The 115,343-nt window shown below is 39.0% G+C and carries 104 protein-coding genes and 2 riboswitches (1 of these 106 running past the window's edge); of the genes, 78 read left to right on the forward strand and 26 right to left on the reverse strand.

The genetic code is table 11. The features are described 5' to 3' along the window. Window positions 1–3: 3 nt before the first annotated feature. On the reverse strand, window positions 4–540 hold the full coding sequence (locus QSJ81_RS00005; RefSeq protein WP_285715362.1) for a TRAP transporter small permease: 537 nt from the start codon (window positions 538–540) through the stop codon (window positions 4–6). A 370-nt stretch (window positions 541–910) separates the two neighbouring features. Further along, window positions 911–1,252 carry a cupin domain-containing protein gene (locus QSJ81_RS00010; RefSeq protein WP_285715363.1) on the reverse strand — a complete coding sequence of 114 codons (342 nt, stop codon included), beginning with the start codon at window positions 1,250–1,252 and terminating at the stop codon, window positions 911–913. A gap of 758 nt (window positions 1,253–2,010) precedes the next feature. Between QSJ81_RS00010 and QSJ81_RS00015 the strand changes: the two genes are divergently transcribed. Beyond that, window positions 2,011–2,838, forward strand: coding sequence for a cache domain-containing protein (locus QSJ81_RS00015; protein WP_285715364.1), 828 nt, complete (start codon window positions 2,011–2,013; stop codon window positions 2,836–2,838). Further along, window positions 2,832–3,953, forward strand: coding sequence for a methyl-accepting chemotaxis protein (locus QSJ81_RS00020; RefSeq protein ID WP_285715365.1), 1,122 nt, complete (start codon window positions 2,832–2,834; stop codon window positions 3,951–3,953). Before QSJ81_RS00015 ends, QSJ81_RS00020 begins: the two co-directional genes overlap by 7 nt. Before the next feature lie 253 nt (window positions 3,954–4,206). On the opposite strand, the gene QSJ81_RS00025 is transcribed toward QSJ81_RS00020, so the two are convergent. After that, window positions 4,207–4,836 (reverse strand): SanA/YdcF family protein, encoded by a 630-nt coding sequence (locus QSJ81_RS00025; protein ID WP_285716049.1) that lies wholly within the window; start codon window positions 4,834–4,836, stop codon window positions 4,207–4,209. A gap of 272 nt (window positions 4,837–5,108) precedes the next feature. On the opposite strand from QSJ81_RS00025, the gene QSJ81_RS00030 reads away from it, so the two are divergent. The 3 genes from QSJ81_RS00030 (at window position 5,109) to QSJ81_RS00040 (ending at window position 7,274) form a co-directional block, all read left to right on the forward strand. Next, window positions 5,109–5,690, forward strand: coding sequence for a TetR/AcrR family transcriptional regulator (locus QSJ81_RS00030; RefSeq protein WP_285715366.1), 582 nt, complete (start codon window positions 5,109–5,111; stop codon window positions 5,688–5,690). Between the two features lie 84 nt (window positions 5,691–5,774). Beyond that, window positions 5,775–6,608, forward strand: coding sequence for an epoxyqueuosine reductase (locus tag QSJ81_RS00035; RefSeq protein ID WP_285715367.1), 834 nt, complete (start codon window positions 5,775–5,777; stop codon window positions 6,606–6,608). A gap of 114 nt (window positions 6,609–6,722) precedes the next feature. Further along, window positions 6,723–7,274 carry a flavodoxin family protein gene (locus QSJ81_RS00040; RefSeq protein WP_285715368.1) on the forward strand — a complete coding sequence of 184 codons (552 nt, stop codon included), beginning with the start codon at window positions 6,723–6,725 and terminating at the stop codon, window positions 7,272–7,274. A 149-nt stretch (window positions 7,275–7,423) separates the two neighbouring features. On the opposite strand, the gene QSJ81_RS00045 is transcribed toward QSJ81_RS00040, so the two are convergent. Then, window positions 7,424–7,828 carry an RrF2 family transcriptional regulator gene (locus tag QSJ81_RS00045; protein WP_285715369.1) on the reverse strand — a complete coding sequence of 135 codons (405 nt, stop codon included), beginning with the start codon at window positions 7,826–7,828 and terminating at the stop codon, window positions 7,424–7,426. Between QSJ81_RS00045 and QSJ81_RS00050 the strand changes: the two genes are divergently transcribed. The 3 genes from QSJ81_RS00050 (at window position 7,794) to QSJ81_RS00060 (ending at window position 10,817) form a co-directional block, all read left to right on the forward strand. Continuing rightward, a complete protein-coding gene (locus tag QSJ81_RS00050) occupies window positions 7,794–8,180 on the forward strand; it encodes a GNAT family N-acetyltransferase (RefSeq protein WP_285715370.1) in 387 nt (128 codons plus the stop codon). The genes QSJ81_RS00045 and QSJ81_RS00050 overlap by 35 nt on opposite strands. Before the next feature lie 461 nt (window positions 8,181–8,641). Then, window positions 8,642–10,405 (forward strand): hypothetical protein, encoded by a 1,764-nt coding sequence (locus tag QSJ81_RS00055; protein ID WP_285715371.1) that lies wholly within the window; start codon window positions 8,642–8,644, stop codon window positions 10,403–10,405. Between the two features lie 142 nt (window positions 10,406–10,547). Then, a complete protein-coding gene (locus QSJ81_RS00060) occupies window positions 10,548–10,817 on the forward strand; it encodes a flavodoxin family protein (RefSeq protein WP_285715372.1) in 270 nt (89 codons plus the stop codon). A 412-nt stretch (window positions 10,818–11,229) separates the two neighbouring features. On the opposite strand, the gene QSJ81_RS00065 is transcribed toward QSJ81_RS00060, so the two are convergent. Beyond that, window positions 11,230–11,457 carry a helix-turn-helix domain-containing protein gene (locus QSJ81_RS00065; protein ID WP_285715373.1) on the reverse strand — a complete coding sequence of 76 codons (228 nt, stop codon included), beginning with the start codon at window positions 11,455–11,457 and terminating at the stop codon, window positions 11,230–11,232. A 321-nt stretch (window positions 11,458–11,778) separates the two neighbouring features. Between QSJ81_RS00065 and QSJ81_RS00070 the strand changes: the two genes are divergently transcribed. The 5 genes from QSJ81_RS00070 (at window position 11,779) to QSJ81_RS00090 (ending at window position 16,255) form a co-directional block, all read left to right on the forward strand. Further along, entirely contained in the window at window positions 11,779–12,072 is a 294-nt protein-coding gene (locus QSJ81_RS00070; protein WP_038667945.1) for a hypothetical protein, read from the forward strand. Between the two features lie 382 nt (window positions 12,073–12,454). Then, a complete protein-coding gene (locus QSJ81_RS00075; protein WP_285715374.1) occupies window positions 12,455–13,315 on the forward strand; it encodes a Cof-type HAD-IIB family hydrolase in 861 nt (286 codons plus the stop codon). Window positions 13,316–13,552: 237 nt separating this feature from the next. Then, window positions 13,553–14,026: a MarR family transcriptional regulator gene (locus QSJ81_RS00080; RefSeq protein WP_285715375.1), complete on the forward strand. Its 474-nt coding sequence runs from the start codon at window positions 13,553–13,555 to the stop codon at window positions 14,024–14,026. A gap of 386 nt (window positions 14,027–14,412) precedes the next feature. Continuing rightward, entirely contained in the window at window positions 14,413–15,651 is a 1,239-nt protein-coding gene (locus QSJ81_RS00085) for an MFS transporter (protein WP_285715376.1), read from the forward strand. A gap of 16 nt (window positions 15,652–15,667) precedes the next feature. Next, a complete protein-coding gene (locus tag QSJ81_RS00090; RefSeq protein ID WP_285715377.1) occupies window positions 15,668–16,255 on the forward strand; it encodes a flavodoxin family protein in 588 nt (195 codons plus the stop codon). 252 nt (window positions 16,256–16,507) lie between these two features. Here the strand turns inward: QSJ81_RS00090 and QSJ81_RS00095 are convergent, their stop codons facing one another. The 5 genes from QSJ81_RS00095 to QSJ81_RS00115 form a co-directional block, all read right to left on the reverse strand. Then, window positions 16,508–17,077: a hypothetical protein gene (locus QSJ81_RS00095; RefSeq protein WP_285715378.1), complete on the reverse strand. Its 570-nt coding sequence runs from the start codon at window positions 17,075–17,077 to the stop codon at window positions 16,508–16,510. Between the two features lie 279 nt (window positions 17,078–17,356). Further along, complete coding sequence (locus QSJ81_RS00100) at window positions 17,357–18,682, reverse strand: prolyl oligopeptidase family serine peptidase (RefSeq protein WP_285715379.1); 1,326 nt, start codon at window positions 18,680–18,682, stop codon at window positions 17,357–17,359. Window positions 18,683–19,007: 325 nt separating this feature from the next. After that, on the reverse strand, window positions 19,008–19,637 hold the full coding sequence (locus QSJ81_RS00105; protein ID WP_285715380.1) for a class I SAM-dependent methyltransferase: 630 nt from the start codon (window positions 19,635–19,637) through the stop codon (window positions 19,008–19,010). 303 nt (window positions 19,638–19,940) lie between these two features. Then, window positions 19,941–20,354: an RrF2 family transcriptional regulator gene (locus QSJ81_RS00110; RefSeq protein ID WP_285715381.1), complete on the reverse strand. Its 414-nt coding sequence runs from the start codon at window positions 20,352–20,354 to the stop codon at window positions 19,941–19,943. Window positions 20,355–20,790: 436 nt separating this feature from the next. After that, window positions 20,791–21,279, reverse strand: coding sequence for a VOC family protein (locus tag QSJ81_RS00115; protein WP_285715382.1), 489 nt, complete (start codon window positions 21,277–21,279; stop codon window positions 20,791–20,793). 161 nt (window positions 21,280–21,440) lie between these two features. Between QSJ81_RS00115 and QSJ81_RS00120 the strand changes: the two genes are divergently transcribed. The 5 genes from QSJ81_RS00120 to QSJ81_RS00140 all read left to right on the forward strand — a co-directional run bounded on the left by QSJ81_RS00120 (window position 21,441) and on the right by QSJ81_RS00140 (window position 26,317). Beyond that, window positions 21,441–21,776 (forward strand): winged helix-turn-helix transcriptional regulator, encoded by a 336-nt coding sequence (locus QSJ81_RS00120; protein ID WP_285715383.1) that lies wholly within the window; start codon window positions 21,441–21,443, stop codon window positions 21,774–21,776. Window positions 21,777–22,045: 269 nt separating this feature from the next. Next, on the forward strand, window positions 22,046–22,513 hold the full coding sequence (locus QSJ81_RS00125) for an Lrp/AsnC family transcriptional regulator (protein ID WP_285715384.1): 468 nt from the start codon (window positions 22,046–22,048) through the stop codon (window positions 22,511–22,513). 21 nt (window positions 22,514–22,534) lie between these two features. Next, window positions 22,535–23,899, forward strand: a complete 1,365-nt coding sequence (locus QSJ81_RS00130) for an amino acid permease (protein ID WP_285715385.1) — start codon at window positions 22,535–22,537, stop codon at window positions 23,897–23,899. A 584-nt stretch (window positions 23,900–24,483) separates the two neighbouring features. Then, window positions 24,484–25,878 (forward strand): dipeptidase PepV, encoded by a 1,395-nt coding sequence (gene pepV / locus QSJ81_RS00135; RefSeq protein ID WP_285715386.1) that lies wholly within the window; start codon window positions 24,484–24,486, stop codon window positions 25,876–25,878. Window positions 25,879–26,143: 265 nt separating this feature from the next. After that, on the forward strand, window positions 26,144–26,317 hold the full coding sequence (locus tag QSJ81_RS00140; RefSeq protein ID WP_285715387.1) for a hypothetical protein: 174 nt from the start codon (window positions 26,144–26,146) through the stop codon (window positions 26,315–26,317). A 139-nt stretch (window positions 26,318–26,456) separates the two neighbouring features. Here the strand turns inward: QSJ81_RS00140 and ytaF are convergent, their stop codons facing one another. Further along, a complete protein-coding gene (gene ytaF, locus QSJ81_RS00145; RefSeq protein WP_285715388.1) occupies window positions 26,457–27,092 on the reverse strand; it encodes a sporulation membrane protein YtaF in 636 nt (211 codons plus the stop codon). Between the two features lie 151 nt (window positions 27,093–27,243). On the opposite strand from ytaF, the gene QSJ81_RS00150 reads away from it, so the two are divergent. The 3 genes from QSJ81_RS00150 (at window position 27,244) to QSJ81_RS00160 (ending at window position 31,800) form a co-directional block, all read left to right on the forward strand. Further along, window positions 27,244–28,287 (forward strand): LCP family protein, encoded by a 1,044-nt coding sequence (locus QSJ81_RS00150; RefSeq protein WP_285715389.1) that lies wholly within the window; start codon window positions 27,244–27,246, stop codon window positions 28,285–28,287. A 127-nt stretch (window positions 28,288–28,414) separates the two neighbouring features. Further along, window positions 28,415–28,598: riboswitch (M-box (ykoK) riboswitch) on the forward strand. Between the two features lie 167 nt (window positions 28,599–28,765). Then, on the forward strand, window positions 28,766–30,508 hold the full coding sequence (locus tag QSJ81_RS00155) for an ABC transporter permease (RefSeq protein WP_285715390.1): 1,743 nt from the start codon (window positions 28,766–28,768) through the stop codon (window positions 30,506–30,508). Window positions 30,509–30,519: 11 nt separating this feature from the next. Continuing rightward, window positions 30,520–31,800, forward strand: a complete 1,281-nt coding sequence (locus QSJ81_RS00160; RefSeq protein ID WP_285715391.1) for an ABC transporter ATP-binding protein — start codon at window positions 30,520–30,522, stop codon at window positions 31,798–31,800. 561 nt (window positions 31,801–32,361) lie between these two features. Here QSJ81_RS00160 and QSJ81_RS00165 read toward each other — a convergent pair. Further along, window positions 32,362–33,261, reverse strand: a complete 900-nt coding sequence (locus QSJ81_RS00165) for a hypothetical protein (RefSeq protein WP_285715392.1) — start codon at window positions 33,259–33,261, stop codon at window positions 32,362–32,364. 43 nt (window positions 33,262–33,304) lie between these two features. Beyond that, the gene (locus QSJ81_RS00170) at window positions 33,305–34,171 is read right to left on the reverse strand and encodes a LysR family transcriptional regulator (protein ID WP_285715393.1); all 867 of its coding nucleotides are present in this window, start codon (window positions 34,169–34,171) and stop codon (window positions 33,305–33,307) included. A 473-nt stretch (window positions 34,172–34,644) separates the two neighbouring features. Between QSJ81_RS00170 and purB the strand changes: the two genes are divergently transcribed. Then, the gene (purB, locus tag QSJ81_RS00175) at window positions 34,645–35,991 is read left to right on the forward strand and encodes an adenylosuccinate lyase (protein ID WP_285715394.1); all 1,347 of its coding nucleotides are present in this window, start codon (window positions 34,645–34,647) and stop codon (window positions 35,989–35,991) included. A 163-nt stretch (window positions 35,992–36,154) separates the two neighbouring features. Then, window positions 36,155–37,552 carry an anion permease gene (locus tag QSJ81_RS00180; RefSeq protein ID WP_285716050.1) on the forward strand — a complete coding sequence of 466 codons (1,398 nt, stop codon included), beginning with the start codon at window positions 36,155–36,157 and terminating at the stop codon, window positions 37,550–37,552. Between the two features lie 840 nt (window positions 37,553–38,392). Here the strand turns inward: QSJ81_RS00180 and QSJ81_RS00185 are convergent. Genes QSJ81_RS00185 through QSJ81_RS00195 form a run of 3 tightly spaced genes read right to left on the reverse strand, consistent with a single transcriptional unit; the run spans window position 38,393 to window position 41,744 of the window. After that, complete coding sequence (locus QSJ81_RS00185; protein WP_285715395.1) at window positions 38,393–39,799, reverse strand: vWA domain-containing protein; 1,407 nt, start codon at window positions 39,797–39,799, stop codon at window positions 38,393–38,395. 5 nt (window positions 39,800–39,804) lie between these two features. Next, window positions 39,805–40,932, reverse strand: coding sequence for an ATP-binding protein (locus QSJ81_RS00190; protein WP_285715396.1), 1,128 nt, complete (start codon window positions 40,930–40,932; stop codon window positions 39,805–39,807). Between the two features lie 11 nt (window positions 40,933–40,943). Further along, window positions 40,944–41,744, reverse strand: coding sequence for a hypothetical protein (locus tag QSJ81_RS00195; RefSeq protein ID WP_285715397.1), 801 nt, complete (start codon window positions 41,742–41,744; stop codon window positions 40,944–40,946). 652 nt (window positions 41,745–42,396) lie between these two features. Here QSJ81_RS00195 and QSJ81_RS00200 point away from each other — a divergent pair. The 12 genes from QSJ81_RS00200 to QSJ81_RS00255 all read left to right on the forward strand — a co-directional run bounded on the left by QSJ81_RS00200 (window position 42,397) and on the right by QSJ81_RS00255 (window position 53,231). Further along, window positions 42,397–42,759: an NADH-quinone oxidoreductase subunit A gene (locus tag QSJ81_RS00200; protein WP_229533528.1), complete on the forward strand. Its 363-nt coding sequence runs from the start codon at window positions 42,397–42,399 to the stop codon at window positions 42,757–42,759. After that, the gene (locus tag QSJ81_RS00205) at window positions 42,750–43,265 is read left to right on the forward strand and encodes an NADH-quinone oxidoreductase subunit B (protein ID WP_285715398.1); all 516 of its coding nucleotides are present in this window, start codon (window positions 42,750–42,752) and stop codon (window positions 43,263–43,265) included. The genes QSJ81_RS00200 and QSJ81_RS00205 overlap by 10 nt, the downstream gene beginning before the upstream one ends. Next, window positions 43,262–43,741 (forward strand): NADH-quinone oxidoreductase subunit C, encoded by a 480-nt coding sequence (locus QSJ81_RS00210; RefSeq protein WP_285715399.1) that lies wholly within the window; start codon window positions 43,262–43,264, stop codon window positions 43,739–43,741. Before QSJ81_RS00205 ends, QSJ81_RS00210 begins: the two co-directional genes overlap by 4 nt. Further along, window positions 43,735–44,832, forward strand: a complete 1,098-nt coding sequence (locus QSJ81_RS00215) for an NADH-quinone oxidoreductase subunit D (RefSeq protein WP_285715400.1) — start codon at window positions 43,735–43,737, stop codon at window positions 44,830–44,832. The genes QSJ81_RS00210 and QSJ81_RS00215 overlap by 7 nt, the downstream gene beginning before the upstream one ends. A gap of 25 nt (window positions 44,833–44,857) precedes the next feature. Further along, window positions 44,858–45,895, forward strand: coding sequence for an NADH-quinone oxidoreductase subunit NuoH (gene nuoH / locus QSJ81_RS00220; RefSeq protein ID WP_285715401.1), 1,038 nt, complete (start codon window positions 44,858–44,860; stop codon window positions 45,893–45,895). Window positions 45,896–45,906: 11 nt separating this feature from the next. Continuing rightward, the gene (locus tag QSJ81_RS00225) at window positions 45,907–46,368 is read left to right on the forward strand and encodes a NuoI/complex I 23 kDa subunit family protein (RefSeq protein WP_285715402.1); all 462 of its coding nucleotides are present in this window, start codon (window positions 45,907–45,909) and stop codon (window positions 46,366–46,368) included. Continuing rightward, a complete protein-coding gene (locus tag QSJ81_RS00230) occupies window positions 46,365–46,874 on the forward strand; it encodes an NADH-quinone oxidoreductase subunit J family protein (protein ID WP_285715403.1) in 510 nt (169 codons plus the stop codon). Before QSJ81_RS00225 ends, QSJ81_RS00230 begins: the two co-directional genes overlap by 4 nt. Continuing rightward, the gene (nuoK, locus tag QSJ81_RS00235; RefSeq protein ID WP_038668065.1) at window positions 46,871–47,179 is read left to right on the forward strand and encodes an NADH-quinone oxidoreductase subunit NuoK; all 309 of its coding nucleotides are present in this window, start codon (window positions 46,871–46,873) and stop codon (window positions 47,177–47,179) included. Before QSJ81_RS00230 ends, nuoK begins: the two co-directional genes overlap by 4 nt. Before the next feature lie 28 nt (window positions 47,180–47,207). Continuing rightward, the gene (gene nuoL, locus QSJ81_RS00240) at window positions 47,208–49,112 is read left to right on the forward strand and encodes an NADH-quinone oxidoreductase subunit L (protein ID WP_285715404.1); all 1,905 of its coding nucleotides are present in this window, start codon (window positions 47,208–47,210) and stop codon (window positions 49,110–49,112) included. A 1-nt stretch (window position 49,113) separates the two neighbouring features. Continuing rightward, a complete protein-coding gene (locus QSJ81_RS00245; RefSeq protein ID WP_285715405.1) occupies window positions 49,114–50,649 on the forward strand; it encodes a complex I subunit 4 family protein in 1,536 nt (511 codons plus the stop codon). Then, the gene (locus QSJ81_RS00250) at window positions 50,646–52,061 is read left to right on the forward strand and encodes an NADH-quinone oxidoreductase subunit N (protein WP_285715406.1); all 1,416 of its coding nucleotides are present in this window, start codon (window positions 50,646–50,648) and stop codon (window positions 52,059–52,061) included. Before QSJ81_RS00245 ends, QSJ81_RS00250 begins: the two co-directional genes overlap by 4 nt. Window positions 52,062–52,376: 315 nt before the next feature. Continuing rightward, window positions 52,377–53,231: a GNAT family N-acetyltransferase gene (locus QSJ81_RS00255; protein WP_285715407.1), complete on the forward strand. Its 855-nt coding sequence runs from the start codon at window positions 52,377–52,379 to the stop codon at window positions 53,229–53,231. Window positions 53,232–53,370: 139 nt separating this feature from the next. On the opposite strand, the gene QSJ81_RS00260 is transcribed toward QSJ81_RS00255, so the two are convergent. Continuing rightward, window positions 53,371–53,781, reverse strand: a complete 411-nt coding sequence (locus QSJ81_RS00260) for an N-acetylmuramoyl-L-alanine amidase family protein (RefSeq protein WP_285716051.1) — start codon at window positions 53,779–53,781, stop codon at window positions 53,371–53,373. Between the two features lie 221 nt (window positions 53,782–54,002). Here QSJ81_RS00260 and QSJ81_RS00265 point away from each other — a divergent pair, with 221 nt between their 5' ends. The 8 genes from QSJ81_RS00265 (at window position 54,003) to hcp (ending at window position 64,559) form a co-directional block, all read left to right on the forward strand. Then, a complete protein-coding gene (locus QSJ81_RS00265) occupies window positions 54,003–54,401 on the forward strand; it encodes a PepSY domain-containing protein (protein ID WP_285715408.1) in 399 nt (132 codons plus the stop codon). Between the two features lie 124 nt (window positions 54,402–54,525). Continuing rightward, a complete protein-coding gene (locus QSJ81_RS00270; protein ID WP_285715409.1) occupies window positions 54,526–55,200 on the forward strand; it encodes a response regulator transcription factor in 675 nt (224 codons plus the stop codon). Further along, on the forward strand, window positions 55,197–56,606 hold the full coding sequence (locus tag QSJ81_RS00275) for a sensor histidine kinase (RefSeq protein WP_285715410.1): 1,410 nt from the start codon (window positions 55,197–55,199) through the stop codon (window positions 56,604–56,606). Before QSJ81_RS00270 ends, QSJ81_RS00275 begins: the two co-directional genes overlap by 4 nt. A 120-nt stretch (window positions 56,607–56,726) precedes the next feature. Beyond that, window positions 56,727–57,440, forward strand: a complete 714-nt coding sequence (locus QSJ81_RS00280; RefSeq protein WP_285715411.1) for an undecaprenyl-diphosphatase — start codon at window positions 56,727–56,729, stop codon at window positions 57,438–57,440. Beyond that, entirely contained in the window at window positions 57,400–57,531 is a 132-nt protein-coding gene (locus tag QSJ81_RS00285) for a hypothetical protein (RefSeq protein ID WP_285715412.1), read from the forward strand. Before QSJ81_RS00280 ends, QSJ81_RS00285 begins: the two co-directional genes overlap by 41 nt. A 32-nt stretch (window positions 57,532–57,563) precedes the next feature. Further along, on the forward strand, window positions 57,564–58,163 hold the full coding sequence (locus QSJ81_RS00290) for a DedA family protein (protein ID WP_285715413.1): 600 nt from the start codon (window positions 57,564–57,566) through the stop codon (window positions 58,161–58,163). 491 nt (window positions 58,164–58,654) lie between these two features. Further along, on the forward strand, window positions 58,655–62,536 hold the full coding sequence (locus QSJ81_RS00295) for an acyl-CoA dehydratase activase (RefSeq protein ID WP_285715414.1): 3,882 nt from the start codon (window positions 58,655–58,657) through the stop codon (window positions 62,534–62,536). Between the two features lie 370 nt (window positions 62,537–62,906). Beyond that, complete coding sequence (gene hcp / locus QSJ81_RS00300) at window positions 62,907–64,559, forward strand: hydroxylamine reductase (protein WP_285715415.1); 1,653 nt, start codon at window positions 62,907–62,909, stop codon at window positions 64,557–64,559. Window positions 64,560–64,677: 118 nt separating this feature from the next. Here the strand turns inward: hcp and QSJ81_RS00305 are convergent, their stop codons facing one another. Further along, window positions 64,678–65,667 (reverse strand): 4Fe-4S binding protein, encoded by a 990-nt coding sequence (locus QSJ81_RS00305; RefSeq protein ID WP_285715416.1) that lies wholly within the window; start codon window positions 65,665–65,667, stop codon window positions 64,678–64,680. A gap of 226 nt (window positions 65,668–65,893) precedes the next feature. Between QSJ81_RS00305 and QSJ81_RS00310 the strand changes: the two genes are divergently transcribed. The 27 genes from QSJ81_RS00310 (at window position 65,894) to QSJ81_RS00435 (ending at window position 100,234) form a co-directional block, all read left to right on the forward strand. Continuing rightward, on the forward strand, window positions 65,894–67,564 hold the full coding sequence (locus QSJ81_RS00310; protein WP_285715417.1) for an ATP-binding protein: 1,671 nt from the start codon (window positions 65,894–65,896) through the stop codon (window positions 67,562–67,564). A gap of 3 nt (window positions 67,565–67,567) precedes the next feature. Beyond that, window positions 67,568–68,269 carry a response regulator transcription factor gene (locus QSJ81_RS00315; RefSeq protein WP_285715418.1) on the forward strand — a complete coding sequence of 234 codons (702 nt, stop codon included), beginning with the start codon at window positions 67,568–67,570 and terminating at the stop codon, window positions 68,267–68,269. A gap of 411 nt (window positions 68,270–68,680) precedes the next feature. After that, window positions 68,681–69,310, forward strand: coding sequence for an ABC transporter ATP-binding protein (locus QSJ81_RS00320; protein WP_285715419.1), 630 nt, complete (start codon window positions 68,681–68,683; stop codon window positions 69,308–69,310). Next, the gene (locus QSJ81_RS00325; RefSeq protein ID WP_285715420.1) at window positions 69,282–69,959 is read left to right on the forward strand and encodes a heme exporter protein CcmB; all 678 of its coding nucleotides are present in this window, start codon (window positions 69,282–69,284) and stop codon (window positions 69,957–69,959) included. The genes QSJ81_RS00320 and QSJ81_RS00325 overlap by 29 nt, the downstream gene beginning before the upstream one ends. Window positions 69,960–69,978: 19 nt before the next feature. Further along, window positions 69,979–70,632, forward strand: coding sequence for a cytochrome c biogenesis protein (locus tag QSJ81_RS00330; protein WP_285715421.1), 654 nt, complete (start codon window positions 69,979–69,981; stop codon window positions 70,630–70,632). Between the two features lie 5 nt (window positions 70,633–70,637). Beyond that, entirely contained in the window at window positions 70,638–71,012 is a 375-nt protein-coding gene (locus QSJ81_RS00335) for a cytochrome c maturation protein CcmE domain-containing protein (RefSeq protein ID WP_285715422.1), read from the forward strand. Beyond that, window positions 71,009–73,174: a cytochrome c biogenesis protein CcsA gene (ccsA, locus tag QSJ81_RS00340; protein ID WP_285715423.1), complete on the forward strand. Its 2,166-nt coding sequence runs from the start codon at window positions 71,009–71,011 to the stop codon at window positions 73,172–73,174. Before QSJ81_RS00335 ends, ccsA begins: the two co-directional genes overlap by 4 nt. A gap of 124 nt (window positions 73,175–73,298) precedes the next feature. After that, entirely contained in the window at window positions 73,299–73,772 is a 474-nt protein-coding gene (locus QSJ81_RS00345; protein ID WP_285715424.1) for a cytochrome c3 family protein, read from the forward strand. Continuing rightward, window positions 73,765–75,048 carry an ammonia-forming cytochrome c nitrite reductase subunit c552 gene (locus tag QSJ81_RS00350; protein WP_285715425.1) on the forward strand — a complete coding sequence of 428 codons (1,284 nt, stop codon included), beginning with the start codon at window positions 73,765–73,767 and terminating at the stop codon, window positions 75,046–75,048. Before QSJ81_RS00345 ends, QSJ81_RS00350 begins: the two co-directional genes overlap by 8 nt. 128 nt (window positions 75,049–75,176) lie before the next feature. Next, window positions 75,177–76,964, forward strand: a complete 1,788-nt coding sequence (locus QSJ81_RS00355; protein WP_285716052.1) for an urease accessory protein UreH domain-containing protein — start codon at window positions 75,177–75,179, stop codon at window positions 76,962–76,964. A gap of 384 nt (window positions 76,965–77,348) precedes the next feature. Continuing rightward, window positions 77,349–78,332 (forward strand): aldo/keto reductase, encoded by a 984-nt coding sequence (locus QSJ81_RS00360; protein WP_285715426.1) that lies wholly within the window; start codon window positions 77,349–77,351, stop codon window positions 78,330–78,332. Window positions 78,333–78,373: 41 nt separating this feature from the next. Beyond that, window positions 78,374–79,729, forward strand: coding sequence for an MATE family efflux transporter (locus QSJ81_RS00365; RefSeq protein WP_285715427.1), 1,356 nt, complete (start codon window positions 78,374–78,376; stop codon window positions 79,727–79,729). Window positions 79,730–79,870: 141 nt separating this feature from the next. Continuing rightward, window positions 79,871–81,025: an aldo/keto reductase gene (locus QSJ81_RS00370; RefSeq protein ID WP_285715428.1), complete on the forward strand. Its 1,155-nt coding sequence runs from the start codon at window positions 79,871–79,873 to the stop codon at window positions 81,023–81,025. 218 nt (window positions 81,026–81,243) lie between these two features. Continuing rightward, complete coding sequence (gene larC / locus QSJ81_RS00375; RefSeq protein WP_285715429.1) at window positions 81,244–82,107, forward strand: nickel pincer cofactor biosynthesis protein LarC; 864 nt, start codon at window positions 81,244–81,246, stop codon at window positions 82,105–82,107. Window positions 82,108–82,113: 6 nt separating this feature from the next. Next, entirely contained in the window at window positions 82,114–82,920 is an 807-nt protein-coding gene (gene larE / locus QSJ81_RS00380) for an ATP-dependent sacrificial sulfur transferase LarE (RefSeq protein WP_285715430.1), read from the forward strand. A gap of 36 nt (window positions 82,921–82,956) precedes the next feature. Continuing rightward, the gene (larB, locus tag QSJ81_RS00385; protein WP_285715431.1) at window positions 82,957–83,703 is read left to right on the forward strand and encodes a nickel pincer cofactor biosynthesis protein LarB; all 747 of its coding nucleotides are present in this window, start codon (window positions 82,957–82,959) and stop codon (window positions 83,701–83,703) included. 78 nt (window positions 83,704–83,781) lie between these two features. Beyond that, window positions 83,782–84,903: an aldo/keto reductase gene (locus QSJ81_RS00390; protein WP_285715432.1), complete on the forward strand. Its 1,122-nt coding sequence runs from the start codon at window positions 83,782–83,784 to the stop codon at window positions 84,901–84,903. 166 nt (window positions 84,904–85,069) lie between these two features. Further along, on the forward strand, window positions 85,070–85,438 hold the full coding sequence (locus QSJ81_RS00395; protein WP_285715433.1) for a MerR family transcriptional regulator: 369 nt from the start codon (window positions 85,070–85,072) through the stop codon (window positions 85,436–85,438). A 463-nt stretch (window positions 85,439–85,901) separates the two neighbouring features. Beyond that, window positions 85,902–88,091, forward strand: coding sequence for an ATP-binding protein (locus QSJ81_RS00400; protein WP_285715434.1), 2,190 nt, complete (start codon window positions 85,902–85,904; stop codon window positions 88,089–88,091). Between the two features lie 210 nt (window positions 88,092–88,301). Beyond that, window positions 88,302–89,447, forward strand: coding sequence for a phosphatase PAP2 family protein (locus QSJ81_RS00405; protein WP_285715435.1), 1,146 nt, complete (start codon window positions 88,302–88,304; stop codon window positions 89,445–89,447). A gap of 624 nt (window positions 89,448–90,071) precedes the next feature. Continuing rightward, window positions 90,072–90,158 (forward strand): K(+)-transporting ATPase subunit F, encoded by an 87-nt coding sequence (gene kdpF / locus QSJ81_RS25685; protein WP_071841984.1) that lies wholly within the window; start codon window positions 90,072–90,074, stop codon window positions 90,156–90,158. Between the two features lies 1 nt (window position 90,159). Next, entirely contained in the window at window positions 90,160–91,866 is a 1,707-nt protein-coding gene (kdpA, locus tag QSJ81_RS00410) for a potassium-transporting ATPase subunit KdpA (protein WP_285715436.1), read from the forward strand. 16 nt (window positions 91,867–91,882) lie between these two features. Continuing rightward, a complete protein-coding gene (kdpB, locus tag QSJ81_RS00415; RefSeq protein WP_285715437.1) occupies window positions 91,883–93,913 on the forward strand; it encodes a potassium-transporting ATPase subunit KdpB in 2,031 nt (676 codons plus the stop codon). A gap of 55 nt (window positions 93,914–93,968) precedes the next feature. Next, window positions 93,969–94,547, forward strand: coding sequence for a potassium-transporting ATPase subunit KdpC (gene kdpC / locus QSJ81_RS00420; RefSeq protein ID WP_285715438.1), 579 nt, complete (start codon window positions 93,969–93,971; stop codon window positions 94,545–94,547). A gap of 147 nt (window positions 94,548–94,694) precedes the next feature. Next, window positions 94,695–97,382 (forward strand): ATP-binding protein, encoded by a 2,688-nt coding sequence (locus QSJ81_RS00425; RefSeq protein ID WP_285715439.1) that lies wholly within the window; start codon window positions 94,695–94,697, stop codon window positions 97,380–97,382. Between the two features lie 55 nt (window positions 97,383–97,437). Next, complete coding sequence (locus tag QSJ81_RS00430; protein WP_285715440.1) at window positions 97,438–98,127, forward strand: response regulator; 690 nt, start codon at window positions 97,438–97,440, stop codon at window positions 98,125–98,127. Window positions 98,128–98,389: 262 nt separating this feature from the next. After that, on the forward strand, window positions 98,390–100,234 hold the full coding sequence (locus QSJ81_RS00435) for an APC family permease (protein WP_285715441.1): 1,845 nt from the start codon (window positions 98,390–98,392) through the stop codon (window positions 100,232–100,234). A 107-nt stretch (window positions 100,235–100,341) separates the two neighbouring features. On the opposite strand, the gene QSJ81_RS00440 is transcribed toward QSJ81_RS00435, so the two are convergent. Continuing rightward, window positions 100,342–100,611: a hypothetical protein gene (locus tag QSJ81_RS00440; RefSeq protein WP_285715442.1), complete on the reverse strand. Its 270-nt coding sequence runs from the start codon at window positions 100,609–100,611 to the stop codon at window positions 100,342–100,344. A gap of 291 nt (window positions 100,612–100,902) precedes the next feature. Further along, window positions 100,903–100,989, forward strand: a riboswitch (cyclic di-GMP riboswitch). 127 nt (window positions 100,990–101,116) lie between these two features. Here QSJ81_RS00440 and QSJ81_RS00445 point away from each other — a divergent pair. Both QSJ81_RS00445 and QSJ81_RS00450 read left to right on the forward strand, forming a co-directional pair. Next, complete coding sequence (locus QSJ81_RS00445; protein ID WP_285715443.1) at window positions 101,117–102,817, forward strand: methyl-accepting chemotaxis protein; 1,701 nt, start codon at window positions 101,117–101,119, stop codon at window positions 102,815–102,817. A gap of 38 nt (window positions 102,818–102,855) precedes the next feature. After that, complete coding sequence (locus QSJ81_RS00450; protein WP_285715444.1) at window positions 102,856–103,776, forward strand: chemotaxis protein; 921 nt, start codon at window positions 102,856–102,858, stop codon at window positions 103,774–103,776. 108 nt (window positions 103,777–103,884) lie between these two features. Here QSJ81_RS00450 and QSJ81_RS00455 read toward each other — a convergent pair whose 3' ends face one another. The 6 genes from QSJ81_RS00455 to QSJ81_RS00480 all read right to left on the reverse strand — a co-directional run bounded on the left by QSJ81_RS00455 (window position 103,885) and on the right by QSJ81_RS00480 (window position 109,778). Beyond that, window positions 103,885–104,220 carry a rubredoxin-like domain-containing protein gene (locus QSJ81_RS00455; RefSeq protein WP_285715445.1) on the reverse strand — a complete coding sequence of 112 codons (336 nt, stop codon included), beginning with the start codon at window positions 104,218–104,220 and terminating at the stop codon, window positions 103,885–103,887. Window positions 104,221–104,336: 116 nt separating this feature from the next. Beyond that, window positions 104,337–105,332 carry a YeiH family protein gene (locus QSJ81_RS00460; RefSeq protein WP_285715446.1) on the reverse strand — a complete coding sequence of 332 codons (996 nt, stop codon included), beginning with the start codon at window positions 105,330–105,332 and terminating at the stop codon, window positions 104,337–104,339. 218 nt (window positions 105,333–105,550) lie between these two features. Continuing rightward, complete coding sequence (locus QSJ81_RS00465) at window positions 105,551–107,116, reverse strand: DHA2 family efflux MFS transporter permease subunit (protein ID WP_038668183.1); 1,566 nt, start codon at window positions 107,114–107,116, stop codon at window positions 105,551–105,553. Beyond that, window positions 107,109–108,167, reverse strand: coding sequence for an HlyD family secretion protein (locus tag QSJ81_RS00470; RefSeq protein WP_285715447.1), 1,059 nt, complete (start codon window positions 108,165–108,167; stop codon window positions 107,109–107,111). Before QSJ81_RS00470 ends, QSJ81_RS00465 begins: the two co-directional genes overlap by 8 nt. A 165-nt stretch (window positions 108,168–108,332) precedes the next feature. Beyond that, entirely contained in the window at window positions 108,333–108,788 is a 456-nt protein-coding gene (locus tag QSJ81_RS00475; RefSeq protein WP_285715448.1) for a MarR family transcriptional regulator, read from the reverse strand. Between the two features lie 147 nt (window positions 108,789–108,935). Beyond that, window positions 108,936–109,778, reverse strand: a complete 843-nt coding sequence (locus QSJ81_RS00480) for a polysaccharide deacetylase family protein (protein ID WP_285715449.1) — start codon at window positions 109,776–109,778, stop codon at window positions 108,936–108,938. Window positions 109,779–110,059: 281 nt separating this feature from the next. Between QSJ81_RS00480 and QSJ81_RS00485 the strand changes: the two genes are divergently transcribed. Next, window positions 110,060–110,269 (forward strand): hypothetical protein, encoded by a 210-nt coding sequence (locus QSJ81_RS00485; RefSeq protein ID WP_285715450.1) that lies wholly within the window; start codon window positions 110,060–110,062, stop codon window positions 110,267–110,269. A 10-nt stretch (window positions 110,270–110,279) separates the two neighbouring features. Further along, window positions 110,280–110,555, forward strand: coding sequence for a spore coat protein (locus QSJ81_RS00490; protein ID WP_285715451.1), 276 nt, complete (start codon window positions 110,280–110,282; stop codon window positions 110,553–110,555). Between the two features lie 95 nt (window positions 110,556–110,650). Here QSJ81_RS00490 and QSJ81_RS00495 read toward each other — a convergent pair whose 3' ends face one another. Beyond that, window positions 110,651–110,893 carry a small, acid-soluble spore protein, alpha/beta type gene (locus tag QSJ81_RS00495; protein ID WP_285715452.1) on the reverse strand — a complete coding sequence of 81 codons (243 nt, stop codon included), beginning with the start codon at window positions 110,891–110,893 and terminating at the stop codon, window positions 110,651–110,653. A gap of 388 nt (window positions 110,894–111,281) precedes the next feature. On the opposite strand from QSJ81_RS00495, the gene QSJ81_RS00500 reads away from it, so the two are divergent. From QSJ81_RS00500 to QSJ81_RS00515, 4 genes are all read left to right on the forward strand, one after another. Next, the gene (locus QSJ81_RS00500; protein WP_285715453.1) at window positions 111,282–111,749 is read left to right on the forward strand and encodes a solute carrier family 23 protein; all 468 of its coding nucleotides are present in this window, start codon (window positions 111,282–111,284) and stop codon (window positions 111,747–111,749) included. A 165-nt stretch (window positions 111,750–111,914) separates the two neighbouring features. Further along, complete coding sequence (locus QSJ81_RS00505) at window positions 111,915–112,466, forward strand: gamma-glutamylcyclotransferase family protein (RefSeq protein WP_285715454.1); 552 nt, start codon at window positions 111,915–111,917, stop codon at window positions 112,464–112,466. Window positions 112,467–112,951: 485 nt separating this feature from the next. Beyond that, window positions 112,952–114,520 carry a pectate lyase gene (pelA, locus tag QSJ81_RS00510; RefSeq protein WP_285715455.1) on the forward strand — a complete coding sequence of 523 codons (1,569 nt, stop codon included), beginning with the start codon at window positions 112,952–112,954 and terminating at the stop codon, window positions 114,518–114,520. A 284-nt stretch (window positions 114,521–114,804) separates the two neighbouring features. Beyond that, window positions 114,805–115,343: the start of a sensor histidine kinase gene (locus QSJ81_RS00515; RefSeq protein ID WP_285715456.1), read on the forward strand. The gene runs 1,276 nt beyond the window's last position; 539 of the gene's 1,815 nt are visible here — the first part of the coding sequence; its start codon is at window positions 114,805–114,807; the stop codon falls past the right edge of the window.

The following is a 115,343-nucleotide window of genomic DNA, read 5'->3' on the forward strand; positions in this document are numbered from 1 at the left end:
CCATCAATGCCCACCACCTAATCCTTTATGTCTTTTCAAATCAACACCAAAAAATTGAAATATGCCATAGAACAGAATAAGAACACCTGATACCGGTATTGCGAGAGTTCTGTAGGCTATAGGCAAATCACCCATGGTAGGAATCGTTTGACCAAAGTCGTTTAACATAAGCTTTGATCCATAAACAATCAATATTAGTGCAAAAATAATTTCAGTAATCGAAATGATCTTTTCAATATAAACATCTGTTTTTTTGCTAAATGTGATGGAAGTAAAAGCAAGGTGTATTCTTTCCCGGAAGCCCATCGCAATGCCCAAAAATGAAAACCATATAAGTAAAAATATTGTGACATCTAGAGACCAAGTTGGTGTATAGCTGAACAATTTTCTCGCAAATACTTGAAAACATACAATTACGATCATTGTTAGCAACAATATCTTTGATAATTCTTCAAAAGCCTTATCGATAGATACAAGTAAATTTGATATCCACTTTACTCCGTTATTTTGAATTTGCGCGGGTTCTTTTAAATCTGCCAAAATATCATCTCCTCATATATAATTTAATACCAATTGTTACTACTTCACATGGTTTTACCGGCAGAAAGAGCAACAGCTGCAAGAATCTTTGAATCAGGTGATTTAAAAAGTTGCTGTAAGACCAAGAGTTTCGCTAATTCCATCACTTCCTTTCAAACTGCAGCCAGTTGCGGAACTTAATTAACTTAATTTAGTTAGTTTATATAATTATGATAATTTGCTATTTGTTTGAAAATTCCTGCTAAATTCTTTATTCCGAATTTTTTATTTTAAAAAGAATGACAGCGGGGACGATCCCTTTTGTCACATTAGTTTCTCTTATAAAAAATTGTCAAACAAGGGACAAGGGAATCTCACTGTCAGGTTTCATTCATTTATCACTGGTTGTGAGGAAATCCTCTCGCAACGGTGTGAAAGCATCTACCAGAATTGAATCGTCTTCCAAGGCCACAACGCCATGCCAGACATTCTTGGCAGCATAGTAACAATCACCCTGTTTGGCAACTTTTGTTTCGTTACCTACAGTAATTTCAAAACTTCCTTTAGTAACATAACCAATTTGCTCATGGTCGTCATGCTTATGCAAAACACCAATTCCACCTTTATCGAAATAAAATTCTACCATCATAATTTTATCCCCGGCGACGAGGACCTTTTGTGATGTTTTGTCACCTGTTTTTTTAATTTGCACGTCTTTGTTGATTATAATCAAGAAAAAGCCTCCTTTTATTGTAGGAATCTAAGCTCTATTTCAGCATCCCCCAGTTCCTACTATCAATTATACTTTCAGTTTAATATAAATTTCACCCTTTGTCTTGATTGAATATTGTGACAAAATGTTGTTATATTGCGATTTGGGATTGATCAATTTATCTGCCATCATACCACCCCAGTTCAGAACCGCTGGGATAAATTTCACCCCACCCGGGCGTGGAATTCATCTACGTTTCAAAGGAGAAGGTTCGGCTATCATTGATCAAGCCATCTATCCCTTCAAGCCAGGTTCATTAATGGATTTTCAGACCTTCCAGCTTCACAAGGTGAAAGCGAAAATACCTGAAACAGGCTCTTATATCATTTGTAATAGCGAAAGAACTCCTGCCCAATTTCTGTTGAAATTAGGCAGGAGTTCTTTGTGTTTACAGGAGATATTACACCTTCCCCTTGCTTCCTAATTATTATTTGGGGTTTTAATAAACGTAGATATAATAAAATAGGAAAAATGCAGGAAAAGGATATATTATGTAGAAATATATGGAATATAATGTTCTTATATATGAAGGAGATTCATATATAAGAACATTATATTCCTACATGTGCCGATATGCACTGGAGGGTGAGAGGAAGAATGACTTCTAGTTCTCGTGGACAGGCTTGGTGGGGACAGGGAGGCGATGGGAAAAGAGGGAACCTAGTACTTACATTTATTGTACAGCAAAGTACAAAATAATATTCAGTTGGAGGTAAAACATGAAAAAACGGATTATTATGATACTTTTAATTGTTAGCTGTCTACCTTTAGTATTATCTTCATTTTATTACTACAACCTAATCTACGATCAAACGATACAAGAATATAATGAAAAAAATATGGAAATATTATCTGCGGTGCGCAATGATGTTAGCCATTATCTTGATATGCACTTTGTGGTGCTAAAAGTACTTGCTCAGAATCCTAGCATTATTAGTTTGGATCCGAATGGAAAATCATATTTAGTAGATGCTAGAAAGCTCTATCCAAAGTTGGAGTTAGTTGTAGATGATAAAGTGGGGAACCAACGTTTTCGTGATGATAACCAAAAGCTTGGGAATGCAGCACATCGGCAGTTTTTCCAAGATTCAATAAATGGTAAAGAAGTGGTATCTGATGTCATCATTAGTATGTCAGATGGAAAACCAATCGTGGTATTAGCCGTGCCACTTAAAAACCAAGAAACGATTACGGGTGTCATCCAAGGAGCCCTGCCGCTATCTGTCTTAGATGACTTTTTGCGGGAAAGGGCGGGACGGCAGTCTGTAGCTTTTATAGTGGATCGTTCAGGGAAAATCTTGGCCCATACTGATTCTAATATTGCAGCCGAGCATAAAGATGTAAGCCAGGAAAGTTATATACAAGACGGGTTCACAGGTAAGAATGGTACTACAACGATTACGGATGATCAAGGAAATACTAAATTTGTCTATTACACCTATGATGCTAAGACTGGTTGGATTATTTGTTCTGAAATCTCAAAAGATGTAGTAATGGCTCCTATAAAAATTGTGCAGAAGCGATTTGTTATAGTTCTTACTTGTTAATCCTTATCATAGGCACGTTAGGATACTTCATATCAAATAAATTTGTCCGGCCTATAAAAATAGTATGTGATCATGCTAGAGAAATTGCAAACGGCAACTTAGCAGTCAATAAAATTAATATAACAACGCGAGATGAAATGGGTGATCTTGCTAGCAGTTTTAATGAGATGGTAAAAGACCTAAAAAAACTGATATCTAATATCTCTCAATCGGCAGAGCAACTTGCAGCCTCCTCCGAGGAACTGACAGCCGGTGCCGAGCAATCCTCCCAGGTTACAAGTCAGATTGCTATCGCTATTACTGAAGTTGCACAGGGAACAGAAAATCAGGTGAATGCTGTTAGGGAGGCAACTGTGGTCATAGAGAAAATGTCAGCAGGTATTCAGCAAGTGGCTTCAAACGCTAGCGCCGCATCTGTAATATCTGAGAAAACATCGGTGGCAGCTGAGGACGGCTCGAAGTCAATTGCTACAGCTATCTCCCAGATGGTGAATATTGAAAGGGCGGTTACTAATTCAGCAAATGTAGTGGTGCAGCTAGGCAATCGGTCTAAGGAGATTGGACAAATTGTAGATGTTATCTCCGGTATTGCAGGGCAGACGAATCTCCTCGCCTTAAATGCTGCTATTGAGGCAGCTCGTGCAGGTGAGCAAGGACGGGGTTTTGCTGTAGTGGCTGAGGAAGTACGTAGGCTTGCCGAACAATCCCAGGAGGCAACGAAGCAAATTGCCAGTCTTATTGGCGAAATTCAAAATGACACAGATAAAGCTGTTGCTACAATGAATGAGGGTACGCAAGAGGTTAAGATTGGAACTGAAGTTGTAAGCAGTACAGGAGAAGGCTTTAATAACATAATGAAGCTTGTTAACGAGGTATCGAGCCAAGTGAAAGAAATTTCGGCTGCAATTCAACAATTGGCGAGTGGAAGTGAGCAGGTTGTTGCTTCTGTAGAAATTATTCATAAGATTAGTAAAGAAACAGCGGGACAAACCCATACTGTATCGGCATCTACTGAAGAACAGTCGGCTTCTATGGAAGAAATAGGATCTTCTAGTCAGAGCCTTGCAAAAATGGCTCAAGATTTGCAAAGTGCTATTCAAAGGTTTAGGATATAAGCATATATGAAAAGTGAGTAAGACATAGGTTGCTTTAAGTAGTCTATGTCTTACTCATTTTTGAATGACTTTGATGAAGTTTGATATCTTTAATGAAAAAAACTTTAAAAGCATACAAACAAGGAATTATTTTTTTAGCTAAATTTATGTGTCAAAATGCATACAATGCAATTTCTGTATAGTCGGCTTGTAAAAAGAACCGCTTAAATGCTATTAATTTTTGGTCTGATGTCCTCAGTGTCCTCTATCGTACCTAATTGTGGTCATCAGTAATACTACCGTCTCCACTAACCGATATTGCATCGCCTAAAAAAGTTGGTTTCGGTTGAATGAATTTTGCCAAAATGAAATCTTTATTTCGAGCAGCAATTTCTCGTAGCTTATAATTTCTCATTTGCGTAGCGTTATATTCGCGTGGATCAGATGCAACCCCATACGCTTCAAGTCCTAGTTCTCTAGCAATAAAAACGGCTCGGGAAAGATGGTATCCTTGTGTTACTATAATAATCTTTTTTACTTTAAATATATCTCGTGCTCTATAGATGCTTTCATATGTACTGAATCCAGCATGATCCATAAAGATATTTGCAGGTAGTATATTCTTGTCTTTAAGAAAGATCTTCATGGCATTAACTTCATCGTAGTCTTCTTGACCGTGATCACCACTGACAATGATTTTATCAGAAAGTTTCTTTTCATAAAGCTCTTGCGCAAGACTTAGTCGATCATTGAGCATATCTGATACCCTACCATCTGGATAAACATATGCCCCAAGAACAAGGATCGCATCCGTCTTTACAGTAAGCATATCAGGAGTAATAATATATTTTTGTGCAAATTGTTCAACGTATTGATTAATAGAAAAAAAGCCTGCAACAATCATCACTATCAGAACTATGCATATTTTAAGCGTTCGGATAATAGAAAATTTCAATAAAAATCCACTCTTTTCATGTTTTATTTTTTATGTAAGGTTTACGCGTTGACCCTCTTGTATAATAAAACATTTTGGAAATTAATACCTCTATCAAAAGATATATTCTTGTTAAAAATAACTTTGGATAAAAGAGCGGAATTCTAAAAAGAGGAAATTTAAGAAAGATATGGACTGATTGATCCAGAATTGTTATACTAATATTCGGAGGATGAAAAAAAATGGCGAGACCCAAAGAATTTGAAAGAAAAGAAGCCTTGGCTCAAGCCATGAAGGTCTTTTGGCTAAAGGGTTATGATGGTACGAGTATTCCCGACTTAATAGAAGCAATGGCAATAAGTCGGTCTAGTTTGTATGATACTTTTGGTGACAAAAGGCAACTGTTTTGTGAGACCATAGAGTATTACGCTGCAATGGTCAGGCAACGGCGTAGGGAGATACTGGCATCGGCACCTTCTCTACGACAAGGTATTGCTTGTTTTTTGCAAGAGATAATAGATCTAGCTGTACATGAAGGTTATCCAGGGGGTTGCTTTTTTACCAATACGGCTACGGCATTGGTTACAGCTAACCAAGAGACTCGTGAGATAATACAGGGCAGCGCCGAAAAGATGGAAGACGAGCTGATTGCTTTCATTGCACAGTGGCAAGAACGTGGTGAACTGGCTGCTGGGCGGGATGTTCGGTCTTTGGCTAGGTTCTTCGTGGCTTTAGCTACTGGCATGAATGTAGACGCCAGACGGCGTTGTAACCGCGGTGTTTTGGAAGATATGGCAAAGGTGGCACTAACCGTTTTAAACTGAGGGTATTATAGGCATCGTTTTTTTGAATTGATGCCTATATATATAATAATTCTGGACTAAACAGTACAGAAAGGAGACGGTGGCATGGAAGAAAAAATTTTGGAGGAAATTCGTCGGTTCGTAGCGACAAGTCTGGGAAATCGGCATGAGGAAACAGGGTTGAACTATTTTTCAGAACCTCTAGTGGGTTATGCATCTTGGGATGATCCCTTGTTCAAGGAGTACAAGAATAGTATTGGTGAGTTTCATCTTACGCCACGCGAAATCTTCGCAGCTACTTTGGATGATAACAGGGTAGCAGCCGGAACAGTAATCTGTTGGGTCTTGCCTATCAGTGAACTAGCAAGACAAAGTAATCGTTCGCAGGAGCAGTGGCCTGGACGAGAATGGGCTCTAACTCGATATTTTGGTGAAGAATTTAATTGCGAACTTCGTCGTCATATGGTTGAGTATCTTACTGGACTTGGCTATCAGGCGGTGGCGCCAACACTATCAGGCGTATTTCAGTGTTTTTCAGACACACCAGTAGGCATTGCCTCCAATTGGTCGGAACGACATGCAGCCTATGCGGCAGGCTTGGGGACTTTTAGTATGAATGATGCGTTCATCTCAGAAGCTGGTATGGCTATGCGATTAGGATCAGTCATCACCGACCTAAACTTGCTGCCAACTTTACGAAAAGAACAGGATTACCGAGCCAATTGTTTACATTGTAATGCCTGTATTTCTCGTTGTCCCGTAGGGGCGATTACGATGAGTGGTCATGATAAGAGCAAGTGCCGGAATTATTTATTTTGCGAAGAGTCAGTGCAGTTGGCTGAAAAATATGGTGGTCAAAGGACATCTGGTTGTGGTCTTTGCCAAACTCGTGTACCCTGTGAATGCAAAAATCCAAGGGAAAAAAACGAAGCAATATAAGTCAAAGGGGACATTTCTTTGGTACTATAAAAGAAATATCCCGTGTGTCCAATTCTTTGAGTTTTCCTTGTGATAGAATGATCCTAATACTATTTTAATGGAGGGAATTAAAACATGAAAAAAGTGGTCGCTTTTTTGGGGAGCCCAAGAAAAAATGGTAATACGGCTACCCTCGTTAAAGAGGTTATTCGCGGAGCTCAAGATGCTGGTGCCGAAATAACTACTTTTAATCTGTATGATATGAACATCAAACCTTGCCAAGGCTGTCTGGTTTGTCGTAAGACCGGACAATGCGTCATACAAGAAGACGATTTCGATAACATGTTTAAGCATATTATCGATGCTGATGTTGTGGTTTTCGGCTCACCTGTATATGTTTGGCAGGTAACAGCTCAAATGAAGCTGTTATGGGATAGACTCTGCGGCTTGTTTGATGAAAATTTCAAGCCCAGGTATGCCGCCAAAAAACTAATTATGGTATATTCTCAAGGGAATCCAAACGCTCAGGCTTTTCAGATATCTTTTCAAACCAATGAAGCTGTGCTTAAGATGTTTGGCTTACATGTAGTTGACACTATTTTAGTGACGGGCGGGGGAGATCCTAACACCGCAGCAAATAATAAAGAAATTTTATTAAAAGCTTATGAAGCAGGAAAAAGTGCTTAGCCAATAGGCAAATGAGTACCGCCCCTATCCTCAGAATGTTGAGGGTAGGGGCGGTTTTGTTAGAAAAAATAAAAGACATATTCTTTTCTGTAAGGAGGGGAAGGGGGGCAAAATAACATTAACCCTTTCAGCTGTAAATAAGAAAGGCACTATGCGAAGGAGCTGTCCCCTTGACATTTCTGGGCTACTTCATAAAGCTTTTTATCCTGCAGATACGTCTCCATGATATTTTCTGCTTCTGCCATTGCTTTATGTATCAAACACTTGCTTTCTGTTTGGAAACTACAATCAAATAATGATCCGGTTCCTTCGGTTGCCTTAATAACATCCATAAAGGAAATGTCCTCAATCTCTTTGCGCAAGGCGTAGCCGCCTTTCACACTTGAAGTTGATTCAATTAAATCTGCCTTAACCAACTGCGTTAAAATTTTTGAAAGATAGGTAACTGAAACATTGAAGTGATCCGCCAATGTCTGTACACTCAGTTTTTCATTTTGAGCATGTTCAATCATGGAGGATGTGAAAGCAATCGATTCGGTTTTTGAATCAACCATTCTGGAAGCTTTTAATGCAGAAGGATTAGGTTCCTGGGATGAAGTAATTCAAAAAGAAATTGCCTATAAGAAACAGTTGCTTACGGATTCTTTAGCGGTAATGGAATCAGAGGTTTTCTTTTTCATTGCAAAATGGGAGGGACAGGTCGTTGGTACGATTTCCTTTGGATCGTGCGGTGAGGATATACGAAAATGTACGGCAAACGAGCTAGAGAAAATTGGCGAAGTAGGTAGTTTATTTGTGCTGCCAAGCTATCAAGGACAGGGAATAGGTTCGGCATTAATTCAAGCGATAGTAGAGCATAATGCAGCACTGGGGCAGGAAATAGTTTTGCTTAGACAGCGGATATAAACAGGCGCAGAAGCGGTGGTTAAGGAAGTTTGGAGCACCCTACAAAATAGTGAAGGACCACTGGGGACAAGGTTTAAACCATATGATTTGGCTTTGCAATGTGAGCGATTTTACAAGAGGGTGTGAGTAACTCACAAGAACCGTCCCTTTGAGTTTTTTTAGACTAAGGTATAGAAGACAATTTCACAGGGAAAGAGAGTCTTTTACATAGGGACAGAAGTTCTCTGTATACAGTATATATTTGTAAAATTTTGATTAGAAGTATTTACCATATCAATAAATTGAGGTAAGATAATTATATTCGCTGTTAACCAATTTTTGTGAAATTAAAAGCTTATATAACACATTTAAAAGCTAGGAATCTTAAAATGAGAATTAATTATTATGAGGTTTACCAGTAGTTTATGGAAAATCGATAAGCCATGTTAAATGGAACATGAAAAATGTGGGGGAGTGGAGCGGTGAGTATGATTTCAAGTAAAATCAATGACAAACAAATTATCATTAAACTGAAAAATAGGGTCTGCGATACATCGGAAGAGCTATTGTGTAGTGATTTATTTGCTACCATACTTACCATGGCAGTCAAGGAACTATCGAAGCGAAAATCTACTTTATTAGATATTTTTGAGAATAAGGATGATATTAAAGAGGAAGATATTAAGATCTTAATCGATACGTTTCATTACATATGTAAAATGCCTGTCAACCTTGTTAGTCAGGTTGTAAAAGGTTCTGAGCAGTTTTCTAGAGAGCCAGAATTACTTAATGATTTTGTTCAATACTTATATAATTATTGGCGGAATTTTAATCGCTTTATCGTTTGCCAATCTGAAGGGGATGGGTTGGAAGCTAGACCTTATCGAACATTCCATTCTACGATAGAAAAATTAAATCACCTAGTAAGAAAGACATATCGAGATTTGCAGATCAATATAACACATCATCCAAAGGTGTTTAGACAGGTAACGGCTGGTGCGGAATTGGCGGCGATCAGTACAAGTGTTGCTGTACCTTTTTCTGGTAAGATCTATGAAAAACTAAATCAGGTTCAGATGATTCGTCAGGTATGCATCTATCCGCCTTTGGTTTTAGACCCTCCCATGAATAAACGGACAGGTAAGTTTGAGAGGATTGATCAAAATCCACTGGATTTAGTAGATATTCATGCAGATGAATGGCTGTGCTATCCTGCAAAGGTGGGACCGCTGGTTATTAATATTTATTTTCAGGATCGCTTTTTTGAACTAGGTTTCTCCTTGTGTAATCTATTTGAAATAGCGGATGATGATGAACTTGAGAAACAGCCAGATGCCGTATTCCTTTTTGGCGTACCGGGCAAGGTCTTGGATGGTCTGACTAAGCTGCCTACTGTATTTTATGAGGATAATGAGAATGAAATGTTAGTGGCGGCAATTCCCAATCGAGACGAGTTTGGGTATTTCGGTTATTTGAAGAAAATGGCTCTTACCTTGCATAATATACGAATGATGAAGACGGGGAAAATGCCCTTCCATGGTGCGATGGCTAGAATTATTCTAAAGGGAAATAAGGAAGCGAATGTATTGGTTATGGGGGATACGGGAGCAGGAAAATCCGAAACGTTAGAAGCTTTTCGTGTTCTCGGAGAAGAGTATATTCAAGATATCATTGTTATTGCAGATGATATGGGATCTTTGTCTATTAATGAGAAGGGTGAGGTTATTGGTTATGGTACTGAAATAGGGGCTTATGTTCGCTTAGACGATTTGAATCCAGGTTACGCTTTTGGTCAGATTGATAGAGCCATCATTATGAACCCAAGTCAGAAGAATGCTCGGACGATTTTGCCGGTCACTACGTATGATAAAATAGTCAAAGGACATAAAGTAGATTTCCTATTATATTGTAATAATTTTGATCAGATTGATGAGGAGCATCCGATTATTGAGGAATTTTCCAATGCTACAGAGGCAATTAATGTCTTTAGATCGGGCGCAGTTATGAGTAAAGGTACTACGACGTCTACAGGCTTGGTTCAAACCTATTTTGCGAATGTATTTGGTCCATCTCAATACAGACAAATCCATGAAATCATCGCTAAGAAATATTTCGAGGCATTTTTTCAGCAAGGGATATTCGTTGGTCAAATGCGTACTAGGCTGAGTATTGCAGGCTGGGAGCGAAAGGGTCCAGAAGAAGCCGCAAGAGGACTGCTTGAAATGATTCTGAGTAAAAGTAATTAGTGTAATTTAACATTGTTATGATTGCCTGGAGTCTAAGGAAATAAGATAGTGAACGATTAAGAAGGATAAAAATCCAACGAAATTCTCAAAGGAATTCGTTGGATTTTTGTACATCGTGAAAGAGAAGCAGGTAACAGCTCAAATGAAGCTGTTATGGGATAGACTCTGCGGCTTGTTTGATGAAAATTTCAAGCCCAGGTATGCCGCCCAAAAACTAATTATGGTATATTCTCAAGGGAATCCAAACGCCCAGGCTTTTCAGACATCTTTTCAAACCAATGAAGCTGTGCTTAAGATGTTTGGCTTACATGTAGTTGACACTATTTTAGTGACGGGCGCTCCAGGTCCCAACACCGCAGCAAAGAATAAAGAGATTTTATTGAAAGCTTATGAAGCAGGAAAAAGTGCTTAGCCAATAGGCAAATGAGTACCGCCCCTATCCTCAGAATGTTGAGGGTAGGGGCGGTTTTGTTAGAAAAAATAAAAGAGTTATTCTTTTCTATAAGGAGAGGAAGGGGTAATGTTATTAACGCTTCAACCTGATACTTAACCTCCGCTTATAAATAACATTGACCCTTTCCTGTAGATAAGAAAGTCACTATGTCGAAGGACCTGTCCCCTTGACATGCATTGACACATTTGTATAAACCGCGTGAAACAAAACATATCAATAGAAGATTTCTTTTACCACACAACATAAAAGCCAATTCCCTTTATAGTAAGGGAATTGGCTTTTGGATTTTAACTATACATCCTGTCTTGTGCGAGGTCAGGTCACCTTTAACCTATATTTTGGTAGATTTGATTGTTCGGATAATGAGTCACTATTTTCGCTTGGGGTCATCGGATCGTCCAACGAGATAGTCAATAGATACTTCAAAATGATCAGCGATAGCCGCTAGTTTTTCAATGGAAGGTAGATTGCTGCCGCTCGCAAATTGGCTGATAGCTGGACGACTTACACCAATCGCATTTCCTAAAGCCTGTTTGGAGGTTTGAGTCTCTTTCATAAGTAAATTTAAACGTTCAATAAAAAGATCTTTTTTAAACATATAAAAACCTCTTGACCGTAAGTATAACTTACGATATAATTTCAATATGGTAAGCAATACTTACTATATTGAATAATTCATTAATTGTGTATTTGCGGTACAGATATATAACTACATATGTATTTCATTATAACTCATATCTAACTATAGTTCCTAGTTGATTTTCCCAAATTACTCTAAAAAACATATGAAAATTGATAAACCATATTAGCATGGCTACGTAGAATAGTCTAATTCTAGAAAAAATAGGGGCGTACATGGATAAGAACAATCTTAGAAACATGGCAGGAGTTCACTTTAAATACTAAGGAGAGGATTATCGTGAAAAAAGAAAGCCTTTTTGAATGTGCAATGGATTCTATGGAGGATATTAGCCTTAACATACCACTACAGCAAATATCAAACGACTATTACTATTCCAATATAGCGGCTAAAGAATATGAAGAGGAACTACGAGCAGCACTCCCTCAGAATTTACACCTCATTTTAAGTAGGCTAGCGGATAAAAATAATGAAAGAGAAGCAGCAAGTATGGCCGTTAGTTATCGACAAGGATTTTCTGATTCCATACGCTTTATCATGCAGGCATTATCCTGGGAGCCATCAAGGCGGTGATTTATTGGAAATAGAACGAAAGGTACTCTGTAAAGGGTGCCTTTTGAAAATGATAGCGTCCCTATCCTCAGAGTGCCGAGGGTAGGGACGTTATCATTTTTATATAATCGCTCTTTCAGAAAGAATGTCCTTTTATTGTATGAGGGAAAGGGTCAATGTTCAGGAAGATGTAGTGCCCTGCCAAATTTTTGTAGAAATTGTGGCAGGAGTTCTTTGTGTTTATAGGAAATATTACAAAGATAGAGTGAAAATAGATTTTAATTATTGGGTTGACTCGTCGGAGTCCTTGCGATTTTACTAAAAGATATGGCATGGACTACTGAAAAAGATAGAAAAACTTTCGAATCGAAACAAGAAAAAAATAGACATTGGAGAATTTTAAATGATAAAGTTAATTGCATCTGACATGGACGGAACGCTCATATTTGATCAGAAAATTTCAAAGGAAAATCTAGAGGCGATTCACGCAGCGCAAAAAAAAGGAATAAAGTTTGCTATTGCAACTGGTAGAGCCTATGAGGATGTTAAGCCATTCTTAGATCAATATGGGTTAACATGTGAATGTGTAGTTTTGAATGGGGGAGAGTATCGGGATATCGCAGGTTCGATAGTGGAAGGAATTTATATTGATAAGAGTCTGGTAACTGAAATTATGAGCATACTATCTGAGAGCAATTTAGCAGTTGAGATATATACAAATAATGGGTATTATACAACGAATACAGAGGAAGAAATATTTGATAGTATGGTTAAACGATCAAAGATTTTTAGGCCGCATATTACAGATTCAAATGAAATTTACCAGAATGCGTTAAATCATCCGCATTTTGTTAAAATGAAATACATAACGAATATAGATGAATTTCTGAAAAGCAATGTAGAAATAGGCAAATTTATTTCTTTTGCAGATACAGCGAATGAATTATATGGACCACGAGAAAAATTAAATAAATTAAGAGGGATCGTGGTATCCTCTAGTTTTACAACAAATATTGAAATTAATGATAGGTATGCAACCAAAGGACGGATATTAGCCAAAGCTGCAGCTAGAATGGGGATAAATAAAGACGAAGTAGCTATTTTAGGCGATGGGTTTAATGATTATTCTATGTTTGTAGAGTTTCCCAATTCATTTGCTATGGAAAATGCAATACCAGAAATTAAAGAGGTGGCGAAATATATCACGGCAAGTAATGTGGAGCATGGTGTAGCAAAAGCCATTTATCGCATATTAGAACGCTAGTGACAGTCATGGACGGGGGTTTGAGGGACAAGGAGATCTGTCCAATGTATTTATATATTGTTAAATCATTTCGCTGTTATACCTGATACGGAGAGCTGTATTATCTTCCCATATTTGATATACGTACTTTTCCAATATGATGACGAAAGGGAACGTCCCCAGTATCCTATTTCGTTGAAATAGAAACAAAAATTTAATATAATATTGTTAATGCACCAACGGGCGGGAGGACAGGCCATGAACAAAGAAGAACAGGTCATGATGCGTTTCAGGGACTTACACAACAAGATGGTTTGGCTTAATAAGCTTAAGATGGAAGACAGTCTTAAGGGTTATAAGCCTTCTGAAGTGCATTGCATCGAATACATTGGAAGAAATGTAGATTCCAACGTGACAAAACTTGCGGAGCCCTTTTATATGACTAGGGGGGCCATAAGTAAAATGACCAAGAAGCTCATAAAAAAGGGTGTCATTGAAAGCTATCAGAAGCCGGATAATAAGAAAGAAATTTATTTCAGGCTTACTGAACAAGGGCAAGAAATTTACAAAGTCCATGAGGAGTTGCACAAAGAGTTTCAAGAGCGGGATAGAGCTGTATTTGAGCAGGTAACCAAGGAACAATTTGACAGTATGCTTAGCTTCGTGGAAAAGTATAATAGGCATTTGGATGCAGAAATCAAGAAACAGGGTTTAGATATTAAGTCGGAATAAACTAGACTTGATTCAGATGGTGTGTTAAACTCCATCTGAATCTTAGTCGACGTTATCCAGGGACTTAGCCGCTCTTTATTCACCGCCTATAGATAAGTGAGCCTTGGGTTTGCAAGAACCCTTAGCGCGAACTTATTTCGAATTTACAGACTGTTCCCTTTTTGTAAGAAAAGGGATTATAGGCTGTTAATGAGATGCGGAAGTATTAGAGCGGGTTAGTCATCGGATAAATTTGAATAATGAAAATGAAACCACAGGCAGCCCAACTCTATTGAGAACGGGCTGCATTTTTATTGCAGTCGTTTTGTTGACAAAGAAACAAAACGATGATAAGATGATTTTTGTTGACAAAGAAACAAAAATCATCTTTTGAGAGGAAAATTTAAATGTTCAAATTTAGATCACAAAATGTACAGAACACAGAACAAACCGTAGATAAAAAGGCTTTACTATTCGGTCTTATGTTTGTGTTTCTTTGCGGAATAGGCTTCGGTATCATAACACCTGTCGTCCCATTCTTAGTACAGCCTTATACAAGCAATCCGGGAGATCAAGCGATAGTTGTTACGCTGCTGACCTCTGCTTATGCAGTCTGCGTGTTTTTTTCGGCCCCCGGACTTGGAGCTTTGAGCGACAGATATGGCCGTCGTCCAGTACTCTTAGTATGTCTTTTGGGGTCCGCAATCGGGTACTTAGTTTTTGGCATAGGAGGAGCTCTATGGGTACTATTTGCTGGGCGCATAATAGAAGGTATAGCAGGCGGGAGCATAAGCACAATCTTGGCATATTTTGCAGACATCACTCCTCCAGAACAGAGAACGAAATACTTTGGATGGGTGAGTGCGGCTTCAGGTGTAGGCTTCGTCATTGGCCCAACTCTAGGCGGATTACTTGCCAAGTTTGGTTATTCTGTACCCATGTATTTTGGAGCAATCATAACTTTATTGAATGTTGTTTATGGATTCTTTTTTATGCCTGAGAGCCTTAACAAGAATAATAGACTGAAAGAAATTGCCTTTGTAAGACTGAATCCATTTACACAACTTGTAAACGTACTTTCCATGAAAAACTTAAAAAGGCTGCTTGTCGCAGCGTTCTTACTTTGGATGCCCAACGGATCTTTACAGGCGGTTCTTTCACAATTTACAATAGATACTTTCAGTTGGGAACCTGCACAAATCGGACTTGTGTTTTCAATTATTGGCTTCCAAGACATCATTTCACAAGGTTTTATAATGCCAAAGCTTTTGATAAAACTTAGCGATAAACAGATAGCAATTCTTGGAATGGTTTCCGAGATTATAGGCTACAGTCTTATTGCAGCATCGGCTTTGTTCTCATTTTATCCTCTTTTTATCGCTGGAATGTTTATATTTGGTTTTGGTGATTCGCTCATTGGGCCTTCATTCAATGGGATGCTCTCCAAGTCTGTCGATTCTAGTGAACAAGGAAGGATTCAAGGAGGTAGCCAATCCATTCAGGCTTTAGCAAGAATCATTGGGCCTATCATTGGAGGTCAAATCTATGTATCACTTGGTCATGCCGCACCTGCCTTTATGGGTATGATCCTTATAGCAGTGGCAATACCAATTTTGTATAAGGGTACGCATGTAAATAAGTGCTAAGGAGGAAAGAGGAAAGATGAAAATCATCGGATTTACCGCAAGTCCACGGAAGGAAGGCAATACTGCCTGGACAGTTAATAAAATTCTCGAAGGTGCGAAAGAACAGGGCGCCGAAACTCAATCCTGGTATTTCAGCGATCTTGATATCAAACCGTGCAAGAGTTGTTATGGCTGCAAAAGGGGCGATCGGGGTTGTATAATCAACGACGACATGCAAAAACTTTATGACGCGATTGAGCATGCCGATGCCCTTGTTCTCGGCTCGCCGGTTTACATGGGGCAGATGAGTGCCCAAGCGAAGATATTCACCGACAGGTTGTTTGCGCGATTTTCTCCGCGATTCTCTCCGTATTTCAAAGAAGAAAATGCCGCGAAGAAAAAGTTGATTCTTGTGTTCACTCAGGGTAATCCTGATTCGGGCATGTTCCAGTTGTATTTTGATTATACGAAAAAAATGTTTGAGTTGCTGGAATTTGATGTTAAAGAGGTACAAGTCGTTGCCGGTATGCGAAATGAACCGGCGTATGAAAGAAAAGATCTGCACACTGCCATGAAGGATATCGGTTCATCGTTGGTTTCGGGGAGCAATCGGGGGCAGGCTTGACTTATGTCAAAATTGAGTTGTTTTGCTCACGATGTTGCATTAAATCAAATTATTAATAGCTCAAGCCTGACCCCAGTTTTTGCGAGCAACTCAAAAGAACCGTCCCTGTGAGTTGCTGAATTTATTATTTTTTCCTGATGAATTAGCTATTAGGTTTTGCATAATACCACTTGAATAGGACATTAATCTTTTCATGGTCTGCTTGGAAGTCAGATCATAAATCATGGTGGAAAGGGATGAATACTGTTAGCCTCAGATCTCATTTCCGCTAGTTTCTTGTCCAAGTTCAACAGTATAGGCGGGGCCGATATTTAATAAAGTGTTTTGGGCATTTATAGATGTAATATTATTGTCGTTGTTACTACTAGGCTGATTTGCCTGCACCTGTTGGAGGGCAGTTTGGATTGTTTGCAATTGTTGTTGAAGTTGCTGAACTTGCTTTGTATTTGCACTTGCATCATCTGCGCTTTGCAGTTTTGCAATTTCAGATGAAATGATTTGCTTCTGATGCATTAAAACTGTGGGATCATTCGAAGTCGTCACTATATTATTCAGATCACTTTTTTCTTTTGAGGTTCTATTAATTATTTTTTGTTGGTTATTTACAGATTCTGATAATTTTTGGGATGCTGTATCTTCTTGAGATTTTGCATCAGCTAAATTTTCCTTTTCTGCAGCGATATTGCCACGACCTATATCTGCTTTTATTTCTTCTTTTATAGTACTAGCTTTGTTATGAAAGTGTCTTTTCATATTGTAATTCATATTAACTTGCGATTGCAAAAAATTTGATTGAAGTAAGTCAGACGTAAAGCCGCTCATTTTATTAATTCCCCCTCGATATAAGCTTTACTTATAATATCGAAATAAATCCATTTTTACTTAAATTTCCCAATTCTTTTTAAATTAATTGTGTATAGGATATAAAATAGTTATTTCCTGACGTCATCCTTATGATAAATCATGTCAATTGCTCCCCAAAAGTACAGTATCAGAGGGAGCAATTGGGATCAGGTTTGTGAGTAACTCAAAAGAACCGTCCCTTTGAGTTTTTTAGACTGAAAGGTCAGCGGATAAAATTCGCTGATCTTTCAGTCTGTATTATCGCCCTCCCGCCAGGGCTTGAGTAGATAACCATTTCATAATTGATGTTTCCTTACCATTAATTATGGCTGAGCATTGATTGGTGTATACGTAAATCCATGACCAATGCCCGTCATATTCATAGGGGGCTCCGTTGGCTTTTTTGTATAACCCTGTAGTATCCAGTACATTTTCAAATAATGATAAATGCACATTTGGGGCGCCTGCCTTGATTAAGCGATCATAAGTCGGTAATACGTAAGCGGCAGGAGGTACTGTTTTATCTGTTTTGGCAGCCGTAAACCAAATGGGGACATTTTTCATTTTTTGTATATCTGCTTCTGTAAGTAGTGCATCTTTGAGTGCTTCGCAGGTTGGAAATGCCGCCGCAAAATACTCTGGATAATCGCGGATCAGCAGCATTGTCATATATCCGCCATTTGAATCCCCGCCGATATAGATTCTGTTTGTATCAATGCCTTGGTGATTCGCAACATATTCTTTAATTAATGCCATGAGGGCTTTCTCGTATTTTGATGTTCCATCGCCAAACCCTGTAAAACCGTCCATCCAAAAAGTAGGCGTTTGCGGTACTAATACGTACGCTCCAGCAAAATAAGCCTGCATTTCTTTTGTGGCAAAAGCTGATGCCTTATTGCCAGCAATCGGAATCGTAGGATCTGTTCCGCCTTCGCCCATACCATGCAACCAGATAAGTAAGGGTTGCTTCTTCTTATCGATTGTTGGTGTATAACTTGCGTAGGTCAAAGTAACATTGTCATAGGATGCCTTGCCAGTAGTAAAATCATCTACAAGCTTCCGATTGTCCCCAGTATATGTAGTTACAACCAATCCTGAAATGGATCCTAAACTAGTCCTGATATCTTGCTGCTGACTAATCGTGTAGTTACAGGTAATCCAATCATTTTGCATCGTCACGACACTAAAGTTAAGAGGTGATGCCAAGGAGACCGTTGGTCCCACTTCCATTTCAAGAACTACGTACTGCCCCTGGAGTGCGGAATTCCCATCCTTATCAGCAACATAGGCCTTGGTAATCGTACGATCTCCTTCCTCTTCTCCCAGTAATTTGGTGTTTTCCCGAGTCTCCTTTCTTGCTACATGCACTTTAAAAGTGTCCCTTGTCACGGAGTTCTGTTCAACATTCTGACCCAAATCAATTATGATTTTCGATACAGCAGCTCCCCAATCATAGATTTCTGTAACCGTTTGATACGACGGCACCTGTGGGTTTGAATTCTTAGCAAACACATTCGTACTCGAATAAACGATCATAGCCGTTGCTAACAAACCAGCTAATAAAAATTTACCTCGTTTTTTCATGACTTTTTACCTCCTTATAGTTCTGAGCTTTTAATCCGCTATTTTATACTACAATTCCTTTAGGAATATGAAAATCCTGCCAAATGAAGAGGATGTCATTTTCTCTAGGGGAGAATTGGGGGCAGGCTTGTTTAGCAATTGAATTATTTGGCTCATGTAAGATCATGAGAAAATGATGCAATTTTTACTATACGTCAAGTCTGACCCGATTGTTTATGGTGGGTTGGGTTGACTTATGTCAAAATGTCCTCAATCCTTGTGTATGCAGGGATTGAGGACATTTCTAATTTTACTTTTTGCCAATAAAGATGTATTTACGATATCTTTATAGTTCTTTTTTACATTTTACAATTATAAATTTCACTGGAGGTTTATTTTCAAAGTTCTTATTTGACTCATCAATTTCTTCAAATTCTATCAATCCATATTTTCCAAATTCTCGTTTTACTGAATCAGAATCATAAAAGAACATTTTTACGCCTTCCATTATCTCAAATCGGTCTTTACTCAGTTGTTTGCCCTTTCCAAACATTGGAGCTTTTTTTGAAACAGTGGTAAAAATCATATATCCGTTTGGTTTTAACTGATTATAACAATCTTTAATAAATTTATTCCTCTCACGATTATTCAATAAGTGAATAAGTGCATAGGAAAAAATACCGTCATAAAGTTTGTTATCAAAAGGCATGTCAGTTACTGAACCATGATAGATACTAATCCCAATCCCATTTTGTCTTGCCAAATCAATCGCTGTTCCTGAAATCTCAATACCTGTTACATTAATTCCGTTCTCAATAAAAGCCTTTGCATTTCTGCCGTATCCAATACCTGGTATCAATATATCCTTAACTTTCTTTTCAAGGAAAAAGTCCTTTGTCAAGATTGTAGAGTCTGAAGGTTCAAATCCCCACATCGTTTGTTTTTCTATAAAACTTGATTCCCAGAATTCTGTCATATCTCTATCTCCTTTATGTTTTATTTTAATTAGAATATTGACTTGCTTGCGGCTAGCATAAATTTACGTAATGTTTACACGTCTAAACTCCAATAAATAAAGGATTTCCGAAACCAGTTCGTATATAAATACAGTCAACAGCACCGCGGGAACTGAGTATTGGACTAGTAATTTTCCAATCGGTTTCTTTTTAAGTTCTTCAATTTTGTTCATTTGTATCCCTTCATAAAATACATTATAGACATTTAATATCTATGATTAGAATGCAAAATCCTATTGAATAATCAATCAAATACTGATTGATTATTCCGTACCGATTCTACAAGTTGATTTGCTCTGGGCTACTTCATAAAGCTTTTTATCCTGCAGATACGTCTCCATGATATTTTCTGCTTCTGCCATTGCTTTATGTATCAAACACTTGCTTTCTGTTTGGAAACTACAATCAAATAATGATCCAGTTCCTTCGGTTGCCTTAATAACATCCATAAAGGAAATGTCCTTAATCTTTTTGCGCAAGGCGTAGCCGCCTTTCACACCTGAAGTTGATTCAATTAAATCCGCCTTAACCAACTGCGTTAAAATTTTTGAAAGATAGGTAACGGAAACATTGAAGTGATCCGCCAGTGTCTGTACACTCAGTTTCTCATTTTGAGCATGTTCAATCATGTATACAATGGTATGCAGAGCATAGTTTGTTGCTTTTGTATATTTCAAATGAAAACCTCCATAAAAGATATTGTAGACTTTCTTTATCGATGATTATATGAATAACAGATGATTTTGTCAATCCAATAATTTGATTTATATTTTGAAATACTTTAACGATCTCCATGGTAAACTTAGCGGATTTTGTTATGCACAATCCAGTAATACAAGGAATTTACGATGAAAAGACGATTTTATTGACACAAAATGGGTAGATTTACAAGTTCTCGGATCGCGTATCGTGCTCCTGTTCAGATGGAAAAAACTCTCTGTTTGATCCGATACGGAGAACCGTATCATTTGTAATAGCGAAAGAACTCCTACCAAATCTTTCTAGAAATTTGGCAGGAGTTCTTTGTGTTTATAAGAAATATTACAAAGATAGAGTGAGGATAGTAGATTTTAATTATTGGATTGACTCATTGCACTTGTCCCCTTGCTTTTTCTAAGGTACAATTTTTTCAGGAATGGGGAACTTATAATTGTTTGGGATATCCCAAATTTCAACGCACGTGCCAATTTTTTTCTTGGTGTCCATATAGGCAAACCGAATCTCTCCCCACTGACCTTGCATGACAGGGACTACACCCAGTTGATAAAATTGAGATATCGCTTCATCAAAGCTGCCAGTATATTCACAGGCTATGTGATGAAGACCTTCACCATGGAGTTCTAAGAAATCATGGTAAATGCTCGGACCTGTCAACGGTTCAATTAACTCATATTGCATGCCATCCTTTGACATCGCGACTGCCTGGCGTAGGGAAAACTGACCATGATTTCCATGGTAACGCAAGTGTTTTAAAGAAGGTGGGGCGAGTGTATATACTTCCCAATTTGTTAATCCGAACATTTGCCGATAGCGCTCTATTCCTGCTTCAAGATTGTTAACAACGAAGGCAAGTTGTATCACTTTGGTTATAGGGCTTATCATCTATCTCAATACCTCCTAATGAATTGAAAATGTACATTTTCTTAAGGGTTGTAACCATACTAGTATGATACAATGATACTATAACTTGGAGTGGCAAACTAGTACGCACTTATGTGTATCCTAGTACCTCTATTCATAGTGGGCGGAGGGAAGACGAAAAGATGCTAAGATTGTATAACCATAAATTTAAATGCGAGATGGAATTAACAGTGTATCTGATAAGCGGTAAATGGAAGATTCCAATTCTCTGGAACTTGAAAGAAGGAACCATGCGTTTTGCTGAAATTAAACGGCAGTTAGGTTCTGTAACACCCAAAATGCTTACGCAGCAGCTGCGTGAATTAGAAGAGGCTAATCTTGTAAAAAGGCTAGTGTACGCAGAAATTCCACCGAGAGTTGAATACTCACTGACAGAGGATGCTATAAGTATCCTTCCAATACTAAAACAATTATCCCAATGGGGAACTAACTATTATCATAAACATAAGGTAGAATAAGAAAATGTTGAACCGCACCTAGCCTCAGAATGTTGAGTGTAGAGGCGGTTTTTGCACTCGATATAATGGAAGAGATCTTCCAAGAAAATCATTGATGGGAAACAGCTATTTGTCTAATGATAGGCAAATAGCTGTTTTTTGTGTGCCGTGGGGAGATGTGGTGTATAATTGTATTTAAAAACATTGACAAGACGACATAAAATGTTGCAATATATACAAATGACCTCATAATATTTTTGTTTTTAAAAATAAAGGAGAATTATATTATAATGACATTCGATAACTACGACAAAGCAATTCTTAGAGAGTTGCAAAAAGATTCTTCAATATCCAATTTAGATTTATCAAAAATGATTGGTTTGTCTACCTCAGCGTGTCTAACAAGGACAAAAAATCTAAAAGAACTAGGTGTTATCAAGCAGTTCACAACGATTGTTGATGAAAAAAAACTTGGAATGGAAACTATTGCTTTTATTATGGTGGTTTTGTCTCCGCTGACGAGAGAAACAGTTGATTTTTTCTTGGAGCAGATCAATAAAATTCCACAGGTTCTTGAATGTTATGCGATTACTGGTAATCGAGACTATCTTTTAAAAATTGTTGCAAAGGATATGCCTACTTACAAAGATTTTGTAATCGATTTACTTATGGCGATACCTGGAGTAAGTCGGGTGGAAGCTAACATTGTAATAAGTACGGAAAAAAGAACATTGTCAATACCAATTGACGAAGATTAATTTTGTAAGAGGGGGAGAACTATGGGTAGCAATAATACGAATCAACATGTGCAACGTGGACTTAAGAATCGTCATATCCAAATGATCGCGTTGGGGGGAGCCATCGGTACAGGATTGTTCTACGGTTCTGCTACAGTAGTAAAAATGGCCGGACCAGCGATTACTTTATCTTATTTAATCGGTGGCGCAATTATATTTTTTATTATGCGAGCATTGGGAGAAATGGCTGTCGATCATCCAGTGTCAGGCTCATTCAGTGAATATGCTTATCAATATTGGGGCGAACTTCCGGGATTCATTGCTGGCTGGAACTATTGGTTTAATTATGTAGTTGTTGGTATGGCTGAATTATCAGTGGTAGGCGTTTATATTAATTATTGGTTTCCGGATATTCCAACATGGGTTTCAGCACTGATATGCTTGGTGGGCGTTACATTAATTAATATGATAAATGTAAAAGTTTATGGCGAGTTTGAATTTTGGTTTGCCATTATCAAGGTAATAGCAATCATTGGCATGATTGTTTTTGGTATAGGGATGATTGTTTTTGGTGTTGGTAATGGTGGACAACCTATTGGGATCAGTAACTTATGGACACATGGAGGATTTTTACCAAATGGCATACAGGGAGTGGTGATGTCACTGGTTTTAGTCATGTTTTCATTTGGTGGTGTAGAGCTTGTAGGAATTACTGCTGGTGAAGCTGAGAATCCTGAAAAAACCATCCCACAAGCAATTAATCAAGTTGTATGGAGAATTTTACTATTTTATATAGGAGCTATGGGAGTGATTTTGGCAATATTCCCGTGGATTGAAATGGAGTCAACGGGGAGTCCTTTCGTACAGATATTTTCTCATGTAGGTATTTCGTCGGCAGCTAATTTGTTGAATTTTGTAGTTCTTACGGCAGCTTTATCAGCATATAATAGTGCTTTATATAGTAACGGAAGAATGTTATACGGTTTGGCCGAACAAGGAAATGCTCCGAAAATCTTTGGTAAATTAAATTCAGCAGGTACACCAGTAAATGCAGTATTGGTTTCTACAGTGTTTACATTAATTGTAGTGTTATTAAGTTATTTAAACCCAGAGAAAGTATTCTTATATTTAATGTCATTGGCGACTATTTCGATTATTATTAATTGGGCGATTATTTTAATTGTACAGTTAAAATCTCGCAAACATAAAGAACAGGCCAATAAACACATATTGTTTAAAATGCCGTTATACCCTATTGCATCTTATATCGGCTTAGCTTTTTTAGCAGCTGTTGTTGTTATTATGGCCTTCATGCCTGACATGCGTTTCTCTTTGTATATTGCACCTGTTTGGTTGCTATGTTTGTATATCGGTTACAAAATTAAAACAACAGCCCAAAGTAAATAGCTGTGGTTATAAAAGGATGGTAAGTAGAAACTTATCATTTATAATGACGAAAGAAGCCACTGCCGAAATTGAAATGCACCCTAGTTCAGGAAGATAAAATAAAACCACCATATGTAGGATTACTTGAATTAAGCAGACTGGCGCCGTTTTTCAAACGGTGTCAGTTTTGTTTTGAGGTTATATCGTTCAGAGCAATGTATGCATTGCTCAACAACTTCCCTTGCTTCATCAATGGTTATGAATTGAATCCAAAGTTGCCAAAAACGCACAATATCAGGGTAAGTAGGATACGTCTACCCTTTTTAGGGAATAATAGCAACTTCATTCAATATATTAGAACCAATAATAATTAAAAGAACAGAAGGCTGTTTTTAAAGCAGTACGCCTTTATGGATCACTCGAAAGGTAATTATGAAATTCCTCTCAGCTATCAAATGATAAAAATAATGATGTAATTCTCTGCAATGACGAAGAAGTATACTCTATAAGGACAATGTGATGAAATGTAGTAAATAAAAAGAGGATTTACAAATTTTGTATTGAAAGTAAATAGTAAGAATATTAAAAATGTACAGGAGGATTATATGGAGAAGGTTTTTTCTAATTTGGATGCTAGTAAGGCCGACCTAGTTAAAGCAATTCAGACAGCAATTGGATTTCACAGTGTGAAAGGAGATCCACAGCCAGGTGCGCCATTCGGAAAAGAGACTAAAGATGCGCTGGACTTTGCATTGGCTGAAGCTAAAAAACTTGGGTTTACTGTAAAGGATCTTGACGGATATTGTGGTTATGCTGAGTATGGCGTGGGGGAAGAATATGTTGCGGTACTTGGACATTTAGATATTGTACCTCTTGGTAAGGGCTGGACTTCTCCACCTCTTGAGGGGAAAATTGTGAACAATTGTATCGTAGGACGTGGGGCGATCGATGATAAAGGACCGATTTTTGCTGCTTTATATGCCTTGGCAGCCATTAAGGATGCGGGTATAACGCTAAAACATCGCATTCGAGTAATCTTTGGCTGTGATGAAGAAGTAGGTATGACGGATATGGAGCATTATTTGAAACATGAACCAGCACCATGCTTTGGTTTTACTCCTGATTCTACTTTCCCGGTAACCTATGGAGAAAAGGGACATGTCAATATTTTTCTCTCCGCAGTGCTTGGGGAACAACCAGCAACTAATGTGATTGTAAGCATCGGCGGTGGCGATACGATGAACGTCGTACCAGATTATGCAGAAGCTACCGTAAGAGTAACCGATCCTAGTGCTTTCATAGCATTAGCCCAGAGATATACTCAACGGGAAAAATGTCAGCTGACTGCCGAAGGCGGCAATGAAAATGAAGTGGTGATAAAAGTAAAAGGCAGACCTGCTCATGCTATGGAACCAGCAATGGGTGATAATGCTGTTAGCCGTCTGTGCGCTTTTTTAGTTGAATGTCAATTGTGCGGAACCCTTGCAGAGTTTGTTGGCAAAATCAATACACTCCTAGGGCGGGAATGTGATGGGCAGTCTTTAGGTATTGCGTGTAGCGATGAAGTATCCGGTGGTCTGACCTTGAATTTTTCACGAATTATATGTAAGAATGGCAATGTGGAAGTTGGCTGTGATATCCGTGTACCAGTGACTGTCAACCCAGAAACGATAGCGGAAAAAATAAAAGGGGCTACCGCTGCTTTAGGATTAAAACTGGTGATACCCGAAATTACCCAGCCTCTATATTATCCAAAAGACAGCTTTTTGGTCACGACATTGACTGAGATTTTTTGTCGGCAGTTTGGCAAAGACGTAGCACCTATGACTACAGGTGGCGGTACTTATGCAAAAACAATGCCTAATACTGTGGCGTTTGGTATGGCCTTTCCTGGAGGCATTTCAAAAGGGGAACATGAGGCTGACGAAAAACTTGATTTAGATGAATTGACGCTAGCGACAAAAATACTTGCAGAAGCCATGATAAAACTAGCGCAATAATAAGTGAAAAAACTACCCCCTCTTGCAGAATTTCAGCTATGAAATGGACAAGAGGGGGTAGTTTTATATGAAAATAAACTTTAGGAGAAACCATAAGAAATCTTCAAGATACTGACTGCTAAAGAAACTAAAACAGGGCAATACTATAACAGGCAGAGCTACTTGTTATCGATTGAACCTACCTCAGTACTGCTACAAGATTGAGGAAGAAATCGTACAAGCACTGCAACAGGCAGCTGTAGCAAATGAATAGGAGGCCGTTAGTATGCTTATTGAAGTTGGTTCAAAGGTATCTCTCTATATTAATACCTGTCATAACGGAACGATAACTAATATAGATGGGTCTAAGGTTTTTGTAAGGTTCGATGATAAACCAGATCAGGAAGAATCGTATTCTATGAATGAATTTCTGAAGATGTTGAAGGTAACTGAAGAATAAAACTAAGGTACTCTGTAAAAGGTGCCTTTATACTTTGATATGTTTTCATTGTCAATTTAGCTTTTTGACCCTTTGAATATTCTATGGAATCTCCTAAAAAATCTTTGGTGATTTTTAGGATAAAATATGACCTCCATAGTTAGCCTAATAGCTGATGGACCCCTATTACCATCAATAATGTTCCCGAAATTACAGTAGCGTATTTACCAATTTGTTCTGCAGCATATTTTTTACCAAAGTAATATCCTGTAATAATTGTAATAAAGCTGAATATACCGACTAACGTTGCCTCTATTAGAGACGATATATCAACCGTGCCTGCAGCGAAGCCACCTGCTAATGCGTTTATAGAAAGAGCAACACCCAAAATCACTGCTTCCCAATATCCAACACTGCGAGAGTTATCAATATCAGCCCGTTCTGGATAACTTAATATTTCGGTGGGACCGATATAAAATCTTTCTCCACATAGTTGTAAATCCAGTATAGGTTGATTACTTTTTATTGCTGTAAGAATAGGCTGAATAAAAACCCACACTCCTACACTAAAAAGAAGAAGTGCTCCTATAACATTTGCAGTCTGTGGACTGAGATAGAAACTGATCACCTTTCCTATTTCAGCTGATAGCCATGTAGCGGCAAATGATATGAAAGCAATGATAAGATTAGCCATATGAGAAATCTTGATTTTTTGAATTCCATAAGCGATGCCGACTCCTAGGTTATCGAGATTTGCTGCTATGGCTATTGCTAGACTTAAAAGAAGACTGTTCATAGCATTCCTCCTTTTACTTTATACATATATACTGTATGTTTCGCCTGTCAAATAGGTAACTAATTTGTTGATATTTCGTTGATATTCTGTTATTATGTAATGAGGCTTCCGAAGACGGGAGCCTTTTTTTATAGAGAGGATGGTGTACATTATGGCACCAGAATTAGAAAAGCGTGTAGCAAGAAAAAGAGCTTATCGGAAAAGATGGATAGTAGCAATTGCAGTTCTTATATTCATGATAATATCGATTGTTGCGGCAGTATCTTTTAAGAATACTAGTTCTTCAACTTCAGCTGACTCTCCAATCGCTGTTGTTGAAAAAGCAAAGCAAGCCATAGGCTTACCTGCTCATAAGAAAATAAATATCTTGCTTTTAGGAATTGATGAACGTAAAAATGATATTGGACGTTCCAATGTAACCTGTGTAGTGACGGTAGATACAGATACTAAGAATCTCTCCATGCTTTGGGTACCGAGAGATAGTAGAGTAGCGATTCCGGATCATGGTTGGAATAAGATTGGTCATGCTTATGCATATGGTGGACCAAAATTATCAGAGCAGACAGTAGCAAATTTGTTGGGTGTACCGATTGATTACTATGTGGCAATAAATATGGATGGCTTTAAGAAAGTGATTGATGCCTTAGGTGGAGTTGACATTAATGTGGACAAGCGTATGTATTATTATGACCCTTACGATGAGGGAGAGGTAGATAACGACGGTCTTATTGACCTTAAACCTGGTATGCAGCATATGGATGGCAATGTTGCACTGCAATATGTACGGTTTCGACATGATGAGATGGGTGATATCGGAAGAATTGAACGCCAACAAAAATTTGCAAAGGCTTTATTAGCGGATGTGATCACCCCGTCAGTAATTCCTAAGGTACCAAATGTTATTAAGGAAGCCAATACTGTATTTAAGACAGATATGCCGGTAAGCGAAATGTTGAATTTAGCTACTATCATGAACGATGTTTATAAACAGGGGTTAAAAACAGAAATGGCACCTGGTAAACCTGTGTATATCGATGATCTCAGTTACTGGCTGCCTGATATTACGGCGACTCGCAAACAAGTTGCTCAAATTCAAGGACTGGCCGTAGATGACAAATATTTGGCAAGTGCTCGAAATTTGACTACTGAATATGAAAAATCTCTTTTAAAAAGTAAAGTTATCGATGCGCCTTAACTAGTAATAACAGTATTAATTTGTCTTTTAAATTTAAATATCGATAGAAATTATTAAAGTGAAAAATGGCCACTCTTGTTGAGTGGCCATTTTGTTATTATTAGAGGTGAAAATAGTAAGTAAGAAGAGGTATATGTGTTAAGTGAATAATTATGATGTATAAAATACATTGTATATTACTGCCCGGAAACGTCGAGAGACGCCAATGGATATAACAGGTATTACCGGATTAAGGTTTTACATAATGTGGCTGGGTTTAAAGTATTTCTCTACGTTATGCAGTGCTAAAACTTGAACGGCTAGAAGGTTTGACTAAGTTCTTTTTGTTTAGACCTTCTATGAGGAAGGTCTTTTATTATTGGGAGGGGGTGGTAAAGATGGATTCGGATAGTAGTATACCGCATATAATACTGAAGATACCGGTACTTGACACGATCTATGATTTAGCGAAGATTTTTACCACAAGGAGGAACTATCTATGGCATTTTTCTCAACCAATATACCAAAACACCGTTTGAAATGGGTTGATGCAGTTGTCCTAATATTTATTTTTGCGATACTCTACTCAGTATTAAATTTAGGTGCCAGCATGAATGCGCCTTTTACGTTAGAAGACCAGAGTGAAATTGCGCTTGATCCATCCATGCTCCCCTATTACGCAGGACGTTCCTTGTTGCGCATGTTTATCGCGTTTGGAGCATCCTTGCTATTTTCCCTATTTTATGGCTATATTGCTGCTAAAAGTCGGACTGCAGAGAAAATACTAATTCCATTACTGGATATGTTACAGTCCATTCCTGTATTGGGTTTCTTATCAGCAACAATTACTGCTTTTATTGCATTATTTCCAGGAAGTTTATTTGGTGTTGAGTTGGCTTCTATTTTAGCTATTTTTACAGGTCAGGCTTGGAATATGACCTTTAGCTTTTATAACTCACTCAAAACTATTCCTAAAGACTTACAAGAAGCATCTGATGTTCTCCATTTGAACTGGTGGCAGCGTTTCCTAAAACTGGAAGTACCTTTCTCCATGATTGGTCTAGTTTGGAATAGCATGATGTCATTTGGGGGTGGATGGTTCTTTCTGGCTGCCAGTGAAGCAATCAGTGTACTGGGGCAGAATATACGACTACCGGGGGTTGGCTCCTATCTTGCAGCAGCTATAGAAGCCGGTGATATGCAAGCTATCGGATATTCTATCGTAACAATGATTTCAATGATTATGCTTGTTGATCAAGTATTTTGGAGACCTCTCGTAGTATGGAGCCAAAAATTCAAAATGGAATTAACGGAGTCAGCTGACGCTTCGACTTCATTCGTCTATGACATACTGTATCGCTCGAGTCTAATTGGTGCGCTGAATCGCGTTTTACTAGCCCCTCTTTGGAGAGTAATAAACTTGCTATTGGATAGAATTGCATCCTTATCCGAAAATGTCTCACGGGATTTCCAGAGTGTACCTCAATCACTCTATATTAGCAAGTTAATTAAGTTCTTTCTTGTTGTGATCGTTCTAGGATTTATGCGTGATCCGGTTTCTCAAGCATTTGCACTGGTGTCTTCCATGGATAGCAGTAGCTTATTAGAAATAACGAAACTAGGGTTATATACACTTGGTCGTGTTATGATAGCTGTTCTATTAGGTGCAATTTGGACCGTTCCAGTTGGCGTTTGGATTGGCTTGAATCCTCGATTGGCGAAGGTGTTACAACCTATTATTCAAATTGCGGCTTCATTTCCGGCAAATATGCTGTTCCCGTTCATTACGATTTTGTTCTTGAAGTATCAAGTAAACTTTGAGTGGGGGGCAATTTCCCTCATGATGCTTGGAACCCAGTGGTATATTCTGTTTAACGTTATTGCAGGTACCATGTCTATTCCGAATGATTTACATGAGGCAGGAGCTGTTTTTAAACTACAAGGATGGCGGAAATGGAAGTCGCTTATTCTTCCAAGCATCTTCCCATATCTCATAACTGGTATCATTACCGCATCCGGAGGTGCGTGGAACGCAAGTATTGTTTCAGAGATTGTAAGTTGGCATGATGAGCAATTAATAGCAACAGGTCTCGGTGCGTTTATTAGCAAAGTCACTGAACAGGGTGATTGGGGCGGGATTATTTGGGGAATCACTGTCATGTGCTTATTCGTAGTTCTAATAAACCGGTTCTTATGGAGACGTTTATATCAGTTAGCTGAAGTGAAATATCATTTGGATTAGGAGGGGTAAACATGAAGGAATTAATTGAAGTTAATAAAATATATAAGAACTTTGGTATTAAAGGTCATGAAAATGCACCTATACTTGAAGACATCAACCTAGAAGTCAAAGAGGGGGAATTTCTTGCAATTCTTGGACCTTCCGGCTCAGGCAAATCTACCTTGTTGCGTATCATTGCAGGACTTGTTCCTGCTTCGAAGGGCACAGTCACCTACTTGGGAAACTCTATCCAGGGGGTAAATCCTGGGGTTGCAATGGTGTTCCAGTCTTTTGCTCTATTCCCTTGGCTAACCGTCTTGGAAAATGTAATGCTTGGGTTAGAATCCAAGAAACTCTCCGAAATAGAAAAGTATGATAAGGCGTTAAAGGTTATTGATATCGTCGGTCTTGATGGTTTCGAAAACGCATACCCAAAAGAACTCTCAGGTGGTATGCGGCAACGTGTAGGTATTGGTCGTGCTCTGGTTAGCGATCCTGACGTGCTTCTAATGGATGAACCATTTTCCGCTTTGGATGTTCTTACTGCTGAAAATCTACGCCGCGACTTGCTGGAGTTGTGGCTAGACAAAAAAATTCCAACCAAGTCTATCATTTTGGTGACACATGGTATTGAGGAAGCAGTGTATATGGCTGACCGTGCGATAATTCTTTCAACCAGTCCAGCTAGAGTCATAGAAGATATTGCTATCGATATTCCTCGCTGGCGTGATAAAAAAGCTACTAATTTCACTGCCCTCGTAGATAGGATTTATTCTTTGATGACCAAGAAAGAGGTAAAACGCAACGAACCCGCTATTTATCAGCCGAAGAAGATAACGGTGCTTCCCCATGTCTCGGCTGGGGCACTCACTGGCTTTCTTGAATTATTAGAAGATCTTAATGAAAGAACCGATCTCTATAGGCTAGCGGATCGGTTGGTCATGGATATTGAAGACTTTTTCCCCATCGTCGAGTTAGCCTCATTGCTAGGTTTCGCCAAAGTAATAGAGGGGGATATTGAGCTTACGCCTGAAGGTATTCAGTTTGCGAGAGCGACTGTATTGGAGCGTAAAGAATTATTCAAAGATCAATTATTAAAAACTGTTCCTTTTATTACACAAATGATCAATGTTTTGCAATCAAAATCCAATAAAAAGATGAATATAGAATTTTTCGAAGACCTTATCGCCCGTACTTATGGTGATGAAGTAGCCAAAACTCAGATTCAATTGATAGTCAGCTGGGGACGATATGCAGAACTTTTTGGATATGATAAGGTGACAGAGTTGGTTTATTTAGAAAGCGGAATTTAAGACTACGACCTAGACGAACGGATTCAAATTCGCATAAAACTCACAGTAAAATCGTTAATATCGTTGTGTTATCAAAAGAAAGTTTGAACAGATATTGAGAATGAGGGCGTAACTAACTAAATCCTGCACTGTTATACCCCATACGGGGAACCATATCATCTTTAATAGCGAAAAGCTCCTGCAAGAATTCCAGTGAGAATTGTTGCGGGAGCTTTGTATATATATTGATTTTTTTGATTCTATTCCAAAGGTTTCATTGACGAGAGTTAAAAAGGCGGAGAGGGGTGATGAAAGCCATTTTTCTTTATGATGACAAATTTGGATAGGCATGGAGAATTCGGGTCCCATCCAGTGTAAAGCGGTTAGTTGATTGTTTTTTAATTTCATATCAATTCAGTGGGCTGGGTACAGGAGTGCTGTCCTGAGTTGAGAGAAAAGGGAGCTGGATTACTATATTATTTTAAAAGGAACCTTTATAGAAAAGGTTCCTTTGCCGCATAAAGATAAAATTATTCACTATAATCAATCCATTGGAAAAGCAACTCACATAGGTGATTGATTTTAAAGATTTGTAAGCTTTTCAGCTATCAAATGCAGAGTGCGATTTGAACCTGCAATCATTTCTAAAATGTCACAAATTGGCTGGTTTGCAAGCCGATCAATATCTAAGCGATTACTGTGGGTATCAAAAATAATAACATCGGATGAAATGTTATTAAGAACAGATTTTGTAACGGCATTTTGAATAATATCCAGCGCTTTATTACTGGAAACAACTAGATCGTTGACTTCAAGCCTGATTTTTTTCAAATCAGCCTCAGCAGGAGAGATGTTACTTTGCAAATCGAACTTTATTTTTTCAATGTTATCAGCGATATGTCGGTAAAATTTTGTAGCAATGTATTGAATTAGTACACAGGCAGAATGGACAGATGCGGCGCGGGTTGCTGGAATGATTGTGACGTCTTTACGCAAGTAGGGGCGATAGGTTGGTGACAAAAGACCACCTTCACCAACAAAGCGGTCAACGCCGATTATATATTTGGCTTTTTGCAATCGCTCTGATATTTCTTCTTGCGGCATTTCACGATAGGCGATCGGCACAAACTCAACGCAGGTAATACCAAGGTTTTTGCAATAATTGCCTAATATAGTTGCGTATTCTAAATGATTGTTAAAAATATAAACTGTTTCGTTTTTAGGAATACGAGCTACTGCAATAAAAAATTTTGAGTTGGGCATTAAGTCAAGTAGAACAATTTTTTCTCTTGGGACTACTTGTGACAGTAACTTTAGCTGTGTTTGGGCGCAAATATAGATATCAGCAATGGAATTATCCTCAATTTCACAAGTCAAGTATGTCTGAATATCGATATTTTCACTTAACATTGATTGTATAATACCCGCGATTTCACCAGCAATCAATGGGCCGCTAGCAACAACAGCGATGTTCAATTTCATAGTAGTATCTCCTTTTAAAATAATAAAGGCAATTTGAAAGGTGTTAAACAAAAGTCTCTTTCGCTAAATCAAGGAAAGCTTGTGCAGCATGTGAAAGAGCTTTATTTTTTTTTATAGCAATGGCGATATCAATCATCACGGGAGTATTTAGCGGAATAGTGATCAGAGAAGTGTCACATAAATCCTGCGGTAAGATTGTGAGACCTGCATTACAGGCAACGAGGCTTTTAATGGTCTGGATGTGATTGGATTCAAAGGCTATCTGGGGTAGTGTATTGAGCCTTTCAAATTCCTTTATAATTAGCTTTCGGAGCAGACAGTTTTGGGTAAGCAAGATTAATGGCTCATTTACTAGTTCGGACAGCTCAATAGAATTTTTTCTTTGAAAGCAGTGTTCTTTTGAACAGCAGACAACTAGCTCTTGTGAGCCGAGGCGAGTGTAATCGAGAAGGATATTATTGTCACCTAAAATGACGATGCCAAGATCTGCTTTATCCTCAATTAATAATGTTTGTATCTCGGGGACATTACCTTCAATAAAAGAAAGCTTGATATTGGGGTATTGTTTTTTAAACATTTTTAAAAACATAGGAATTGGCCGCGTTCCGGCAATTGGCGTAATTGCTAAAGTTAAAACACCGTTATTCAGGTTTTTTAATTCATTTATTTCAAAAATTGTTGTTGATACGCCACGCATAATATTCTCGACATGCTTACAGAATACTTGTCCCTCTGTTGTCAGGATTGCTTGCTTTTGATTACGGTCAAATAGCTGGATGCCGAGTTCTTCCTCTAAACTGCGAATAGCGTTTGTTACGGCAGGCTGTGATACGTAGAGCCGTTCTGCTGCCCGCGTGAAACTGTTTGTCTTACTTACCATAAGAAAGTATTCCAGTTGTCGTAATTCCATAATCGTTGCTCCCACGCATTTATAATATAATTAATTCTATCATGGAAAATCTAATTAGAGTGACTTTTATGCGGGAAAAGCGATAAGATTTTCTTATGATAAAATAAGTTGAATTTATTCAACTATTAAAAAAGTAGAACAATAAATGGTTATAAGCTAAACTTTTTCGAAAAGAAGCTGTTTTATCCGATAGCTAACCCGCTCTAATACGCCCACCTCTATAGGCGGTGCATAAAGAGCGGCTAAGCTCCTGGATAACGTCGACTAAGATTCAGTTGGAGTTTTAACTCCAACTGAATCAAGTCTAGTTTATCAGGTGAAGTAAATTTTGTATAAGATTTTGTTATGAAATGATAAGTTGTCGATATTTCACTGTTAATTCTGAAAATGATAACATTTAGTCAAGGTTATTCATTGCCTGCGCTATGTGCGCAGGGGGAGTGCTGAACGAAATTTCGAAAGGGGTTTTATAAATGCCATCAACAACAATTGACAGTCAAATTTTTGGATGTCTATTTAGTACTGACAAAATGAGGGAAATATTCAGTGATAAGAATATGGCTCAGAAATGGCTGGATACAGAAGCTGCACTGGCAAAAGCACAGGGCGAACTCGGTATTATCCCAAAAGAGAAAGCCGATGAAATTAATGCGAAAGCCAATGCGGAATTATTAAATATTCCACAGATTGGTGAAAACTACAAAAGTTCAATAACTATAGTACCTTTATTAAAAGAATTTAAAAAAGTATTGGACGGAAATGCCGGTGAATATGTTCACTGGGGCGCAACTAGTCACGATATTGTAGATACTGGGTTGGTTCTACAGATGAAAGAAGCGTATGCCGTCATCTTAGAACAAATGAAAGTATGTCAAAAATCGACACTGAAGTTAGCCAGAGAGCACCGCGATACCATTATGTGTGGTCGTACCCATGTAATTCATGCATTACCTATTACTCTTGGTTATAAAGTAGCGATCTGGGCAGATGAATTGGGCAGAAATATTCAGCGTTTAGAAGAAATTAAAGACCGAGTTTTTGTCGGCGAACTAGGTGGTGCTGTAGGCACACTTGCATCACATCCGGAAAAAGGACTTGAAGTCCAAGAAAGAATGATGGAAATTTTAGGTCTGAATGTTCCGGCAATTGCTTGGCATGTAGCACGGGACAGTCAAGCAGAATTTGTTAGCGTACTTGCTATTTGTGCAGGTACAATCGGTAGAATTGCCAGCGAAATTCTTTCCTTGCAGAGAACTGAAATTATTGAATTAGAAGAGCCATTTTTCATGGGGAAAGTGGGTTCTAGTACTATGCCTCATAAACGCAATCCGCAAGTCGTTGAGAATATTATCGCTGTTTGTCGTAGCGTTAGAAGTATAGCTCCGGCAATTGTAGAAAGCATGGTAAGTGAAAATGAACGAGACTGGGGCTGCTTCCTTACCGAATGGGAAGCAATTCCACGTGCTTGCCATCTTATGGGCGCAGCACTAGAAAAATCCATGGATGTATTAGAAAATTTAATCGTTTATCCAAAACATATGGAAGCAAACTTAAACAAATTAAGAGGCATAATGATGTCAGAATGTGTAATGATGCATTTAGCGCCTAAATTAGGACGGATGACAGCCCACGATATTGTTTACAGGACTTGTATGAAAGCATATGAAGAAGAAGAGCAGATGGACACAGCATTAAAGGCTGAACCCAAGGTCCGCGAAGCCTTTACCGACGAAGAAATTGCCGATATGATAAACCCCCGGAAATATATTGGTTATGCGCCGCAATTTGCTGATCGTGTTCTTGCCAAATATAAAGCATAACACATTTCAATAAAGGTCCGAATTAGCGGGCGTATGCCGTAATAATTATGTGAATTCTCATTTATACGGCATACGCCTGGTTTATCTAAGTTATAGTCAACATTTGTAGCAGATAAATTGGAATTTCTAAAAAAGGATGTGAGATAATGCCATGAGCAAAGATATGCGTAATGGATTAATTGTATTGGCTGTTGGCGCCGTTATATGGTTCATGCCGGTTCCGGCAGGTTTAAAGGTGCAGGCGTGGCACTTATTCGCCATATTCGTGACTACGATTTTAGGCTATATTCTCCAGCCCTTGCCTATAGGCGCAATTGCCTTTATTGCTGTTACCTTTAGCGCTCTGTCCGGAACACTGAAGGTGGCAGAGGCTCTAATGGGCTATGGCAACGGGACAATGTGGCTGATTGTTTCAGCGTTTTTATTTGCCCGAGGTTTTATAAAAAGCGGCCTGGGCCGAAGAATCGCTTTTGTTATTATTAAATTTATAGGCCGGTCTTCCTTGACCCTCGGTTATGCAATTACGCTCAGTGATTTTGTGATATCACCGGCAACGCCTTCCAGTGCAGCGCGGGCTGGTGGTATTATCTTCCCGATTATCAAGGGATTATCTTCGGCCCTTGACTCTGAGCCAGGGCCGACAGCTCGTAAATTTGGCGCCTATATCATGTTGGTTGAATATCATGCCAATGCCATTACCTGTGCCATGTTTATGACGGCTATGGCGGCCAATCCTCTTTCCGTTGAGATTGCTTCTAAAGCAATCGGCGTGCAGCTTACCTGGACTTCATGGGCTGTGGCCGCCTTTGTTCCCGGTGCTGTTTCTTTGCTGCTGATTCCGTACATTCTCTATAAACTGTATCCGCCGGAAATTAAGATGATGCCGGAGGCCAAAGGCTTAGCGATTAAGGAACTGGAAGCAATGGGATCTATGACAAAAATGGAAAAAATTGTGTCAATGGTATTTATAGGAGCAATGATCATGTGGGCGACCTCAGAAATTACCCATATTGAAGCAACTGTTGTCGCCATGAGCGCCGTTTGTGTCATGGTTATTTGTAAGGTACTTACCTGGCAGGATGTAATTGGTGAGAAAGGCGCATGGGATACGCTGTTTTGGATGGGTTCCCTTGTTGCTTTGGCAACAGAACTGGCAAAATCCGGCTTCATTGCATGGATTGCAAAATCGGCAGGGGTAGTAATTACAGCATCCGGTTTATCTTGGGTCATGGCTTTTGGCTTGCTGATTATAATTTACGTATATTCTCACTATGGCTTTGCTAGTGTTACTGCACATATTAGCGCGATGTACGCAGCGTTTATTGCCATTTCTGTAGGGGCAGGGGCACCGCCGCTTCTTGCGGCATTAGCTTTTGCTTTTCTATCTAATGTTATGATACCCTTGACCCATTATAGTGGTTCGGCAGGTCCAATTCTCTTTGGCGCTGGCTATGTAACACAAGGGGAATGGTGGCGAATGGGTTTTATACTTACCACCATTAATGTAATTATCTGGCTCGGTATAGGCGGTGCATGGTGGAAGGTTCTTGGTCTTTGGTAGTAAAATTGCAAACTGGATAAATATTAAAGCAAGAATGCACAATAGATAGTGAAAAAACTACCCTCTCTTGTAGAATTTCAGTTATGAAATGGACAAGAGGGGTAGTTTTATATGAAAATAAAATTAAGGAAAGCATAGAATTTCATATCCTATTCGGTGAGAGGGATAGATATGGAAGGTCTTGATGAACATTAAATAAATTTCCATCATATTATGTTATATAGAGCGTAAAAAAGGTGGGCTATTATTTATGAGACAATACGGACCTCCGACCTCTCCGCCACCAACAGTTATTCCCCCAAAACCATCATATTCTTATATTATTGATTGCTTGTACTACACCACTTATGTATGGTTGAAGAATGGAAGACAATTTTGGTTTTATCCAACAAGCGTAGAGTATGGTGCAGTTACGGGTTATAGATGGACTGGAAGGTATTGGACTTTCTATGGTTTCGACTCAAGATTGATTGATGAGGTCGCATGTTTGGTTCCTACACCATATCGTAATTTATCCGATGACAAGTCGCTCTAAGACTCCCATCTTCTCCAAGTGGGAGTCAAGAGCGACTAAGTCCCTGGATAAGTGCGACTAAGATCCAGATGGAGTTAAAACTCCACCTGAATCAAGTCTTCTTTATAAGCTAACTTTAGCATCTAGACACTGCTACTTTGTTGGCAGTGTCTAGATATTTATATGCCCCTAAGACATTCCTTTGCCAGTTCTTTGGCGAGCTGCATCTATACATTTTGCATAAATAGTCATCTCTTTCGTGGATATTATCACCATTTACAAGAAACTTGAGACGTTCTCAAAAATTAAATCTGTGTAGGTTGTGTTCAAATGTGACTTACTTCTTGGCTATTCATTGAATAACCATCTCTCATAAGATCACTCGTATATAGTGTATTATCTTTTATTTCAATACTATTAAGTTTCTTAACTGCTCCATAAGGTTCTTTTAAGGAAAGTTTATCTCCTCTCCCAGAAATAACCCATAACGTTTTATAGCCCTTAGGTATTGAGAGAAGTTTATCTTCACCTTTGCCATCTGTAAAATAAACTAACAAATTAACCTTATTTTTATTAGCATATTCAAAAACTGGAGTAAATTTAGTGCCTCCTCTTATCTTCATTCGATCTTTTATATCCTTGACAGATTTGACTTTATATACACGTCTGATTTCGCTATCACATTCTATAATCGTAATTTCATGATTAACGTTTTTTACTATATTGAGTACTTCTTTAATAGCTTGATTAAATTCTTCATCACTAATGCTGCCGCTTATGTCAAGGGCAACAACAACGTCTGCTTTATGACTCCTAAGCTGGCCTCTTAAATCGAATCGATCAGGCTGTCTTCGGTTTCTTCTTGTTATAATCTTCTTTTTATTACTTTCAACAGTTCCCATCATCCTCTTAAGATATAAATTCCAAGGCAATTCAGCTTTGCTATTTTTTAATGATGATATCATGCCTTCTAAATAGTTTGGAATATTGCCTTTTTGCGAAGCATCAATAAACTTCTCCGTAAATTCTTTAAGGGTTTTTTCATCTATATCACTAGAATCTTCCCAAATGTCATGGGTTTTTTCAGGATTATAATCCGTTTCTATTTTTTCATCTTTATTACTATCATCCTCTGCTGCATCTTCATCTTCTTCTAGTAAATCTATGGCAGTTTGAATTTTTTCTGCATAATATTCGAAGGATTCAAAAGGTAAGAGTTTTAAAGAATAATTTAAATTTACCCATTCTAAAGTGGTAGCATAGGGGGGAAGATGATCTAAATATGTATTTACAACTACATCCATTGCCATATTAACAGCTAATGTTCCATACTCAGCCTTGAAATCTTTTGCTCTTATTAAGTGTATAGACAATATATGGAGTATATCGTGTTTAATTGCACTTTCCATTTGTTTTATAGTAAGAGTTAAAAAAATTATGGGGTTAATATATAAAACATATTTGGAACCTTTAAAGTTTACGGCAGTAGGACTGCTTATATCAAATCTTATTTCTCTTGACATTTGAAATAAAAAATATCCATAGAAATTATCTTTGTCTTCCATAAGACTTAAATTAACTTTATCTACAAGGTTAAAAAACTCTTCTGTAAAGTCTTTTGGTATAGTTATTTTAGCATTACTATCTCTACGATTTTCTTTTATAAAAATGGTAATAATTTTGTTTGCTTTTTCATAAAGCTCTTTTACAAGAATTTCAAAATTAGTTTCCATACATATCACCTTATTGCATGATAAGATTCAAAATAGGATTCTACAAAGGCTTCATTTTCTATGGCATGTTTATATACTTCAGGATAACTATTTTTAATATCCTTCATAATTCCTATCATTAAATCTACAGGATATATTTTTAGAAACGCAATCAGTCTGTCAATAGTATAACCTGTTTCATAATCGCCATTTTCTATATTGGCTTCTAAGTTTTTGAGAATGTTCTTTGCGGATAGATAAAGTCTTGTATGACTTTCGTTTTTTACTCTTTCGATAATCGATTGAGGAAGAGAATCTACTGAGAAAACATCTTCATAAGAGAGTAGTGAACGATAATCTGATTCAACAAAGCTAACAAACTCTTCAGCAATTAATTTCCCTACATTTCCTTTTATAACATTTAAAAGCACGGATCTAGGTATTGAATCTTTTTTCTCTTTGTAAATTTTATAAATGCTAGAGATTCTTTCGTAGCTTCTTGGAGTTGCTCTTATATCATCCACATTTGTTTTATGCAAGTATTCTGGGAAGGTTGAGATAAACTCTATAACCTTTTGCTCAATTCCTATGTTTATTGCCCAATCTAACCACTGCATATAATCAGGTTCCATGTATAACCACACAAATCTATTTTCTTGCGCTACATCCATATCTACAACTTGGTAATCAAAATCTGAACCATATTTACTGGAAGGGTTCATAGCGGCTACTATTTTTACGTCTTTATGTAACTTATAGCCATTAATTTCTCTATTTAATATTAAATTCATAAGTTCCTGTTGTACTGTATGTTCACAACGATTGATTTCGTCGATAAATAAAAGAACTGTTTTTTGTTGTGCTATTTCCTCATCAATTTCTCTTAGCTTATTATGAACGGCATAAACTGTAGTTTTCTCTTCAACTTTACTTCCTTTAGAGTTAACTTTTGAATAAGATTCTATAGTGGGAAGACCACCTATTTCACCTTCTTTAAGGAGATTGCCATCGATAACAATTAAACTCCAATTATTATTTTTCGCAATATCCTTGACTAAAGCTGTCTTTCCAATGCCACTTTCGCCAACGATTAAAGGTACTTCTCCAGTAGATAATACTAAATCAACACTTTTTAATGTATCTATAAAATTCATTATATCTCCACCTATTTCAGCTTTAGCTTTTCATCTACAGCTATTTTTTTTGCCTTTTTACTTCCATGGTTATAAATAAACATCATCTTGTCCATAAGCATAATATCACTAGTCTTATCTATAGTACTATTTAAATAATCCCTAACATATTTTTCTTCCACATCTTCATTTGATAGAGCTTCTTTTAACACTTGTTCTAGTTCATTTTTAGATATTTCTTTCATAACATATTTAATCACTAAAATATTTACTTTCAAAAATTCTAATATCTTATTTTTATCTAAGTCAGGTATTAGTCGAATAGCCCTCTCATCATTCTTGATTGCGATAAGCTCTGCATTATGGGTAGGTGTATTTATATATCTTAATGCATCATAGCTTATTTTTACCGCCTCTTCTTGTACACGCTCAGAAGGTTCTTTTATAAACTTGATTGCATCATAATTTTTTCTTACAGCTAATAATTGCAATTCCTCACTTGGACTAGTAACATATTTAATAGCCCATCCAGCCTGATTTAGCGCTAATTTAATTAATGTGTCGGTTGGATTTTTAATATACTCTAAGTTAATCCATCCATCATTTATCGCTTTTGTCATCATATCTTCTGAAGGGTTATTTATAAATTCAATGGCTCGTGCATTAGTGTCTATCGCTAATTCTTGCATCTCTTTAGTGGGATTATCTATATATTTTAACGTAAGTCCATTCCTTTTAATAGCCAATAACTTCATCTCATCTGTAGGATTATTTATATATGCTATAGTATTAGGATTATTTCTAATCATTTCAATAAGCTTTGATTTTTCCATACTGTTACTTTCCTTTTTTAGTTATTTTCATTATATGTAATTATTACTTTCCATTAATATGCTTTTTAAGCTAATTTAAATAGATTCATTATACCACTGTATAAAAAAAGGTTCTATAAATGCAATTGTGGATAAACAAGGCTACGAAGTGTTAGGTATAGTGTAAAAGGGGGGCTGGATTAAGGTACGGAGAAAGTATTACTAGTAATAGGAAAAGAGATAAAAAATTAAAAAAACTATAGATAATGAAGGGATTGTACGCATTGTGACGAAGATTGTAACGAACATTGTAAATTCGTGAAAAAATTTGTACTGTGACATGAATCACTTTAATTATTCCTTATGTATGATACAATCGGCAAAAACAGATAAAAACATGAATTGAGAAATAATATTGATGTGTATGCTTGACTTATTTTCTTGTATTCTGTATTCTGAAGTGGTAAATGCGCTGAGGAGTGGGTGAGAAAAATAAGCGGATATGATTTTGGAATGAATGGAATAGAGAAATAGATGACATAATAGTCGGAGTTTTAAGCGTTTTTTTATATAAACAGGCTGCCAAAAAGAGTATGTTGTCGGGTGTGAGTGGCAGACTACTATTATAAGTAATTCAAAAAAGTAATTTTTTTATCGAAGGAGGAGAGTTAGTTTGTTGCAGGATTTTGGAAATATTGGTTTATTATTGCTCGTTGCTTTGGTTTTTCCCCTATTAGCGTTAGGGACTGCATTTTTTATTCGTCCTCGTCCTCGCCAGCATGGTATAGAAAAATCTTTGCCTTATGAGTGTGGTGTAGATACGGTTGGCGAGACTTGGGTGCAATTCAGGGCAAGTTATTTTTTGTATGCATTAGTATTTGTCGCTTTTGATATTGAAACTGTTTTTCTATATCTTTGGGCGATTAAGTTTCAGCAGTTAGGGAAGTTCGCCTTTATTGAAATGTTTATTTTCCTTAGCATTTTATTGGTAGGGCTAGGATATGCCTGGAAGAAAGGAGCATTGGAATGGAAGTAACGAAACTGCAATCACAAGAAGAGCAAGACAATGATTTGTTGCAGAAAAATATAATTTTAACAAGTTTTGATACCGTATTAAAATGGGCCCGAAGTAATTCACTATGGCCATTGTCCTCGGGGCTTGCTTGTTGTGCAATAGAAATGATGTCGGCTGCCGCTGCGCGGTTTGATTTGTCAAGGTTTGGGTATGAGGTTTTTCGTGCTTCACCAAGACAAGCTGATTTGCTTATTGTGGCAGGAACCGTGACGTGGGCGATGGCTGGTCCTTTAAAGCGTTTGTATGAGCAGATGCCTGAACCCAAATATGTCATCGCCATGGGCAGTTGTGCAAATTCTGGAGGTCCCTTTGCCGATTCCTATTCGGTTGTTCCCGGAGTGGACAAGATTTTACCAGTCGATGTGTATATTCCAGGTTGCCCGCCCCGGCCAGAGGCTTTGATTCACGGAATGTTGGAATTAAAGCACAAGATTAAGAATCCCGAGATTGCGAGGAGAAAGTCATGAGTAATCTAGACATAAATAATTCCTTGTCTGAACTGCAAGCTCGGTATTTAGAAGACGTAAAAATTATTGGCGAGGAAGCTCAGACAGCTTTACTTGTTGAGCCTCATCGTTTGCTAGATCTACTCGAGCTTCTTAAAACGAACGAGTCGTATCAATTTAACATGCTGCGTAACTTGACGGCAGTCGATTATTTGGAATATATCGAAGTTGTTTATCATTTATATTCTTTACCGTTACGACAGGCCATTACAGTAAAGACCCGTTGCGGTATGGAGGATTCTCAAATTCCATCAGCCACCCATATTTGGCCTGCTGCAAACTTCCAGGAGCGGGAAGTTTATGATTTGCTAGGCGTAAGATTTACCGGGCATCCTGATTTGCGGCGTATTTTACTGCGGGATGAGTTTGATGGACATCCATTGCGCAAAACATACAATACTGGTAATGCAGGGGAAGGAGGTAGGAGTTCATGCTAAAGACAGAAACCTTTACTTTGAATATGGGACCACAACATCCTAGTACCCATGGTGTATTACAAGTCGTACTGGAATTGGATGGCGAAACGGTAGTTCAAGCCATTCCGAATATGGGGTATCTCCATCGTGGTATTGAAAAGCTGGCAGAAGGCCGAACTTATGCCCAATTTATCCCCTATACGGATCGTTTGGACTATGTTTCATCCATGGGAAATAACTTAGGATATTGTCAGACGGTAGAAAAGATGATGGGCATTACGGTACCCGAACGTGCGGAATATTTGCGAATCATAATGACTGAATTAAATCGTATCGCCAGTCATCTGATTTTCATGGGATCGTTGGCAATTGACCTTGGCGCTTCTACCGGAATGATGTTTGGTTTTCGCAGTCGTGAGCGGATTTTGGATCTGTTTGATATGGCCTGCGGTGCTAGACAGACCTATACCTATATACGGTTTGGCGGTGTCTCTGCCGATATACCGTCAGAATTTATCCCTGAACTGCAGCGCTTTTTAACAGATTTTCCGGCTATGCTTGATGAATATCACCGTTTATTGACAGGCAATGAAATTCTGTTTCATCGTTTAAAAAACACTGGCGTGATTAGTGGTCAAAGGGCTTTAGAAATTGGTTTGACTGGACCTGCCTTACGGGCTTCAGGTGTTGACTATGATATCCGAAAAGCAGAGCCATATGGGATTTATGACCGTTTTGATTTTAGTGTGCCACTAGGCCAAGTTGGCGATTGCTGGGACCGCTATATCATTCGAATGGAAGAAATGAAGCAGAGCGCCAGTATTGTAGCACAGGCGCTGGAGCAAATGCCTGAGGGTATTGTTATGGCTACTATTCCTAAAGTATTGAAGCCACCGGCTGGTGAGGTGTATCATTCTATTGAAAACCCGCGCGGCGAGCTAGGTTATTATATCGTTAGTGATGGCAAAACTAACCCCTATCGTCTCCATGTGCGTCGCCCCTCCTTTATTAATCTGCAGGTACTGAATGAAACCTGTCAAGGCTTGCTTATTGGTGACGTTGTAGCTGTACTGGCGACATTAGATTCATTGATGGGGGAAGTGGATTGTTAAACTTTATTAAGAGGAGTCATAAGGCATGCAAGAGATAACAGGATTGTTTAAAATTGCAGAAATACTAAGAGATATCTTAGGACGCTTTCTACCGGCACAGTTAGTAGATATCTGCATGAGTTTAATAAATATTGGGGCTATTTTCACGATTATTTCCTTGACGGCTGTTGTATTGGTTTACACTGAACGAAAGGTAAGTGCCTTCATGCAGAGACGGTCAGGTCCTAATCGCGTCGGCCCAGGGGGCACGCTACAGTCGGTAGCTGATATGATTAAGCTAATGGCAAAAGAGGATATTATGCCAGCTGGCGCTGACAAATGGATGTGGGTTTTGGCGCCGATGCTCTTGTTTATCCCCGCAGCTCTAGTTTTTGTAGTGTTTCCTTTTGATAATAAGGCTATATTTGCGGATTTAAATATTGGTATTTTTTATTTTATCGCTATGTCCTCCCAGTCGGTTTTACCTTTTTTGATGGCAGGGTGGGCCTCTAATAACAAATATTCTTTGGTAGGCGGTATGAGGACGGTCGCCCAAATGCTTAGTTATGAGGTTCCGATGGTGCTTTCGATTCTAGGAATCGTGATGATGTCGGGATCGATGCGGATGAGCTCGATAGTAGCCGCACAACAGCATACTTGGTTTATCCTTTTACAACCTATTGCCTTTGTGGTTTATGTTATTACAGCAACAGCAGAAATTAATCGAGCGCCTTTTGATTTAGTTGAAGGTGAGTCAGAAATTGTTGCTGGGCCATTTACCGAATATACTGGCATGCGATGGGCTCTGTTCTTTTTGGCAGAGTATGCAAATTTATTGGCGGTTTCAGCGATTGCAACCACATTGTTTTTAGGTGGTTGGAGTGGGCCATGGCTTCCTGGTTGGATCTGGTTTTTTCTTAAAGTTGGCGGAATGATTTTCCTATTTATGTGGTTTCGCTGGACGTTTCCCAGGCTGCGCATTGACCAACTTATGTCTTTCGGATGGAAAGTGTTACTACCATTGGCACTACTTAACATCATTGTTACCGGGATTGGTATGTATATTTACGAGTTTTTTAGTTAGGAGGGAAAGCTATGGTTGGTAAAGGATTATTAGAAGGCATGCGCGTAACCTTAAAAGCTTTTTTTAACAAAAAGGAAACGCTGCAGTATCCCGAAATAAAGCTAACCATGCCCGATCGTTTTCGTGGCGGTGAGCTGGAGTTAGACGATAAAAAATGCATCGCCTGCGGACTGTGCGCAAGGGCATGCCCTAATCATGTTATTGAGATGACTACAGGCATTGATGAACAGAAAAAACGGCACTTAAAGTCGTATTTATATCATTCAGGATTGTGTCTGTATTGTAATTTTTGTATTGAAGCATGTCCGACAAACGCTATTTGCTGGGACAAAAATTATGAGAATTCACGGTATTTTAAAGATGAATTGGATGTTGATTGTCTAGCGATTGCAAAGCAAAAGTCAGCTGCAGCCCAAGTGGACAAGCCCAGTGCTGAGCAAGAGGATACCCTTACGAGGAGGGATCAGGAATGAATGAAATGATCTATACTGTCGCGTTTTATATATTTGCGGCGATTACAGTAGCAGCTGCCTTTGGAGTTGTGACAAAAAGCAACCTTGTACACAGTGCATTACTGCTAGCTTTATGTTTTATCGGCGTAAGCGGTTTGTATGTACTCTTGCAGGCGGACTTTTTGGCAGCAGTCCAAATTTTGATCTACAATGGGGCAATTGCTATTGTTTTTGTTCTTGGGACGATGCTTACCAGGCGTAGTCAGCGGCATGGGACGAATGATACGGAAGTAAATATTCCATCCCGCGTAGTTACATTAGTAAGCGGCTTGTTTGTCGTTGTTACCTTGGGAGTCATAGCAACCACACCTTGGCATTATTCCAGCAGTGTGATTGTTGAAGATACCCCATCCCTCCTTGCTCAGTTAATACTAACCGATTATATGGTGGTAATGGAAGCAGGGGCGGTGCTTTTACTGGCAGCTATGATTGGCGCGATTGTTTTGGCAAAGGGAGTGGAAGAATGATTGGATTGGTTCATTTTTTAACAGTCGCGGCTATAATTTTTGCGATTGGCTTGTATGGGGTATTGAGCAAGAGGACGATCGTTGGGATTTTGATGAGCATTGAGCTGATGCTTAATGCGGTCAATATTAATTTAATTGCCTTTTCACGATTTATAACACCGGAGGTTTTAACCGGACAAATATTTGCCATATTTACGATTACAGTAGCGGCTGCTGAAGTGGCGGTTGGAATGGCAATGATCTTTCGAGTATATTATGATCGGAACACGGTGCATGCTGCGAGACTTGATGAGATGCGCTGGTAAAATTGCATTAGAGAGTAGGTGAAGAAATTTGTTTAACCAATATGCATTGTCTCATGCTGCGCTTATTCCGTTATTACCGGCAATAAGCTTTATAATAGTGGGATTTTTTCTGCGTCGTCTCCCAGTATTGGCAGCGACGGTGTCTGTTTGCATGAGCTTAATCAGCTTTGGCTTATCCTTAGGGGTAGGGTATGGTGTGATAACTCATAATATCACGGTAGATAATCCGTTGATTCAAAGAATACCTTGGCTTTCTATATCGGGACTCACTGTTGATATGGGGGTATATATTGATCCTATATCGGCTATGATGCTGTTCATAGTTACATTGGTAGCTCTGATGGTGCAAATCTATTCTATTGGATATATGCGTGGCGATGCTGGATTTGGACGCTTTTTTGCGTACTTGTCATTGTTTGCATCGGCTATGTTAGGATTAGTGATTGCAGTTAACTTTGTGCAATTGTTTGTTTTTTGGGAATTGGTTGGGTTATGTTCCTATCTTTTAATTGGCTACTATTTCCACAAGATATCTGCGCGGGAAGCTGCTAAAAAAGCCTTTATTACTACACGTATTGGTGATTTTGGGTTGCTGGTCGGAATCTTGTTTTTGCAGATTTTGTTTGGTACGTTGGACTTTCAGCAGTTAGCATCGAATGTACCTGCCTATGTTGCAGAGCAAGGCACAAATTTGCTGACGATAGTAGGCATTCTCTTATTCCTTGGTCCTATTGGAAAATCTGGACAATTCCCGCTGCATGTGTGGCTGCCGGATGCGATGGAGGGGCCAACACCCGTATCAGCCCTCATCCATGCCGCTACCATGGTAGTAGCTGGGGTGTACTTGGTAGCTAGAGCTTTTTTCTTATTCAGTGTTTTGCCAAATGCAATGGAGGTAATAGCCTGGATCGGAGCGTTTACAGCTTGCTTTGCTGCTAGTATCGCCTTTACTCAGCGGGACATTAAACGCATTTTAGCGTATTCTACTGTTAGTCAGTTGGGGTATATGATGTTAGCGCTTGGAGTAGGCAGTGTTACGGCCTCCATGTTCCATCTTATGACACATGCCTTTTTCAAAGCATTGATGTTCTTAGCAGCCGGCGCGGTATTGCACGGTTTGCCAGATAAAAATGACATTTTTGAGATGGGCGGCTTGCGCCATAAAATGCCAGTTACTTTTGCCGCTATGACGATTGGTGTACTCGCTATATCTGGTATTCCGCCATTTGCGGGCTTCTTTTCAAAGGATGAAATTCTGCTGGTGGTTTCCCAAGTTAGTATGCCATTATACACCATTGCCGTAGTGACTTCTTTTATGACGGCGTTTTATATGGCAAGATTGCTGATTGTCGTCTTTTGTGGATCGGAAAAACCAGACAATCATCCCCATGAGGCGCCAATGTCCATGCGAATCCCATTGGTAGTGCTTGGTGTTCTTGCTGTTATTGGCGGGTATATACCTTATGCTAACCATTTTGGTGACTGGGTTCGTTTTGGTTCGGCCACACACGAGGGCTTAAATTGGAGTATCGCGGCAACGTCGACGGTATTGTCCATATTAGCGATTTCCTTGGCTTGGTATATATATGGTTCGGGCAAGGTCTCATCTGATAAACTGTCCAGACGTTTTAGAACTTTATATAAGCTAAGTTTCCACAAATATTATATTGATGAGTTTTACTTGTGGCTCAATCACACCTTTGTTGATGGCTTAGGCAAGATTTTGTATTGGTTGGAGCTGCATTTTGTTGAAGGCATTGTAAATGGGATAGCTGGTTTACCGGTTGGACTTGGCGATTTTGTGCGCAAAGGCCAGAATGGTAAATTGCAGCGATATGGTTTAATCATGTTCGGAGCGATGTTAATCGTTGTAGTATGGTTAGTGTTACTCAGCCCACTATTTAAGGGTGTCTTATCGGGAGGTGATTACTAAAATGGTTGATTTTCCATTATTAACGGCAATTTTACTAACGCCTATCTGGGGGATACTGGTATTGTCCTTTATGCCGCGTGAAGCTGACAAAACGATAAAAATGATATCAGCTGTAACAATGGCAATCGCTCTCGGTTTAACCTTGTATGCTTACTGGGCCTATGATGTTAGTTTGGGTGGACTACAATATATAGAGAATGTCCCTTGGATTACCGAGCTTGGAGTATCCTACGCTTTAGGTGTGGATGGAATTTCCTTGCCACTGCTGCTATTGACTATGCTGGTTGGTTTTTCCACTATTTTTGTTTCTTGGAATGTGGAGAAACGCTCTAAAGAATTCTTTATTCAATTGCTGCTCTTGGTAGTCGGTGCAATCGGGACGTTTGTATCTCAGGATTTGTTCATATTCTTATTGTTTTATGAACTAGGGATAATACCAAGCTATATTATGGTAGTTGTTTGGGGTTCTTCGGAAAGAGTGAGTAAAGAATATGCGGCGATGAAGCTGACAATTTACTTGTTATTAGGCTCGGCATTCATGCTTGCCGGGGTTATCGCGTTATACGTTAATGCTTTTCCGGCAGGGATGCGAACATTCAGCATGCAAGTTCTAGCTCAGGCTCATACGATGGGGAATTTATCAGAAGATGTTCAAGTCTTCACATTTTTCTTATTGCTACTTGGCTTTGGATCTACTTTATCAATGTGGCCCTTTTATAGTTGGGCGCCGGATGGCTATGCGGCAGCTCCGACAGGGGTATCTATGCTCCATGCTGGAGTGTTAAAGAAAATTGGCGGTTACGGCTTGATTCGAATTGGGCTCTTGGTTTTACCGCTAGGGGCTAAATTTTGGGCACCGTTTATTGCGCTTTTTGCCGTGGTTAATGTTTTGTATGCTGCGTTTGTTACTATAGCGCAAAAAGACTTAAAATATATTGTCGGGTATTCGTCAATATCCCATATGGGATATATACTGATTGGCTTTGCAGCCTTAAATGTTATCAGCATTGATGGAGCGATTGCAAATATGTTTGCCCATGGGATAATGAGCGCTTTATTCTTTGCGATGATTGGTTTGGTCTATGATAAAACAAATACTCGCCAGGTTCTCAGTCTTGGTGGGTTAGCGCATCAAATGCCACGTGTAGCTACTGGCTTTATGTTAGCTGGGATGAGTTCCTTGGGACTTCCGGGGTTAGCTGGATTCGTCCCCGAGTTTACGAGCTTTGTGGGCGCGTTTAAAGTATACCCCCTCTTTACTCTTCTGGCTATTTCCGGTATTGTTTTCACTGCACTTTATATATTGCGCGTGCTGGCAAATGTGCTATTTGGGCCGCGGCGCGCGGAATTTGATACTTGTCGTGATGCCTCTGGAGTTGAATTAGTATCCCTTGTATTACTGGGGACTGTTTTAGTAGTAGTTGGTGTTTTCCCACAATTATTAATGGGTATGGTTAATAGTGGTATGGAGCCGGTAATGGCGTTACTGGTTAAGCTGCACGTTACGCCGACCTTGCTGGGAGGTGTTTTTCAATGAATATTGCGCTGCTCACAAGTGAGATAGCCGTTGTAATTCTTGCTTTGCTTATCATTGTCTTTGACTTACTGATGCCGCGTCAAGAAGCTCGCCGTAGTTTAGGGTATTTTGCAGTTTGTGGTTTATTGGGGATTTTAGTTTATACCTTTAACCAACATGGAACTTCAGCTACGGTGTATCATGGTTTTTTTGTTGTTGATAAATTTGCTTTGTTTTTCAAGCAGTTATTCATAGTGGCGACGATCTTAACACTATTGTTTTCCTTTGATTATATAGAAGGACTAACTCACAATACTGGGGAGTTTTATGCATTATTACTCTTAAGTTTAGTGGGTATGATGGTTATGGCGTCCGCAAATGATTTATTAACGGTGTTTGTTGGCTTGGAATTGATGACCATTATATTTTATATTCTAGTTGGCTTTGATTTAAGAAGTATTAAGTCAAGTGAAGCTGGCACAAAGTATTTGATTCTTGGTTCGGCAGCGAGCGCAGTTTTGCTGTATGGTATGAGCTGGGTATATGGCTTTACCGGCACTATTGTGCTGAGTCAAATCGCTGCTCATCTTACTGCTAGTCCGGCTATGCTGCTGGGATTAGGGCTTATGCTTGCCGGTTTCTGTTTTAAATTGTCTATTGTTCCTTTTCATATGTGGGCTCCCGATGTTTATGAAGGTGCGCCAATTCCTGTTACTGCCATGTTGGCGATGGCATCAAAAGCTGCTGGGGTTGCGGTATTACTGCGGGTTTTCTTAGTAGCATTTGCCGGCTTACAAGCCTATTGGTTGACGATTGTCAGCCTATTAGCTGGGCTAAGTATGATTGTAGGTATTATAGTTGCGATATGGCAGACTAATACCAAGCGCATGTTGGCCTATTCCTCCGTAGCACAAGCTGGTTATATTTTATCGGGTCTCTTGGCTGCTGATGCAGCCGGAGTCAAGGGGATGCTATTTTATGCTGTGCTGTATATGGTGGCCAATGTTGGTGCCTTTGCTGTAACTACTGCTGTTAATAACCAATGCGGTTCAGATAAGATTGATGATCTTTCTGGATTGTCCCAAAAGTCACCCTTCTTGGCAGTGGTTATGACTGTATCATTGTTATCTATGGCAGGTCTTCCGCCAATGGCAGGCTTTGTCGGTAAGATGTATATATTTATGGCAATTACAGATAAAGGCTACTTCTGGATTGCTATGTTAGGGCTTGTAATGTCGATGGTTTCGGTGTATTATTACATGCTTGTGGTCAGAGTGATGTACAGTAAGGAAGCAAAGAATGAGCAGGAATTTACTGCTAGTGTATCATTGCGTATTGTGGCTCTGATTAGTTTGATTGCAACTTTGTTTATTGGTATATACCCTGGACCATTAGCTGAGCTAGCAAATGCTGCAGCTCGGTCGCTGTGGTAAAAGAAAAGGAATTGTTCCTCCAAAACTTTTAATTAAAGCTTTAACAGCTATATAAATGATACAAAGAACCGTATCATTTGTAATAGCTAAAGAACTCCTGCCAGATTTCTGTTAAAATCTGGCAGGAGTTCTTTATTATATGAACAATATATATGCTATAAAGATAATGAGCAAGCAGCTGCAGTGAATAATGTGATTACGGAATAGACTGTAGTAGCTACCTATATGCATTATAATAAGGGATTTTTTGATGGGTTAAAGATGCAATGCCTGAACCCGAGGGTATTGAAAAGATTAAGATAGGTGGGATGAACAATGTATTATAAAGCGCTTAAAGATGAAAGTTATAATACCTTATATACTGCTTTTACAAAAGCCTTTTCAGATTACCAGGTAAATATTAACTTGTCTCCAGAAGCATTTCAAAGAATGCTTAAAAGAAGAGGATACTCACCAGAATTTTCTTATGGAGCATATGACAATGATGAATTAATCGGTTTTATTCTTAACGGAATACGCAAATGGAATAACAAAATTACCGCCTATGATACAGGAACAGGTGTTATAGCAACATATAGAAAAAGAGGGGTAACAACAAAGTTATTCTCACATATAAAAGAAATATTTCTGCAAAATCAGGTTGAACAATACTTGCTGGAAGTAATTCAATCAAATAATGTAGCAGCTGATTTATATTTGAAGCAGGGATTTCAGATCACTAGAGAATTTATTTGTTATCAAGCTGAAAAAAAAGAAATAAACAAAGTGAAACCCTGTGAAGCTATAGTCAGTTCAGGACAATTTGATATAGTAAATTGGGATCAATTAGAATCATTCTGGGACTTTATACCATCATGGCAGAATTCAGTTGATTCGGTTATATGTGCAAAAGACTCATTACATATGACGATTGCCAGGCTTGAAAATAATGTTGTGGGGTATGGAATCATCGATATGAATACAGGAGATATACCACAGCTAGCTGTAAAAAGAAAATTTAGAAATATGGGGGTAGGCCACGTAATTCTTAAGAATTTAGTTGGTTGTACTAAAAGCAATCATATAAGGTTTATAAATGTAGAAGATATTTGTGAAACATTAAATAAGTTTCTTAGAAATAATGGTTTAAAGGAAATTACAAAACAATATGAGATGGTAATGAGTATTTAAGGTAAGATGAGTAAAAATACTTGCTGTATAGCTTGTAAAAGAGTTTAACATGAACAAAATAATTATTTCCGAGGTATGAGAATTGTAACCCCCTTTTCGGATACGCTTATAAAGACGTATTTGGAATGGGGGTTACAATTTAATATGCAATTAAACTTCTTTTAATTTTATTAGTAAAAGTTTTCATAAATAAATCAGCATCTGACTCTTCTGCCATTTCCACACGCGCCGCTAAGTCACGATGATAACGACCTCTTACTTTTTCATTGTCACATTCTGGACTAAGCTCTACGTCCGTTTGGCGGGATAACGCAACCTTAGCACCATTTTGATTCAGTACATCTTTAAGTGCCAATGCTATTGACAGATTTATGTCTTTTTCAAGTACGCCTGGGCGGTTTGCACCAGGGTCAATGCCGCCATGACCGGCATCCACTACAATAACCTTACCAGATAGTTTGTGGGTAGCATCGTTCGCGTATAAGGTGCTTAATAGTAACATGACAGGTAATAGGAATAAGATAAAGTGACGTTTACCGAGATATAACATTTTCACGGTGGCTCTCACCTCGCATAACTAAAATATATGCAAAAGATAAAGAAATATATCAAACTTAAACGCCGCCAAGTACTTCTCATCAAATTCTAATGTTCTTCTCAGGAGCGTTTCATTTTCCTTTTGTATAATGCAATCAGTGGAAACAACCACAGCAATATAAAAAAAGGAGGATTACGATAATGAATAAAAAATGGATGGCAGGCGTTTTATCAATGATGATCTTAGGAGGTGCTGCAGTAGGTGCAGCCAATCACCCAGCTTTTGCCGCCGCACCTGAGGCAGTCAAGAAGGTAATTGCTCAGCACATAGATAAAGAAGATCAAGAGCAAGAAGACAATGACCGCGAGGTACCCGATGGAGCAGAACAAGCTAATTTAGCTAAAGAGGCTAAAATTACTGAGCAGCAAGGTAAGGATATTGCCACCAAAAAAGTAGCCGGTACGGTGGTGAAATCTGAACTGGAAGATGAAGATGGTGTCGTGGTTTATAATGTAACAATTAAAGATAGCAAGAACCAAGACAATGAAGTCAAGGTAGATGCAAAAACAGGCTCGGTTATCAAAGTCGAGCATGATGACGATACCGAAACAAATGATGATGCAAACGGATAAAGCGTAGCATACTAAGAGAGCCTTATTGCCCAATCGTGGTGAAAAGGCTCTCTTTTCCTTATATAATTTAATATATAGTGAAAGCTAAAGGAATATATATATTCTTGCTGAAGAGGGTGAGGACATGACGAAGGTTTTACTTGTGGAAGATGAAGTGAATATGGCCAAATTTGTTGAACTGGAATTAGAGCATGAGGGATTTTTGGTAACAGTTGCTGTCGATGGTCGAATTGGCTTGGAACTTGCTTTAGAACAAGATTGGGATATTATTCTATTGGACATTATGCTGCCGGAACTAAATGGTATTGAGGTTTGTCGTCGGCTACGCAACGCAAAAGATACCCCAGTTATCATGTTGACCGCTCGGGACACTATCATTGACCGAGTATCTGGGCTTGACAGTGGAGCAGATGATTATATTCCTAAACCTTTTGCCATCGAGGAATTGCTGGCTCGTATGCGTTCGATATTGCGTCGCACAAAACCAGAAAATACGGAAAAAGATAAGCTGATTTATCGTGATATAACGGTGAATTTAGAGTCTTGCATAGTAAAACGAGATGAAACGGTTGTAGAGTTAACCAAACGGGAATATGATCTCCTAGTTGCTTTTATGCAAAATGAAAACCGGGTTTTAAGCCGCGATGTTCTGCTAGACCGGGTCTGGGGATATGAGGCAGTGGTTGAGACCAATGTGGTGGATGTCTATGTACGTTATCTGCGCAATAAGCTGGATAAGCCTAAGGAAGACAGTATTATTCAGACGGTACGCGGCATGGGGTATGTGATGAGAAAATGAAGAGGATAGTAAATGCTTTTTCAAAATTACCGATTCGTTGGAAACTTGCCTTGGGGTCAGCTCTGCTGCTTTTTTGCCTCATTGTTCTGTACAATTCAATCCAGTATCTTGTTATCAATCAATGGGTAAATAACCGGGAACGAAATGTCATGCAAAGTACTGCTGCGGCAATTCAAGACTACTTCTTAGACAACGATGAGGATATCGGGGCACAAGAACTGGAAAGTAGTAAAGAATTTTTAGAAAAGATAAATGAGCAGGGACAAATGATTCGGATTATCCAGAAAGATGGCAGAAGTATTCTCGTAGTAACTAAAGACATAAGGCCTGAATGGGTCACTTCAGAGTTTGTGCAAACGTCACGGATAATCGAGGGACGACATGGAGAGGATCATTTACTAATTGTGCGTACCCCGCTTATTATTCCTCACTTTACAGGTACAATTGAAATTGTACGCAATATTAGGGCCGTCGATCAATTACTGAATGTTATCCTGACTGTTATGACGGCAGGTGGTATCGTAGCAATTTTATTGAGTATCGTGGGTGGGATGGTTATTTCGCGTCAGTTATTGATGCCGATAAAAGATTTGACAAATATCATGAAGAAGGTAGAGGAAAAAGGTCTGCAAGAGAGAGTAAAAGTCTATGAGGCGAAAGATGAACTTTCTGCGCTAGCCACCATGTTTAATACCATGATGGATAAGCTCGAGTACTCTTTTCGGCAGCAAAAGCAGTTCGTTGAGGATGCGTCCCATGAACTGCGTACACCCATTGCAATTGTTGAAGGCCATCTTTCGCTGTTGGTGCGGTGGGGGAAGGATGATTCGAAAGTCTTAGAGGAGTCACTTGCAACGTCTTTGCAAGAAACCAAGCGCTTAAAGCATTTAGTGCAGGATTTATTGGCAGTGTCACAAGCGGAGGCATCGCTAGCAGATTTAGAGAAGGAAAAAATATGGCCTGTTCCCATTATTGAACAAGCGATTCAGAATATGGTCCTTATTCATGCTGAAGTTGACTTTTCAGCTGAATTAGCCGCGCTAGAAGAAATCCAAATTGCCATCACGTCTAATCATCTGGAACAAATACTGCTTATCTTACTAGACAATGGAATCAAGTACTCAACGATAGACAAACGCGTCAATATTCTAGGATATATAAATGCAGAGTATGCCTGTATTGCTATACGGGACTACGGCATGGGTATTCCTGATAGTGATCTTCCCCATATCTTTGATCGATTTTATCGGGTAGATAAGGCTCGCAGTAGGAGGCAAGGCGGCAGCGGCTTAGGACTAGCCATTGCTAAGAGGCTTGTTGAAAAGTATCGCGGTCTTATCGAGGTGCACAGTGAGGTCCATGTTGGAACAACGATTATCATTCAACTACCAATAGCAATATCATAAGACTTGGATTCGGCCAAGTACTAAGACGCAGGCAGAAGCCTTAGTCGTTCTTACTTGGAATCAAGAAAGTGTTATACTTCCTGATGACCTAAAAAAAGTTTTGCTAGGCGTGAACTTTTTTTGCATGCTCATTGTCTTATAGTATGTAATAGCAAAAAGGAGGAAAAAACTATGTTCTATGATAACACTCTATTATTTATGATTAATGGATTATCTGGCCACTCTGTTTGGGTGGATAAGGTTATAATGATACTTTCAGAGTACGGGCCGGTGGTATTTAGTTTATACTTGATAAGCCTATGGTTTAGCGGTAACTCAACAGATGAGCTTACTGAGAACCGTAAGCGTGCGTTATATGCTTTTTTCGCGGCAATGTTAGCTATGGGAATGAACCAGCTAATTAGCCATATTTGGTATCGCAATCGTCCTTATTTGGATCAACCAGTAAACCGGTTGCTGCAAGGCGCACAAGATGCTTCTTTCCCTAGTGACCATGCTGCTGGTGCGTTTTCCATTGCCGGCAGTCTCTTCGGACGCACAGCGGGCAGTAATCTTTTGATGGCTTTTGCTATCCTAGTAGCGTTATCACGGGTGTATGTGGGGCTGCACTATCCGAGTGATATCCTTGGTGGGATGACGACCGGCCTTGTCAGTAGTTGGTTGATTGAACGCAATAAAGGACTGCTGGACAAACCATTAACATTGTTACTCGCCACATGGACTATTATTGAGACAAAGTTGCACCTGCCTGTTCCCTCTCTTGCCAGAACAGGACAAGGTGGGGAGTGTTCGTGTGACCTTTGTCGGAGCTGTTATGACTGCCTTGTTGTATAACGTCCCTGCATTAGGTTTCTTGGCGCTGTTTATTGTGGCTGCTACGGCTGTTGGCGGTATAATATTGAAGGTTTTTAAGAAAAAAACATGATCATAAATTAAGTATAACTGGAGGTGAGTGTCATGGAGCAATTCTTTCATGTCGTTATAGATTATATTGCCCAGTGGGGCTATGTAGCAATTGTTATTGGGATGGCATTGGAAAGCGCCTGCGTCCCCGTTCCTAGCGAACTTATCTTTGGTTTTGCAGGCTATCTAGTATATCTAGGCCAACTGGATTTTACGATGGCGGTTGTTGCTGGGGTAGTCGGCGGACTTATAGGCTCAATTATTGCTTATCTGGTGGGTTATTATGGCGGACAACCGTTAGTCGCCAAGTATGGTCGATATTTTTTATTGTCCAAGCACAATGTGGATATGGCGCAGCGGTGGTTTGATCGTTACGGGATAAAGGCTACTTTTTTCAGTCGGTTACTCCCTGTTGTCCGAACCTTTATTTCCCTTCCGGCTGGGTTTGCGCAAGTCAATTTTGGCGAATTTGTTATTTACACGTTGTTGGGGTCCATTCCTTGGACAATCGGACTAACTTACGCAGGCATGGTATTAGGCGAGAACTGGGAGGCATTAAATGCCATTGGTCACAAGGCGAGCCTAATAGTTGCCGCGGGTCTGATTTTCATTGCTGTCTATTATTATCGGAGAAATCATACCCAACCTGTCTGACGTAACATTGGATGTAGGTCGATAGGTACTTAACCTCTGCTGATAATAATATTGACCCTTTTATCTTTTTAGGTAGGCTCTTAAGGATTGCACAAATGTTAGTCTCAACTTATCAATACTTTTTAAAATATGAATGATCCTAAATGAATTGCCCCTCTTCTCTGGATCGAACTCACTGGCAATATGAGAAATTAAATAGATGCCGAACTGCCAACAATTACTCGTTGGCAGTCTTTTTATGTGCGCCCAGCATGGGCGCTTACTAGTCGATGTAAGTCCGATACAGGGGCTGATGTGCCAACCTTAGCTTAAGACAAGACTTCCCATCGTAAGGTGAAATCTGAAGGAAATTGGCGGCAAGGCTCTGCTTCGCATACCAAGAATATGATTGGCTGTGACTTACATCATAGCGTAGGAGATGCAGTCTGTTTTATCATTAGTTATGATATTGATTGAAATAAAGTAACTTAATAACTGTAAGGGGTGATGTAATGTTTCGTTTAGGCGTAGATATAGGCTATTCTACATTCAAATATATCATTTTAGATGACAAAGAACGAGAAATAGGTAGTGAATATGTGTTCCATAGAGGGAATGTTGAAACAGCATTTAGTAACATGCTGCAAAAAATAGAAAATGAATATAAAATCAAGGAATTTTACTTTGGTATTACTGGGGACCAAGCAGAGCGGATGCCTAAATTGGGAAAATATGTTCTCAATGAAGTGACTGCTTTGATCGAGGGGGCTTTTGCTAGCGATAATTCCTTGCAGTCCATCATGGATCTCGGGGCACAAAAAGCAAAGTTTATTACGAATCTTTCAGCACAAAACAGAACCCACATCAAATTTTCTATGAATTCAAGTTGCTCGGCTGGAACAGGTTCTTTCTTGGAAGAACAGGTTTCCCGGTTGGGGATCAGTTTGTACGAGTACTCGGATTACACTGAAAAAGCGACAACAGTGCCTCGAATTGCCGGTCGATGCAGCGTATTTTCAAAAACAGATATGATCCACCACCAGCAGGAGGGTGTGAAAACAGAAGACATATTATTGGGACTGGCTTATGCTCTGGTACGAAACTTTAAAGCTAATGTGGTACAAAAGAATGCAGTTATACCACCTGTCATGCTAACTGGCGGCGTGGTTCATAATAAAGGGGTTATAACAGCCTTAAAAGAGGTATTTCAGTTAGAGGACAAAGATATCTTGATACCGAAGCATTTTGATAAGATTAGTACGTTAGGTGCAGCTCTCCTGGCTGCTGAAAAACAACATGTAGTGACCTTCGAAGACCTTAGGAATGCAACTGTTTTTTCACTTAAACGTAATATGCAAAATGGTGCTTATCCTGCCTTATACCCATTTGGTCAAAATGAAAGTATCAATAAACATGATTGCAAAAATACTGTTAACCTTAGTGAGGGTTATTTGGGAATTGATATCGGTTCTACTAGCACGAATCTGGTATTGATCGATGACGAAAAAAATGTCATTGCACACAGATATTTACGAACAAGAGGGAATCCCAGAGAGGTTGTCAGGGAGGGAATTAATTCTTTGCAGGAACAGTTCGGACAGCACCTCAAAATAAAAGGGATGGGAACCACGGGATCGGGCCGCTACCTCATCGGCAATGAGCTGGGGGCAACCCTTATTATCGATGAAATTACCGCACAAGCAAAAGGCGCGGTAGAAGCTGATCCTGAGGTCGATACGGTTTTTGAAATCGGCGGACAGGATTCAAAATATATTAGCATACAAAATGGTATGGTTGTGGATTTTGAGATGAACAAAATATGCGCCGCTGGTACTGGATCTTTTATTGAAGAACAAGCAAAAAAACTCGATATACCTATTGAGGAATTTTCCCAGTTGGCGCTAAAGAGTGAAAACCCATTGAATTTAGGAGATCGATGCACAGTATTTATTGAAGGAAACATTGCCAAAGCGTTGGCGAGTCATGAAAGTAAGGAAGATATCACAGCCGGCCTGGCCTACTCGATTGTAAGCAACTATCTAAATCGTGTAGTGGGCAATCGGACTATTGGCAACAAAGTTTTTTTGCAGGGAGGGATCGCTTATAACCAAGCGGTTATTAACGCATTTCGTGCTGTTCTAAAACGTGATATCGTTGTCCCACGCTTTTTTAGCGTGACAGGTGCCTTAGGAACTGCACTCTTGGTTCGGGAAAAACTGGCGCAGGGTGTCATGGACAAAGAAGCCAGTCACTCGATCCCGCGCAATGTTGGACAGGAAATGGAAAAATTATTTTTAAAGGGGTATACCGGTAACATTGATAGTGCAAAACTGACAATCGGTATTCCCAGAGTATTATTTCTGCATAAATTGTTTCCCATGTTTCATGAAGTCTTTAAAACACTGGGCTTTAATGTAATTTTATCGAAAGCAACGGATGAAGAAATTGTGGCCCTTAGCCAAGAGTATTCTCTAGATGAAACCTGCTATCCTATTAAGTTGATCAATGGTCATGTAGCTTCCTTATTAAATCAAGGTGTAGATTATATTTTTCTGCCAAGCTTATATACTATGAAACATGATGTTTCAAAAACTCGGGAGGATTATGCCTGCGTATACATGCAGACCACATCGAAAATTGTTTCCCATGTGATGGATTTAGAGAAGAAGGGCGTAAAATTACTATCTCCAGCTCTCTCCTTTAAGTTTGGTAAAGCTTATATGCTGAAGACCTTATTAGGTATGGGTAAGGAATTGGGGAAAAATAAAGCGCAAATGGCCTTTGCCGTTATGAAAGGTATGACTAGGCTGCAAGAATATAGCCGGGATGTGGAAGTCTTGAGCCAGGAACTAGTGCAGAGTCTTCAAGATGAAGAAAAAGCCTTTGTCATCATGACCAGAACCTATAATGTAGCTGATCCTATACTCAATATGAAGATTCCCCAAAAGCTAAGGGAGATGGGGTACAAGGTGTTAACCCTCGCTAACATTCCTGCTTTTGATTATGACGTGTCTGAGGATCATCCCAATATGTATTGGCCCTTCGGACAACATATTTTGGCAGGAGCAAAGATTGTAAGGGACATGCCTAATCTTTATCCCATCTATATTACTAACCATGGCTGCGGACCAGATACTGTACTGAGCCATTATTTCAATGCCGAAATGCAGGGGAAACCTTATTTGCATATTGAAGTGGATGAACACTCATCAAGTGTTGGGGTCATTACTCGATTAGAAGCCTTTGTCAATAGTTTGGATAATTATGATGCAAAAACAGCGGCAGCAGAAGTACTAGAGCATATACCCAAGAGTACCAAGGAAATAATGGAGCGAAAAGTCTTATTGCCGAATATTTATCCCTATAGCCAAGTCTTATGTGAATGGTTCAAAGTTAAGGGAATTGCAGCAGAGATTTTACCTCAAACAAAACAAGCGTCACTAGAATTGGGAAAAAGATTTACTAAGTCCAAAGAGTATTTATCAATGTATTCTTTGTTAGGGGACATTTTCTATCATTTGGAGAATAGGTCGGAAAAGGACGTTACACTGTGGTTGCCTCAAAGTGAAGGCAGTGAGGTTTATGGCCAGTATGGAAAATTAGTTAGCGAGATAATAAAAGGGGCAGGCTATCAGGGAAAAGTAATTTCTCCATTTATCGAGGATTTATTGGAAAATAAGGATTACGGCTTTGATTTCGCCTTAGGAGTGATATTGGCTGATTTAGTAATGGCTTCTGACAAGGAAGACCGGGACAAGGTTTTGATGAAAGGACTGGAGTTAATCAAAACTGGCGGGTTAAATGAACCAAACCTTATTCAGCTCTCTAAGTATGTTTATAGCCAGTTGCAGAAAAAGATATATGATAAACAGATCTATGTGCTTGGAGAATTTAGTATTATATTTAATGGGTATCTAAATAATTTTCAATTAGAAGCTTTGGAAAAAAATCATAGAATGTTGTATCAGCCTTTATCTGAAATACTGCTCTTTATATGGCATGATGTTCTCAATAAGGCACCAAAGAATCGCAAAGGGTTTAAAGAAAATCTGGGAAAAATGAAGGGATTGATGAAGGGGATATCGGATATTTTATCAGAATACAGTTCTTTTGATACGGATTTTGATGAGTTATTGAGGGAGGCTGATAGGAGGTTAGCCCTATATGCAGGAGGGGCTGGACGATACAGACTTGCCAAGATATTTCGCTGCCCAGAGCATGTGCATGGCATTTTAACAGTTAGTTCCATGTATGAAAATACTGCCACAATACAGAAAATCTTGAGAAACAAAGATAAAGATGAGCTAAAACACCCTGTGCTTGACTTGGCCTTTGATGGATCCAGCCATAGCAATAATAAAGAGTTACTTGATACTTTTATACACTATATATAAGACCTAAACTACATTTTGGTTAATGGGGTGGACAGGTTATCGAAATATATATGTGCTGTAATTGAAGAATACTCATCAGCTTAGGGAGCTGATGAGTATTCTTCTGTTTAAGTAAGGGCTATGAGATAAGGTACAGAAATCATTTAATAAAAAACTTCCTACTAAGGAAAAAGCAGGAAATTGACGAAAAATATAGTATTATATCCATTGTATTCCGAATATTCTGAGTTTTACACAGCGAATAGGAGTATAATCTATATAAGAGCATAAAAAGATGTTTTGAAGAAATAATAGGTAAAGATGCACATTGACTATGAAATATTATTCTCATTAGGCGATTGTCAAAAAAATATTATAGGGGGAGATTAAAATGGAAAATTCAATGTTCTGTTATCAATGTGAACAAACATTTGGGGGAAAAGGTTGTACGAAAAGTGGTGTTTGTGGGAAAACACCTGAAATCGCAAATTTACAAGATTTATTAATCTATCAGTTAAAAGGAATTTCTTGCTATGCGAAGGCTCTTATCGACCAGGGGAAAACCATTGATAAAGAATTTGTGAAGTTTGTAGAGAATGGTCTCTTTACCACATTAACAAATGTAAATTTCGATGCTGAAAATCATGTACAATTAATAAAAGAATCACAAAAGTTAAAAGAAAAAATAAGAAATCAAGCGCCAGAAGGACAATATCCAGTGGCAGCTACTTATAATGCAAGTGAAACAAAAGAAGCAATGCTAAAAGATGCAGTCCAAGCTGGTATTATGTATGATCAAAACCTCGATGCTGATATTCGATCCTTACGATCAACAGTATTATATGGATTAAAAGGAATCAGTGCTTATGGACATCAAGCAAGGTTTATAAACTATAATAGTGATCAAGTGGACAACTTCTACTTTCAAGGTTTAGAAGCTACTACCAATGATAACTTGACTCTTGACGATATGATACGTATGACAATGAGAGCAGGGAATATGAGTGTAGAAGTTATGAAGGTGCTCGATGAAGCAAATACGACAACATATGAAAATCCTTCGCCTCATAAAGTGAATAGAAACATTAAAAAGGGTCCCTTTATCATTATATCAGGTCATGATTTAAGAGATTTAGAAATGCTACTTGAGCAAACAGAAGGTAAGGGAATTAACATTTATACTCATGGTGAAATGCTGCCAGCGCATGGATATCCAGCACTAAAAAAATATAAACATTTAGTCGGTAATTATGGAACTGCTTGGCAAAATCAGCAGAAAGAATTTGACGAAATACCAGGATGTATTTTAATGACAACCAACTGTTTAATGAGACCAAGAGAAACATATAAGGATAGAATATTTACAACGAATGTTGTTGGCTGGGACGGAGTACAAAATATCCCAGTTAGTGCCGATGGGACAAAAGATTTTAGTGAAATAATAAATAAAGCCTTAGAACTTGGCGGCTTTAAAGAAGATCAGGAAGAAAAAGAAATCCTGGTTGGCTTTGGACATCATGAAACATTATCGCATGCTGGAGCCATAGTGAATGCAGTCAAGGAAGGAAAAATAAGACATTTCTTCTTAATCGGTGGTTGTGATGGGGCTCGACCAGGAAGAAGTTATTACACCGAATTTGCTAAAATGGTCCCCGAGGATTGTATCATTCTTACGTTAGCTTGTGGTAAATACAGATTTAACGATTTAGATTTTGGCACAGTAGCTGGATTACCAAGATTATTAGATATAGGTCAATGTAATGATGCCTATTCAGCAGTTAGAATCGCTACAGCATTAGCCGATGCCTTTGATACGGATGTAAATTCGCTACCACTCTCTATTGTACTTTCTTGGTATGAGCAAAAAGCAGTTGCAGACTTATTAGCACTATTATCACTTGGAATAAACGGAATGTTACTAGGGCCTAGTTTACCAGCTTTTATCTCCCCTAATGTATTACAGTATTTAGTGGAAACATTTAATATAAAACCAATAAGTACACCAGAGGATGATTTGAAAAGTGCATTGAAGCAAGCAAACTAATAATGTATGATACCATTTTGTTACTAGAGAGTAAAAAAGTAGAGGTTGTCCATAAGTTTAACTTGTGGGCAACCTCCTTTTTTTACGGAATCGGAAAGTCTTAAGCAATTGTAGTACTTTAATGAAAAATCATATTTGCTAGAGGGGCATATTTAATCCAGTAGCCAGGTAATTCTACAGATCTCCAGTGACCACTTATCGTTGCAATTAGTATTCCTAGCAGAAATAGACCAACTAGAAAACATGAATACTGTCCGGTACTGAACGGACGAGTAGCGAAACTACTATGAATCTTTAGCACACCACGTGGGCAATTGTTAATACAATTTTGACAGATTGTACACTCTGGAGAAGAGATGCTTGTTGCAGAAGAAATAGAGAGTTGACTTGGGCAAACTTTATCGCAGGTTTGACAAGAAATACATTGTTTAGAATTCCTAGTAATGGCAACAGGGGAAAATAGCGAGCAAAAGCTTAATAAAGCACCATACGGACACAAATAGCGGCACCAGAAATTCTGGATAAGTAGGGATAATAGGATTAGCCCTGCTAGAACTTTAAGCGTTAACAAGGAAGGGGATGAAAAAAAATACAGCATTTTAACTTCAGCAATGGTGTTGTAGGGTGAACGGATAAAGAAAGCGATCTCATCCGATTGCATGCCAATGAGTACGACAATTAGTAAAAAAAGTAGCAGCAGATATTTGGGTGCCATCAAAAGATAATGAAGTATTGCAGGTACTCGTAGTTTTTGTCTATAAAAATAAGCTCTCGCCTTAAATAAGTACTCAGATAGTGTGCCAATGGGGCAAATATGACTACAAAAGCCTCGCTTTAATAATAAAGCAGAGAAAATGGCCAACAGCAAAATGGTTAGACCAGCTGGATGGATAGGGTCAAATTCTCCATTCATTAACCAATGCTTAAGACCGACAGTAGCTGAAATCGGTAAAAAACCTTCTAATACAGGAAAACGATACTGCACAGCATCAAATCCTAGTGTTGGTAATAAAATAAGTGCTTTGGATAAAAAATAGCCAGCTGTAATCATCAAAAGTAAAAAATAAAATTGACTACATCTACGCCAAGTCAGCATTTTGATATTCATGAAAAACCTCCCATTATGTACTGTACCATTAATAATAGAGTAATATTTTATACAAATCAGTGATATAAAACACATTTATTTAATAAGTGTAGCTATATAATGAAAGTGGATTGGTATATGCAGGATAATTTGCTGTAATCAAGAATGAAATAGGGACGAACCGAAATAGCATTTTAGTAGCGATTTATGCCGCGAAATAGGCAAATAATGTAGCTAGGTGTGAAACATGCGATTAAAAAACAGTTTAACCATGAAATTTATGTTGGCAATGGCTATGGTGATAACAACTGTTATGTTGATGAATTTGATTTGGAGTGTAAAGCAGTACCAGAGGCAGGCCGAAGGCGAAATGAAGGAAAAGTCAGCGGTAATTGCCCAGCAATTTTTGGCGACAAGGTCCTTTATTTCATTAAAGCAAGATGCAATTAATTCTGATTCCATTGGCAATTATGAATTTAAGCATTTGAATCCTGCTGCCGTTGGTAAGGGCGTTAGTGATATTTTTAGTAAATATTCGGGCTATAAAATGAAACAGACTAATTTAGAAGTACGTGATCTGGAAAATACACCAGACAATTTTGAGATAGCAGCTATGAAAAATATGGCAGAGGATCATAATCTTACTGAAGTATGGGGTTATGAAAATCAGGGTGGGGTTCAGGTGTTTCGTTATCTCACGTCACTACATTATGACCAATCTTGTATGACGTGCCACGGTGGGCCTGCAGGTCAGAAGGATATATCCGGTTATTTAAAGGAAGGTCATTCCATTGGTGATTTTGCAGGTGCTATTAGTATTGTTGTTCCCATGACAGCATTTCTTGCCAATCAGAATGCCAATATTATAACATCGGTGTCATTTCTTGTAATTATGGTTCTAGCCAGCATGGGGCTGGTATATTTGGTCATGGAACATATTGTGGTCATGCCCATTCGTGAATTGACGGGCAAGGTCAGAGAGGTTGGCCGTGGTGATTTATCCAGCCAGCTGACGGACATTCATACCTATGATGAGATGCGAGATTTGGCAGAGGAATTCAACGGTATGGCTGGTAAACTCCAGTTACTATATAATAGCTTGGAAACTAAAGTGGATGAACGTACTCGTCAATTACATAATGCGAATGATCAGTTGGCGCAGCAAGGTAGGGAATTGATGGAGATCAATATCCGATTAACAGAAACCAATCGACTGAAATCTGAATTTTTGGCGGTTATGAGTCATGAACTACGAACACCGCTCACAGCCATTATTGCTTTTGCCGAAATACTACTGACCGAAGGCGATTCACTCAGTAGTCAGCAACGAGAATATCTAGAAGATATTTTCGAGAGTGGGCATCAATTGCTTAGCCAAATCAGCGATATTCTGGATTTGTCTAAAATTGAAGCAGGTTTGATTCGTGTGAGCTATCAGGAGGTTGACATTCGAGAAGTAATCGAAAGTATTATGCGAACGGTCGCTCCGCTAGTGGCGAAGAAGCAACTAAATTGTACTATTGAGATCCTGCCGGATCTGCCGTTGATTGCAGCAGATTATGATAAGATAAAGCATATTATCCGCAATTTGGTTAGCAATGCTATCAAATTTACACCTGTAGGCGGAAACATTAAGGTGGTGGCAGGACTAAGCTGGCAGGATGGCAAGATAGGCTCGCTACTCGTTTCCGTACAGGATACTGGTATTGGGATTAGCCCAGAGGAACAGGAGTCTATCTTCGAAAAATTTGTTCAGGGGAATCATTCAGATCAACGGGAATATTCAGGTAGTGGAATTGGACTGTCTTTGGCTAAGCATTTAGTAGAACTACATGAGGGACGTATCTGGGTAGAAAGTCAGATTGCCCGGGGCAGTACCTTTTCCTTTATGTTGCCGTTGTCAGGAAGGGAGTGTTAGTCATTGGCTTGTGAAAAAGTTTTGGTAGTAGATGATGATGCTAAAATAATAAAAATTGTATGCCATTGTTTAGAAAAAGCAGGCTTTTTGACGCTCACGGCTGTTGATGGGGAACAGGCCTTGCAAGTTGTAGAAGCAGAAGAGCCCGATTTGGTGGTATTAGACTTAATGCTGCCAAAGCTAAATGGATTAGATGTATGTAGAATACTGATTGAAGAACATGATATTCCGGTTATCATTTTATCTGCTAAGGGTGATGAATTGGACAGAATTACTGGCTTTAGGATGGGGGTAGACGATTATCTGTCCAAGCCTTTCAGCCCTATGGAACTGGTTCTTAGGGTGCAAGCCGTTCTGCGCCGGGCTAGCGGTCTGAAAAAGCGAGAGAACAGTCAAGCGTTGGTCCGCGGTGGCCTAGAGGTAGATCCGAAAACCCGCAGGGTGGCTGTGGATGGCAAGATGGTCAGTCTTACAGGAAAAGAGTTTGAACTGCTATGGTTGTTATTTAGTAATCCACAGCAGGTATTTACGCGGATGCAATTGTTGAAGAAAGTGTGGCATAGTGATTACCAGGGAGATGAAAATACCGTGACGGTTCATGTGCGGCGACTGCGAGAAAAGGTTGAGCCCGACCCGGCTGAACCTCGGTATATCAAAACGGTATGGGGACTAGGATATAAGTTTGAAATCAGTGAAAAATCATAAATGTAATCTAGAGACATACATTAAAGAAAGTGCATCTATATTATTGGTTTGCGAAGGAATAGAATGAACATTGATTGCTATGTAAAATCTTTAATTCAAGTTATCTAGATAGTAGTTTTGCATAGAAACAAAGTCGGTGATAATTACGGTTATCACCGACTTTGTTTCTATGCAAAATTTTTTAATGGAAATTAGAAAATTTAATAAATTTGTAATATTCTCGTAAGGGGTTTGTAAGGAGTATGGGATATGATTAACCTAAGGGTAAATAGGTAGGACGGCGTAGGAAGGACAAAACAGACAAAGGGAGAGGAAAATGCAAGGGAGGTTTGATTGGTTTAAAGGTAAATGCCGAATTATGGATAATAAAGAATAGCAAGAAATTTGTCAGATCAAGGTGATAGAGGGAATATGATGAGAAAATATGTGAATGTAGAATTGACAGATGTAGGTAAACACTATTCGGGAAAAATGTTATTCCATTCTATAGGGGCAACTGCTAAGCCGGGTGAATGTTTGGTTATTACAGGGCGAAACGGTTCTGGTAAATCTACGCTAATGAAGATCATTGCGGGGCTAATACGCCCTAGTTATGGCACTGTTCGTTTAGTAGCCAATGGCCAGCAGTTAACCGCTAACGATCGCTTTGATTGTATCGGAATGGTATCCCCAGAAGTCGCCTTGTATGGTGCCATGAGCGGCTATGAAAATTTAAAATTTTTGGCTCAGGTGAGGGGAATGAATCTTGCTAAGGAAGAGTTGTCTCGCTATCTGGCTGCGGTAGGGCTGGAGGAAGAGCAGCACAGTCAAGTTGGAGCGTACTCTACTGGGATGCGGCAACGGCTTAAGTTTGCCGTAATGTTAGCCCTGCATTCACCATTATGGCTTCTGGATGAACCATCTTCTAATTTAGATACTGAGGGTAAAGAGTTAGTGGGCAAAATGATTCGGGGTGCTCTGGGGGAGGGGACTACAATTATAATTGCCACAAATGAATGGTGGGAGGCCGAATATGCCACACAAAAAATCAATTTGGGATAATGCCTGCTTAGCGATAATGACCAAAGATGTTCTGTGTGAATTTCGAACTCGTTACGCCTTTGGTAGTTTGATAATGTTTGCTTTAATGACTCTTTCTAGTGTGAGCATAAGTATTGGTAGTACCTCGTTACCAGCAGAATTTGCTGCTGTATTACTCTGGGTAGTATTGTTTTTTTGCGCGATGGCCGGATTATCGCGGAGCTTTGTCCAGGAACAGGAATCAGGGACAATGTTTACCTTGCGGCTGTATGCAGGTCCTCAGGCCGTTCTTTTTGGGAAAATGCTATTTAATCTACTGCTGTTACTAGCACTGACAATACTTGTCATTCCTCTATTTATTTTATTTTTAAATGTGGATATACAGTTACCAGGTTTACTAATGATGGTACTGCTATTAGGGGATATAGGAATTGTAGCAGTGTCTACGTTAACAGCAGCTATGTTGGCCAGAACCCAGGGGAAAGGATCGTTGTTCACGGTGCTGACGTTTCCTGTGTTGTTACCCCAGTTTTTAAGTGCCATTAGCGGCACTGTTAAGGCTATTTCTGGCGTGGACATCAGCTGGCAAGAACTCATGTTTATGGTCAGTTATGATGTAATAATCATTATTGCAGCCTCTATTTTATTTGATTATCTTTGGTATGACTGATGCAAGGAGGGAATGGCTGATGAGAAAATATGGTCTGATTTTATGGACTATTGGTGTAGTGTATGCTGTGTTTTATCAGGTACCGCCAGCAGAAGGTTTGGGGTATTTAGTGCGAATTGCCTTTTTTCACATCCCTGTGGCTTGGGTCTCGGTGCTTGCATTTTTGTTGGCGGCCGTCAGTGCTATCCGCTATTTACAGACGAGAGACATGAAATATGACTGGTGGAGTTCTTCGGCAGCGACTCTTGGTTTAGGGTTTTGTTTGTTGGCGACAGTGAGTGGTGCCGTTTTCGCAAAACTCACGTGGGGTGCTTATTGGAACTGGGATCCTAGGCAGACGACAATTTTTATTCTATTACTAATTTATGGTGCTTATCTAGCATTAAGATCAGCCATTGACGATGAAGAACAGCGAGCTCGCATTGCGGCTGTTTATGCACTATTGTCCGTTATTACGGTGCCGTTTTTGGCATTTATTATTCCGCGCTATTATTTTTCGCTCCATCCTGAGCCTGTCATTAATAGTGCAGGACATTTGCAAATGGAATCCATGATGTTATATGTCTTATTTGCAGCTCTAGGTGCTTGTACGCTGATGTTTTGGCATTTGCTGTCTTGGCAGGTGGGTGTGAAAGCAGAAAAGTATCGTCAGATTAATGGTAAGGAGTTGTGAAGAGGATGAAACAAAGGCATATCATCGGTATCGGCGTAATACTTCTCTTTGCTGTATTTAGCATTGTAAACTTTTCCAGTTCACTTACTCCTTATGTAACTTTTGCTCAGGCAAAAGGAATGTCTGGCGATGTGCAAGTGCGTGGGATTATAGTCCCAAGTAGCATTATGCAAGGGGATAATGTACGTAAAGTGAAGTTTTTGCTGAGGGATGAAAGTGGTGAAGAAGTCACTGTGGACTATACAGGAATCAAACCAGATGGTCTAGAACAGGCCACTAGTGTTGTGGCAGTGGGCAAATACCAAGATGGAAAGTTTGTAACACAGAAGCTCTTAGTGAAATGTCCTTCCAAATATCAAGGGAGTGTGAAACAAGAATGATCGGATATGTTGCAATAGTCTTGGCTTTAGTTGTAACTGCTATGGCGAGTTTCGCCTATTTCAATACTCATTTGGCTCAGGCTACCAAACTTTCCACTCGAAAATCCCCGCCGCAGCAAGGCAATGGCGATCTGTATTACCTGATAGCGGCTCTAATAGCGACAGTGGGGGCGGCTTACTTACTCTATCTTATTTTGAGTGATAATTTTGCTTATGCTTATGTATTCAGCTATTCTTCGCGGCAAATGCCATTAGCGTATAAGCTTTCTGCGTTCTGGGCTGGCCAAGAGGGATCGTTCATGCTTTGGTTAGTATTTCATGTAGTCTTTGGACTGATTATGATTCGTAAAAATACTGCGCCACCTGGAACCATGTCTATATATTGCGGGCTGCAAGCGATTTTGCTGATTTTATTGTTGGTAAAAAGCCCCTTTATGATGTTGGCTGATCTTAAACTAGATGGAGTGGGGCTCAATCCTTTACTGCAGGATCCCTGGATGGTGATTCATCCGCCAATACTATTTCTAGGTTATGCAGGATTGGCTGTTCCCTTTGCCTATGGGCTCGGAGGGCTGCTGTCTGGAAAGCATGAGTCATGGGTAGAGCGGGCATTACCCTGGACTCTCATTGCTTGGTCTGCATTAGGAGCTGGTATTTTTATTGGTGGTTTCTGGGCGTATAAGGTGCTTGGCTGGGGCGGGTACTGGGCTTGGGATCCAGTGGAGAATTCTTCCCTAGTACCCTGGTTAGTCGGTGGTGCTTTCGTTCATCTGTTATTAGTGACGCGGATTCGTTTAGCAGCGGTGAAAGGATCCTATGTGGCAGTTATTTTCACCTTTATTTTAGTATTATATGGAACGTTCCTAACTCGTAGTGGGATACTCAGTGATTTTTCTACCCACTCTTTTGCTGATGAAGGAGTCGGTACTATCTTGGCTGTATTTCTGATGCTAACAATTGGGGTAGCCTTACTATTACTCATTATGCGCTGGCCTAGTTTGCCACAGGGAGAGACATATACAAGGGTTAACAGTAAAGAGTTTATATTGGCGGCAGCGGCATTGACGCTTTCACTGCTAGGTTTTCTAGTGCTAGTGGGTATGTCGGCACCTTTGTTGACGATGATGTTAGGCAATCCTCAGAGCGTCAGCACTGTTTTTTACAACACGACGTCCTTACCGCTAGCAGTTATGCTGATGCTGCTTTTAACTGTGGGGCCAGTACTTTCAAGAGGGGGGAATGAAGCCTCACTTGTTAAAAGATATTGGTGGCTAATTATAGTAGCCTGCGTTGGTGTTTTTGTGGGCATTGGGTATGGACTGCGTCAACCAATGCTGTTGATCACCATTACTCTGGCGTTCACGGCAGTAGTGATGAGTATTCCGGGAATAGTGGGAGGTAAGACTCTTAACCGTCCTGGAGCTGTTGCCCACATGGGTCTTGGGCTTATGGTAATGGGAATTGTCATTTCTTCAGCGGCAAGTCAATCGATAACAGCTAATTTTGTTCTTGGTGAAAGCCAAGAAGTATTTGGTTCTCAAATCACCTATAAAGGCAAATATACATTAGATGCTGATAAAGGTTTGTATCAAAATTTTCAGGTAGATGGTCTAGAAAAGTATTCACTACAGCCCTATACCAAGCTAAATAAAGAGGGCAATCCAGCGGCTCGGGAGCCTGGTATCCATCGGGGAATGGCTGCCGATATCTATCTGGCACCGATTGTATCTGAGGAAAGGCAAGTTGCCAAGGAAGTTATGCTAAAAAAGGGTGACCAGAAGATAGTAGAAGGTTTGGTCATTAAGTTTGTTGACGTAAGCATGGCAGGACAAGAAAATAATCAAAACATTAGAATACAAGCTACTTTGGAAGTAACGAAAGACGGCAATATACAAGAAATTAGACCTGAAATGATCTATCGTAATGGCCAGACTAAAGTTGCGCCAGTGAAAGTTTTTGATACCTATGAAATTGGGCTAAATGCTGTCAACCCAGCGGAAAAGGCAGTAAGTTTAGGGGTGCGTAATTTAGCTGGAGTTAGTAGTTTAGAACAAATTGATGTAGAAATCACCCACAAACCGCTGATTAACCTAGTTTGGTTGGGAGCTATCCTTATTACGATTGGCACTAGCTGGGCTGGTATCAGACGTATACCAAATTAAAATATTTTACAATACAAAAGAATTGAAGAAGATAAATATGCGGTATTTTGAGTAACATGGGGTCAACGTCCTGTTGCCGGGACTGGATAGTTAAACCCAAACGTAAAGAAAGGAGGGGGAATATTTGAATACTGGTCAATATCTGAACCGCAATGCCTTAAAGCTTATGCTAATAGGCATGGTTATTACAGTGATCGGTATGGCTTTTACTGTCGTCGGGTTTAAATTTGCTGATAGTCCTGCATTTTGCGGCTCCTGCCATTCGATGGAGCAAGCTCATGCTACGTGGCAGGTAAGTAATCACAAGCAGCTTGCCTGTACGGAATGTCATCTACCAAACAGAAATCTGGTAGAAAAGATGATTGTTAAGTCTCAGACCGGTATGCATGATACGTATCACGAAATATTACGCGACTATCCGGCTTCTATTAAAGTGTCAACTAAGGGGAAAGAAATTGTGGTTGATAACTGTTTGCGTTGTCATCAATCTACGGTAGAAAATACCAAGATGATGGCTGGGGGGGATGATTGTACAAAATGTCATCGTGGATTAGTCCACGGCATTGACAAAAGCAAGGGAGGGATGAAGGTTGAGTAAAGGGCAAAAGTCTTTAATTGCTTTATTGGCTGTGCTGCTCATCTTCTTTGGATTTGTTGTTACCCGCATTGGGATTGCCAAGCCCTCATCCAGTGTGAAATTGGCGAAAATTCCAGCTGGGGAATATGATCCAGCAGTATGGGGTAAAAATTATCCACTGCAATATGAAAGCTATAAGAAAATGATGGATATGTCGCCATCTCCTACGGGATATGGTGGCAGTGTAAAAGTGCAAAAGTCAGAGATGATGCCTGAATTGTTGATTAACTTTAAAGGCATGCCGTTTAGCAAAGATTATGCAGAAGACCGCGGTCATGTATATGCTTTGGAAGATTTGCGGGATTCCAAACGGATTGGCCCGGCGAGTAAAGGTGCCTGTATCACCTGCAAAACACCCTATGTAGAGAAGTTTTTTCAGGAAGATGGCTGGGGTTATGCTAATAAACCTTTGAATGAGTTGTTGGACAAGGCAGAGCATCCCGTGACCTGTGCAGAATGTCACGACTCAGAAACGATGAACCTACGCGTTGTCAATCCAGCCTTTATCGAAGCCCAGCAAAAGCGCGGTATTGATGTAACTAAAGCCAGTCGAGAAGAAATGCGTACTTACGTCTGCGCCCAATGCCACGCAGAATACTATTTTGAACCAGGAACCACTAAGGTTGTTTTCCCATGGAATAAAGGTTTGAAACCTGGGGAAATGTATGATGTATATGCAGAAAAACCAGGTAATTTTGCTCAGGACTGGAAACATCCTGATTCTCAGGCGTCGATGCTAAAAGCACAGCATCCGGATTATGAAACATTTTCAACAGGCACTCATGCCAAAGCTGGTGTAGCTTGTGCCGACTGTCATATGCCATATATGCGTAAAGATGGACAAAAATACACATCCCATTGGGTTACTAGCCCACTCAAAACGCTGGACGCCTCATGCAGTTCCTGCCATAGTCAAGGAACGGAGTGGCTACAAGAGCGAGTGAAAACCATGCAAGATGAAACCTTCCAAACCCTTCATGCTGCTGGTACTGTGATTGGTAAGGCCCATTTAGCCATTAAGACGGCTAGTGAAGTTCCTAATGCTGATCAGAATGAACTAGCGAAAGCACGAGAATTAGTGCGTAAGGCCCAATGGTATTGGGATTTTGTAGCTGCAGAAAACAGTATGGGTTTCCACAATCCAGATCAGAGTATACATACTGCAGCGCAAGCTTTAGATATGGGATATCAGGCTATTGAAGCTGCTAATCGGGCGGCGGGAATAAATACTTTATAAGTTTAAGGAGTTATATTGATTTCCAGCTTTAGCTGGATGAGTTTATTTTAATCAGGTGTTCAGAAAGGGTATAAGACTGGGCACCTGATTTTTATTAGAAGGATAAAGAGGGTGATTACTTGAGTAAAATGACCAAAACAATTGTTATTCAAGATATGCACTGTGCATCCTGCGAAGCACAGATCGAAAAAATGCTAAGACAATTAAATGGGGTTACTAAGGTAAAAGCCTGCTATGCCAGAAATACAGTGTCTGTCGAGTACGAAACAACGCATTGCCATTGGGATGAGATTAGCAATGTTATTATTAATCAGGGATATCGGATTGAGAGTGAAATAGGATCAGCTACTAAAATTAAAAGTATAATTGGCATGTTGAGCATATTTTTAGCCATTCTTATGCTGGGGCAATTTACTAGCGGTTTTGATATGAACTCCAAATTGAGAGGCGAAGTCACGTATTTTATCCTTTTTATGATTGGTGTTTTTACGTCACTGCATTGTGTTGGTATGTGCGGCGGTATTATGATGTCTCAAACTATCATTACAGGGGAAAAGTCGGTAACATTTCTACCGTCATTTTCCTATAACAGCGGGAGACTTGTGGGGTATACTGTGCTGGGCGGTGTATTTGGTGCTGTTGGTTCGATGATTTCCATTTCTATTGGTTTCATGTCGGGAGTTGCTATCTTTGCCGGTATATGCATGATTTTAATGGGAATAAATATGTCTGGTATTGCTATTTTGAGAGGCTATATTACCATACCCTGGTCTGCTTACTCACCAGCTTTAAAATCTAGAACTCCTTTTGTTGTGGGAATTTTAAATGGCTTGATGCCATGTGGTCCATTGCAAACCATGCAATTGTATGCCTTAGGTACTGGTAGTGCCTTAGATGGGGCAATTGCAATGTTTATTTTTGCAATTGGTACATTACCATTAATGCTATCTTTTGGCGTAGTAACTGGAATGATGAGCAAGAATCTCACGAAAAAGATCATGAAATGTAGTGGAGCTTTTGTTATTATTCTAGGTATAATTATGGCAAATCGTGGCTTGGCAATTGCTGGCTTTCAGATGCCATTTTCAAATTTCGTAGCCCAAACAAATAACGGTATCAGCATGGCTACTAAGGCAGAAATAAACACAGGCGTACAGACAATTAGAATAATTGCCAATAATCAAGGCTATGTACCTAATGTTTTATATGTACAAAAAAATATGCCAGTACGCTGGATCATCACTGGTGAACAGATAAATTCGTGTAATAACCAGATCATCATCCCTTCTTTAAATATTAAGAAAAAGCTGACAACTGGCGAGAACATCATCGAATTTACTCCGCAAGGTGAGGAGTTAAAATTTAGTTGCTGGATGGGGATGATTAGTGGAATTATCAAAGTGGTAGATGATATCAATGCTGTAGATATTTCAAAAGAAATTGTATCGATACCTTCAGGTAGCGGTTGTTGTAGCACTGATGGTACATCCCAGTGTTGTAGTAGTGCAAAAGATCAGGTTAGTATATACGGAGACGATATTGAAAAAGTACCAACTGAGCGTTTGGTTCATAAGGCGATAGTGTCTGGTGATAAGCAAATTGTAAACATTATAGGGACCGGATACGAATTGGAACCTTTAATTAGTGTCGTGAAGAAGGGGAAGGACACATCCATCAAGTTTAATTTTACGGCATTTGATAAGCCAGAAGGAAATTGGGAACTTGTGGATTATAGCGAGAAAAAAGTGATCTACGCTTTTGACGGTAGAAAAGAAGGAAACATAATAGAATTATATACTAAATCTCTCGGTACCTTAGGGATATATAAAGATAAAAAAGTGGTCGGTATTATTGAAGTGGTTGAAGATTTAAAGGATATAGATAAAGAAAAAATTAGAGCCAAGTTTCTAAATTAAACTATCTTCTACATTTATGGTAATAAACGTAGAAGATGGTTGTGAAACATTAAATAAGTTTCTTAGAAATAATGGTTTAAAGGAAATTACAAAACAATACTTACAGTTCCGTCCATTGATGCCATATTAATGAAATAAACCAATTTTAAAATCCCAGAAGCCTTCAAAATCAAGGTTTCTGGGATTTTAAAATTCTGGTGGGCATGTCCGCGTACTGGAGGGCTTTCTGTTGGCCATTTAGGCTATACTAAAAAAACGCTTGACTTGGAGTTAACTTCAAGTGATAGACTAAATTACAGGAAGTAAACAATTCTGCATCAAAAGTTATTGAATGAACCGATGATGTTTTATTTGGATAAGTTCTTATCATTAGGAGGATTGATTATGAAATATCGAACAATAGGGAAAACAGGGATTCAAGTCTCAAGTTTATGTTTTGGTACGATGTCTTTTGGCGGAAACGCTGATGAAGAAACATCTAAAGCAATGTTTAAGCGCTGTCGTGAAGCTGGTATCAACTTTTTTGATACTGCAAACGTTTATAGTCAAGGACGGTCTGAACAAATACTAGGAGAATGTATTGCTGATTGTCGAGATGAAATTGTACTTACTACAAAGGTTTTTTATCCAACAGGAAAAGATATTAATGCCGGGGGACTTTCTCGTCGTCACATTATGCTTGAAGTTGAAAAAAGCTTACGACGGTTAAAAACGGATCGCATTGATTTTTACTTTGTGCATTGTTTTGATGAAAATACTCCGATGGAAGAAACACTTCGCGCACTTGATGATCTTCAAGCCCAAGGTAAAATCCTCTATCCAGCGGTAAGCAATTGGGCAGCCTGGCAAATTACTAAAGCATTAGGGATTTCGGCAAGAGAGCAGCTTGCTCGTTTTGAATTAATACAACCCATGTATAACTTAGTTAAACGTCAAGCTGAGGTCGAGATTTTGCCTCTCGCCGCTTCTGAACAAATAGGCGTTATTTCCTATAGCCCTTTAGGGGCGGGACTTTTGACAGGAAAATATGGGGTGAATAAGCGACCAGAGCAAGGCCGACTAGTTGAAGAAAAAAGATATACGGATCGTTATACTGATGAAATCAATTTTGTTATAGCCGACCGATTTAATGCATATGCTGCGCAACATGGTATGCATCCTGCAACGCTTGCAGTTGCTTGGGTTATGTCTAATCCTGCAATAACAGCCCCCATTATCGGGGCAAGAAATTTAGAACAGCTTGAGTATTCCCTCGCTGCTATTGATGTGGATATGACTCCAGAGCGGCGTAATGAAATCTCTTTACTTTCTATTACTCCTGTACCTGCAACGGATCGTGCAGAAACCCTGCTACCCAGTTGGACATGATTCTCGGATGAACATCGCTATCTAAACATAGGAGGCAAGATTTGGAACAGAGATCTGTAGCAACAAAAAAGTTATTTACGAATCAGGATTTATACAAATTATTTCTGCCCGTTATCGTAGAGCAGTTTTTAGAATATTTAGTAGGATTAGTAGACTCCATCATGGTAGCGCATGTGGGGGAAGCAGCCGTGTCTGGCGTGTCTTTGGTAGACTTTGTCATGGCACTACTCATTAGTTTGTTTGCAGCGATGTCCACTGGTGGCGTAGTGATTGCGGGGCAGTATTTGGGCAGGAAACAGAAGGAAGAAGCAAGAGAAGCAGCGAATCAGCTCGTATGGTTTTCCGGTGCTGTATCCGTCCTCATCATGGTACTAATCTATCTGGGGAAACCGCTTATTTTAAATGGTCTGTTTGGGCAGATTACGGATGAAGTACGCAGGGATGCGAATACGTATCTGATGATTACAGCTATATCCATTCCCTTTTTGGCACTGTATAATGCGGGGGCTGCTATATTCCGTACTATGGGTAATTCCAAACTGCCCATGAAGGTGATGCTGGCTATGAACATAGCGCATGCGATAGGAAATGCAATACTTATTTACGGCTTTCACTTTGGGACTGAGGGTGTTGCCATACCGACCTTGCTATCACGTATAGCGGCTGCAGTTATTATAATCGCATTGGCTTTCAACAAAAAGCATTCCATATATATAACGAAAAGTTTAAAACACAAATTTAATTGGTCGATGCTCAAAAGAATCTTAAGCATAGGTGTTCCATATGGACTAGAAAATGGTTTGTTCTATCTGGGAAGAATTATTGTACTCAGTCTTGTTGCTACGTTCGGTACGGCAGCAATTGCGGCAAATGCGGTGTCAGGCACCATTGTAATGTTTCAAGTGCTGCCGGGGATGGCAATTGGTCTTGGATTAACTGTAGTTATAGCAAGATGCGTAGGCGCAGGAGATTATGAACAGGCTAAATATTATACAAAAAAGATTATGGGTATTGTGTATGTGGCTCATGTGGTGAGTTGCGGAGTAGTACTTGCTTTACTGCCTTTCGTAATGGACGTTTATGGGTTATCTGAGGCAGCAACTACGATGACCACGAAAAATGTATGGTGGCATGCAGCATTTATGGTTGTAATTTGGCCCCTTGCTTACACCTTACCCGTGACATTCCGTGCATCAGGAGATGCCAAATTTCCCATGATTGTTGGTATTTTGTCCATGTTTTTCTGTCGTATTGCACTAGCTTATTTACTAAGTATTTATTTTAATATGGGAATGTTCGGCACATGGGTAGCTATGTTTATTGATTGGATTGTCAAGTCAATCATTTTCGTTCACAGATATATAAGTGAACGATGGACTCAGTTTCATGCAATTTAACTGATTTCTGTATAGGACCCCGCAAACGTCTGAAAGTAAATGCGGTTGCCCAGTACTATCAGCATTGCGTCGAGAAAGTTGCCGGAGTCCTACAGAGTCTGATTTAGGAAGACAAGGTCAAGTATAGGAGGGAGGGGAAATATGGAATATCGAATTTTAGGAAGAACAGGTATCAAAGTAAGTGCCATCGGGATTGGCGGTGAGGGATTTGAAAATAAAAATTATGAAGACTCTGAAGCAATCATTGATTGTGCAATCAGTGAAGGTATTAATTTTATTGATCTATATAATTCAAATCCAAAAGTTAGAAATCATGTTGGTAAAGCGTTAAGTAAATATCCTCGAAGTAGTTTTGTTATTGAGGGACATCTATGTTCCACCTGGGATAACGGACAATATCGACGTACTAGGGATTTTAATGAAGTTGTCAATGCATATGAAGACTTTTTAACTAGAATGCAGTTAGACTATGTCGATGTAGGGATGATTCATTATGTTGACGATCAAAAGGATTTTGATAACATTTTTAATGGAGAAATAATTAAATATGCAAAAGAATTAAAAGAAAAAGGAGTTATTAAGTCTTTAGGAATATCCACACATAATACAGATATTGCTTTTAGAGCAGTGGAAACAGGAATCATTGATGTAATTTTATTTAGCATCAATGCTGCTTATGATATGCTACCAGCCAGTGAGGATGTAAACATACTGTTTGAAGAAAGTACTTTTAAAAATAGAACTTATGAAGGTATTGATCCAAAACGTGATAAGTTATACCAAACTTGTGAAAATGCGAGTGTTGCATTGACTGTTATGAAAGGATATGCAGCGGGAGTATTATTAAGTGACAAAGAATCGCCCTTTAAAAAAGCACTGACCCCGGTACAATGTTTACATTACTGTTTAACGAGACCGGCAGTTGCTTCCGTAATGGTTGGAGTATCTAATATAAATCAAGTAATTGCAGCAACCGCCTATATCACTGCAAGTAATAAAGAAAAAGATTATAGTGAAGTTCTGGCAAATGCATCAAGGAATTCATTTAGCGGACACTGTATGTATTGTGGACATTGTGCCCCATGTTCGAAAAAGATAGATATTGCATTAGTAAATAAATATTTAGATTTAGCATTAATTCAAGAAGATGTTCCTGAAACATTAATCAATCATTATGGTTTACTAGAACATCACGCAAATGAGTGCATAGAATGTGGGTTATGTATGAAAAACTGTCCATTTAATGTGGATATTATTAATAAAATGAAACAGGCTGTTAAACTTTTTGGCAAATAAATATTTTTCAGGCTGCATGGTTTTACCGAAAGTCTTTTTATAAAAACACTTGACCTGGACTTAACTCCAAGTGATAAACTTCTTATTAAGCAGGTAAAAATATATCGGGTGTAGTGCGTGAGAATGTCTGCCCGGAGGTGAAAGCGGCAGTGAAGGCTGTTTTGGGCCAATAAGAGATAGATAAAGATAAATAAAAATTATGTTATGGAGAGTCGATTATGAAAGTATTATATTACGATTGTTTTTGTGGCATCAGCGGCGATATGAATCTAGGTGCACTCTTGGATTTGGGGGTAGATGAAGCTTACTTAAGGCAAGAGTTGTCTAAGCTTAATCTAGATGTTGAATATGAGTTGCAGGTAAAAAAGGATAGCAAAAAGGGAATAAGCGGAACTAGAGTGGATGTAGTCTTAAAGGATGCAATGCATGTTCATAAGCACGACGACCACCACCACGACGAACATCATGAACACCATCATCATCATGAGGCACAGGCCGATATGGAGTCAGACAGTGGTCATACTCACCATGCTCATAGAAATTTAAAGGATATTGAAAACATAGTAATAAACAGCAGTTTAAATGATAGGGTTAAAAAGGTAAGCTTGGATATTTTTATGAAGGTAGCAGAGGCGGAAGCAAAGGTTCACGGAAAACCTTTATATGAAGTGCATTTCCATGAGGTTGGAGCCGTTGACTCTATTGTCGATATTGTGGGAGCTGCTGTGTGTTTAGATTATTTACAAGTGGATAAGATAATGGCTTCATCGGTTCAGGTAGGAGGAGGGTTTGTAAAATGTGCTCATGGTATCATTCCCGTTCCTGCTCCTGCAACAGTAGAAATCTTAAAGAATATCCCCATAAAATCAGGCATAGTGCCTTTTGAAACGACTACACCTACCGGGGCTGCAATATTGGCGGCAAATGTGGACGTTTTTACAGACCATATAGATTTTTCAATAGACAAGATTGGCTATGGGATAGGTCATAGAGATCTTGAGATTCCTAATGTTTTAAGGATATATCTTGGTTACGAAAATGCAAGCGATAAAGAAACAAGTCAACAAAAGGATAGAGGTTAACCCATTATGATTAATAATGAAAAGTATATAAATTTGATTCAGTGTTTAAAAGATATGGAGAAAGTTGTCTTGGCTTTCTCCGGAGGAGTAGACAGTACTTTTTTACTTAAAGCAGCTAAGGAAGCCTTGGGAGATAACTTTAAAGCAGTGACTATACAATCTCCCTATATTCCTAAATGGGAAATCGAAGAGGCCAAACAATTAGTAGCAGAACTTGGGGTAGCATTTGAAATACTAGAGGCGCCAATTATTGATGAAATTAGAAACAATCCTGAAAATAGATGTTATCTTTGCAAAACGGCGGTATTTAGCCAAATTAAAGCCATTGCGCAGAGAGAAGGGTATCCTTATGTTATTGATGGCACCAATTTTGACGATATCAGTGACTATAGACCAGGGTTAAAGGCGCTTAGGGAACTGGGGATAAAAAGTCCTTTATTAGAGTGTCACTTGAGTAAACAGGAAATAAGAAGTTTATCCAAAGAGCTAGGACTTACTACTTGGGATAAACCACCCTATGCATGTTTGCTTACCAGAATACCCTATGGTAATGTACTGAAAGAAGAAGATTTTATAAAAATAGAAAAAGCGGAAAAGTATATGATGGACCGAGGATTCCGGGCGATTCGAGTGCGATGCCACGAAGATCTGGCAAGAATTGAAGTGGATAAAAAGGATAAAGCTAAATTACTTAATGAGGATCTACTTGATGAAATATCTGATAAGTTTAAGGAATTTGGCTTTAGGTATGTAACCTTAGATTTAGAAGGATATAGGGTCGGAAGCTTTAACGAGACAATAGGAAATAAATAGTATAGTCTATACCGATAGATATTCCAGGAGGAAAAAATGAATAAGGCGGATATTAGAAAACTGCTGCAAAGAGTAAAGGACAATGAAATAGAAGTCGAAACAGCAATGGAAGTCATTGAAGATCTACCCTATAAAGAAATGGGATTTGCTAAGATTGATAATCATCGTGAAATACGGGTAGGATACCCGGAAGTCATCTATTGCGAAGGCAAAACAGTCGAACAAGTTAAAAGCATTATTGAGTTCATGCTGACTAAAGATAACAATATACTAGCAACTCGCGCTAACGAAAAAATGTACGAAGCAGTGAAAACTATCTGTGCAGAAGCCAAATATAATCCTCTAGGAAGGACGATTACCATTCAAAAGCGAGAAGAACAACTTACAGATAGTTATATTGCCATTGTTTCAGCTGGAACTTCTGATTTGCCAGTGGTGGAGGAAGCCGCAGAAACAGCAAGTATTCTTGGCAACCGGGTAGAAAAGATTGTGGATGTGGGAGTTGCAGGCATTCATAGACTTTTCGCCAAGATTGATGTCATCCGGGGAGCAAAAGTAGTTATCGTAGCTGCAGGCATGGAAGGCGCACTCGCCAGCGTTATAGGGGGAATGGTAGATAAACCTGTTATTGCTGTCCCGACAAGTGTTGGCTATGGGGCAAGCTTTGGCGGTCTTGCAGCGCTGTTATCCATGCTGAACAGTTGTGCAAGCGGTGTCAGTGTCGTTAATATCGATAATGGCTTCGGCGCAGCTTATAATGCCAGCATAATTAATAAATTATGAGATATATTTAGGAAAAGTTAAGCTGGCGCAAGTCATTAAGTATCCCGAAAATAAGTAAAATTAAGGAGAAATAACGATATGGAAAAGAAAAAATTAGGATTTGGCTTCATGCGCTTACCATTAAAGAACCAGAATGATTCTGCAAGTATTGATATGGACACAGTAAATCAAATGGTAGATACTTTTTTGGAAAGAGGCTTTACTTATTTTGATACAGCGTATATGTATCATATGAATAAGAGTGAGGCAGCAATACGAGAGGCTTTAGTAAAACGCCATAAAAGAGACAGCTTCACCTTAGCGACAAAACTACCAACGATGTTTTTGAAAACCAAAGAAGATCAAGAAAGAATTTTTAACGAACAATTAGAAAAATGTGGTGTAGATTACTTCGATTATTATCTTCTTCATAATCTTGGGGTATCCCATTATGAGATAGCACAAAAATTTGATAGTTTTGCATTTATTCAGCAAAAGAAAAAAGAAGGAAAGATCAGGCATATCGGATTTTCTTATCATGATAATGCTGATTTATTGGATGAAATCCTGACAGCACATCCGGAAGTAGATTTTGTCCAGTTACAGATTAATTATCTGGATTGGGACAGTGAAAGTATTCAGTCAAGAAAGTGCTACGAAGTGGCAAGAAAGCATAATAAACCTGTTATTATTATGGAGCCTGTCAAAGGCGGTATGCTTGCGAAAGTGCCTGAAAAAGCAGAGCAACTATTTAAAGAATATCATCCTGACATGTCTATACCATCATGGGCTATCCGTTACGTGGCAAGTCTTGAGGGAATTATGATGGTATTAAGCGGAATGTCTGATATGGAGCAGTTACTGGATAATATGGGTTATATGCAAGAGTTTAAGCCATTTGTGCAGGAAGAATATGATCGTGTTGAAAAGGCAGTTAGGATTATTAATGAAGCAATTGCCATTCCCTGTACAGCTTGTCAGTACTGTGTAGAAGATTGTCCGAAAAACATAGCGATTCCGAAGTATTTCTCGTTATATAATACGGAAAAACAAACTTTGAGCACCGGATTTTCTATACAAAGAGTATACTATGATAATTATACAAAAACGCATGGAAAAGCATCCGAGTGTATTGGATGCAAAAAGTGTGAAAAAAATTGTCCACAGCATATTGAGATTACAAAATATTTAAAAGATGTAGCGGGTGTTTTTGAAGCATAAATTCCTTTCCAAAGATATAGAACAGAAAAACTAATCAAAGCCGGAGTTCCATTTACTAAAATAAAATTCTGTAAATTAAATAGAGCATGAATTAGTGCTACTATTTAATTCTCGATTTGGAATTAAAACTAAAATTTATAATGCCGTAAATCAGGAGTGAAACCATATGATGATTGCAGAGGTAAGTGAAAGGTTTGATATTTCCCAGGATACACTCCGCTATTATGAACGTATCGGACTAATTCCTCATGTAAATCGCAATAAAAGCGGAGTCAGGGATTACAGGGAAGAAGACTGTAAGTGGGTTGAATTTGCCAAATGTATGCGAAGTGCAGGCCTTCCGATTGAGGTATTGATTGAATATGTTGGACTATTTCAACAGGGCAATGAAACTGCTGAAGCAAGAAAAGAACTTTTAATTGAGCAGCGTAAAGAGCTTATAGTAAAATTGGAAGATATGAAAAAAACGCTGGAACGTCTAGATTATAAAATTGCAAGATATGAACAGGCAGTAACTGAAGCAGAAAAAAATTAGGAATACCAGAGGACTAATTTTTATTATTGATTTGAAACTGAAGAGAATTAACAATTGGATTTTGTAATCGTGATGCAGTTGAACCCTAGTTGTCAATCTCTTGAACAAGTGCTGCTTGATAATCAATATTTCTGTAAACAGGTAGTAATGCTTTGCTTATTATGGACAGGAAAATTAGAGTAAGGCTTTTAAACAAGCAAGCCGAGAGGTAATCTCGGCTTGCTTGTTCTTTTTGAATATAGGATGTTATCTTTCCAATTGGTAACAATGCTATAATGAGTAGTGGATAAAGTCGTTAAAAATATATAAGGAGATATCGTTTTGTTGGGCATATAAAAGATGGAGTTAGTTGACTAGCTATTAGGAAATTTAAAGAGACATAACAGCTCTGTCGACATTAAGAAGTTTTTTTAGAAAACTAGGATTGTTTAAGTTGTATACTATATTCACAGGGGGATTTTAATTGTTACCAAAATCTGCAGCTAAGCGCACATATTTACTAGTCACACTTTTAGTCACTACACTTATGATTTTATTTGCCTACTACGAGGCAGATTCGATCCAGCAACAGGTAATTAAGGAAAAGGAAAAAGAAATACTTGCAATCGCGACAATGTTGGATCAACGGGTACCTCCTGAAGCTGAGAGACTATTACTGGATGATACAATTCGCAAATTGCCCCACAAGGAAAGACTGGCATTGCTCCATCCAATGCTACAGCCAGTTTTGGAAGATATAGGAAAAAGGTTTCCCGGACATGTATTGGGATATGGAGTAGATGAACACCGACTTGCCCTATATCCACCAAGACTCGATTTATTAAATGAACCCTTTGCAGCTGATGAGCAGCGTGCCATAGAGGCTAAGGAACTCATTTTCTTTACCAATGTCAAGAATACCGTTTGGGGTAAACCAATAGTAAATGTATTGCTGCCTAACATAGTCAATGGTGAAGTTGTTTGGTTTGTTTGGGTCAATACAAAAGTTGAAGACGTAGAAAAAGCCTATATGAATGCTATTACTCGTGCAGGAGTGTTGTTTTTTTTAGTTTGGGGCGGAGCATTGCTTATTTTACGATGCAGTTTTCATAGGTTTGAAAATTCACTACAAAATATGGCTATACAAGTTGCAACGCGGGATGACGATGCAAAAAAAATGTCGGAATTTCCGGAGATGGCTCCATTGCTTCATGCCATAACCTCATTAAGAAAAGGTCTTGAGGAAGAATGTTCTGCTAAAAGCCAGCTCAATGCTGAGTTATGGTATCTTAACAGCCAACTTGAATGGAATTGCAAGTTACTGGATATGGCACATGATGCTATCATCGTAAGAGATCTTACCAATAAAATTATCTATTGGAATAATGGAGCTTCGATGTGTTTTGGATGGTCAAAAGAGGAAGCATTAAATGCTATTTCAAATGATCTGCTCAAGACTGTTTTCCAAGAACCTTTAGAATATATTAATAAATCTTTGTTAGAAACAGGCTCTTGGGCGGGTGAGCTCATTCGTACTCGAAAAGACGGGAAACAAGTTATCATTATAAGCTATTGTACCTTATTTAAGGATGAGGCGGGAAAAACAGTATCTATATTGGAAATTAATCATGATATTACGAACCAGCGTCTAGACGAAGAACTCTTTTTAAAAGTATTTCATACAAATCCGCTTATGATGGGAATTGTAAAGCTAAGTGACTGGACCCTTTTAGATGTGAACCAGGTATATCTTGATGCCCTTGGTTTTTCGCGTAAAGATGTCATTGGTAAGACACCAGAGGAAATCGGTTTGTGGCAAGATTATGAGGCAAAAGAATTACGGGACAAACTTAATAATGAGAATGGCACGATTCGAGACTTTGAAATGAAGATACAAGTGAATAATGAAACAAGAATAGTCCTTTTCTCCTGTGAAAACATCTTTCTAGGTGATGAACAGTGCTCTCTAGGAATGTTTACAGACATTACAGAAGTGAGGCGTTATGAAAAGGAAATGGCTCATATGGAACGTATGAATACCATAGGTGAAATGGCAGCTGGTATCGGGCATGAGGTGCGAAATCCTTTAACGACTGTTAGGGGATATTTGCAGTTATTCCGATGTAAGGATGACTTTAGTAAATATCATGATCAGCTCTCCACTATGATTGAGGAGTTAGACCGGGCTAACGATATAATTAGTACTTTTTTATCGTTAGCGAAGAATAAAAGAGTTGAGATGAAACTAGGAAATTTAAATGGTGTAATCAATGAACTTTACCCATTGCTTGAGGCAGATGCTTTCCGAAGAGGCCATGAATTAATGCTAAAACTAGAACCTATTCCGGAGATTGAATTTGATGAAAGTGAAATTAGGCAGCTTATTCTGAACTTGGTTCGCAATGGTGTAGAAGCAATGAATGCTAGCGGAACAGTGACTATTAGCACGATACGCGGTAAGGATCACGTTCTAGTTAAGGTATCAGATACTGGTTCAGGTATTCCACTGGAAGTAATGAAGAAAATTGGTACACCATTTTTCACTACCAAAGAAGAAGGAACTGGTCTGGGACTAGCCGTTTGCTACCGCATTGCCAATAGGCATGGAGCAGAAATCGCGATAACTTCAGGGGAAACAGGGACTACATTTTCAGTTAAGTTTGCTACTATTTAAATACGAGGCCATATTAGTTCAGAAGAAATTAACACTGCCTATGGGCAGGATTCAGGCAAGTCATCTATTCCTCAAGAATTAAATAAGAAACAAAAGGAACTCCACATAGGTAAGAGCATGTTGTGGGAGAATATTTTTGTAGCTTTATTTAAATATAGTTTATAATACTACAGGTTAATAAAGGTTAGAAATTTGATAAGGGGGATGTTTATGGCTCAATATGCGCGAGTAGCCAAATGGATCGTGTTTGCTTTAATAGGTTTACTTGTTCTTACAAGTGTTTGTTTCAGCGCTAATAGGAAAGGCGTAGAAGAATTTCCCGATGTCTTTGTGCATGAAAATACTTCTATTCCGGTGGGGCAAGCTATAGGCAAGCTCATGGTGGCTGGAGGCGATGCAAGCGTAGGAGGAAGGGTAACGGATGGCATTATTGTTGTGGATGGCAACTTAATAATAAAATCTGGGGCAAGGATAAACGGGCGAATTGTCGTACTTGGCGGCAGCACAATGATTGAGCAGGGTGCAAGTATTGAGCATAAGCCATGGATAATCGTGCCACAGGGACATCCCTTGGTACCGGTGGTGGTGGGGGGGCTTTTTCTAATAGGGGCAGCAAGCCTCATTATTCTACCGATGTTATTTTGGATCATTGGTCATTTATTTAAAAGGACTAAGTGGTATTCGCCTATTAAAGAAAAATTCTTGGCGATAGAGCGGCGGTGGCCGGCGCTTTATATTGTAGTAAGCTTAGGCATTAGCGCTTTAATGTTAACGGTGTTTGGCATACTCGCCTGGGAAACCTTATTCCACAACGAAATGGTATTATTTGACGATAGCTTTGTTTGGCTTATACGCTATTTTGCCAATCCTAGCCTAGATAAGATAATGATTATAATTACCGATATAGGCTTTGGCACAAGCTACATTGTAATTGTGGCGATTACTCTTTTACTACTTGCATATCTTAAACGCTGGCGGGAGTTGGGGGCACTGACTATCTGTTTAGCAGGAGGAGCGTTGCTTAGTTATCTGTTGAAAATTTTGTTTCATCGTACTAGGCCAGACTTGTTTCGGGTTGTGCAAGAGACAGGTTATAGCTTCCCAAGTGGTCATGCCTTGGCAACTATGTGTTTCTATGGGATGGTGGCATTTCTAATTATGCGCATCATAGATTCTTGGCGGGGGCGGCTGACTGTTATGACGTTGGCAGTAGTTTTGAGTATGTTAATTGGTATAAGCCGTATTTATTTAGGTGTTCACTACCCCACCGATGTGATAGCAGGATATGCCGCAGGTTCAATGTGGCTTGCTTTTTGTATATCTCTCCTAATGTGGTGGGAGAGAGCGCGAGTGTAGATGATAATAATTCGAAACACTATTTGCTTATTAAGCAAATAGTGTTTTTTTACGGAATCAGAAAGTATAACACTTTCTTGATTCCAAGTAAGAACGACTAAGGCTTCTACCTGCGTCTGAGGACTTGGTACAAGACAAGTCTTTTCTTATCTTTACTTTCTTTTGACATAAAAGAGCTATTTCCTGACGCCATACTTACGATAAATCATGCTAATATCAAGGTGAAAATAGTATGGAGGCGACAACGATGGTGGATTTTACAACTATATTACAAATCAAACTAGGACTAAGTTTGATTTGTAATATAGTTGCATATTTTACCTGCATGTCTTTTGAGAAAGGCATTGAGCTTTTTAAACACTATATAGATCATCACTAGCTACATTTGTTTATCAATTTTTAAAAGTAGGTGAATAGTATGACAGAGGCTTTTCCTCTCTTTACATTTTTTGGGATTTTGCATTGGTTTATTATTATGGCCTAAACTTATAGGATTTAAATAAGAGCATTCAATATTTACAATTTCTTTACAAGGTAAAGCCGCTTCTTTACTGCATATTTACTTAGAATGGAGCTAATATAAAGGTGTAGTAATTAATTTATCACGAGAAAGAGGGGATACAAATGGCTGACTTATGGTTAGCTGGAGGGATCACGGTTCTTCTACTTTTATACTTAGTTTACGCATTAATGAGACCGGAGGAGTTTTAATATGACTAATGATATAATGATGTTCGCCTTTTACATTGTGGTTTTGCTACTGTTAGCTCTACCCCTTGGAAAATATATGGCAAAAGTATTTTCGCAAGAAAAAACTATTTTTGACTTTGTGTTAAAACCTATAGAAAAAGTAATTTATCGGATCACCGGAGTAAAAGAAACCGAAGAAATGAATTGGAAGCAGTATGCTGTTACTTTAATTATTTTTAACCTATTCGGTATGATTTTGGTTTATCTGATTCAAGTATGGCAGGATATTCTGCCATTCAATCCTGAACAACTATCTGGAGTTGATCCGTGGCATTTGGCTTTGAATACGGCAGTAAGTTTTATGACGAATACAAATTGGCAGTCTTATTCTCCAGAAACCACAATGAGTTATTTTACGCAAATGACTGTATTAACAGTACAAAATTTTCTTTCCGCAGCAACTGGCCTTACGGTAGCAGTAGCCTTAATTAGAGGTCTTACTCGTAAGGATGCTAAAACAATCGGCAATTTTTGGGTTGATATGGTACGTAGTATTATGTGGGTGTTGCTGCCTCTAGCGATAATTTCTTCTACCATCCTTGTAGAAGAAGGTGTGCTGCAAAATTTATCACCTTATGTAACCGTTCAAACGCTGGATGGTGCTGATCAAAAATTGGCTATGGGGCCTGTAGCTTCTCAGGAAGCGATCAAGATGTTGGGGACCAATGGCGGTGGGTTTTTTAACGCCAATTCGGCCCATCCTTTTGAAAATCCGACTCCTGTAAGTAATTTTATCGAGATGCTCAGTATATTCCTGATTCCTGCTGGGTTGGTATTTACTTTTGGACATATGGTAGGCGATAAGCGTCAAGGTTATTCGATTATTGCTTCTATGATTCTGCTGTTCATTATTATGCTTGGTACTCTATATACAAGTGAGTTAAACGGGAACCCCATTCTGAGTTCTATAGGCGTAAGTAGTCCCACGTCTATGGAAGGTAAAGAAGTTCGTTTTGGCATAGGGGGATCGGCACTCTTTGCTACAGTTACCACAGCTGCTTCCTGTGGTGCGGTCAATAGTATGCATGATAGCTTTACACCCCTCGGCGGTCTAATTACAATGTTGCAGATTAAGCTGGGGGAGGTAATTTTGGGCGGCGTAGGCGCAGGCTTCTATGGCATGATGATGTTTGTTATCATCACCGTCTTCATTGTCGGCCTAATGGTTGGAAGAACCCCTGAATACCTTGGTAAAAAAATCGAAGCATGGGAAACAAAAATGGCAACGATTGCTATCTTGATTCCCTCGGTTATCATTCTCATTGGTTCCGGTATTGCATCAGTGATTGACCAAGGTACATCGGCCCTTACAAATTCTGGTCCCCACGGTTTGAGTGAAATTCTCTACGCATTTGCCTCTGCTGCAGGGAATAACGGTAGCGCTTTTGCGGGGCTGAGTGCCAATACACCTTTCTATAACTTAATGCTGGCATTCAATATGGTTGTAGGGCGCTTCGGTGTGATTATTCCCACTCTTGCGATAGCAGGCAGTATGGCTGCAAAGAAGATATCGCCGCCAGGGCCTGGAACATTCCCTACTACTGGCTGGTTATTTGTTGTTTTGCTAGTGGGCGTAGTTTTAATCGTCGGAGCCCTAACATTCTTACCAGTGCTATCATTGGGGCCGATTGTTGAACATTTGTTAATGCTAAAAGGTACAACGTTCTAAAAGGAGAGTAGAAATTATGAGTACTCGCGAGAGTTTTAATAAGGAAATACTTGGCGTGGCAATCCGTGATGCCTTTCGAAAGCTAAATCCGGCGACACAATTCAGAAACCCGGTAATGTTTATCGTGTATATTGGTTCGTTTTTAACCACTGGTTTAATGATACGGGATATCTTGGGAGGAAATACAGCCCATGTTGGGTTTTCCCTGCAAATAGCCTTATGGTTATGGTTTACCGTATTATTTGCTAATTTTGCCGAGGCCGTTGCTGAAGGTAGAGGCAAGGCCCAAGCCCAAGCACTACGAAATACAAGAACCCAAACGAAAGCAAATAAAGTAGTTGATAATACAACGAAACAGGTAGACGCTGCAGATCTGCGTAAAGGTGATCTAGTAATGGTAAAACCTGGTGAATTTATTCCTGGTGATGGTGAAATTGTGGAAGGTATGGCTTCTGTAGATGAAAGCGCGATTACCGGAGAATCTGCTCCTGTAATCCGTGAATCAGGTGGAGATAAATCAGCTGTAACTGGTGGTACACGGGTATTGTCTGATTGGATTAAAGTACAAATCACTGCTAACCCAGGCGAAACATTCCTTGATCGTATGATTGCGCTGGTTGAAGGTGCCAAAAGGCAGAAAACTCCTAATGAAATAGCCCTTACCATTTTACTAGTTGGTTTAACCCTCATTTTTTTGGTTGCTGTAGCCACAATTGAGCCATTTGCGGTTTATTCCGGCACATTAATACCAATTCTAATTTTGATTTCTTTGTTAGTTTGCCTTATTCCCACGACGATCGGCGGATTACTAAGTTCTATCGGGATTGCTGGTATGGATCGTCTTTTGAAAAGAAACGTATTGGCAATGTCCGGACGTGCTGTTGAAGCTGCGGGTGATGTTAACGTATTGTTATTGGATAAAACAGGCACCATTACACTAGGCAATCGGATGGCAACGGAATTTATTCCTGCACCTGGCGTAGATAAAACTCAGCTTGCTGACAGTGCTCAATTATCCTCCCTTGCAGATGAAACTCCTGAGGGACGTAGTATCGTTGTATTAGCAAAAGAGAAATATAATTTGAGAGAACGTGATTTGCAGGCATTAGGTGCAGAGTTTATTCCCTTTACGGCGCAGACGAGAATGAGCGGAGTGAATATAAAGGGAAAACAGATTCGCAAAGGATCCATGGATGCCATTCAAAGATATATGACTGAACAGGGGGGCATGTTCCCAGAAACGGTAAAAAGCGATTGCGAAAAAATTGCCAAAGCAGGCGGTACTCCTCTGGTAGTTGTTCAGGGAACCCAAGTCCTTGGGACAGTTTACCTAAAAGATATTGTTAAAGGCGGGATTAAAGAACGCTTTAAAGATTTGCGGCAAATGGGTATCAAAACAGTAATGATTACAGGGGATAATCCTCTTACCGCCGCTGCTATTGCGGCTGAAGCCGGAGTCGATGACTTCTTGGCTGAAGCTACGCCTGAAGCTAAATTAGCATTGATTCGTGAATATCAGGAAAAAGGTATGCTGGTAGCTATGACGGGAGATGGAACCAATGATGCTCCGGCACTAGCCCAAGCGGATGTGGGTGTAGCCATGAACAGTGGTACCCAAGCCGCAAAAGAAGCTGGTAACATGGTTGATCTTGATAGCAATCCGACAAAACTAATTGAAATCGTAGAAATTGGCAAGCAACTTTTGATGACCCGAGGAGCACTGACAACTTTCAGTATTGCTAATGACGTGGCTAAATATTTTGCGATCATTCCAGCTATGTTTCTAGCGGCATATCCGGAAATGAACGTCTTTAATATCATGCATCTGGCTACATCGGAGAGTGCTATTTTAAGTGCGGTAATCTTTAATGCCCTTGTTATTGTAGCTCTTATTCCGTTAGCCTTACGTGGCGTAAAATACCAGCCCTTAGGAGCAAGTGTAATTCTTAGAAGAAACCTACTGATTTATGGTCTTGGTGGGCTGATTGTACCGTTTATCGGCATTAAAATCATTGATATGATTATTGTTGCCTTGGGATTGGTATAACTTCTTTGATGCCCTTCTAGGAAATGTTAATTTATTGAGAGGAAGCGAACGAATTATGTTAAAACAAATGTTAAATGCATTTGCCATGCTGCTAGTTTTTACTGTCATTACCGGCTTGGCTTATCCTTTAGCCATGACTGGGGTGGCACAGGCTCTATTTCCCTTCCAGGCTAACGGATCCATCATTGTCCATGATGGTAAGCCTATTGGATCAGCACTAATCGGACAAAACTTTACAAGTGCTAAGTATTTTCATGGTCGTCCTTCAGCGGCAGGGACAGATGGTTATGATGCTACCAGTTCTGGTGGTTCTAACCTTGGACCGACTAGTAAAAAACTAGTTGATACAGTCACAGACAATATTATAAAAGCCCGTGATGAAAACCAGCTTGATGAACAAAAACTGATTCCAGCTGATCTAGTTTTGGCTTCGGGCAGTGGACTTGATCCGGATATTTCTCCTGCAGCAGCCTACTTACAGGTAGCGAGGGTAAGCAAAGAAAGGGAATTATCTGGTGATGAAATACGTAGGTTGGTAGATAGCCACGTGAAAGTTCCTCAGTTAGGCATCTTCGGTGAGCCAAGGGTTAATGTGCTTGAACTCAACTTGGCACTAGATAGGTTAAAAAAGTGAATAATAAGAAATGAACCACTAAGACACAATGCCGCTGTCGTGGCACACAAAGGGGTTAAAAACACGAATGGTTAAAAAAACCTTTGTGTACTTTGTGTCTTTGTGGTTCAATTGTTTTAGAATGATTAAGATAATGGAGGCAATGACATGCCTGAGGAAAGTAAAGAAAAAAAACGTCCAGATCCTGATGTCTTATTAACGAAGCTAAATAAAGAAAATAGAGGTAAGCTGACGGTGTTTTTAGGTGCAGCTGCTGGTGTTGGTAAAACATATACTATGTTGGAGACTGCCCATGAGATGTTGGCTTCTGGTGTAGATGTTGTGATTGGTTGGGTAGAGACTCATAAACGTGTGGAAACAGAAAAAATGGTGGAGGGTTTACCTCGTTTGCCAGCAAGGGAAATTGAGCACCGAGGTAGGACCTTGCATGAAATGGATATTGATGCAATTTTGGCGCGTAGACCGAAAGTAGTGTTAGTTGATGAACTGGCCCATACGAATGTGGCTGGTTCTCGCCATGTCCGTAGATTTCAGGATGTAGAAGAAATATTAAATGCAGGTATTGATGTATCTACGACACTAAATATTCAACATATTGAAAGTTTAAATGATATTGTCGCTCAAATTACAGGGGTAACAGTACGGGAAACGGTGCCTGATAGTATTGTGGAACAGGCTGACCAAGTGCAATTGATTGATATTCCCCCCAATGAGCTCATTAAGCGTTTGAAGGAAGGCAAAATATATTTACCTCACCAAGCAGAATTGGCGTTGAATAAATTTTTCCGCCCCGGAAATATTAATGCCCTGCGGGAGCTGTCTCTTCGCTTTACAGCATATCGGGTAGATAAAGAATTAAATCAATACATGCAGGAACATGATATTCCTGGACCTTGGCCAGCAGGTGAACGGGTGATGGTTTGTGTAAGTTCTAGTCCCTTTTCGGCTCAACTGATTCGGGCGGCGCGGCGATTGGCTCGTGGCTTACAGGCTGAATTGTTGGCTGTACATATTGATACACCAAGACGTCTAGAGCTTAGCGAGAAAGAACGGGATCGTATTTTTCGCAATATGCGTCTGGCAGAAGAATTAGGAGCTAAAACGATTAGTGTCGTTGGTACAGATCTGACTGAAGAAATTCTAGCTATGACACGGGAGCATAATGTCACTCATCTGGTAGTTGGTAAACCACTACGCGGGCGTATCTGGGAGTGGTTAAATGGCGGGGCAGTGGTAAATAAACTCATCCGTTATAGTGGTGGTGTTAATATTCATGTTATTCAGGGTAACACAGAGGTAAAGGATGAGCCCAAAGTTAAAACATTAGCAACAAAAGCAACAATTCCTTTATGGAATTATATGGCTGGTGTACTAATGATTTTCTTGGTTACTGTTGGTAATTGGCTGTGGCGTGAATATATTGAGTCTATACATATGATGTTATATTTATTGCCGGTACTTTGGTCGGCAGTATGGTGGGGGAAGGGGCCATCTTATGTGGTGGCATTAGTCAGTGTGTTACTTTTTGATTTTTTCTTTATTCCACCTTTTTTTAGTTTTAGCATATCAGATCTTCGTTATCTGTGGAGTTTACCGCTTTTTCTCTTAGTATCTTTTACCATCGGCGGACAAACTGAAAAACTTCGGCTAGAGGCTAGGTTAGCTAGGCAGCGGGAAAAAACTACACGAGCACTCTATTCTTTCAGTCGTGAGATTGCAGCAGTTGTGGACGTCCAGGCAATTATAGGCATTTTGGTAGAGCAAGCATGGCAGACACTGGAACGACCTGTAGCAGTATTTCTACCCCAGGATAATGGTACTTTACTGTTGGCCGCTGAAGCAGGGATCAAGGAAAGTGGTATTGATACAAGTGAGCAGGCAGTGGCTATTTGGGCGTATGAGCATGGGGAAATTGCTGGACGTTGTACAGAAACTCTTCCAGGTGCTAGATACATGTATTTACCATTAACGACTAGTAATAACACGGTTGGCGTCTTAGGGATTCGGATTCAGGAAAAAATGCTTACTCCTGTGCAAAGGAGATTGATGGAAGCATGGGCAGGCTTGGCAGCGATTGCTGTGGAACGGGTTAATTTAGCCGATCAAGCCAGGCGCGCTGCCTTATTAGTAGAATCAGATCAATTACGTACTGCCTTATTCAATTCTATTTCCCATGAACTCAGGACACCATTGGCATCGATAATCGGAGCAATTTCTGGTCTTTTAGACGTAGAAGGTATATATTCAGGAGAAGATAGAAAAGAATTGTTAGAAACAGTGAAAGAAGGGGCAAATCGCATGGATCGTCTGGTGGCCAATCTTCTGGATACTGCTCGATTAGAAAGTGGTATGATGCAGCTGAAAATCGATTGGTGCGACATTGAAGATATCACAGGTATTGCTCTAAGGCGGGTCGAAGAATCTCTTAACGGTAGATCTTTACTTGTTAGAATACCTGCAGATCTACCCTTGGTGAAGGCTGATTGTGTTCTTGTTGAGCAAGTGTTAGTAAATTTACTGGACAATGCTTGTAAGTATTCCGCGCTAGGGAGTGAGATTGTAATTACCGCCAGTCAAGATGAAAAGGTAGTACAAGTATCTGTAGCTGACCGAGGGCCAGGTATTCCATCTGAATATTTAACACGTGTTTTTGATAAATTTTATCGGGTAGAACAACCTAAGAACGTTAGCGGTACAGGGCTTGGTTTATCTATATGTAAAGGAATAATAGAAGCTCATGGGGGAACAATTCATGCTGAAAATCGACCAGGTGGTGGTACCGTGATGATCTTTGCCCTTCCCTGTGATAAACAGCCACCTTCAAATATGGTATAATATAGAAAACATATATGCTTTTTATTATCTTTGAAGGAGGAGGGTGGTGTAGATAATGGAAAAAGGGGCGCGAATTTTAATTGTTGATGATGAACCTCAAATTAGGCGATTATTAAAGGTTTCCTTAACTGCTCATTCCTATGAAATTGATGAATGTCAAACTGGGCAGGAAGGAATCAATAGAGTAGCTATATTTAAGCCTGACCTAATTCTTTTGGATTTGGGATTGCCTGATATGGATGGAAAAGCAGTAGTGGAGGCAATTCGTGAATGGTCAAAAATACCTATCATTATTCTGACTGCCCGTGATCAGGAAAATGAAAAAATTGCAGCACTAGATGCTGGGGCAGATGATTATGTTACGAAACCATTTAGTATGGGAGAATTGTTAGCACGCTTGCGGGTAGCTCTAAGGCATACTGTAACGGTGGAAAGTTCTCCAGTGATAACTTGTGGTGAATTAATGATTGATTTAGTTGCTCGTCATGTAACTCGAAATGATAAAGAAATAAAATTGACACCTACAGAATATGAGATATTAAAAATATTAGCTCAGAATATTGGTAGAGTATTGACTCATAAACAGCTATTAAAGGCAGTATGGGGTACCGCTTATAATGAAGATACTCATTATATTAGGGTGTATATTGGTCAGCTCAGACGTAAGGTAGAGGAGAACCCAGCTCAACCTAAATATATTATTACAGAGTCAGGTGTCGGTTATCGGTTAATGACTGGGATTTAAGAGAGAAATAACGGTAGAGATATAAAATCTCTGCCGTTATTTTTATTACTGGTAGAATTAAATATTCTTCATTTGAACGTATATATAATCTTAGTGTAAAGATTATATAAAGATTATGCAATCACATTTCCATTTTCAATAAAATATTGTATACTTAATCTCATGCAAAATGACTGCTTATATTGGGGGGGCCACCTTGTAAATTGATAGTATAGTAATAAATATTTTACCAAAAGATAATACTCGTAGGGGTGGATTAATTATGATGAAATTTTTTCGGCGAATACTGATTGGCAGACCATTACATAATCAAGAAATGAGCCATGAAAAGCTCCCTAAATGGAAAGCTTTGGCAATATTTTCTTCCGATGCTCTCTCATCTGTGGCTTATGGCCCTGAGGAAGTCATGATCATGCTAACACTTCCGGGAATTATAGCTTATGGCTATTTAGCACCAATCAGTTTGGCGATTTTGGCTTTGCTCGCTATTGTCACTTTTTCCTATGTGCAAGTAGCCAAAGTGAACCCCGGCGGCGGTGGTTCCTATTCTGTAGCGATACATAATCTTGGCGAAATGCCAGCATTAGTAGCTGCAGCTGCCTTATTTGCTGATTACACACTTACTGTGGCCGTAAGTGTTTGTGCTGGTACGGCTGCTCTTTCATCAGCTTTTCCTATATTGGCAGCGCACGAAGTAGCGATTGATTTAGCTGTTTTATTTTGCATTTTAATGTTAGTGAATCTAAGAGGAGTCAAGGAAGCCTCTACTGCCTTTGTTTACCCAACCTATGCATTTATTTTTGGTATTATCGCTTTGATTTTTACAGGAATATACCAAGCTTTAACTGGGCAGGCACCCATTATTCCTCCACAGTCCTTGGAGAAGCAATTTGATTGGACAATGTTAGTACTAATTTTACGTGCCTTCGCCAATGGCTGTAGCTCTATGACTGGGGTAGAAGCCCTCTCTAATGGTGTACCCATGTTTCGCTCTCCTGAAGTACGTAATGTAACAATAACGACATATTGGATGTCAGGTATTCTAGGCTTTATGCTTATGGGCATTTCCTTCCTAATTATGCACTTTCATATTTTACAAATAGAAGGCGTAACCGCCTTGTCGCAAATTGTTGAAATGACTTTTGGACGAGGTTGGGGCTATTACTACATCCAAATCACCACTATGATCGTGTTATATTTAGCTGCAAATACCTCGTTTAATGGTCTACCTTCTCTTTTATCCCTTTTGGCTAAAGACGGCTACATGCCGCGCTATCTAGGAATCAGGGGTGAACGCTTGAGTTTCTCTAATGGCATTGTCCTACTCAGTGCGATAGCTGGTCTGTTAATTTTTATTTATGATGGAAATACTGAGCATCTAATTTCCCTATATGCTATCGGTGTTTTCCTCTCATTTACCATCGCTCAAACAGGTATGGTTGTCCATTGGCGTCGGGAAAGAACCACAGGTTGGATTATGAATGCTACTATAAATACAATTGGTGCCATTGTCACTGGAATCGTCGTGCTTATTATCGGCATTACTAAATTTTCCCACGGAGCCTGGGCGGTTATTGTGTTTATTCCGTTTATGATTTTTATTTTCAAGAAAATTCGTTCTCACTATATTGATATGTCTGAACAACTACACTTACCAATAGAAGACTTTGACCCTGCGGTTGCTACTACTTTTAAAGTAGGTAGAAATATGGTCATTGTACCTGTTGCTACTCCTACCAATATCGTAGCGCAAACTCTCACATATGCGAAAAGCATTAGTAAAGATATTGTTGCCTTACATATTGCTACTGATGAAGTAGATGCTCAAAAGGTAACAAAAAAATGGCATGACTGGAATCCGGGTGTTGAATTAGTAACAGTTTACTCTCCTTACCGCTTAGTTATTCAACCACTACTTGATTACATCATCCAACTAGAGCGCCAAAAAGAACCAGAAGATTATATTACAATTTTAATCCCTGAGTTCCAAACAAAAAAATGGTGGCACCGTCTGCTTCACAATCAGACAGGTTGGGTGCTCCGTACTTTACTAATTCTAAAGGAAAATGTGATTGTGACTAGCGTTCCCTTCCACTTGAAAAAATAGATGAAATTGCCAAAAGGAGCAGCTTCAAATTAGAGGCTGCTCCTTTATTTAATGGTGTGATCAATAAAATGGAATATCTTATTGTAGCTGCAATAAGATGTTAATTATTAGGATCTGATTTTAAATTTAAGCTGATGAATAAAATGAGGATGGGGACTAAATAAGTGCTTAAGTTCATCTATACTGACAACTTCCGTTGAAACGATAGTGCATTCTCCCAGAAAAGTATTGAGTGCACCACAAAACAGCCAATCCGTATTTGTAATACTTACTTCAATTACCTTACTACCTAGAATCTTTTCATTCATCCAATCCACTACTGTGGAAATCTTAACATCTTTGTCGATCTCGAATGTCACCATCATTTCTTGTGTCATGATAGATTCTCCTTACTACTTCTTTTTTCCTATTTCATCTTGATGATAACATGATCTCATCTCAAGAAGGCGTAAAGAAACAAAGGATTTATATCAAGAAAAAGTAAAGAAATCTAGGTTTAAATAACACAGTTTATAGCATGCTGTTAATTTACAAATTAGCCGTATGCTATTTTCAATTTTTGACGAATTTCCACAAAAATTTTAATTCTATACCTTTTGGCGGAGGCATGAATGTTGCAAATGATTTATTATAGGATCCATAGAGCTCTATTTTTGTAAATTGAATATGTTAGATTTCGGCAAACTTATCGAAAGGTAAGGACGCAAAGCTATGGGTCTAAGAATCTTAGGATTTAAGGCTGCCAGGTTGCCATTGACAGATGTCAATGTTGCCAATTGGCAGTTTTTAATATTTTAAGAAAGAAGGTAATAGATTTAGAAGATTGTTCTTAGCAATAGTTGAAATCAAAAAAACTTACAATAACAGGAGTGTGTTCTATTTATGAATAGTAAAAAAAGATTACCTATCATTTTACAGTTAACAAGTATGTTTGCTATCGCTGCAATGCTATTATTATCAGCCCTTGGTTATACAATTTATAATTATCTTTCACTAGGCGACGAGTCAAATAAGCTGGTATCATATACTGCTGTTAGAACAATGTCTATTAAAGAAGCTCATACAGATTATGTTAGAGCCCTTCTTAATTTCCGTGGATTCCTGCTGTATCCTGATGGAGCAGCTTATGAGCAAGGATATCAGGAAGATATGAAAAAAGCCATTAAAACAGTGAAAGAATTTAATTCCAGTTCCGTGAATCAAGATTCAACTGAAGAAGGTGCTAAACTTGAAAAGCTACTAAATGAATATTTAGGCCTTGTTGAAAAAATGATAATTGCCAAGAAAACCAATGATCCAACACTGAATCAACTGACTACAGAGGGGCGAAAGCATACAAAAGATATTGAAGATCAGTTTACAAAACTAGCTGAGACACAACAGAAATCTATGACAGATAAAAGCAATCTTATGATTACCCACGCCCAAAATAACAGTAGGAATATTATTTTACTGAGTACTTTAATTTTTATAATGGCCTGTATTGTGGTAATTTGGTATAGTCGCAATTTGGCAATGCGTTTTAGATATTTAACAAAATCAATGACTATGATTGGGCAACTAGACCTTACGGAAAAGGATATTGAAATTCGTCGAAATGATGAAATTGGGGATATGGGGAACATCCTTAATTCTATGCGTAATTCTCTAAAAGAAATTGTTGCCCTGCTGCACACTAGTTCTCGAACATTGGCAGCATCCAGTGAAGAGTTGAGTGCATCAGTCGAAGGACACCTAGAAACCGTAGATATTGTAGCTAATAGTACGGGAGAGATTGCTGCTGGTGCTTCTAAAAATTCCGATAGTATTATCAATATCTCAGGAGCAGTTGAAAAAATTTCAGCTGGTGCAGAGGAAATTAACGCCAATGCAACAGAGGTAAATTCCAATACACAAAATGCAGTGGCGGAAGTAGATCGTGGTATGTCCATGTTACAAGCCGTGGTAGAACAAAATGAAAACGTTGCCTCTTCTATGGCTGAGATTACAATAGTAACAGAAAAATTGGCGCAAGGATCCCAGGAAATTAAAGGGATAGTGGATGTAATCACCAATCTTGCAGGACAAACAAATCTTCTAGCCCTAAATGCAGCAATTGAAGCTGCCAGAGCAGGGGAAGCAGGGCGGGGATTTGCGGTTGTCGCAGAAGAGGTTCGTAAGCTAGCCGAACAAAGTGAAAAATCTACAAAAGAAATCACAGAGATCATTTCCAACATGGGAAGTGAGATTGAAGTGTCAGTAAATGCAGTGGAACGAGCGAACGGAGAGGTTATAAAATGTAAAACCTCAGCTCTCGATACACAAAAGGGCTTTCAACTCATTGCGAAAAGGTTAACTACTGTAAAAGATGGTATTGAGCAAATTGCTTCTGCAATTGGTGAAACTGCTTTGGGGACACAGTCTATGGTAACTAGTGTAGAAACCATACGGCTTGTAGCAGATACTACCTCGGAAGGTATTCAAACCGTTGCAGCCTCCACGGAGGAACAATCTGCCAGTATGCATGAAATTGGTGATAACGCTGATTCACTCGCGAAATTGGCAACGGAGCTGAATGCAGTAGTTCAAAAGTTTAAAGTATAAGTGAAACCGTTATATTAAAATTCGGTGGAGGCATTTTTATGAGTGAAATTGCGAATGATAAAAAGGGGATCTTATTAGAGACGGGTACAAATGAGTTTGAAATTATTGAGTTTATAGTTGGCAAAGTGCATTATGGAATTAATGTTGCGAAAGTAAGAGAAGTAATTACTCCAGTTCCTGTTACGCCAATGCCAAATTCACATCCTAATGTGGATGGAATTTTTACCTTGCGTGGACGGGTGATGCCACTAGTTAATTTGCTGACGTGCTTAGGAGTTGAAGACCAAGAAGCAGCTAGCAAAAATATTATTATAAGTGAGTTAAACACTTTTTTTGTAGGTTTTCTAGTAAATCAAGTTTCGCGGATACATAGGGTATCATGGTCTGCGATGGAACCAGTCCCTGATACTGCTGCTGATTCTGACATGGCTGTTGGTATTATCAAGCTAGAGGAGAAGATAATTATTCTATTGGATTTTGAAAAAATTATTGCTGAAATTAATCCTCAAATTAATGCTAAAATGGTAGATGTTTCTCAAGGGAGTGTTGAATTGCAGGCTGTCAGGAAGACGAAGAAAATCATGATTGCTGAAGATTCCAAAATGCTAAGAGAGCTTTTGATAGAGTCACTTCACAAAGTTGGGTATATCAATATAACAACCTATCCTAATGGTAAAGATGCTTGGGATGCATTAGCGGCATTTGCAGATGGAGGATTGCCCATCGAAGAAAATGTACATACACTGATTACCGATATAGAAATGCCACAAATGGATGGGCATCATTTATTGAAGAAGGTTAGAGAAAACAAAAAACTGGAAAAATTGCCTGTATTAATTTTTTCTTCTTTAATTAATGAAGAAATGCGTCTCAAAGGCGAAACGATCGGAGCGAATGGTCAAGCTTCCAAGCCAGAAATTAATAAATTGATTAATTTATTAGATACAATGAGCCTATAAATATATTGTAAAGAAGATAGTTAAAACGTTCTAAGAAAAAAGGATGTTAGGGAGTAAATACTCCCTAACATCCTTTTCTTACTATATGTCGTTAACGCAAAAGATAAATTACCACTTGCCCTTTGTGATATGGTTTTCTATTTCTGCTTTTGAGCGCTGTTTAATAACGTAGGCTTCCTGTTTTGCTTGTGTAAAACCAGACGTACAGGGAGGATCAAGATTAATCTCAATACCCTCTTTTGCTAGTTTTACAATTTGGTCGGTTAAAGCAATAATTTCCATATGGATGTCATTCGTTCTTTCTGACTTGTAAATCTTAGCGGTATCCTCCGCGGTTAATTCAATAAATTTTTCTTGTGGCTGACCACATTTGGGACATTTGTCAATTGCATTATCCCCTTCATGAATAAAACTGCAAACGCTGCATTTAAAAAGGTTTTTCATTGTTTAACAATCTCCTTTTTACATATTATTCTAGTTAGTGACACTATTCGCTAAAAGAAATTAAAATCCTTCTTATATAAAGAAGGATTCAGATAGAGGGAAGCGGACTATTGTAGTCACCATATTTGTAAATAATGCTGTACTGCAAGTGATACAAGCGCTACTGCTAACCAACAGGATAGTCCGAGTAGTATTGGCCTAATACCATTATTAAATATATGTTTGAGATGTGTTTTTAGACCTATGGCGGCCATAGCTATAACGATAAAAAACTTTCCAGTGTGGGAAAGGAACTCACAGACAACTTGAGGGATAAATCCAGTTGTGTTTATAATGGAGGCTGCTAAAAATCCTAAAATAAACCAAGGAAATATTTTTGCAATACCAAAATTGCCCGTACTAGTTTTTTTCCTTGCAATAATAAGAGCAAGCGTTAATGTGACTGGTACAATCATTAAGGCGCGGGTTAATTTAACAATGGTAGCAAAATTACCTGCTTCATGACTGTAGGAATAACCGGCGGCCACTACCGAAGAGGTATCATTGATCGCCGTTCCTGCCCACATTCCAAAACCCATATCATTCATACCAAGTATGTGGCCCATGAAGGGGAAGATAAACACGGCGGCTATATTAAATAAAAATATTGTTGAAATAGAATAGGCGACATCTTTATCTTTGGCAGATATTACAGGTGCGGTAGCTGCTATTGCAGACCCACCGCAAATTGCTGTTCCTACGCCAATAAGAATACTCGTATTTCCTGGCAACTTTAAATACTTACCTACAAGCCAAGCAGATATGAATGCGGCACTTAATGTGAAAATCATGATGTATAAAGATTGGCTACCTACTTTAAAAACATTAAATAGGTTCATTTCAAAACCAAGTAGTATGATGGAAGCTTGCAGGATTTTTTTTGATGAAAATGTAATACCATCTTCATAAATAGCAGGCCTTTTCCAGCATGCTATTATCATGCCTAAGAGTATTCCGAATACGGGGCCTCCTATTAATGGCACAACGTCCCCTAAAAACCAAGATGGGATGGCTATTGCAATAACAATACAAACTCCCGGTAAAATCTTTATTAAGTTGGCATTCTGTATCATATAAATTCCTCCTTTGCCTACTGTGATAATATCATTTGAAGGTTGATACGTAAAATACTATAATATGATAAAACGGATAGGCTATTACCTATAGATATAAAGTGAGAAGAGAAGCTTAAAGTAGTAGTGACCTAAAAAAATAATAAAAAATACTACTCCAGATACTGGAGTAGTATTTTTATTGACTTGAAGGGGAATCCGCCTTAAATGGTATTTTATTAGTGTGTGGCAATGGGAGCACCTTTTTTCTTAATTGTATTACCCGGCATTAGCAGGGCAACAATGGCTAAAACCACCAAAATGATGGCGACGTAGTTGTAAGCATCTCGATAGGCAAGAATACTTGCTTGATGGATAAGCTCTTGATAAATTTTCCCCATAGCTGTTGATGACGCTTGAGAGTATGGTACACCAAGATTCATAATTGATTGGGTGTAGCTTGCTATTGAACTGTGAAAGCCTGGGTCAGCAGCCGTTAGATGCTGTACAAGATAAGATTGTTCCATCTGCTGACTATGCAAGAGTTTGTTTGTGACCAATGCAATACCAATACTGCCACCTAAATTACGCATTAGGGAAACAATTGCGGATGCATTGCTGCTATTTTCGGGAGAAATTTTTGAGAAAGCAAGTGTACTGGCAGGTATGAACAGGAATGGGATACCAACTGTCTGAAGAGCACGTACTAAGACGAAGGTGCTGTAACCCGTTTGAGGCGTCACAAATCCAGTTGCCCACATACCAACAGCGGTAATCAGCATACCAAAAGAGATAAGGTATTTTGACTGAAATACATTGACGAGTCTGCCAACGACAGGCATCATAACGAGGGTAGCAATTCCTCCTGGCGAAAGTACAAGTCCAGATAAGGTAGAATCATAGCCAAAATTTGTTTGTACCAGCATAGGTAACAGCATGGCACTTGAGTAAAGGGCAAAACCGACAAAGAAAATCATAATGCAGGGTAAACTGAAACTAGGAATAGCAAAAAGCTTCAGCTGGACTACAGGATTTTTTTGCCGTAATAACCAGAAAACTGCCAAAATGAGGCCAGCGGCGGCAATAAAGGCAAAGATCATGATAAAGGGACTGTCAAACCAATCTTCTTGTTGCCCTTTATCTAGAACGATTTGCAGCGCTCCAAGGCCGAGGGCGATGAGGCTAAGGCCAATATAATCAATAGAGTCCACCTTTTGCTTTTGCGCACTAGGCGGATCCACAACCAAAATCTTGACCAGAAAAGCGGCTAACAGGCCGACAGGTACATTCATGAAAAAAATCCAGCGCCAACTAAAATTATCTGTGATAAGACCTCCTAGGGTTGGTCCTAAAATTGGTGCTAATACTGTTGTTATACCTGTAATAGCAAATGCCATCCCAAGTTTTTCAGGGGGAAAGCTATCTTTGATGATCGCCTGTTGGCTAGGCTGCAAGCCGCCCCCTGTCAAACCCTGTAGCAATCGAAAAACGATTAGCATGGGCAGGGACGTTGCAATACCGCACAAAAACGAGGTTAAAGTAAATCCCAAAATACAAAAGATAAAAAAATTCTTGCGCCCCATCAGTGCGGATAACCAGCCAGACAGGGGAAGGATAATACCATTAGCTACTAGATAGGAGGTTAGTACCCAGGTACTTTCCTCCGAACTAGCTCCTAGCGAGCCGGAAATATGAGCAAGCGCAACATTGGCAATCGTTGTATCCAGCACTTCCATAAAAGCAGCAAGACTGACAGCGGTTGATATCAATAGCGGGTTTACAGGCTTTAGAGCGTCGTCACTCATGATTGTATCCTACGTTTTCTGTGTATACTGTCGGTACCACCGACATGCCAGGTCCCAGATGGACTGAGGCGTCTGGGAGACTATCAAACACGATTTTTACGGGAACCCGCTGTACAATTTTTACAAAGTTTCCAGTGGCATTTTCTGCAGGAAACAGGGAAAAACGAGAGCCTGTTCCAGCTTGTATGCTGTCTACTTTACCGTGCAACTTTAAAGAAGGGAAGGCATCAATCCGAATATCGACAGGTTGTCCAGGTTGCATGTGTTCTAACTGTGTTTCCTTGAAATTGGCAACAATCCATAAATCCGTTCCTACTAGTGAAGCTAGTTGGCTTCCAGCTTGCACATAATTTCCGACTTCTACGCTGCGGTTTGTAATGCGCCCATCTATGGGGGCGATAATTTTGGTATTTGCCAAATCATTTTCAGCTTGGGCAAGATCAACTTGAGCTTGCTTAACTTGTGCCTGCAATTGGTCACTTGTGCCTTTAGCGGATGCGATTACACTAGGTGCTGTATTTGCTGAATGAAGGCTTGCACGCATCTGATCCAAGGTAGAACGGGCTGATTTTTCCGTTGCTACCGCCTGATCGAGTTGTTGCTGGGAGCAAGCGCCAGCACTAAATAGGCTCTCCATCCGTTGCCGATCGGCAAGTGTTTTTTCCCAAGTTGCCCGTGCAGATGCTACTTGAGCTTCTGCAGCATCAATTGTAGAGGGAGCGGAAACGGTGGTTGTTTCTAAATTGCTGTTAGAGGTATTCGCTGCTGCCTGAGCAGCGGCTAATGCGGCTATGGCTTTGTCACGGCGGACAATATAATCAGTAGGATCGATTTCCAGTAATACATCCCCGGCTTTAACTAATTGATTGTCCTGAACATTTAGGGTTTTCACATAGCCTTGCACCTTCGGACTTAATACTACTGTACGGCCATTAATGGTGGCGTTATCTGTTGATACCTCACCCCGTTGCGAATAATAATAAGTACCAGCTCCGGCCAATAAAAGTAAAATCAAGATTGCGATTTTAATAAATTTTGTAGTAAGTTTCATAGTATCACCTTTTCCTAAATATTTAGATTCATATACTGTAGCAATGAAGAAGGGAAATTCAAAGAGAGAATTTCTAGAGTTGGTAAGTGTTGTTTAATGGAGGTAGGAGTGTTAGAGTAACACAGTTTATAATATAAGTTTACTAGGTGAACAATCTGAGAAAAACTATTCTTCTTGTCTGAACTTATCAATGTACTGTTCGACTTCGCTCATGAGATCTTGAAACATAAGCAGATCTGCTTCTTGTAAGGAATTAAATTTTTTTATAATTCCATGGTCCAGTTCTTTATGAAATTCAGCATGGCTGTAAAAAGCCTTTTGACCTTTTTCAGTGAGGTTTAATAACACCATTTTTTTATTGTCTTTTGCTTGGTAACGGTAGATTAGCTCTTTTTGTAGGAGTTTACAAATAATTTTAGGGACGGCTCCCTTAGTGATACCGAGCTTATGGGCAACTTCTGTAACATGAATTCCTGGGTTTCGACCAATAACGTCAATCATGTGAATTTCTGAGGCATACAATACCTCAGTCCCAAACATTCGCGGCTCTGCCATTAATTCAGAAGATTTATTGATAATTCGTAACATGGTATCAAGTACACACTGACTTTGGTTAGACATTGATTTGCTTCCTTTTCTATTACGAAATATAAGTTTACTTGGTATAGTAGTAGTATACCAAGTAAACAATTCATGTCAAGGATAAACTTGATCTTTACGTCATACTCGAAAGATTCAAATTAATATGAGATTTCTTAAATTGAATTTTTAGGGGATATAGATGAATCCTGCGACAGAAGCTCCGCCTTCTTTAAGTAGATATGCTTTGAGATTCTGTAAAGCGTTAAATGCCTGTGTAAAGTTTAACCGTAACCAAAAATGAAGGAATGTATGTGTTCCTCCTCCGAAAATAGGGATTCTATTTAGGGTATATAATGTAGAATTTACCTTATCTCGCCCAAAGTTCACAGTAAAAGCCGCTCGATATCCAGATTCCTTTACCAATTGAATTACTCTTTGATCATATTCACCACCTGGATAAGCTAAATATTCTACTTTTTTGCCCAGCCGCCATTCCAGTGCTTCCTTTGATTTGACTATTTGATTACGAATTTCCTCGTCAGAAGCCTTGGGGAGTGAAATATGACTAGTAGTATGATCTTCAAAACTGATTCCGTTACCATTCATTTCTTTGATTTGATCCCAGGTTAAGTACTTATTATAATTACCTACAAAATCAGTGATCAGAAATATAGTTGCAGGGAAATGATATTTCTGCAAGATGGGATAGGCCACCTGGTAATTATCTTTATAGCCATCATCAAAAGTAATCAAAACTGGCTTAGGGGGAAGTGGTTTTCCGAATTGCAAATAATCGGCTAGCTGGTCTGGTGAGATCCCAGTGTAACCATTCTGCTGTAAATAATTAATTTGAGCTTCAAACTCGGTATCACTGAGGGTTAATGCGTTATGGTCTTGATTATTGATTTGATGATAATTTAAGACAGGTACGCCTTGAAAATAATTAAGTGAGCTATACCCTAACCCAACTATTATACAAAGTAAAATCAAATTTCTATATGAAATAACTTTCTTCATAACTTTATGCAAAAAAATACAACTCCTCTTTGGTTTGATCTAGGCTAGTAACTATTATATATGAATATTTTACTTGTAAAACCATTTTACTTCAAGCTGTAACCTATCCCAATCCTTTATCATCCTAAAAAATGCAAAGACCCATGGGGGTGGTGTAAGCCACCTTTTTCGATGTAAAGAAAATCCTTTCACATTTAAAAAGATTATATTGGGGCATAATAAGAGCGTTATTATGGACTGCAAGTTAAGTAGCAGAATTATCATGTTGGATATTATGTTCAGGAGGTGGAGAAATGTCAACAACCAACTTAATGGCCCCTCATGAGATTTTGAAACTACATGAAATTGTTCAGAATGAAGTTACCTGCGCAAGAAAACTTCAGGCTAATATGGATCGGATTCAGGACCAAGAACTAAAAAACTTTATGCAAAATTCCTTGCAAGCCAAGCGGGAAACTCTTAGTGAATTTAAAAGTTTATATTATGGGCAGCAATTGCAATAGGAGGAGGACGATGGATATCTTTGAAATCGATGCCAATGAAGTATTAGCTGAAGAAGAAATAGCCTTTGATATGTTCAAGGACTCCAAATTTGCTGTAAACTCTTTGGCGCAAGCGATTGTAGAAGTGGCACACCCGGAGGTACGTAAAGTATTACTCCGTAAATTAAATGACGCGATAGACCAACATTATCAGTTATCAGACATTCTCACCCGGAAAGAATGGTATCAACCCTACCTAGCACCTGGGCAACAGATTAGTCAGGATATGCAAATGACTAATCTGTGAATAGCAACATTATAAAAGCCGTCATAGTGACGGCTTTTATAATGTTGCTATTAGTGAAACGTAAGGAGTTGGTATCGTTAGCATTAAATAGATTTCTACTCCGCTTTAGTATTTGCAGCTTCCTCGATAGAATTTTGCGCCATTTGTTCTTCGGCCATTTCAATCATCATTTTGACTTTTTGGCCGCCAATTTTACCACCGATTTTTCCGACTTGACTTGTTGTTAGCTCTTCGTTATGTCCTTGATCTAGTGGTATCCCAAGCTCCTTCGCTACCTGGTGCTTATCAGGAAGGGCAGCATTAAGTTCTTGCATAGTATCGATTTTACCTTTTGTCATAGTCAACCTCCATATATAAGGATATTTAAATGTTTCATTAGTTTGTGAGCGTGTTTTTTTGTTCAGATATTTATCTATACCTCCTAATAAAAGTGTGTACAGCTTTTGGTAAAAATACACCCAATATTAAATGGGATATAGTAGAATGGAGTTCATCATTAATAAAAATGTAGACAAGTGTCTCAAAATTAGATATGCTTATTCAAGACATCGGTCTAACTATAACTTTTGATAATATAATATTTATGAGCAGTGGCGCTCTAAGAAATGAAAGTACTTTCTTTTCTTAGAGCGCCTTTTTATATTAAAAAGGAAGGTGATTTTATTTAGTAGGTTACAAGAAAGTTGGCTGAATTTTAGATGTAAAATTCAGAATGGGGGATACATCATGGGCATAACAAAAAAAAATCATCCTGTGGATGAAAGATTACCTATAAATCAATTATTTTTATATGGCTTACAGCATGTATTGGCTATGTACGCAGGAGCTGTGGCCGTACCTTTAATCTTGGCAAATGCTCTAGGATTGGGGAAAGAACAGCTGATTTACTTAATTAACGCAGACTTATTTACCTGTGGGATTGCTATGTTCGGCATGGTAATGGCTAGTGGTATTAAAACTCTTTCAAAAATCGATTTTGACAACAATCATAATCTGATGGTAGTGGCAGTTAGTGTTGCTGTTGGCTTAATTCCTTTAGCAGTGCCAAGTATTTATCAGAAATTCCCTGAGGCACTACAAGTTATTTTAAATAGTGGCATTACTGTAGGCAGTGTAGTCGCAATTGTACTAAATGCCATATTAAATAAAATCGATACTGTACCGTATGCTACAAATAACAAAAGAGCTAATTAACCGATAGGATGTTTGTCACCTAGTTATATTATATCTATGGCTAGGTGTAACTAAATAAAACTAAGATGCTTCTAAATCAGTAGTATGTTAGTGCAAGAATAACTCATGGGTAGGGACAGGTTGATATAAAATGGATTTTTTATTAAGTAAGAGGGGTGTAATATTATGGAATTAACTAGCCAAACTCGTCTTTATTTTGCCTATGGTTTTAATCTTAACTTGGAAAAAATGAACCAAAAGTGCACAAAGCCACGTGTCCTTGGCATTGCTCGCCTCGCTGGGCATAAGATTGGATTTTATGAACACTCTGTTATTTGGGATGGAGCTGTAGAGACCCTTATTCCAGATGCGCAATCCGAAGTTTGGGGCGTCTTGTATCAACTAGAACCCTACGCTTGGGACCAATTGGACAACTGCGAGGATGCTAGGTTAGATGGTACAGGAGAATATTTTCATTATCCTGTAGAAGTACTAGATGCACAAAATCAGGTCAGAGAAGCAAGTATGTATAAAAAAGCTAGATTGGGCGAAGCAAAGCTCCCTAGTACGGAATATTTAGATTTAATTATTCAAGGCGCAAAAGAACAGGGATTACCAGAAAATTATATTGTAACTTTGCAAAATATTGCTTCTAAACCAGCTTCTTACCCTGTACCACGGCAGCGCACTCAGAATATGATAACGGTCAGTGAGGGGTGCGAGGGTTGTTTAGAATGAGTAAATATTTATAAAGTTTTGCATACTTATGGGAGTGAAAATCGTGTAGTTCTGTGGAAAAACATAATCAAAATAAACGAAATGATGATATATTTCCTGGAAATATATCATCATTTCGTTTATTTTTGTTGAATTTTCCTAGTATATTTTAAAATTAGGAACAAAGAAGATGGTTGAGTTAGTGTTGTTGTCTCAGTAGCAATAGAAGAAGCAAGTAAGATATCACAATATGATAAAAGAAGAAAATACTTTACAAAAATTAAAGGTTGTAAGCAAAGGAGTCTGGACTATATTTACCAAGCATTGCTACCTAAAATAAGATTGTTGATCCTATGTATCCTTTTGAGATTGTATTAAAAATTCCTTAAAAAGTTAAATAGTTTTCTTAAAATATCTAATTAATAAATAATAGAAAGTCTTATAAAATGAGATGTAGAAGAGGTTTAGTATATGGATATAAAAAATAGTTAAAGGAGGGCTATAACTTGAAAAGAACGAAAATTGTGATAATATCAAGCATGTTTGCTGCACTTATATTTACTACACCGATGAAATTTGGTTTTGCGGCAGAGAAGAATCCAGTATTGCCACTGGAACCGCAAGTCAGAATCATCACTATGATTATGGAGGAACCCAACTTTTCTGATAATGGGGCCTATCATGAGCTGGAGGAGGGTCTTTATACTAAGCCGCTGACGAAAAATAATGTGGTTATGGCCCCACTTAAGGATGTCATGGAAACCATTGGTGGAAATTTTGAGTGGTCTGAAAAAGAAAATAAGATTGTTTTAGAATTGAATAATAATAAAGTAATATTATTTGCAGGCCAAAATAAAGCAATTGTAAATGGCAAGGAGAAAGTTAGTGAAGTTGCTCCTGAAATTATTGAGGGCAGACTGTTTTTACCAGTGAAATTCTCTATGGAAAGCCTAGGCTGTTTATACAGATGGGATGCAAAACGCACCGTGGTGTATGTGATTGCCAATGTGACGCCAAAAGGGGACAACCTTCCATTAGAACGCGGAGGCAAAATTACGATTGCCAATATGGCAGAGCAGCCTAAAGAGTGGTATGGAACGTTGGAGGCTCAAAAAGTTGCAGACGTTATCTTGGGATATCAAAATAGTGATGGCGGCTGGATCAAATTAGCTCCAAATGTAAACGTCACAAAACCAATCGTGGGCGTGGGTGAGCTTAATGCGGGAACACGTAAGTCTACGATTGATAATGATACTACGAGTACGCAGATACGATTGTTAGGCAAAGTTTATTCGGAAACAAAAATTGAAAAATATAAAACAGGCTTTTATAAGGGACTGGATTATCTTCTCAATGGGCAACTAGAAAATGGCGGATGGCAGCAATTTTTCCCTGTTGCAACTGGTTACCAGAAGCTGATTACTATCAATGATGATGCCATAACGAACGTTCTTGAATTGATGCGTGATATTGAAAATAAAGAAGAGGGGCTTGCTTTTGTAGATGAAAGACATATTGCCCAAGGCAAGATTGCTTACAATAAAGGGTTAAATATGCTTTTAAATACGCAAATTCGTGTTAATGGTAAGAAAATAGCTTGGTGTCAGCAGTATACTCCCGATACACTGGAGCCTGTTATGGGGAGATCGTTTGAACTTGCTTCTGTTAGTAGTCAAGAAAGTGCGAAAGTAGTAAGGTTCTTAATGAGTATTGATAACCCAAGCCTTGAAGTAATTGATGCGATACAGTCAGCTGTGTTGTGGCTAGATTCTGTTAAAATTAATGGTATTAAAGTGCAGGAGAAAAAGGACCCTACTACGGATTCAGGACTTGATAGAATGATTGTTAATGATCCAAAGGCGCCTCCTTTATGGACACGCTTTTATGAAATTGAGAGCAATAAACCCCTATTTGCTAATCGTGATAGTTCAAAGAAATATAGCTATTGGGAAGTAAGCACGGAAAGAAGGACGAAATACAATTGGTTTAGCAAAGAGCCATTGAAATTATTAACTGAGGACTACCCTAAATGGCAGAAAAAATGGGCACCGGAAAATAATGTGTTATTGAAGTAAAAGTCATATTTTGTTTAATATTCAATCGGAAGTTCTAGGTGGCTAGGCTCAACAAGCAGAGGAATACTGCGGTTGAGCCTATTAGCTATCTATTATCATTGAACCAATCCTTCACTTATAGCAGGTATTTATCGAAATAAGCAGAATATGGGTTAAGGCGCAAATATTGTAAACCAAATTTATCCCTTACGATTTTTCAATGAATTCATACTATTCTTAGTTCATTATTAGTAATTGGCGCAATCATGATCATTCTAAATATGCAGTAATAAAGGAGGGACGACTTGAAAAAGTTAAGGATGTTGGTTAGATGGCTGAATGATAAACTTGCACGCAAGTTTCTTTATTCTTTTAAATCTACAATTCTCAGCGTATATCTCCCAATCATTATTTTTTTCATCTTTATTACAGGCATGGCATCCTATCTTTTAGCTGCTGCGCAAATTGAGGATAATGCATATCGTAACATTAATACGATCGTTTTTCAGACAGGAAATTACCTGGATAATCGGTTTGCCGATGCACTGCAGCAATTGACGGCACTGTCGAATGAACCTGATATTCTAACGGTTATGAATAAAGACCCTGAGGATATTAGTCCTGAAGATTATCTTAAAGTACAATCTCATGTTAATGGAATTCGATCCGTTAATGGTACATTAATTGACTCAATCTATATTAACTTCCATAATGGTAAATTTATTTTTTTCAGAGGCGATGACTCTAGCACTATGATCAAGTTTATATATATGCAATATCGTAGCCGCTATAAAGACAATCCTTATGATGTATATTGGCAAAATTCGCATATTGGATACGAGAA

It is taken from the genome of Pelosinus sp. IPA-1, from assembly GCF_030269905.1.
Lineage (GTDB): Bacteria > Bacillota > Negativicutes > DSM-13327 > DSM-13327 > Pelosinus.

Bases quoted from the DNA above. Each gene is read 5' to 3' on its own strand.
- QSJ81_RS00290 (WP_285715413.1), top strand. From the start codon at position 57,564: ATGGAGCAATTCTTTCATGTCGTTATAGATTATATTGCCCAGTGGGGC.
- QSJ81_RS00260 (WP_285716051.1), bottom strand. From the start codon at position 53,781: ATGTTATATCTCGGTAAACGTCACTTTATCTTATTCCTATTACCTGTC.
- nuoK (WP_038668065.1), top strand. From the start codon at position 46,871: ATGATTGGATTGGTTCATTTTTTAACAGTCGCGGCTATAATTTTTGCG.
- QSJ81_RS00080 (WP_285715375.1), top strand. From the start codon at position 13,553: ATGAACAAAGAAGAACAGGTCATGATGCGTTTCAGGGACTTACACAAC.
- QSJ81_RS00390 (WP_285715432.1), top strand. From the start codon at position 83,782: ATGGAAAAGAAAAAATTAGGATTTGGCTTCATGCGCTTACCATTAAAG.
- larB (WP_285715431.1), top strand. From the start codon at position 82,957: ATGAATAAGGCGGATATTAGAAAACTGCTGCAAAGAGTAAAGGACAAT.
- QSJ81_RS00485 (WP_285715450.1), top strand. From the start codon at position 110,060: ATGTCAACAACCAACTTAATGGCCCCTCATGAGATTTTGAAACTACAT.
- hcp (WP_285715415.1), top strand. From the start codon at position 62,907: ATGGAAAATTCAATGTTCTGTTATCAATGTGAACAAACATTTGGGGGA.
- QSJ81_RS00330 (WP_285715421.1), top strand. From the start codon at position 69,979: ATGAGAAAATATGGTCTGATTTTATGGACTATTGGTGTAGTGTATGCT.
- QSJ81_RS00470 (WP_285715447.1), bottom strand. From the start codon at position 108,167: ATGAAACTTACTACAAAATTTATTAAAATCGCAATCTTGATTTTACTT.
- QSJ81_RS00275 (WP_285715410.1), top strand. From the start codon at position 55,197: ATGAAGAGGATAGTAAATGCTTTTTCAAAATTACCGATTCGTTGGAAA.
- QSJ81_RS00245 (WP_285715405.1), top strand. From the start codon at position 49,114: ATGGTTGATTTTCCATTATTAACGGCAATTTTACTAACGCCTATCTGG.
- QSJ81_RS00075 (WP_285715374.1), top strand. From the start codon at position 12,455: ATGATAAAGTTAATTGCATCTGACATGGACGGAACGCTCATATTTGAT.
- QSJ81_RS00225 (WP_285715402.1), top strand. From the start codon at position 45,907: ATGGTTGGTAAAGGATTATTAGAAGGCATGCGCGTAACCTTAAAAGCT.
- QSJ81_RS00065 (WP_285715373.1), bottom strand. From the start codon at position 11,457: ATGTTTAAAAAAGATCTTTTTATTGAACGTTTAAATTTACTTATGAAA.
- QSJ81_RS00230 (WP_285715403.1), top strand. From the start codon at position 46,365: ATGAATGAAATGATCTATACTGTCGCGTTTTATATATTTGCGGCGATT.
- QSJ81_RS00430 (WP_285715440.1), top strand. From the start codon at position 97,438: ATGGAAAAAGGGGCGCGAATTTTAATTGTTGATGATGAACCTCAAATT.
- QSJ81_RS00140 (WP_285715387.1), top strand. From the start codon at position 26,144: ATGCTTATTGAAGTTGGTTCAAAGGTATCTCTCTATATTAATACCTGT.
- QSJ81_RS00100 (WP_285715379.1), bottom strand. From the start codon at position 18,682: ATGAAAAAACGAGGTAAATTTTTATTAGCTGGTTTGTTAGCAACGGCT.
- QSJ81_RS00320 (WP_285715419.1), top strand. From the start codon at position 68,681: ATGATGAGAAAATATGTGAATGTAGAATTGACAGATGTAGGTAAACAC.
- larC (WP_285715429.1), top strand. From the start codon at position 81,244: ATGAAAGTATTATATTACGATTGTTTTTGTGGCATCAGCGGCGATATG.
- QSJ81_RS00215 (WP_285715400.1), top strand. From the start codon at position 43,735: ATGCTAAAGACAGAAACCTTTACTTTGAATATGGGACCACAACATCCT.
- QSJ81_RS00325 (WP_285715420.1), top strand. From the start codon at position 69,282: ATGCCACACAAAAAATCAATTTGGGATAATGCCTGCTTAGCGATAATG.
- QSJ81_RS00490 (WP_285715451.1), top strand. From the start codon at position 110,280: ATGGATATCTTTGAAATCGATGCCAATGAAGTATTAGCTGAAGAAGAA.
- QSJ81_RS00355 (WP_285716052.1), top strand. From the start codon at position 75,177: ATGACCAAAACAATTGTTATTCAAGATATGCACTGTGCATCCTGCGAA.
- QSJ81_RS00125 (WP_285715384.1), top strand. From the start codon at position 22,046: ATGACATTCGATAACTACGACAAAGCAATTCTTAGAGAGTTGCAAAAA.
- kdpF (WP_071841984.1), top strand. From the start codon at position 90,072: ATGGCTGACTTATGGTTAGCTGGAGGGATCACGGTTCTTCTACTTTTA.
- QSJ81_RS00105 (WP_285715380.1), bottom strand. From the start codon at position 19,637: ATGACAGAATTCTGGGAATCAAGTTTTATAGAAAAACAAACGATGTGG.
- QSJ81_RS00460 (WP_285715446.1), bottom strand. From the start codon at position 105,332: ATGATACAGAATGCCAACTTAATAAAGATTTTACCGGGAGTTTGTATT.
- QSJ81_RS00205 (WP_285715398.1), top strand. From the start codon at position 42,750: ATGGAAGTAACGAAACTGCAATCACAAGAAGAGCAAGACAATGATTTG.
- purB (WP_285715394.1), top strand. From the start codon at position 34,645: ATGCCATCAACAACAATTGACAGTCAAATTTTTGGATGTCTATTTAGT.
- larE (WP_285715430.1), top strand. From the start codon at position 82,114: ATGATTAATAATGAAAAGTATATAAATTTGATTCAGTGTTTAAAAGAT.
- QSJ81_RS00130 (WP_285715385.1), top strand. From the start codon at position 22,535: ATGGGTAGCAATAATACGAATCAACATGTGCAACGTGGACTTAAGAAT.
- QSJ81_RS00360 (WP_285715426.1), top strand. From the start codon at position 77,349: ATGAAATATCGAACAATAGGGAAAACAGGGATTCAAGTCTCAAGTTTA.
- QSJ81_RS00035 (WP_285715367.1), top strand. From the start codon at position 5,775: ATGGAAGAAAAAATTTTGGAGGAAATTCGTCGGTTCGTAGCGACAAGT.
- QSJ81_RS00295 (WP_285715414.1), top strand. From the start codon at position 58,655: ATGTTTCGTTTAGGCGTAGATATAGGCTATTCTACATTCAAATATATC.
- QSJ81_RS00475 (WP_285715448.1), bottom strand. From the start codon at position 108,788: ATGTCTAACCAAAGTCAGTGTGTACTTGATACCATGTTACGAATTATC.
- QSJ81_RS00210 (WP_285715399.1), top strand. From the start codon at position 43,262: ATGAGTAATCTAGACATAAATAATTCCTTGTCTGAACTGCAAGCTCGG.
- QSJ81_RS00495 (WP_285715452.1), bottom strand. From the start codon at position 110,893: ATGACAAAAGGTAAAATCGATACTATGCAAGAACTTAATGCTGCCCTT.
- QSJ81_RS00255 (WP_285715407.1), top strand. From the start codon at position 52,377: ATGTATTATAAAGCGCTTAAAGATGAAAGTTATAATACCTTATATACT.
- QSJ81_RS00185 (WP_285715395.1), bottom strand. From the start codon at position 39,799: ATGGAAACTAATTTTGAAATTCTTGTAAAAGAGCTTTATGAAAAAGCA.
- QSJ81_RS00040 (WP_285715368.1), top strand. From the start codon at position 6,723: ATGAAAAAAGTGGTCGCTTTTTTGGGGAGCCCAAGAAAAAATGGTAAT.
- QSJ81_RS00445 (WP_285715443.1), top strand. From the start codon at position 101,117: ATGAATAGTAAAAAAAGATTACCTATCATTTTACAGTTAACAAGTATG.
- QSJ81_RS00195 (WP_285715397.1), bottom strand. From the start codon at position 41,744: ATGGAAAAATCAAAGCTTATTGAAATGATTAGAAATAATCCTAATACT.
- QSJ81_RS00015 (WP_285715364.1), top strand. From the start codon at position 2,011: ATGAAAAAACGGATTATTATGATACTTTTAATTGTTAGCTGTCTACCT.
- QSJ81_RS00160 (WP_285715391.1), top strand. From the start codon at position 30,520: ATGAAGGAATTAATTGAAGTTAATAAAATATATAAGAACTTTGGTATT.
- QSJ81_RS00180 (WP_285716050.1), top strand. From the start codon at position 36,155: ATGCGTAATGGATTAATTGTATTGGCTGTTGGCGCCGTTATATGGTTC.
- QSJ81_RS00090 (WP_285715377.1), top strand. From the start codon at position 15,668: ATGAAAATCATCGGATTTACCGCAAGTCCACGGAAGGAAGGCAATACT.
- ccsA (WP_285715423.1), top strand. From the start codon at position 71,009: ATGATCGGATATGTTGCAATAGTCTTGGCTTTAGTTGTAACTGCTATG.
- pepV (WP_285715386.1), top strand. From the start codon at position 24,484: ATGGAGAAGGTTTTTTCTAATTTGGATGCTAGTAAGGCCGACCTAGTT.
- QSJ81_RS00335 (WP_285715422.1), top strand. From the start codon at position 70,638: ATGAAACAAAGGCATATCATCGGTATCGGCGTAATACTTCTCTTTGCT.
- QSJ81_RS00120 (WP_285715383.1), top strand. From the start codon at position 21,441: ATGCTAAGATTGTATAACCATAAATTTAAATGCGAGATGGAATTAACA.
- QSJ81_RS00165 (WP_285715392.1), bottom strand. From the start codon at position 33,261: ATGAAATTGAACATCGCTGTTGTTGCTAGCGGCCCATTGATTGCTGGT.
- QSJ81_RS00045 (WP_285715369.1), bottom strand. From the start codon at position 7,828: ATGGTTGATTCAAAAACCGAATCGATTGCTTTCACATCCTCCATGATT.
- QSJ81_RS00250 (WP_285715406.1), top strand. From the start codon at position 50,646: ATGAATATTGCGCTGCTCACAAGTGAGATAGCCGTTGTAATTCTTGCT.
- QSJ81_RS00150 (WP_285715389.1), top strand. From the start codon at position 27,244: ATGGCACCAGAATTAGAAAAGCGTGTAGCAAGAAAAAGAGCTTATCGG.
- QSJ81_RS00060 (WP_285715372.1), top strand. From the start codon at position 10,548: ATGAAGCTGTTATGGGATAGACTCTGCGGCTTGTTTGATGAAAATTTC.
- QSJ81_RS00265 (WP_285715408.1), top strand. From the start codon at position 54,003: ATGATGATCTTAGGAGGTGCTGCAGTAGGTGCAGCCAATCACCCAGCT.
- QSJ81_RS00270 (WP_285715409.1), top strand. From the start codon at position 54,526: ATGACGAAGGTTTTACTTGTGGAAGATGAAGTGAATATGGCCAAATTT.
- QSJ81_RS00435 (WP_285715441.1), top strand. From the start codon at position 98,390: ATGATGAAATTTTTTCGGCGAATACTGATTGGCAGACCATTACATAAT.
- QSJ81_RS00395 (WP_285715433.1), top strand. From the start codon at position 85,070: ATGATGATTGCAGAGGTAAGTGAAAGGTTTGATATTTCCCAGGATACA.
- QSJ81_RS00190 (WP_285715396.1), bottom strand. From the start codon at position 40,932: ATGAATTTTATAGATACATTAAAAAGTGTTGATTTAGTATTATCTACT.
- kdpB (WP_285715437.1), top strand. From the start codon at position 91,883: ATGAGTACTCGCGAGAGTTTTAATAAGGAAATACTTGGCGTGGCAATC.
- QSJ81_RS00085 (WP_285715376.1), top strand. From the start codon at position 14,413: ATGTTCAAATTTAGATCACAAAATGTACAGAACACAGAACAAACCGTA.
- kdpC (WP_285715438.1), top strand. From the start codon at position 93,969: ATGTTAAAACAAATGTTAAATGCATTTGCCATGCTGCTAGTTTTTACT.
- QSJ81_RS00500 (WP_285715453.1), top strand. From the start codon at position 111,282: ATGGGCATAACAAAAAAAAATCATCCTGTGGATGAAAGATTACCTATA.
- QSJ81_RS00305 (WP_285715416.1), bottom strand. From the start codon at position 65,667: ATGAATATCAAAATGCTGACTTGGCGTAGATGTAGTCAATTTTATTTT.
- nuoH (WP_285715401.1), top strand. From the start codon at position 44,858: ATGCAAGAGATAACAGGATTGTTTAAAATTGCAGAAATACTAAGAGAT.
- QSJ81_RS00425 (WP_285715439.1), top strand. From the start codon at position 94,695: ATGCCTGAGGAAAGTAAAGAAAAAAAACGTCCAGATCCTGATGTCTTA.
- QSJ81_RS00440 (WP_285715442.1), bottom strand. From the start codon at position 100,611: ATGACACAAGAAATGATGGTGACATTCGAGATCGACAAAGATGTTAAG.
- ytaF (WP_285715388.1), bottom strand. From the start codon at position 27,092: ATGAACAGTCTTCTTTTAAGTCTAGCAATAGCCATAGCAGCAAATCTC.
- QSJ81_RS00505 (WP_285715454.1), top strand. From the start codon at position 111,915: ATGGAATTAACTAGCCAAACTCGTCTTTATTTTGCCTATGGTTTTAAT.
- QSJ81_RS00450 (WP_285715444.1), top strand. From the start codon at position 102,856: ATGAGTGAAATTGCGAATGATAAAAAGGGGATCTTATTAGAGACGGGT.
- QSJ81_RS00465 (WP_038668183.1), bottom strand. From the start codon at position 107,116: ATGAGTGACGACGCTCTAAAGCCTGTAAACCCGCTATTGATATCAACC.
- QSJ81_RS00455 (WP_285715445.1), bottom strand. From the start codon at position 104,220: ATGAAAAACCTTTTTAAATGCAGCGTTTGCAGTTTTATTCATGAAGGG.
- QSJ81_RS00405 (WP_285715435.1), top strand. From the start codon at position 88,302: ATGGCTCAATATGCGCGAGTAGCCAAATGGATCGTGTTTGCTTTAATA.
- QSJ81_RS00095 (WP_285715378.1), bottom strand. From the start codon at position 17,077: ATGAGCGGCTTTACGTCTGACTTACTTCAATCAAATTTTTTGCAATCG.
- QSJ81_RS00370 (WP_285715428.1), top strand. From the start codon at position 79,871: ATGGAATATCGAATTTTAGGAAGAACAGGTATCAAAGTAAGTGCCATC.
- QSJ81_RS00155 (WP_285715390.1), top strand. From the start codon at position 28,766: ATGGCATTTTTCTCAACCAATATACCAAAACACCGTTTGAAATGGGTT.
- QSJ81_RS00310 (WP_285715417.1), top strand. From the start codon at position 65,894: ATGCGATTAAAAAACAGTTTAACCATGAAATTTATGTTGGCAATGGCT.
- QSJ81_RS00025 (WP_285716049.1), bottom strand. From the start codon at position 4,836: ATGATTGTTGCAGGCTTTTTTTCTATTAATCAATACGTTGAACAATTT.
- QSJ81_RS00170 (WP_285715393.1), bottom strand. From the start codon at position 34,171: ATGGAATTACGACAACTGGAATACTTTCTTATGGTAAGTAAGACAAAC.
- QSJ81_RS00115 (WP_285715382.1), bottom strand. From the start codon at position 21,279: ATGATAAGCCCTATAACCAAAGTGATACAACTTGCCTTCGTTGTTAAC.
- QSJ81_RS00030 (WP_285715366.1), top strand. From the start codon at position 5,109: ATGGCGAGACCCAAAGAATTTGAAAGAAAAGAAGCCTTGGCTCAAGCC.
- kdpA (WP_285715436.1), top strand. From the start codon at position 90,160: ATGACTAATGATATAATGATGTTCGCCTTTTACATTGTGGTTTTGCTA.